The sequence below is a fragment of the Mesorhizobium sp. WSM4898 genome (genome assembly GCF_029625845.1).
GTDB lineage: Bacteria > Pseudomonadota > Alphaproteobacteria > Rhizobiales > Rhizobiaceae > Mesorhizobium.
Genome location: NZ_JARTVQ010000005.1, coordinates 1 through 115,343 on the forward strand (window position 1 = coordinate 1; position 115,343 = coordinate 115,343).

The following is a 115,343-nucleotide window of genomic DNA, read 5'->3' on the forward strand; positions in this document are numbered from 1 at the left end:
CGGATCATCGGGCCGGCTTCCATCGAGGTGTGGATCTCGTCGCCGGTGCGGTCGAGGAAGCCGGTGTTGATGAACACCACGCGTTCTTTGGAGGCGCGGATCGCTTCCTTGAGGTTGACGGTGGTGCGCCGCTCCTCATCCATGATGCCCATCTTGATGGTGTTTTTCGCCATGCCGAGCAGGGCCTCGACGCGGCCAAAAATCTCGACGGCGAAGGCGACCTCTTCCGGCCCGTGCATCTTCGGCTTCACCACATACATCGAGCCGGCGCGGGAATTGGCGCGGCGGCCGTTCTCGCCGACATCGTGCAGCGCGATCAGCGCGGTCAATGCCGCGTCCATGATGCCTTCCGGCACCTCATGCCCGTCGCGGTCGATAATCGCGGGGTTGGTCATCAGGTGGCCGACGTTTCTCACCAGCATCAGTGAGCGGCCGGGCAGCAGCAGCTGCCCGCCATTCGGCGCCGTGTAGCGGCGATCCGGGTTGAGCCTGCGGACAAAGGTCTTGCCGCCCTTGGTAATCTCTTCCGCCAGATCGCCCTTCATCAGACCGAGCCAGTTGCGGTAGACGACGACCTTGTCCTCGGCATCCACGGCGGCGACCGAATCCTCGCAGTCCTGGATGGTGGTCAGAGCGGCTTCGAGGATGACATCGGCGATGCCGGCCGGATCGGTCTTGCCGATCTGGTTGGCGCGGTCGATGACGATCTCGATGTGCAGGCCGTTCTTCACTAAAAGCACGGCCTCCGGCGTGGCGGCGTCGCCGCGATAGCCGACGAACTGTTTTGGATCGGCGAGCGTGGTGGCGCCGGCGCCCTCGCCCACCTTCAGCGCGCCGTTCGCCACCGAGAGCCCGTTGATGCCGGCCCATTTGCCGGTGGTCAGCGGCACCGACTGGTCGAGGAAATCCCTGGCCCAGGCGATCACCTTGGCGCCGCGCGTGGGGTTAAAACCTTTGCCCTTCTCGGCGCCGCCCGTCTCGGGAATGGCGTCGGTGCCGTAAAGCGCGTCATAGAGCGAGCCCCAGCGGGCATTGGCGGCGTTGAGCGCATAGCGCGCGTTCATCACCGGCACGACCAGCTGCGGCCCGGCGACGATGGCGATCTCGGGGTCGACATGGTCGGTCGAGACGCTGAAGGCCGGCCCTTCCGACACCAAATAGCCGATCTCCTTCAGGAAGCCCTTGTAGCCCTCCTTGTCGATCGGTGCGCCGTTGGCGCGGTACCAGCCGTCGAGCTTCTCCTGCATGGCGTCGCGCTTGGCGAGCAGCGCCCGGTTCTTCGGCGCCAGCTCATGCACGATGGCCGAAAAACCGGTCCAGAATTGTTCGGCGTCGATGCCGGTGCCAGGCGCGGCCTCCTCGGCCACAAAGTCATGGAGCTCCCGGGCCACTCTAAGGCCGTAAAGGGCCACGCTAGTTTCAAATCGGCTCATTGCGTCCATGACGGAGGCCCCTTGGATCAAGCCGCAGCGGCACCGGCGTTGAACTGAGCAGAGACGCTTTCGGCAACCATCTGGGCGGTCACGGCCGAAAGCGTCCAGCCCAGATGACCATGGCCGGTGTTGTAGAACACTCCCGGCTGACGTCCCTTCCCGATCCTCGGCATCATGTTTGGCATCATCGGCCTCAAGCCCGCCCAAGGCACGACCTTGTGAGTGTCAACCGCTGGAAAAAGCGTACGCATCCACTCCACCAGCGGGGCGACACGATCATTGCGGATATCGCGGTTTGCGCCGTTGAACTCGGCCGTTCCCGCTACGCGGAAGCGGTCTGGCCCGAGACGGCTGGTGACGATCTTGGCTCGATCGTCGAGAAGACTGACCCAAGGTGCGGCCCCCTGGCTGCCGTCGTCCTCAAGATCCACCGTGATCGAATAGCCCTTCACTGGATATACGTTGACGCGGTCGCCAAGGATCTTCGCGAAATGGCGACTGGCAAGTCCGGCGCAGACGACGATGCCATCAACGTCAATTTCCTCCGACGGGCCGTCCAGACCATTGCGAGTGTAACCGATACGGAACTTCCCATCGCGCACAATGCTTTCGACTGTGGCATCGAAGACGAAATTCGCTCCTCGCCGCTCGCAGGCCTTGGCGAGGCCGGAGGTGAACTTGTGGATGTCGCCCGTTGAATCCGAAGGGGTGTAGAAACCTGCATGGAAGCTGCCGTGCAGCGCCGGTTCGATCGACTTGATTTCCGATGCCGTTACGGGTCGGCGGTCAAGGCCCCCCTCGACGAGCATGGAATTCACCTTGAGCGCGTGCTGAAAACTCGATTTGTCCCAGTAGACGTGCAAAATGCCGCGACAGACGTGGTTGAAGTCGATCTTCTCGCGTTCGGCGATGGCAAACAGGTGCTTGCGTGCCTCGATCGCCAGCTGTGTGGTCTTGACGGTGTTCTGACGGTAGTTCGCTATGTTGGAAACGAATTCGGCCAGCCATGAATATTTGTGCCACGTGGGCGCCGGATTCATGAGCAGGGGCGCGTCACGGCGCATCATCCACTTGATGCCCTTGAGCATGGTCGACCAGTGGTTCCAGACCTCGGCATTGCTTGCGGAGAGCTGACCTCCATTGGCGAACGAGGTCTCCATGGCCGCATAGCGTTGCCGCTCGATGACGGTAACCGAGTAGCTACGTTCCAACAGGGCATAGGCAGTGGTGACGCCGGTGATACCGGCACCGATGACAGCTATATGGGGCATTGCGCTCTCCGCGATAGGATGGGTGCGGGTTCGATCCCGCGGCTCTTCCCCAATCTGTCGCTATACCTGAGAGCTTAACCGCGCAGGCGTGGCCCGTTCGGCGTTCCCCTTCGGTGGGCGCCTTCCGCGCCTCTCTCCAGATCGTTCAACGGCATGGTCACCTTTGCCTGAGAGTTTCCTGGGGGGTTGCTCCGTCGGCGTCGCCTATCGCTCAAGCGATAGGTCGATCTCTCCCATGCCGCCATTTTTGAACGCATGTTAGTCAGCTAATTGGTCGTCGGGTTCTCCAGCTCCTGCCTATGCGACATCGCCTAGTTGCTCGAGCGATAGTCGAACAGCCTGTAGGGTTCCAACCGCTTTGCCTCGACCGTGGCGCCAAGACCCGGTTCTGACAGGACTTCGAGATAACCGTCCTTGATGCGATCCTCTGGAGCATTAGCAAGAACCTGCACATACCCGTCCGACTGGGGAAGATACGGATAGATCTCGAGCGGCATCGAATTGGCGCACGCCGCCCAGACCTGGAGCGAAGCCGCAGTGCAAAGCGTAGACGCGCAGTTGTGAGGCGATACACGCGCGTTGTAGGCCTCGGCCATGGCTGCGATCTGAACGAGTTCGAAGACGCCGCCGCAGTTGCCGACATCCGGCATCACCACATCGATCGCACCGGTGTCCAAAAGGTTGCGGAATCCATTGCGTGTGTAGACGCGCTCGCCGGCGGCAATCGGAAAGCGGAAACGCCCGGCAAGGTTCTTGAGACCAGCCAGATTGAACGCATCAAGGGGCTCCTCGACCCACATGACCTTCAATTCTTCACAGAGATCGAGGATGCGCAGCAGCTGGTCATTGCTGAGGCCACCGGACAGGTCGATCATCAACTCCGCTTGATCACCCACGACTTCCTTCAGGTTGCGAATGCGATCGACGGCGCGTGTGAACTCCTCTGGCGACAGCATACGGCGCTGAACATGTGTCAGCGTCCGGCCAGGTTGCTGCGTAGCCAGAGGATAACTTTTCAAAATCCTGTAACCGTCCTTCAAAGGCCGCTCAGCAGCCTTGGCCCATTCGACGGCATCGTTGCAGTGGTAGTTCCACCCGTTGGCATAGACCTGAGCCTTCGGCTCGAAGGAACCACCGAAGAATTCGTAGACTGGCATCCCGGCAGCCTTGCCCTTGATATCCCACAGGGCCTGGTCGATCGCACTGATAGCTGCAAACGAGATCGCGCCGCCGCCCTTGGTCCAGAATGAATTGTCGTAGAGATGGTGATAGACGTGCCGTGGGTAACGCGGATCGGCGCCAATCACCCGGTGAGCGTAGTCCGATATCATGCCAACGGCTGCCCGAGCGCCTAGACCATAAGCGACCGCCGCCTCACCCCATCCGGTGATGCCCTCGTCGGTCTCTACCTCAACCAGAACCGGGCGCACGCCGCCCGTGGGGATATGATAGGCACGGATGTTGGTGACGCGCATTGGAGGTTCCTCTAGCAAGGGAGACCTGAACATGCGCGTTGCTGATCATAAGAGCAAAATCGAAATCTTGATACCCGCATAAGCAATTCTTATGGCGAGACCAAATTCCTCCCGCACCTCGACAACCTAAGCGTCAGAAGCCGTGGCTTCAAAGGTCTGGTGCTTGCTGAGCTCCACGCGCAGGGCCTCGTAGCTCTGATCCGCCATGTGGGACCATGGCCGGTACCGCGTCCGCATCAGGTAGTATGGCGAGGGCTCGATACCTTCGAGCGCCCGGCATTCCGCGGGCAGGGTGTTGCGAGTCAGAGCTAGAAGCGTGCTGCACGTGATAGCATCGGCAATCGCGACGCTGCCACCAAGGACCGCGTAGCAGGCCATCGGAAAAAAGCTTCCGAACTCTACCCTCGGCGAACCGAGCTTCGCCCTCACAGCCTGTGCCGCTAGGTTTTCCTCGTACAGAGAGCAGATCTCAAGTCCGGCCAAATCCTGCAGAGAAAGGCTTGAACCTCGATTCGCGACAAGCCCCTTAGGGTAAATTGCGCAGACCGGAACATGAAAGACCTCGGAATCGAAAAGAGGGGATCCCAACGGAATCTCTCTGATGCCCAGATCGGTTATCGCGATGTCATGTCTCTGGTTCTCCATCTCCAGCACAATGGAGTCAGACGAGCCGTTCATGACCCTGAATTCCTGTCCACTCGCCGCGAGTTTTGTGATCGCGTGAGGCACAAGGTGAGTCGCCAGGTTACTGGACGCTATGATGGAAATCCGCGGCACTGGAAACGCGTCCAGTCGGTTGAACCGACCGCGAATTTCGCGAAGCTGCTGCATCACGGGGTTTATTTGTTCGAACAAGACCTTCGCTTCAGCTCTCGGCGTTATTCGACCGGCATGCCGGTCGAATAGTTTGACGGCCAATAGGTCTTCGAGACCGCCTATCGTCATGCTGACAGCAGGCTGCGTACGGCCCAGGTTCTTCGCAGCCTGTGAAATGCTGCCGGTCAGCATGACCTGGTAGAATGCTTCGAGCTGATTGTACTTCATCGTTTTCTACCACTCGTAGCTAGGCCATCGCGCGAAACTTGGCAACGCACAGCAATTTAGCCACCTACCGTACTAACGAGGCAGCGGCGATACCAATCGAAGCGATTCCTATGCAACTGCTGGATCGCTCAGGTAGTGCATTTGCGCCCTTCCTACCTGCGCCCTTCATAACATCGCGACGATGCGTGTTGGTGATGAATGGTTGCGAATGGGGTTGGCTTCACTCGGTTGAACCCCTCGCGACCATTTGGGGGATAGCCAAGGTCGTGTCCCATCAGGTGGTGTAGGTGAGGGTTATGAAGCCGCTCGCGAGCGCGCCGTTAGTAGCGCTGTAGCGAGCGAGCGGCCTGTCGGTGGTCATCGGCGCTTTCCGGTAGGGTTTGGTTGTTGACGCCAACCCATTTCGGAAGGAACCACCGATGACCGACGACATGATGAACCTGCGCGCGCTCGTGGAGAAGACCCCCGATGCGGATCTGCTGCGCGAGATGATCGGCTTTGCCGCCGAGCGGCTGATGGAGCTGGAAGTAGGTGCCGCCACGGGCGCCGGCTATGGCGAGAAGACCCCGCTGCGGACCACCCAGCGCAATGGCTACCGCGACAGGGACTGGGAGACCCGAGACCGGAACGGTCGAGCTGCGCATCCCCAAGCTGAGGAAGGGCTCCTACTTCCCCAGCTTCCTGGAGCCTCGCCGCATGGCTGAGAAGGCGCTGACGGCCGTCATCCAGGAGGCCTACGTGCAAGGCATCTCGACCCGCTCGGTCGACGACCTGGTTAAGGCAATGGGCATGAGCGGCATCTCCAAGAGCCAGGTGTCGCGGCTGTGCGAAGAGATCGACGGCAAGGTGAAAGCCTTCCTCGAACGGCCGATCGAGGGTGATTGGCCGTATCTTTGGATCGATGCGACTTATCTCAAGGTGCGCCGCGGCGGCCGCATGGTCTCGGTCGCCGTCATCATCGCAGTGGGCGTGAACAGCGACGGCCGGCGTGAGGTGCTCGGCATGGAGATCGGCACCTCGGAGGCCGAGCCGATCTGGACGGAGTTCCTGCGCAAGCTCACCCGGCGCGGTCGCGCGGGGTCAAGCTCGTCGTCTCCGATGCCCATGAGGGTCTGAAGGCCGCGGTGACCAAGGTGCTCTCAGCCACATGGCAGCGCTGCCGCGTTCACTTCATGAGGAACGTGCTGTCGCACGCCGGCAAGAGCGGGCGACGCGTCGTCTCGGCCTTCATCGCCACCGCCTTCGCCCAGGAAACGCCCGAGGCCGCGAGCACCCAATGGCGCGCCGTGGCTGATCAGACCCGGCCCAAGGTCCCGAAGCTGGCGACAATCATGGATGACGCCGAGCCCGACGTGCTGGCCTATATGACCTTCCCGAAGGAACATCGCGCCAAGCTCCACTCGACGAATCCGATCGAGCGTCTCAACGGCGAGATCAAGCGACGCACCGAGGTCGTCGGAATCTTCCCGAACGACGATGCGATCGTGCGCCTCGTCGGGGCGCTGCTGCTCGAACAGAATGATGAGTGGGCCGTCCAGCGGGCCCGCTATATGACCCTTGAGACAATCAGCCAGATGAGTGATGATCCCCTCATCAGCTTGCCAGCCGTGGCGCGCTGATCAGCCCGGCCCACGCCGGACAGCTCGGCGAACCAATGCCGTCAGCTACACCACCCCAGTGGGCACGATCATAGCCAACCGGGCAACACACTACGCAAGACGCTACCGCGCCCGCTCAAGGCATCAATGCCGCCCGCAAAACAAGCCACACGAACTAGGCGCGCCACCCATTCCGGGAGTTGCGCGTTTCAACTTCGACCTTGAGCCAGGTCAACCTTTCAAGCAATGGCCCAGTTTGTGTTTCCTTCCTCAGGGCACAGACCGAGAGCGTCGTATTTGGCATAGCTATCGTGTTTTCCGAAGGGCTAGATGAGACCGATGAGTGACGTTGATACGTAATCGTAATAGCCTGAATTCAATCGATTCAGCTGCTGATATCTGGGCTTCGCCCGTACGTGAGGAATATGAGCGACCAGAGAAAATCGATGCGGAAAGTCGAGTCCCCAGGCACGGCCACTGATGCTAAAGTCGACCTGATCGCGGTCGTAGTGGCCATAAACAGTGGCAAGCCAAGCGTTCTCACAGTCGGCGGCACGGACACGCTGCCGTCAGGCCCATTCGAGCTCGGCCATCGCTCCCTCCAATCTGGCTTACGGGTCTGGGTGGAACATCAAACGGGTCATCAGCTTGGCTATATCGAGCAGTGTATACGTTCGCTGACCGTGATCGAGCCGATGAGCAGCGCGAGCCGCGGGTCATCTCGATCAGCTATCTTGCGCTCACACGCGCCGAAGACGCCATTGGCGCTTCCCCGCCTGTCTGGCGGAGCTGGTACGACTACTTCCCTTGCGAGGATCATCGCTCCGGGGCGCCTGCGGTGGTCGAGAACGTTCTTCAGCCACGTCTGTTGGCCTGGGCTGAGGAGGCCACCCACGTCCCAGTGAGGCGCGAGCGTCGGCAGCGTGCGGCAATCGCGTTTGGCTTTGGCGGCTGCGACTGGAACGAGGAACTCGTCCTGCAACGTTACGAACTTCTCTATGAGGCAGCCCTGGTCGAAGAGGCGACGCGGCGGTCCCAGCAGAGCGCATCCCTTCCAATACCCGGAACTTCAATGATAGCTGACCATGGGCGTATCCTGGCGACGGGGATCGCGCGATTGCGTTCGAAGATCAAGTATCATGCATATGACCGCCAGCTTCCGGGCGACGGCGACAGCGGCTCGCTTGAAACCGAGTTTCTCACGAAGTTTGAGCCCCCAGGTTCGCAACTCACTTTCCGCATGAGTGCGCGTCAAGATCACGGTCGCGGCCTCATACAGAAGAGCTGGAAGAACGGCTCTCAACAGACACCGCCCTCATGAGGCGCAGGTCGGCGGTCGATTGAGCAAAATGCTCAACTGTTTGGTCCGTTTGCGCCGTTCCGGCTGAGCGATCCGCATCTCACAATTGCGGTACCTAGACCTTCACTGGAGGACCGCCATGACAATCTACAATATTGCTCTAATCGGCTTCGGCGGCGTTAATCGCGCTCTGGCCGAGCTCATCGCCACCAAGAACCATCTGTGGGAGCGCGACTTGGGGTTTCGATTGAATATCGTAGCGGTCAGCGACCTCTATCTGGGTTCGGTCATTTCTCCCAACGGCCTTGATGCCAAGACACTGGTCGAAGCCAATTTCGCAAAAGGCGGTTTTGGGCAGCTTTCGGGCGGGAGTTCCGAGGCTGACAATGAGACGATCATCAAGACGGCGCCCGCAGACATAGTCGTCGAGGCGACCTTCACCAATCCGAAGGACGGTGAACCCGCCGTTTCCCATTGCCGTTGGGCACTGCAGACCGGCCGGCATGTCGTCACCACGAACAAAGGCCCGGTGGCTATTGCAGTGCGGGAACTAAAGGCCCTGGCAAAGGCAAACGGAGTTCGTTTCGAATACGAAGGTTCGGTCATGAGCGGAACCCCGGTCATCCGGATGGCGGAGAAGACCCTTGCAGGTGCTGAAGTAAAGGGCTTCGAGGGAATTCTGAACGGAACATCCAACTTCGTCCTCGGCCGCATGGAAAGCGGCCTAGACTTTGCTGCTGCGGTCAAGGAGGCACAGGAACTCGGCTATGCCGAAGCCGACCCCACTGCCGACGTCGAGGGCTTCGACGTGCGCCTCAAGGTGGTCATTCTGGCGAACGAGTTGCTAGGGGCGAACCTGAAGCCGGAGGACGTGACGTGCAAGGGCATTTCCGATCTCTCGCCTTCCGAGATTGAGGCTGCTGCAAAGGCACACAGCCGCTGGAAGTTGATCGGATCTGCTGTCCGGGCGGAGGACGGAAAGGTAACAGGCAGTGTCGCGCCGAAGCGGCTTGCACTGGAGCATCGGCTGGCATCGGTCAGTGGGGCGACCAACGCCGTTTCGCTGAACACCGAGCTGCTAGGCGCTGTAACGATCACAGGACCCGGCGCCGGCCGGATCGAGACCGCATACGCGCTTCTTTCCGACATCGTTGCCATTCATGCCGCCGCCACGTCTGGCATCACCAAGGAGGCCGCGTGATGTACAATCGTGCGCTTGGCAAGACGACGGGCGCCGGGGAAATTGTCGTCAGCAATCCGTTTGACGGTTCGGTTGTCGGAACAGTCTCTGAGACCTGCGCTGCAGGCATACACACGCTTTTGGAACGAGCAAGCCGCGGTGCGCAGATTGCGAGAGATCTTCCACGACACCAACGGGCCACAATCCTGGAAAAGGCCGCCGCTGCAATCGAAGCCGCAAAGGAGGAATTCGCGCTCCTCATCGTAAGGGAAGCCGGCAAGACGATCACTCAGGCGCGCAAAGAGACGACCCGGTGCGTCAACACTCTGAAACTCTCCACCGATGAGGCGAGGCGTAATGCTGGCGAGGTTATTCCGTTCGACTCCTACGCCGGCTCGGAGTGCCGGAAGGGCTGGTACACAAGAGAGCCACTTGGCATCATCGCCGCCATCACGCCTTACAACGACCCTCTCAACCTCGTTGCTCACAAACTCGGTCCGGCAATAGCCGCCGGGAACGCAGTGATTTTGAAACCTTCCGAGCTCACCCCCCTTTCGGCGATCAAACTTGTCGAGGTTCTTCTCGAGTGCGGCCTTCCCGAGGAAATCGTGACGGTTGCGGTTGGCGGACCCGAGCTCGGGGAAGCTCTCGTTTCAGCAAAGCACGTCCGCATGATCTCCTTCACCGGCGGCTTCGCCACCGGCGAGGCAATTGCAAAGGCCGCGGGCATCAAGAAACTTGCGATGGATCTGGGCGGCAATGCGCCCGTCATCGTGATGGAGAATTGCGACTTTGACGCTGCTGTCGAAAGTTGCGTATCAGGGGCCTACTGGGCAGCCGGCCAAAATTGCATTGGCACGCAAAGAATCCTGGTTCAGCGTCCTATCTACCATCGTTTCAGGACGGAGTTCGTAGCTGCAACAAAGAAACTCAAGACTGGCAATCCCCTGGACGCGGATACCGACGTCGGCCCGATGATATCGAGCAAGGCCGTCGGTCGAGCCGCCGCGATGGTCAACCGCGCTCTCGCCGCTGGCTCGACACTGCTTTGCGGCCACGAGCCCGCCGGCAACCTTTACCCGCCGACAGTCCTGGAGAGCGTCCCCGCGTCTTGCGATGCGTGGATTGAAGAGGTGTTCGCCCCGATCGTCATTCTTGAGCCCTTCGATGAGCTCAGCGACGCGATCGTCCTTGCAAATGGCCCCGAGTACAGCCTCCACGCCGGCATTTTCACCAATGACCTCGATGGAGCTCTCGAGGCTGCCGATAAGATCGAGGCCGGCGGCGTCATGATCAACGACTCCTCGGACTACCGCTTCGATGCGATGCCATTTGGGGGTTTCAAGTATGGCAGCATGGGTCGCGAGGGCGTGCGGTTTGCTTATGAAGACATGTCGCAGCCCAAGGTCGTGTGTATCAACCGTTTGAGGCGGTGACGACAGCCTTCAGCTAATTCCCCTTACCGCACCCAGAGGTATTTATATGTTCAAAGGTTCCATTACCGCGCTAGTTACGCCGTTCGCTGAGGGTCGTGTCGATGAGGTTGCCCTGCGCACCCACGTCGAGTGGCAGATCAAGGAGGGATCCTCCGGCTTGGTTCCCTGCGGAACCACAGGCGAGAGCCCTACCCTCAGCCACGCCGAGCATAAGAAGGTTGTCGAGATTACTATCGAGACAGCCAAGGGCCGGGTCCCGGTGATTGCGGGGGCCGGCTCAAACAGTACGGCCGAGGCGATCGACTTTGTGCGTCACGCGCAACAGGCTGGCGCCGACGGGCTGCTAATCGTGTCACCCTACTACAACAAACCCACGCAGGAAGGCATCTATCAGCACTTCAAGGCTATCGATGCCGAGGCGACGGTTCCAATCATCGTCTACAACATTCCCGGGCGAAGCGTCATCGATATCCAGGTCGAAACGCTGGCGCGCATTTTCAAGGAATGCCGAAATGTGTCGGGCGTCAAGGACGCGACCGGCAACATCTTGCGCCCGTCTCTGGAACGGATGGCCTGCGGAAGAGAATTTAATCTTCTCACTGGCGAGGACGGGGCCGCCCTGGGCTACATGGCTCATGGCGGACATGGCTGCATCTCGGTCACGGCAAATGTCGCTCCCCGCCTTTGTGCGGACTTTCAGAAAGCATGCCTGAATTTTGACTTTGCCGCTGCCTTGGAGCTGCAAGATCGCCTGATGCCCCTCCACCGGGCCCTTTTCCTGGAGACCAACCCTGCCGGGCCCAAATATGCCCTGCAGCGCCTTGGTCGGATGCGCGATGACTTGCGACTGCCACTTGTCACAGTTAGTCCCTCGGTCCAGGCGGCAATCGATGAGGCTATGCGTTACGCCGGAATCCTGTCCTAAGAGGGGAACAATGATCGTCGAACGCATCGAATCGGACCTGATCGGACCGATCGCTATCCCTGGCAACGTCCTCTACGGCGTACATACCCGTCGCGCGGAACAGAACTTTGATGTGTCGGGATTGCGCCTGAGGGATTTTCCCGAGCTCATCCAGTCCATGGCCATGGTGAAAAAGGCTGCTGCACTCGCAAACACGGAGCTCGGACTGCTCTCGTCCGAGAAGGCGCAAGCGATATCAGACGCTTGTGACGACCTTGTGGAGCTCAGGGAAATCGACGAGAATTTCCCAGTAGACATGATGCAGGGCGGAGCAGGCACGTCCACAAATATGAATGTGAACGAGGTCGTGGCGAACCTGGCGTTGATCAAACTTGGCGCCGCCGTTGGCGACTATGCAAAACTGCACCCCAATGATGACGTCAACCTGTCCCAGTCGACGAACGATGTCTATCCAACCGCGATCCGCCTCACGGTATTGCGAGCTTGCGACGGGCTGGTATCGGCACAGGCCAGCCTGCGCGACGCCTTTCGAACAAAAGCAGCTCGATACGGAAATTCTGTGAAGGTCGGTCGCACGCAGCTTCAGGACGCCGTGCCGATGACGGCCGGTCAGGAGTTCGAGGCCTTTGCCGAGCTCATCGACGAGGACATCATCCAGCTTCAGTCGGCATCGAGACTGTTGTTGGAAATCAATCTCGGAGGGTCGGCCATTGGCACGTCGATCAATGTGCCTCGCGGGTTCCCAAGAATTGCCTGCGGTCATCTTTCACAGATTTCCGGCATCGAGCTTGTTGCCGCGCGCAATTTCATTGAGGCAACGTCGGACACCGGCGGTTTCGTTTCCTTTTCAGGCATGCTGAAGCGCATTGCTGTCAAGCTCACAAAGATCTGCAACGACCTGCGCCTGCTGAGCAGCGGACCGCTTGGCGGCCTGGGGGAAGTCCGCTTGCCGCCCGTCCAGGCAGGCTCTTCGATCATGCCCGGCAAGATCAATCCTGTTATCCCTGAGATGGTGAACCAGCTCAGCTTCCAGGTAATTGGCAATGATCTTACCGTGACGCTCGCCGCCAGCGCGGGTCAGCTGCAGTTAAACGCGATGGAGCCAGTGATCGTCTTGAACATTCTCCAATCCATGCGGATGTTGACGAGAGGGATGGAGATTTTCAAGCAGCGTTGCGTGGACGGGATCGAAGTCGACGTGGATCGTTGCAGAGACCTGCTTGACCGGTCCCTTGCTCTTGCTACGCCCTTGGCGAAGCTTATCGGCTACAGCAAAGCGGCGGAGCTGTCCAAACGGGCCTTGGCAGGGATGAGGAACCTGCGCCAGATCGTGGAAGAAGAGGGGGTTCTGCTTCCCGATCAGGTTGAGCAAATTTTCGGCAACTGTGCCGAGTTTGCGGGTTTCTCGCAAGCCTCTTCAGCTTAACGGGAGGCGAACGTGGCTGTATTTACCGCGCTGACAGACAAGGACCGCGACTTTATCGCATCGGCCTACGGTATGACCTCGTTGTCCTCTGTCGTTGGGATAGCGGATGGCGATCGGGAAACCACTTACCTGTTCCGAACCAAACAGGACGAGTTCATCGTAACTCTTTTCGAGAACGGCGCCGAACCGCTGGACTTGGAACGAGCCTTCGCGACCATGGAGACGCTGCATGAAAACGGCGTTCCATGTCCCAAGCCGATGCGCACGACAGACGGCCTTGCCACTCTTCATGCTGCTGGCCGACTGGTCGCAATCGTAAGTTTCGTATCGGGTTCGTCGACAAATGTGCCTACACTTGCCAGATGCGGAAGCCTTGGTCAGGTGATGGCACTCGTTCATACAATCCTGCAACGCAGTCCTAAAACGCAGGAAGCGCAGTTGCCGACCGGCGCTGTGCATGGGGCGCTGGTTCACCAGAATGTCTTCTTCCTCGGTGACGTGGTCAGCGGCGTGATAAACTTCAGGCTACGCCACGATGACGTCCTTGTTTCCGAGATTGCGGACGTGCTTGTCGGTTGGGCGAGCCAGCCGAATGGAGAGTTGGATAGAAACAAGACCAGTGCCATCCTTGCCGGGTATCAGAGCGTCAGGACACTTATGGACACCGAGAAAGCGGCCCTCCCCGGCTTTGTACTGGCGTCAGCAGCCAGGCGATATGCAAGCGATCACAACAAAAGCCGCCTCCCCGGAGCCGCCATATTGGCTTATGGGTCAATGCAGCTAGAAGTCATGGCCTGATCGGCTGGCTCAAACACACCATGAAGTATCTCCTCGACCGTACGGATGAACAGATCCTCAGTGAGTTGAGGACCAACGCGCGCATTTCCCACGCCGAGCTATCGGCCAAAGTAAATTTGTCCCGCAATGCGGTTCGAGTTCGAATCGAGCGGCTCGAACGAGAGGGTTTCATAAAGGGCTACACGATTGTCACCGGTGAAGGCGGGAATGAGCAGCACATCACCACCGCGCTGATGTTCGTTTATCGCCATGACCGCATGAGAGGCGGCGACGTCATCCATGCGCTGAAAAAGATTCCAGAGATTGTTTCTTGCGACGTGATGACAGGTGATTTCGACCTGCTGGTGAGAGTCGAGTCGCCAGAAGCCGATCGCATTCGCCAAATCTGGCAACAGCTATCAGAGTTGCCGGGCGTGCGGGATACCCTGACGGCATTTGTGTTGTCGTCAGTTATTCGAAAGTAGGTTGCTCGCCCAGAGAGGCTGAACCCCTGAGGGCAAAGCCCTGCTCTTCCAGTACCAAAGGCCGGACATGGCGATTCGCAAGTGCCGGGCCCCACTCGAGAAGATTCACCTTGGTTCCCGTGGCGTGGTGCGGGATGTGACAGCTGGCCCCTTGTCTCTCCAGCCGGTCTCGAATGAGATAGATACCGTTGGAAATGCGACGAACTGGGCCAGCCCGATTGCGCTTTGTCTCTTGTTCCGCGCCGGTCGGAAGCCAATCGTGTGCGTTATTAGTACAGCGGTAAGTTGCTATATTTTGTACAACCTAACGGCGTTGTCGTGAAACAATCTCTTCTTGTCGCCGGCTGAGAAGTCGTTCACGATATCTTTGAAGCAACTGAAGATCTCGTCGTACGTCTTGAACAGCTTGTCGACGGGGAAGTTGCTTGCAAACATGCATCGTTCGATACCAAAGCAATCGATCAGGTGCAATACCAGCGGCCGGATGCTCTCAAGTGTCCAATTCGGGTCGGACACACCGAATCCGGAGATTTTGGTCGCGATGTTCGGTGCACCGGCCAGCCGCTTCATCGCCGCGCGCCAGTTGATTAGGCCTTCCGCACTCTTGTCCAACGGAAAGCCGGCATGGTTGACGATGAACTGGGTGTTTGCGAAGCGTTTCGCGAGTTGGAACGAGTCCTCAGCCTGATGATAATAGGCTGCCAGATCAAATGACAGCGCCCGGTTTTCCAACTGCTGGAATCCGGCTCTGAATTCCACGCTATTGATGATATCTGGATGCTTTGAGAAGCTCTTTCTCGGATCCGGGTCATAGCAAAGCGTGTGCCTGATACCGCGGAAGTTCCCGTATTGCATGTGCTGGTCTAGAACATCGCCGGCATCGGCAGCAGCCAGGTCGGCATTGCCGACGATGCCATGCGGAAAGCCATGTTTGTCCGCATGGGCCTGTAGCCAGCGCGTCTCTTCGACTGGCTCCGTCTCATCGAACTCTGCTTCGATGTGAACGGATTTCACCACATTTTGGTTTTTCGTGTCCTCAAGATAGTCGCCGAGCAGATAATTCCGTTGGATCGCCGAGTAGTCGCCGAACACCCTGTCGCGGACCGGTCCGATTAACCAGTGGTGGCGTGCGAGGGACAAGTGCCAAAAATGCTGATGAGGGTCGACGATCGGCGAGGTCATTGTTGTTCTCCCGGCTAGACAGTTTTCAGGTATGATCGCATCGCAGCCAGACCGACCTCGAGGAGAAGTGCGAAGGCGATTAGGAGACCCTTGAACAGGTCCAGACTCGAGGGGTCCACCCCGGTGGTACGCAGTAGATGCGTTACCAGGCCAATGATGAGGGCTCCGCAGGCGATTCCAAAAACGGTGCCCTTGCCACCAAAAATGCTTGTTCCTCCAATGACGGCGGCAGCGATACCGTCCAGAAGAAGAGGCATGCCCCCGACGTTTGGAGTTACCACCAGGGTCCGAGAGATCATCACCACCGAAGCAACAAAGCAGATGACTGAGCTCGCTATAAAAACCATGAACTGATGGCGCTCGACCGCCAATCCTGCCAGCACGGCGTTTTCCCGGCTGGAACCAACCGCATAGGTCTTCAGTCCGAAACGTGACTGATGCAGCAGCAAATACGCTGTCAGTGCCGCGATCGCTGCGACGATATAGAGAAACGGAAAGCCGAGAACCGCGCCTCTTCCAAGGGCCTTGAGGACCGGGTCCTTGATGATGATGATGCCGGGCGAGAGGAAGATGTTTATTCCCTGCAGTGCAATGGCGGTTGCCAGCGTTGCCACGAATGCCGGCAGGCGCACAAAACCTGCAATCAGGCCGTTCCAAAAGCCGACAGCCGTCGCTGCAGCCAGTCCCAGCAACAGAGCGGGAACAGACGGCCAGCCCAGGTTCAAGCCGAAGCCGACAACGACGCTGACCAAGGCCACAGTAAGTCCGGCCGACAGGTCGATGCTCCCCGATATCAGGACCAAGCCTGCGGCCAGCGCGATCAGGAAGATTGGTATTGACTGGCTTGCCACTGCCGCCAGGTTGGCCCCCGATATTAGGGCCGGGTTGATGATGATACCGACGATGACGACTATCGCCAGCAAGACGGCTGGCGACCAGCCAAGCAAGCGGGACAAGATCTGGCGATAGGTTGCTGAAGCTGCAATCATGTCGACGCACCACCCAGTTGGAAGGCAATCGACATGACCTCGTTCTCGCTGCACCCGCGCGGGAGCTCGGCCGCAATGCGGCCATTCGACATGACGAGAATCCTGTCTGAAACCCCAAGCACTTCCGGAAGCTCGCTGGACACGAGCAGGATCGCCGCGCCTTGGGACTTATATCTGGAAATCAGCCGGTGAATTTCCGACTTTGCGCCGACATCGACGCCGTTGGTCGGTTCGTCGAGCAAGAGGACCTTTGGCTGGCCAGCCAACCATTTGCCTAACACGACCTTTTGTTGGTTTCCGCCGGAAAGTTCCCGGGCCTTCGCCTCGGGACGCGGGGGCTTGATCAGTAGCTCCGCGATCTTTTTTGTCGCCAGTTGCCTGATGCGCGGCGGCGAAACAAGCCCACCGCCATGGGTCATCCAAACCAGGCCGAGGTTATCTGCAACAGTCATCTGCGGGACAAAGCCCTCGGCATGCCGGTCTTCAGGCAAGTAGACGATTCCGTTTTGATAGGCTTGGCGGAGATCCCCGAACGCAATGGGCTTTCTACTCACCGTAATTTGGCCTTTCGCCTCTGGCGTAAGGCCAGCCAGGGCTCGTAGCAACTCGGTTCGGCCGCTGCCCATCAAGCCGCAGACGCCGACGATCTCACCAGCATACAAATCGACAGTCACATCTTGCAGAAGCCCGGCTTCGGCTATTTGCGCGCTCAGGATGAGATCCCCGCGCTGCACCTCGTCGTGAGGAAACACGTTCTCAAGTTTGCGGCCGACCATACCTTCGACAAGACTGGCAGGCGTGAAATTCGATATTTCGCCGCTTGCTACCACTTCGCCGTCGCGAAGAATGACGACATCGTCGCAGAGGCTAAAGACCTCTTCCAGCTTGTGCGAGATGTAAACGATCGCGCACCCCTTGGCCTTCAGATCGGAGACTAAGCTGAAGAGCCTGTCTCGCTCCCGAACGGAAAGTGCCGACGTGGGTTCATCCATGATGATGACCCAGGCGTGGGCCTCCAACGCTTTTGCAATCTCGACCAACTGGCGTTGCCCGACATTCAGTTGATCGAGGCGTGTCTCGGGATCGAAATCTAGGCCGAGAGCCTTAAGAGCGCTACGAGCGCGGGTGTTCATGTCACGCCTGGCAAGGAAGCCGTACCTGGTGCGTGGCTGGCCTAGAAACAGGTTCTCGGCAATCGTGAGATCGGGCAACAAGCTAAAATGCTGGTGGATTGCGGTTATCCCCGCCAGCCGAGCATCCCTGCTGCCGTTCACGGTTATCTCTGCACCATTGAGCGCGATGGACCCGGAGTCCGCCCGTTGAATCCCGGTCAGACACTTTACGAGGGTCGACTTGCCTGCTCCATTTTCGCCCACCAGTGCCAGCACGCGTCCGCCATGGATCTCAAGGGTGGCGTTGTCCAGCGCTCGGAAACTGCCGTAGGATTTGGAAAGACCATTAACAGACAGCGTCCGCTTTAAGCCGGGAGCCTGGCCTGACGCTTTGGTTGATTGACCCCAACCCAAGATTTTCGGGAAGGAAAGGGTCTCTGTCGTCAGCAACGCTGAAGCCAACAGGAGCGCGGCCTTGACAATGTATGTTGCTTCAAGTGGCACCTGAAGAAACGACAAGCCTGCAGAGATCACGCCCAGGAGAGTGGCGCCGAGGAGAGTGGGGAACATGGCTCCCTGCCCACCAGCCAAGGAAGCGCCCCCAATCATGGCTGCGGTGATAGCATCGAATTCGAGGCCCATTCCAGCCAACGGCTGCCCGGAGCCAAGCCGGCCGATGGTAACGACCGCGCATATGCCCGCGGACAGGCCGGCCAGCAAGTACACTACCAAATGGACGCGCCTAACCGGTACGAGAGAGGCGGCCGCCGCATTCTGATTGCCGCCGACGGCAAAAATCCAGCGGCCCAACAAGGTCCGGCTCATGAACAGGCTCCAGGCGACCGCCGCCAGTAGTGCCATCGCAAGAGGCGTTGGCACCCCAAAGATGATTGAGGAACCTGGCCAGATGAGAGCTTGATTGGCGACAGGGATGCTGTCTGCTCCAGACAGCACAAGGGTTGCACCTCGCATCATGGCCATTGTGGCGAGCGTGGCCATGAACGGTGCGACGCGCGCAAATCCGACGAAAAACCCGTTTGCAGCGCCCAGTGCACTGCCGCAGAGCAAGGCAGCCAGGATCGACGCAGCCCCGGACTGTGTAGCGTGTAAGGTGAGAGCCGCGACGATGCCGCTTAGTGCCAAGTTCGCACCGATCGAGAGATCAATGCCTCTGGCAATGATCAGCGCCGTCATGGGAAAGGCACATATCGCGATGACGGCGGTCTGTTGACCGATCGTCAAAAGGTTGCCGACGGATAGAAAGCCGGGAATGACGATCGCTAGAGCTGCAATAACAGCCAGGATTGCCAATGCCAGCAGCGAGGATGCGCTGTCGGAGGAAAATTGAGACACGCCAAAGCGATTGACGTGTCCCATATCCTTCATCTTTGACGAGGTCGCCACTGTTAGTCCGGTCAGTGCGAGCTCATCGCAGAAGCTGGAGCGTTTGGCCCAAGCTGCTGTGAATACTGACCGAGTTCCTCTGCGGCTTTGTCCGGCGTGATATAGTCGAACTTGAGCCCCTTGGCGGCTAGGGTATCGGCAGTTTGCTTCGAGGTAATGTACTTCACCGGCAGGTAGAGGGTGCGATCAAACTTTTCACCTCGCGCGATGCGTGCCGCGAGCGCAATGTTCCAATACCCCACGCGCGGCGCCCCGGTCAGGCCGTCAATGACCGTGGCGCCGGAGTTAAGTGAATCGGCCATCCCCGAGTCACCATCCCAGCCGGCATATTTGAGCTTGGCGCCAGCCGCATCAGCTATCGACTGCGCCGGATAGCAGAGATAGTCGGACAGGCACACTATTGCCTTGAGGTCTGGATTGGCGGCCAACCAGCTTTGCACTGCGTCGGCGGATTTTGCCGCATCCCAGTTGGTTGGCTGAATGCCGACGATCTGAATCTTCGGGAACTCGTTTTTGATCGTTTCGGTAAACGCTTTCTCGCGGTTATCCGATGTCCAGCTTCCACGCGCCCCGATAAGCAGGGCAATCTTGCCCTCTCCATCGATCGACTGTGCGAGCGCCCGGGCGACCGTCGGCCAGGTCTGCGCATCCGGGTAGATTGTGCTGTAGTTCGCTTTTCCCTCGACTTTGTTGCCCATGGTAATGACGGGGATGCCTGCATCGGTGGCCTTGTTGATCACCGGCATGAGCGCATTCTTGTCGAGAGGATCGACCAGGATCACGTCCACTTTTTGTGCTATGAAATTCTCTACGAGTGAAACTTCCTTCTCAAGACTCCCCTCTGCGCTCTGCCAGATAGCTTTGACTTTGTAGTCTTTCTCCGCCACATCGCCTGCCTTCTTCATATCCACGAAGAAGGAATTTTGCAGGTCTATAGCAACAACCCCAAGAATGGGGGGCTTGTAGTCAGCTAAAACTTCGGAACTGCCCAGAACGAAGCTGCATGAAAGCGTAGCGCTAAGCGCTATGGCGTTCAACATTGTGCGTCTTTTTATCACGTTCCACCTCCCATTTTCCTGTTCGGTGGAGTCAACCAGCGGCGTCGTCGGACGACAAGTCAGAATTCAGGCATCTGACCGTTGCCAAAAAGAGATGGTTGGGTGGGAGTGCTCGGCCCTTCCCTCGACTTTCGACTTCGGAGGATTTGATAGGCGCTGTTACGACGGCCGTGAAAATGTGGTAGGAGCCGACTAACGCACCGAGCCCGGCCGCTGCAAGTGATCAGATCGACCACACGTCAAAGCCTCGATTATTTCTTCCGCGTCGCTCAATTAGGCTCCATTCGCGCGGCGTCGGAGCATTTGCGCATTGCTCCATCCGCAGTCAGCCGCAAGGTTGCCCAGTTAGAATACGAGTTCGGTGTTGAGCTGATCATCCGGCAGGCGCGCGGTATCAAGCTCACCGAAGCTGGACAATACGTCTATCGGTACCTGCAGGAATCGAGAGTTCGTGACGCCTTGTTGTACGAGACAATCAGCGAGCTACAAGGATTGAAACGGGGGTCTGTTACGATCGCGGCAGGCAGCGGGTTTGTCGAAGGCTTGATCGCCCCGACGCTCACAAATTTCCTGCAGAAGTACCCTGACATACAGATCGAGATTCTGGCCGGCAATGCTGATGAGATCATAAACACCGTGATCGAGGACGAGGCCGACATCGGTATCGTATTTGGGACGATCTCGGAGGTCGGGATCGAGGTGGTATACGCAATCGAACAACCGCTGCGCCTGATCGTTTCCACGAACCACCCGTTGGCAACACGCGAGACAGTCGATCTGCGGTCGATCTGCGATTTGCCTTTGGCACTGCCGCCACTCACCGCTGGGATCAGGCAGGCGGTCACGCGAGCTTTCCGTGAGGCTGAACTCGAGCTATCTCCTAGTCTCACCGTCGGCCCAGTCCAGGGACTCGTCCAATACGCCGCCTCGGGTGTGGGGGCGACGTTTCTGCCGGAATTCAGCTGCAAAGCCGAAGTTCTGCGTGGGATGGTTCGCGCAATCCCGATAGAAGACGATATCGTCATGCGCACACGTACGAGCATGTTTATCCGGCACGAGCGGCATTTGCCTCCAGCGGCCAAGGCGCTCCTGGCCGCACTTGAGCTGGCATTCCCGTTTACAGCCTGATGTTGAGCTTCCCAGCTGGGATGGAGTGTACTGACTTCAGCAACGGTCGCATGCCGCTTTTGAGCTTGTCGGCGACGCGCCAACTCGTAGTTTTCCTAATCACCTCAATAGGAAATCGCGAGCATGACGTCACAAGTGGGAGTTGTTGGTCTAGGGCGGATGGGAATGGCGATGGCGGAGCGCTTCGCCGAGACCGGCCTAACGGTCATCGGAACGGACGTTAGCCAAGCCACTTTGGATCGGGCCGCAGAAGCGGGCATTCAAACGGCGCAGGACTCACTTGCCGTTATCAAGCAGGTTGACGTCGTGGTGCTGTCGCTGCCGACCGCCAACGACGTCAAGTTGACCTTGGACGGTCTGCCAGACGAAAATCTCGGTCGCGAGCTGTTCGTCATTGACACCACTACTTCCGATCCGCTGGTCACAAAGGAGCTGGCTGCAAAGCTCGAGCCGGCGGGTATCCATCTGCTCGATGCTCCCGTGAGCGGTGGCTTCTTTGGCGCCCGAGCCGGTACGCTTGGAATGATGGTTGGAGGCCAAGCAAGCCATCTCGATCGAGTTCGCGACTTGCTATCGAGAATTGCTGGCAAGATCGTCCACATGGGGCCGATTGGCAGTGGCCATGCGACTAAGCTGCTCAATAACCTGCTAGGCGCAGCCAACATGGTCGTGGCCTCCGAGATCGTGGAGCTTGGCGAATATCTTGGCTTGGCGCCGGCGGATCTGATTTCGGCCCTGAATGCGGGAACTGCACGCAATAGCGCGACCGAACTGAACTATCCGAAATGGATCCTGAGTGACAAGTTTGACTCCGGTTTCACCATGCGTCTGATGCGCAAAGATGTTGCACTCGCGGACCAACTCCTGCGTGCAAAGGGAAACCTGCCCGTGCTGACCGATGTGGCTTCAATCTGGGAGCAGAGCAAACCATCTGTGGCCGATGACGCAGATTTCAACAAGATCACACAATTCCACCCATCCAAGTGAGCTCGTGTCATGACAATCCTTGAAGACTTTAAAGCCGATCCACTCAACGAGGATCTGTTCGCCAGACTGACCACAGAATTCTTTGGCTCCGGACTCGAGATCGGAAGCTATGTCGACGGGCACATCATGCCAGGAAAAGGCAACTACATTGAGCTTGTCGAGCCGGCTTCGGGAACTGCGTACGCGAAATATCGGGACGCGGGGCCTGCAGTTGCCGCTGCCGCATGCGAAGCCGCGGCGCGTGCTCAGAGGGCCTGGTGGGCGATGACGGCCAGCGATCGCGGTCGAAAAATGCATGCAGCCGGGCGGCATCTTCGCACTAAGGCCGCAGCCGTGGCGCAGTTCGAAGCTTTGACCTCCGGCCGACCGCTTACAAGCACGGTCAATGAGATCGAAGCCGTCGCGCAGATGTTTGAGTACTTCGCAGGATGGTGCGACAAGCTGGAAGGCACAGTCATTCCGGTACCAACGACTCAACTCAACTATGTAATCAGGGCCCCATATGGCGTCGTGGTTCAAATGACGCCTTGGAACGCACCGCTTTCGACCGGAGGCTGGCAGATTGCCCCCGCACTAGCGTCTGGAAATTCGGTTGTTCTCAAGCCGTCCGAGCTGACGCCAGCCACCTCCATTATCCTGGCAAGGCTTTTGGAAGAGGGTGGTCTCCCACGCGGCCTGGTCAACGTTCTGGCCGGTCTTGGTGAAAGCACGGCGGCACCAGCGATTCTTGATCAGAACACCCGCATGGTTGTTTTCGTCGGATCCACCAGAACCGGCAGCATCATCGCCTCATTGGCGGCTAAACGTATCATACCATGCATTTTGGAGCTGGGCGGAAAGTCCGCGAACATTGTCTTCGACGATGCGGATTCCAGGATTGCGGTGTTAGGCGCGCAACGTGCCATATTCCAGAATGCAGGCCAGGCATGCACGGCTGGCTCGCGTTTGCTGGTTCAAAGGCGCGTCTACGACAAGATTGTGGGCCACCTAGCCGAAGTCACCCCGCAGATTCCCGTGGGACACCCGCTCGACCAGCGAACTCTTGTCGGGCCGATTAACAACAAGACGCAGCTAAATCAGATCAAGCGCATGGTCGACGAGGCCAAGACGGCAGGTGCAGAAGTGCTCGCCGGAGGCTCTGAGCTGGCATTGGTGAACCAGCCAGGCGGTATGTACTACGCTCCGACCCTGATTAGCGGCCTCAACGATCAGATCGAAGTCGGCCACGAGGAGGTTTTCGGGCCTGTTCTCGGCATTACGCCGTTCGAAGAGGAAGAAGAAGCGATCGCGATCGCCAACGCTTCACACTACGGTTTGGCGGGAGGAGTCTGGACGCAGAACGTTGGTCGCGCCCATCGCGTCGCCAGCAAGATCCAGGCCGGCACTTTCTGGATCAACGGTTATCGTTCGATCAGTGTCATGACACCCTTCGGCGGGTTCAAGAACAGCGGATATGGCCGTTCTAGTGGCTACGAAGGGCTCATGCAATATACTCAAACCAAGAGCGTCTGGGTGGAAACAGCGGAGACCTCGCCGGAAACCGGCACCCGGTATCCATTCTAGATCGCAAAAGGCAGACTTCATCAGAGGATCGCGGAACGAGGTAACCGACCTTCAAATTCGCAAATCCGAGCGCTGCGGAGTGGGTTGAGACGACGGCGTTGCACCTGTTTGGGTCCGGTGAGCCAACGCCGGCGATCAGATAGTTGGCGCAGCGGTAGACGCCTTGCGCGGAACTGACGCGCTTACATGCCAATCAGGGATATCCTCCCTTGACTGGCTCACCGCAGGACCGTCTCAGCCGAAAAAATCGCCTAAAGCAGGTCGCGTTTAATTGGCCTCATATCCGGCAGCTTTGAAGAAGTCTCTGCACTATATTGGGTCGAACAGGTCGCATATGTCCTTGAGCGCGTTGCATAAAGCGTCGAAGGATCGTGCGGCCTTCTTTCTGAGCAGCGCCTTGAGCTTCGAGAAGGCCATTTCGATTGGATTGAGATCTGGCGATTAGGCCGGCAGCGGCAGCAGCCAGGCACCGCGCTGGCGCACCAGTTCGGCCGCCCCGCTCGCTCTTGTGGAAGGCGACATTGTCGAGGATGACGACGTCGCCCGGCTTGAGTTCGGGTGCGAGCTGGGTCTCGACATAGAGTTCGAAACGCGCCCTGTTCATCGGCGCATCGACGATCCAAGGCGCGATCATGGCATGGCATCTCAAGCCGGCGATGAAGGTCTGCGTCTTCCGGCCGCCGAATGGTGCTGATGTTCGGTAGCGTTCGCTCTTGGGCGCCCAGCCGGTTCGCTTGGTCAGCCGTGTGTTGGTCGAGGTCTCGTCAATGAAGACGAGGCGCGTCAAGGCCTTGTCGAAGAACGGTTTGCGCCGCCACCTCCAATGCTCGCGCGCCTGCCGGATGTCGGGACGCTCCTGCTCGCTCGCCCGGAGTGTCTTTTTTTGTGACTGAGGCACAGCCGGTGAAGCAAACGCGCGACATTCGACCGGTGCACCGTAACGCCGCGCCCATCCAGTTCCACGCACAGCTCGTCGAGCGTCAGATCGCCATTCTCGGCCATCCGCTGGCGCACGAAGTCGGCGTGAGCGGCCAGCTTGCCGCCCCCCGTGCCATGGCCTTGCCGGCGCGGCTCAAGCGAACCCCTCTCGGCGCGCAGCTTCATCAGATCTTTCACGAACTTCGGCGAAACCCGGAAATGACGCGACGCCTCACGGTTGCTGTTGCCCTCATCCACAAACGCCGCAACACGCTTACGCAACGCCATCGCTAACGGCTTGCCCATCACGGTTCTCCCTTCCACCGCAATGAATCATCAAACCGTCAATCAGGGAATCCCCGAATCCTTTAAAAGGCGACGTGCTTTAGTCGCCCGCAATTATCACGGGACTTAGGCGGACCGCTGATCCTCTGCACACAAGGCGTGGCGAACAAGGGGCGCAGCGTAACCGCCATCGGCCCGCAATGGTGGAATTTGGCGGCGACCATCCGTGTCGTAGGCCCCGAGCTTGTCTTCGTCGATCTCGAGGTCGAGAACGGCAACTTGGCGCTTTATCTCGAGCGACGACCTGCGGCGAAAAGCCTAGGCCGGGGGAACAGCGCACACAGGGCGGCGGGTTGCTCGGTCAAGCCTCGCTAAACGACAGCATAACGCCGCCCAAGCGGTCGGCTTGCGGCAAGAGAATCATACCGTTGACCTCTCGTGGCACGAGCTCACTTTTGGCAAGCTGATCAAACAGTTTTGCTCGAGATCGAACTTTCAGGTCCACCGCGAATTCATATGGTTCGGCCGGAGCCGCAATCGAGGCCGGCAAGTCTCCATAGCGCTTGGCTGCACCGTTGCGATCCAGGACCAGGAATTTGCCATTGCCGGTGGGCACTTCAAATCCGCCGTCGATTGGCAGGATGCGATCTGTTCCGTGGAGCGTGCCTAGCCAGCGCTTCACTCCATCCTGATGATGCCGCTCAGCAAGGATGCAGACCGAGAGGAAGCCGTACGCAGAATTCGCATGGTCCATCCATTGTGGAAACTCGATAAGGTTGCGCTTGTGCTGCCGGCAGCCGAAATTGGACAGTCGCGGGTAATCGCGTGAGGCAAATATCTTCAGGGTTGTCTTTGTGCGGTCGTTGGTGCCGTCCGCCAGGACGACATCGCGTCCGAATTCGATCGTCCCTTGGCAGACCCCGCCGCGGCTGAGAACGGTTTGCTCGTCGCGCTCGGCGTCGTCGCTGTACAACGCTGTCAACGCAATTCCGTCCCGCTCCTTGATTGAGTTGGCGATGAAGCGGCCGAACCGGAAGTCCCCGGCAGGGTAGCTGTCGAGCAGAGCCGTGTCATAGATGCTCATCAACTCCAGAAGAGAGTTTTTGAACAACATTGCGCAGGTCGAAGTACCCCAGGGATGCTTGCCGATTGGCGTGACGTTGAAGCCAAGGGCGCCGTATGTATCACGCAGCGATGACAGGTCTTGAACGCAGACGATCGGATGGTCGATCCCCAGGACGTTGGTCATGGATGGTCTCCTGGGCCGAGGCTGAAGCCTGAAAATGAATGTGGCGAGCGCGACTTCAATTGGGCCGGGACGCCTGCCGCGGTTTGACCGGCCGGGACATCCTTGGTGACCACGGCCCCTGCCGCCACCACAGCGCCCTCCCCTATGGTGATGTCGCCCAAAATGCTGGCGCCGGCACCAATGACAGCGCCTCGCTTCACGGTCGGATGACGCTTGCCCTCTCGGCCCCTGAAGTTGCTGCCCAGAGTTACGCCGTGCCAGATGGAAACGTCATCCTCGATGACAGCAGTTTGGCCGATGACGATGCCCAGACCGTGATCGAACCACAACCCTCGACCGAATTCCGCCTCGGGCCTGATGTCACAGCCAAAAGCACGGCCCGTATGGCCCTTCACGGCAAGCGCCAACGATATCCGCTTGGCGCGATGCAGTGAGCGGCACACCCTGTAGGACAGCAAGACATGCAAACCGTTGGCAAAATGGAGCGTTGCGATCTCTCCACCCGGATCAAGGTCCTTGTTGGCGGTGGCATAGATGTCAGAAACCGCGTCCTCGAAGGCGCGCTCATCGTGAGAGAAAACGTCACGCGCGGCGGCGAAGACCACCTGCCGGCCACCTCCCGGTGGGATGCACCCCGCAAGCACATGCGCAAGGAGGGCGGCGTCATCCTCGAGGCCCCTCGGATCATATGAGAAGGCTTCCAGAAGATTTGGCTCGTGCCGAAAGAGCTGCACGGCAGCCCGCAACAAGCGATCGCGATGGGTCGTCTGGGAGGGATAAAGACGTTCAATTTGAATGGACATTGCTGGCACTGACTAGTGTTTCAGGACACGAGAAAGGAACGCCCTGGCCCGGTCATGCTGAGGATTCTGGAAGAAAGTCTCGGGATACCCGATCTCCGCAATTCTGCCGCCATCGATGTAGACGACCCTGTCGGCGACTTCACGGGCGAAGCCCATTTCATGCGTGACGATCATCATGGTCATTCCGTCGACCGCCAACTCGCGCATAACGTCCAGAACCTCTCCGACCATCTCAGGATCAAGCGCGGACGTCGGCTCGTCAAAAAGCATCACATGGGGATCCATTGCCAATGAGCGGGCGATGGCGACGCGCTGTTGCTGGCCACCTGAAAGTGCGGCAGGATACTTATGGGCTTGGTCTGATAGACCGACACGATCGAGCAAACGCCGTGCGTTTGCGTACGCGGCGTCCTTGGAGAGCTTTCGCACTCGGATTGGCGCCAGCGCTACGTTTTCCAGCACGGTCATATGGGGAAACAGGTTGAATTGCTGGAAGACCATGCCAACGCCCTTCCGAATCTGTTGGAGGTTCTTGTCGTCTCCAACCGCCCTTTCTTCCTCAACGGGCATTCGGTAACCGTCTACGATCAGGCTACCGTCCTGATATTGTTCCAGGCCATTCACACAACGGATCAGAGTCGACTTGCCCGAACCGCTTGGGCCGATGACGACCATGACTTCCCCCCTGGCAACAGATAAGCTCACCTCCTTCAGCACATGGAAATGTCCATAGTACTTGTTCAGCTGATCGAATTTGACGATCTCGGTGCCCTTCGCCGCTGTGCTATCGGCCTTCATTTGAGATTCCCTTAGAAAGGTGCGCTTCCAAGTGTCTGGCGAAATAGGTAACTGCGCTGCCAACGAGAAAGCAGACAATGAACAAGAATGTATACACCTCGTAGACTTTGTCGCTGTTCTGAGGGTCAGCCAATATCATTTGTCCGACACGTAGAAAATCTGCAAGGCCAATGATGAAAACAAGGGGGGCGTAGTTGAAGATGTCAAGGACGTTGCCAACCATGCCAGGGAGGGCCACACGCATGGCCTGCGGACCGACGATCCGGATTTTGATGTCCCAGGAACTCAGTCCAAGGGCCTCGGAGGCCTCGACCTGCCCGCGGGGGACCGCCTGCAAGCCGCTGCGGATATATTCGGCCGCGAACGCGGAATAGAAAATCACGAAGCCGATCAGTCCCCGCAGGACATCTGGGACCGGCACGGAGGGGAGAAGGAGAGGAAATGCGATCCAGATGAAATAGACCACCAGAATGAGCGGAACGGCCCGCATGAACTCGATGTATGCAGTGCAGAGGATCCTAATACTTCCGATCTTGCTTTGACGACCAAACGCCAGGGCAGCTCCGATCGGTATGGTCAGCGCCGCGGAAATGGCGGTAAGCAGCACCGACAGCAGAAAGCCGCCCCATGTCGCCGGCCCCGCCGGCACAAGAAGGTAGAGCGCGAGCCCCAGTGCGCCCAACGAGAGGCCGCCGGCCAGCTTGCGCACACGCGGGAGGGTTTGTCCTAAAAGCCATGCACATTCAAGTGAGCTGCCAACGAGGAAGGTGTTGATGCCCGCGGACCAAGACACCTGCAACGCCAGCGCAGTCACGGCCAGGATCCCAATGACGGTGCTAGCGGCACGCAATCCCCTCATGGGTATGATGGACGACACCAAAAGGCCCATCGCGACGGCGAACAGGAAGGCGGCAACCCATACGCGCCACAGCTCCGCGGCCGGGAATACTCCGACCATCAGAACCTTTGCGCTCTGCCCAATGACGTGCCACTGGGCGACCGCGAGAAGCCACGCGCAAAATGTCCAGATGCCCCAAAAAAGCGTGGGCACCACCAGTGCCGTGAGAAGCGTATCGAAGGGGGTGGCGAAGAGATTGACCTTCAGACGCTTGACCGCGTTTTCGATACCCATCAGCGAGCCCCCGGGATCTGTATCCTGGCATTGAGCCGATTGATGGTCGCGCTTATCCCAAGGCTGATCAGAAGATAGATGAGCGTAACGACGATTATGCCTTCGAGGCTTCGGCCAGTTTGATTGGCCACCGTGCCGTAGACGTTGAACAAGTCCGGAAATCCGATCGCGATCCCAAGAGAGGTGTTCTTGGCAAGACCGATATATTGGTTTCCAAACGATGGGAGGATCACGCGAAACACCTGGGGAAGGACGATGTCCTTTATGATGTCGTTCCTGGCGAGCCCGAGCGAGCGCGCCGCCTCCCATTGCCCGCGCGGCAGGCTTTCAATAGCGCCGCGCACAATCTCGCCAAGATATGCTGAGCTGTTGACGACAATACCGATCAGAATCGCCGTGAACTCAGGTGAAAGCATCGTGCCGCCGCTCGCCCGGAAGCGGCCGGCTTCGGGGATGTCGATGGTGAATGGGAAACCCCCAACAATCACGGCACCCAGCAGCAGGATGGCCGACAAGCCGACAATCACCCAGCGTCGTTTGCCCCCGGAAATGAAAGCGGACAGGACGCCGAGCACCAGAGCCAGAAGAAAGATGATGATCCCGGGTCCCGTGGCCGTATCTGTCGCTGCGATCGAGGGCAGCCAGATACCTTGCTGGCTTAATATCACTCCCGGAAACCCGGCCGCAGCGGAAATTGGAGGAAACTGCAGGACGACAGCGATGTACCAGAATGTCAGTTGTATGAGCAGCGGGGTGTTCCTGACGAACTCGACGAAATAGAAACAGAGCTGCCTTACCAGCCAATTCGTCGACAAACGTCCCACACCGAGCAGCGTTCCGAGCGCGGTAGCTACCACGATCGCCAAAATGGCGACTTTCAAGGTATTGAAAAGGCCAACTGTGAGCGCCTGCGCGTTGGTCATGCCAGAGGAGAACGGCACGAGGCCGAGAGGCGTGCTTATGGCAACGGCGTAACCTTCACTGATCTCGAATCCGGCGCCCGAGGCGAGATAGCCGAAACTGAAGGCAATTCCTCTTGCGGCCAGGCTGGACCGGATTGCGTAACCCAAGCCGATCATCAAGGCCGCAACCGCAGCAATGATCGCGGCCTGCACAAGATTTCTACGAAACGCACGTGCCTTAAGTGCGCGTCGTTCCGGTCTTTCGGAAACCGCACGATGCACCATCGTATCCATCGGAAGCCTTCGAGCGGAAAAGGTCAAGGGAATGGAGCGGCCCAGCCCTGCCGGGCCGCTCATCGACTTCACCACCACGGCGGCGAGATCATCGCCCCGCCGTCACGCGAGAGCGCATTTGGCGTGCCCTTGCGGTCGAGATAGTTGGGCGTTTTCGGGCCCAGGTTGCGATCATAGATCTCGCCGTAGTTTCCGACCTGCTTGAGGACTTGGGCAACGAAATCCGCCGGCAGACCGAAGTCGGCGCCGATCGTTCCGTTCACACCGAGGAACTTCTGGATGCCTGGGTCGGCCGACTTGGCCTCTGTGTCGACCTTGTCGGATGTGATGCCAACATCTTCGGCTTCAATCGTCGCGAAGACTATCCAGCGCAGGGCATTCCTCCAGCGCGAATCGTTAGCGACCACAAAGCCGGCAAAGGGCGATTTCGCCAGGATATCTGGGAGGATGACAAAGTCGTCGGGTTTGTTCGAGTTGCCGCGCCACGAGGCCAGCGCCGACTTGTCGGTCACCATGGCGTCACACCGCCCGCTGCTGAGGGCGCCGAACAGCTTCTCGAGATTCTCGTAGGTCAGCACCTGACTCTTCCAGCCCTTCTTCTTCAGAAGGTCGGCGATGATCGCCTCGGTGGCGGACCCTTGCGTCGTGCAGAAGCTGGCACCTGCGAGATCGTCGATTTTCGCCACCTTCGATGAGGCTTTCACCATGATGCCGCCGCCGTCCCAGAAATTCATTGGCAGGAAATCGATGGCAATCGCCGATTCCCGGACGGGGTAGACCGTTGTGTGGGCAAACACAACGTCGACTTGTCCCGTCTGCAGCGCCGTGAACCGGCTTTTGTCCGTGACAGTCACAAAATTGACCTTGTTGGCGTCGCCGAGGACGCCGGCAGCCACAGCGCGACAGAAGTCTACGTCCAAACCTTCCATCTTGCCGGTCTTGGTATTGAGATAGCCGAAACCAGGCGCCGTGTTGTCGGTGCCACAATTGAGCGTTCCCCGTTGCTTTACCGTATCCAGCACCCCCGCCTGCGAAGGTAGGGAGGCTACGGTCGCGAACGCTGCGAGTGCAGCGGAAATGAGAAGTTTCATCGAGTTCCCCTTTGCGATCGATCGGAGCTGCGCTGACGAAATTTTTATGTGCGCTCGGCAGCCGACGAACCGATCCTAGTTTGACACCGACACTTCAGTCTAGTTAAATGATTTTAGGCATTTGATTAGAAAAAGTGACGATTCTACGGAGAACGGCTTGAGCAACTTCATGGACATTCAGAGATTGAAGACGCTGCGCGAGCTGGCTGTCCGAGGGACGATGGCGGCTGTTTCCGAGATCCTTCGGATATCACCGTCGGCGGTCTCGCAGCAGATTTCGTTACTAGAGGAAGAGGTCGGCGCAGCGCTGGTCGAGAGGCGGGGCCGAGGGGTGTCAATCACGCCCGCGGGAAACGTGCTGGTCCAGCATGCCGAACGCATACTGGCTGTCATGGAAGAGGCGAAAACCGATCTCGCCGCCATCAGGGCGCAGGTGGCTGGTCAATTGTCGATTGCGTCCTTCCCTTCGATCGGCGCCAGTTTGCTGCCACCGGCGATCAGGCAAATGCAACTCGAGTACCCCGCGTTAGTCGTCTCCGCCATTGAATTGGAGCCATTGGCCGCATTAGCCGCGTTGCGCAGTTGGCAATGTGACATAGCGGTCGTCGACGACATAACCCTGAAACAGTCCAAGGACGCACCGAACCTGGAGACTTTTCCAATCTATCAAGATCAGTTGGTCGCCATCGTCAGGCGCGACCATGCGTTAGCTCAGAAAAGGGCCATTAGCATTTATGATCTGAAGGACGAGTGTTGGGCTATCGACACGCGTCCAAACACCTTCTCCGATGCCTTGCTCGCAATGTGTAACGAGAAAGGATTCCAGCCACGCATTGTTGCTAGATTTGATGAAACTGACGTCACTTGGGCAATGGTCGCTCACGGGTGCGCTATTGCGGTCGTTCCCCAGATTCGCACGCTCGTTAATCATAGCGGGCTCGCCGCTGTCCCGCTGTCGCCACCCCTGGGACGCGGAATCCTGCTCGCAATCCGAAATGGAGAGAACCGGCGGCCGTCGGTCAAAACAATGATCGAATCCCTCAAGCATCACGCAAGGCACCTACCCAGAGCCGATCAGTGAAACAGCTGCATAGCGCCGGCACAGGTGGCCGCACAGCCGCTTTGGTGGCCAATGCGCTCAAATCCTCCTTTTTGGACTCGCTCGGCCGAGGGTTGGCCGGGACGCCGGGGCTGGCAATGGTCCATCCATAAGTGATGACCCTTAAGGGACAAGCGAGCTTTCATAGAACATCGACGGCCACCGCCTTGCAGCGTTTCGATCTCATGGCCCGACTTTGAATTTGCTTCCCTAGCGTCATGCCCGCTGGCGTCGCATTTGGCACAATTTTGTATAGATCGAAAGGCTAAGCTGATGACGGAGCGTGCCGTGTTGACACCCAAAATGTGCTACTCCACGCTGCTTAAATCGATTGAGATGCTTCGCACTGGAAGCTCTGCCCAACCTATTCAGGCATCATGGACGTCCGGGCAAAAGGAACACGCAACGCTAGCGCCCCCGCTAAGGCTAAAGAAGTCGAGGCGGAGCTGATTGCCGTGGTTGTAGCCGTCAATGACGGCGAACCGGCCGCGCTCACTATCGGGCAAGCGCGTTCCCTGCCGTCGGGGCCGTTCGCGCTTGAGCATCGATCGCTGCAGTCCGGGTTGAGGGCATGGGTCGAGGAGCAGACCGGCCATCCGCTTGGCTACATCGAGCAACTCTATACATTCGCGGATCGCGACCGCATTGATGACGGGCATCAGCAGCGCGTTATTTCGATCAGCTATCTGGCTTTGACCCAAAAAGAACGGGCCGCCGGCTCGTCCGGCCGCGGGTGGCGCAGCTGGTACGAATATTTTCCGTGGGAGGATCATCGCGCCGGCACGCCGAAGGTGCTGGCAGATATCGTGAAGCCTCGTCTGCTTGCCTGGGCGGCCGACGCCGAGGAGGCCTCCACGCGCCGCGAGCGACAAAGGCGGGCGGCCATTGCCTTCGGCTTCGAAAACTACTCCTGGAACGAAGAGCTGGCGCTTCAGCGCTACGAATTGCTTTACGAAGCTGGCCTGGTGGCAGAGGCGACCCGCGATGGACGTTCGAGCGCTTTTGCCGCAATCCTCGGGATTGCCATGATTGCCGACCACCGCCGCATCCTGGCGACAGGCATTGCCCGCTTGCGCTCGAAGATCAAATATCGGCCGGTCGTCTTCGAGCTGATGCCACCTGTCTTCACGCTGCTACAGTTACAACGAGCCGTGGAAGCCTTGGCCGGTCGGCTCATCAACAAGCCCAATTTCCGCCGGCTGATTGAACAGCAGGAGCTGGTCGAGGAGACGGGCGAGACGTCTGTGGACACGGGTGGACGGCCCGCCAAGCTCTATCGATTCCGCCATGCCGTCCTGGACGAGACAGCCGCGGCGGGCACAAAATTGCCGCTCGCCCGGGGTTGACATGCTTATAGTCAACCGGGATATATGCCCCTTATAGTCAAATAGATTATAATTGGAGGGGCCATGAGCGGGGCGTTGCCTTCAGCCGCGTCTTTGTATCGGCGCGTCTGGCGCGTCATTCCGCCAGCGGAATGGGCAGCCTTCAGCCATGACGTAGAGGCTATCCTGGCGCTTAAGCGCGAGCGCAACGCAGTCATTCTGGCTCATAACTACCAGACGCCTGAGATCTTCCACTGCGTGGCCGACATTGTCGGCGACAGCCTGGCTCTTGCGCGCAAAGCCATGACGGTCGATGCGGATGTCATCGTGCTCGCCGGCGTGCATTTCATGGCCGAGACGGCCAAGCTCCTCAATCCGGACAAGACAGTCCTTATTCCCGATCTCGGCGCCGGGTGCTCGCTGGCCGACTCGATCACAGCTGACGACGTTCGGCTCATGCGGCAGCGCTATCCTGGCGTGCCGGTCGTCACCTACGTGAACACATCCGCTGCCGTGAAGGCCGAATCTGACATTTGCTGCACCTCCGGCAATGCGCTGGCAGTTGTGGAATCGCTGGGTGCGCCGCGCGTCATCATGCTGCCCGACGAATATCTGGCCGGGAATATCGCGGCGCAGACGGAGGTCGAGATAATCGCCTGGCAGGGACACTGCGAGGTGCATGAGCGTTTTGGCCCAGCCGACATTCGCGAACTGCGCGATGCCTATCCTGGCGTCACCGTGCTTGCCCATCCGGAGTGTCCGCCCGAGGTTGTGGCGGTCGCGGATTTCGCCGGCTCGACCGCGGCGATGTCCGACTATGTCGGACGGCACAAGCCCGCGCGGGTCGTACTGATGACCGAATGTTCGATGAGCGACAACGTCGCCGTCGAGCACCCCGAAGTCGAGTTCGTGCGGCCGTGCAATCTCTGCCCGCACATGAAGCGCATCACGCTCGCCAACATCCGCGCTGCACTCGAACAAGACCGCTATGTCGTCACCATCGATCCTGACGTCACTGACCGGGCGCGCCGCGTGGTGGAGCGGATGCTCGTCGTATGACCCAGCATATCCGCGACATCGGCGGTGCGCCGGTCATCGTCGGCGCCGGCATTGCCGGCCTGATGTGCGCGCTTCATCTGGCGCCGCAACCGGTGGTCCTTCTTTCCCGGACGCCACTGGGAAGCGAAGCTTCCAGCGCACTTGCCCAAGGCGGGCTGGCCGCGAGTGTAGGCGGCGATGATAGTCCGGAGCTGCATCTTGCCGACACACTTGCTGCCGGCGACGGGCTTTGCGACGAAGCCATGGCCAGGAGGGTGGTCGAGGGGACATACCGAGCCATCGGCAATCTGGTCCATCTGGGCGTCGCCTTCGATCGCACATCGGACGGGGCGCTGCGGCTTGGGCTCGAGGCGGCGCATTCCCGCCGCCGGATTGTCCACGCGGCCGGGGACGCCACTGGCCGCGAGCTTGTCCGGGCGCTCGCCACTGTCGCGCGGCGTACCCCTTCGATCACAATCCTTGAGGGCATGGACGCGCGCCGGCTTCTCGTCGAAAATGGTGCAATCGCCGGTGTGCTCGCGGTCGCTAACGCGGGTGCGGTAATATTTCCGACGCGTCGCGTGGTGCTTGCGACCGGCGGCATCGGCGCCCTGTTCAGGGACACGACAAATCCGACCGGCTCCTTCGGCCATGGCTTGGCGCTCGCTGCCTGTGCCGGTGCAGAACTGGCGGACCTCGAATTTGTCCAGTTCCATCCGACCGCGCTCGACATCTCACGGCGGCCGATGCCTCTGATAAGTGAAGCCGTCCGCGGCGAGGGGGCGGTACTGGTCAATGAACACGGTCAGCGCTTCCTTGCCGATACGCCTGGCGGCGAACTCGCATCGCGCGATGTCGTGACGCGGGCCATATGGCAACAGCTTGCGAAGGGAAGTCGGGTGTTTCTTGATGCCCGGCATTGTCTCGGTCCGACCCTTCCCAAGCGCTTTCCCAGTATCACCCGTCTATGCCAAGAGGTGGGAATCGATCCTGCTGTCGAACCAATCCCGGTACGTCCGGCAGTCCACTATCACATGGGCGGCGTGGCCGTTGATGCCGAAGGCCGCAGCTCGGTGAGCGGCCTATGGGCATGCGGCGAGGTTGCATGTACGGGTTTCCACGGCGCCAATCGGCTGGCCAGCAACTCGCTGACTGAAGCGGTGGCAACCGCCCTCTGGGTCGCCGAAACAGTGGCGGCTGCTCCTGCCGGCTGGCAGTGGCCAATGCTTGTTACGACCGTGCCACCGCCGCCCGACCCCTCCTCCATTAGACAGGTGGTCTCGGAGAGCCTCGGTGTCATCCGGCACGGCGAGTTGTTAGCCGAAACGGTGTCAGCGCTGCTGCCAATAGCGGCTGGCAACTCGGCCGCCTCAGATCCTGCTTTGGTCGCGCTGATGATCGCGGTTGCCGCACTTCGGCGTGAAGAAAGCCGAGGAGCTCATTACCGCTCGGATTTCCCCACACGCAACGCGGACACCCGATCTTCCCGCTTGACGCTTGCGACAGCAACGAAATTTGCGGCCACGCTTAGCCCGCGGCTCGCCGAACGGAGTGCCTCATGACATCACTTCCACCACTGACCGGGATCGCGATCGAACCGATCGTGCGCAGCGCTCTTCTGGAGGACTTGGGCAAAGCCGGCGATCTTACGAGCGATGCGATTGTACCCCTCGACCACAAGTCCACTTTCGCCTTCAGGACACGACAGTCCGGCGTTCTGGCCGGCCTTGATCTCGTGGCTTACGCTTTCCTGCTTGTAGATCAATCGATCGACATGCGTTTCGCGCGCTGCGACGGGAGCAAGGTCATGGCGGGCGAAACCATCGCAACGGTGAGTGGACCGGCGCGCGGGATGCTCGCGGCCGAGCGCACAGCGCTCAATTTCCTGTGCCATCTCAGCGGCATTGCAACGGCAACAGCCGAAATCGTCGAAGCGGTGCGCGGGCAGAAAGCAAAGATCGTGTGCACGCGAAAGACAACGCCCGGCCTGCGCGCGCTGGAAAAGTACGCGGTGCGCGCCGGCGGTGGCGCCAACCACCGCTTCGGGCTCGATGACGCCATGCTCATTAAGGACAACCACATTGCCACCGTCGGCGATGTCCGCACGGCGATAGAGCGAGCGCGGGCGACCGCAGGTCACATGGTAAAGATCGAGGTCGAGGTCGACACGCTTGAACAGCTCGATATCGCGCTGGCGACAGGGGTTGACGCGGTGCTGCTGGACAATATGTCTGTCGAGCAGCTGACCCAGGCAGTAGCGATGGTCGGCGGCCGCGCAATCACCGAGGCGTCCGGTGGGGTAACCGTGCAGACCGCACCAGCGATTGCCGCGACCGGAGTCGACTTGATTTCGGTCGGTTGGATCACGCATAGCGCGCCGGTCCTCGACATAGGCTTGGATGTCGCCGTCAATGTCAACAAGAACAACCTTTTGAACTAAGGGCCAAATACAGTCGAGTTCAGATCGGGCTTGGCTGATCGAAGGCAACCATCGCCGCCTGCACCCCAGAAGGTATGCGACGTGGAAGAGACTGTTTGGAGGAGAGGCATGCGTAAAATCGTCGCCGGCAAGCTGCACGGCATCTACGTCACCGAGGCCAATCTCGACTACCATGGCTCGATCACGCTCGATCCGGACCATTGCGAGGAGGCAGGCATCCTGCCGATGGAATTCGTGGAGATCTGGAACAAGAATTCGGGCGCACGGATCTCGACCTATGTCATCCTCGGCGAACGTGGATCGCGTTGCTGCATCCTCAACGGCGCCGCGGCGCGTACGTGCCAGCCAGGCGATCAGGTCATCATCTGCAACTCCGCCTATCTCGACGAGGCAAAGCTGACCGCGCTCAAGCCGCGTGTGCTAACGTTCGACAAGGACAATCGCATTGTTGACCGATTGACCTATTCGGTCGAGAGCAATGCCGAGGGGGGCTACAGCTTTTCCATACTCGATGAGGCCCGCAACGCTCTCCCCGTGCCGGCACTGGTGGGCAGATCATGACAGGCTTCCATGCTTGTTCTCTCGCGGCTGACGCCTAAACTTTGAAAATGGATGTGGCATGAACGCGGAACTCTGCCTGAACGCAGCCGTTGGGCCGTTCAACATGACATCGCCTCAATGGACCCGAGAGGTGGCCCAGGCCATCCACGACTTGCCCTTCAACGACCTCCTCTTCCAGGCGCAGACCATTCACCGCCAGAACTTCGATCCAAACAAGGTCCAGCTCAGCCGGCTTCTCAGCATCAAGACGGGCGGCTGTCCGGAGGATTGCGGCTATTGCAGCCAGTCGGCGCACCACGAAAGCGGGTTGAAGGCGTCGAAGCTGATGGAGGTCAGGCGCGTCATCGCCGAGGCGACCAAGGCACGCGACGCCGGCGCCACCCGCTATTGCATGGGCGCCGCCTGGCGAAATCCCAAGGGGCGCGACATGGATGCGGTCGTGGCGATGGTCGAGGGCGTCAAGGCGCTGGGCATGGAGACCTGCATGACGCTCGGCATGCTCGACCTCGGCCAGGCGCAGCGGCTGAAGGAGGCCGGCCTCGACTACTACAACCACAACTCGACACCTCCGAGCGCTACTACTCAGAGATCATCTCGACCCGGACGTTTGCCGACCGGCTGGACACACTGGCCAATGTCCGCGACAGCGGCATCAAGGTCTGCTGCGGCGGCATTGTCGGGATGGGTGAAGAGCCGGTGGACCGGATCGACATGCTGGTGACATTGGCCAACCTGCCGAAACATCCAGAAAGCGTGCCGATCAACATCCTCATCCCGATCGCCGGCACCCCGCTTGCCGATGCCAGGCCGATCGAGCCGATCGTGTTCGTGCGCGTGATCGCGCTGGCGCGCATCATGATGCCGAAATCGCATGTTCGGCTTTCGGCCGGGCGCACCGCCATGACCGACGAGATGCAAGCGCTGTGCTTCTTTGCCGGCGCCAACTCGATCTTCGTCGGCGACACGCTGCTGACTGCGGACAATCCCGGCGAGGACAAGGATAGCCTGCTGTTCCGCCGCCTCGGCATCGAGCCTATGGAACTCGAGGCGCTATGAACGGGGCACCGCTTGCCCGCTATGACGCGACCTTGCAGGGACTGGCGCGCAAGGACCGGTTGCGGACACTGTCGCCGCGCTCCGGTCTCGATTTCTCGTCGAACGACTACCTCGGCCTCGCCGCCTCGAGAAGGCTTGGCGACGCGGTTACGGCGGCGATCGCGCGGGGCACCCCGGTCGGCGCGACCGGATCTCGGCTGCTGCGCGGCAACGCGCCGGAACACGAGGCACTGGAGGCGGACGCGGCGGCGTTCTTCAGAGCCGACCGCGCGCTGTTCTTCGGCACCGGCTACATCGCCAATTTCGCCCTGCTGACCGCCCTGCCGCAGAAGGGTGACCTTTTGGTCCTCGACGAATTGGCTCATGCCAGCATGCATGAGGGGGCCCGCGCTGGCCGCGCCGAGTTCAAGCTCGCCGTGCACAACGACGTCGATGCCTTCGAGGATGCAATCACGCGCTGGCGCGCCGAAGGCGGCACCGGGCGCGTCTGGATCGTGGTCGAAAGCCTCTACAGCATGGACGGCGACCGCGCGCCGATGGAGGACCTGGTCGCGCTTGCCGACCGGCACGAGGCCTTCATCGTCCTCGACGAGGCGCATGCCACCGGCGTCTGGGGGCCCGACGGCCGCGGCCTTGCCGCCGCTTTCGAGGGTCGCGACAACATCGTCGCGCTCCACACTGCGGCAAGGCGCTCGGCGCGGCCGGTGCGCTCGTCACCCGGCCGGGACTGCTGTGCGACTATCTCGTCAACCGCTGCCGGCCCTTCATCTATTCCACCGCCCCTTCGCCGCTGATGGCCGTGGCAGCGCGCGAGGCGATTGCATTGCTGTCCGACGAGCCCCAACGCCGTGCCCAGCTGCAGGACCGCGTTGCCTTCGCGGGCCGCCGATTGGCCGAGCGCTGCGGCGTGGCCCCTAGCGGCTCGCAGATCCAGCCCTTCGTCATCGGCGACAACAGGCGCACCATGGCGGTGTCGGCGGCGCTGCAGGCCCGCGGTTTCGACATACGCGGCATTCGCCCGCCGACGGTTCCCGAGGGCACGTCGCGCCTGCGCATCTCGCTGACGCTCAACGTCGAGGAAGCCGACATTTCGGCCATGGTCGAGGCGCTCGTCGAGGTGTTGGCCTCGGCATGACCAAGCGCATCGTCATCACCGGAACCGATACCGGCATCGGCAAGACGGTGTTTTCGGCGGGATTGGCCGGCCTGCTCGACGGCTTCTACTGGAAGCCGGTGCAATCGGGCCTCGACGGCGAAACCGACAGCCAGGTCGTGGAACGGCTCGCCGGCCTGCCGCCGGGGCGCGTGCTGCCCGAAGTCTATCGGCTGAAGGAGCCGCTGTCGCCACATCGTTCAGCCGAACTCGACGGCGTCGCGATAGACGTCGCAGAGCTGTCGCTTCCGGACCTGCCGGGCCCGATCGTCATCGAAGGTGCCGGCGGACTGATGGTGCCGCTCAACCGGCGCACCAAGTTCATCGACATATTCGCTCAGTGGCGGGTACCGGTCATCCTGTGCGCCCGTACCAAGCTCGGCACGATCAACCACACCCTCTTGTCGATCGAGGCGCTCAGGGCCCGTTCCATCCCGCTCATCGGCATTGCGTTCATCGGCGACGAGGTGGCCGATACGCAAAGAACAATCGTGGAATTCAGCGGCGTTCGCCAGCTTGGCAGGCTGCCGCTGCTCGATCCGCTGACGAGTGGGACGCTGCGGGAAGCGATGATTGCCGGCTTCGACCTCACAGCGATCGCGGGAGGCGAATGATGTCGCAGTCCAGTGTGTGGCATCCCTTCACGCAGCACGCGCTCGAGTTCGCCATCCCCGAGATCGTCCGGACCGAAGGCGCCTACCTCCCCAAGGCCGACGGCACGCGCATCCTGGATGCCATTTCTTCCTGGTGGGTCGTCACCCACGGCCACCGCCATCCCCGCATCGTCAAGGCGATCGAGACGGCCGCTGCGAGCCTCGACCAGATCATCTTCGCCGGCTTCACCCACGAGCCGGCCGAACGGCTGGCCAAGGCGCTTGTCGGCCTCGCGCCGCCCGGCCTCGACTGGGTGTTCTACTCCGACAGCGGCTCAACCTCCGTCGAGGTCGCGCTGAAGATGGCGCTCGGCTATTTCCGCAACATCGACGCGCCGCGCTCGCGCATCGTCGTCATGGAGCACAGCTATCATGGCGACACGATCGGCACGATGAGCGTCGGCGCCCGCGGCGTGTTCAACGCTGCCTACGAGCCGCTGCTGTTCGAGGTCGACACCATCCCGTTCCCGGCCACCGGGCGAGAGCAGGAGACGCTCGATCGGTTCGAGGCCGCTGTCGCGACCGGCGCGCGGCCGCGCTGATCGTCGAGCCGCTGGTGCTCGGCGCCGGCGGCATGCTGATGTATCCGGCCTGGGTTCTGGCCGAGTTGAAAAAGATCGCACAGGCCTCCGGCACGCTGTTGATAGCCGACGAAGTGATGACCGGCTGGGGTCGCACCGGGACCATGTTCGGCTGTGAGCAGGCAGCGATCTCTCCGGACATACTGTGCACCTCGAAGGGGCTGACGGGCGGCGTTGTCCCGCTGGCCGCAACGCTTGCGACCGATGCCATTTTCCAGGCCCACTATTCGACGGACCGCAAGAAGACCTTCTTCCACTCGAGTTCCTACACCGCCAATCCGATCGCCTGCGCGGCGGCACTCGCCAATGTCGAGATCTGGCATGACGAGCCGGTGGCTGAGCGGGTCGCGGCCCTGGGAGCAAAACAGGCTGCTGGGCTTCGGCGTTTTCGCGACAACCCTCGCTTCACTGACAGCCGGGTTACCGGCACGATTGCGGCCCTCGATCTGCGCACCGGCTCCGCCGGCTATCTGGCCGAGATCGGGCCGAAGCTGCGCGCTTTTTTCCTCGAGCGCGGACTGCTCGTGCGTCCGCTCGGCAATGTGCTGTATCTCCTGCCGCCCTACTGCATCACCGGCGAGGAGCTGGATGGTCTCTATCACGCCATTGAGGAGGCCGGCGAACGCTTCGGCGCGAAGCATTGAGCCGATCGTCGCGCATCCTCGGGTTCGGCCATCATGCGCCGGCGCGCAAGGTCGAGAACCCGGAGATCGAAAACCGTCTCGGGCTCGAGCCCGGCTGGATCGAGCGGCGCACCGGGATACGGTCGCGCTTCTGGGCCACGGAAGGAGACACGCTGTCGGGCCTTGCCACGCAAGCCGGCGACATGGCGCTGGCCGATGCCGGCACCGACCGGAGCGATATCGGCCTGTTGTTGCTTGCCACCTCGACGCCCGATCACCTCTTGCCGCCGAGCGCGCCGCTGGTCGCGCATCGGCTCGGGCTCGGCCGCGCCGGCGCGATCGATCTCACCGGCGCCTGCGCCGGCTTCATCTATGCGCTGATGTTCGCGGACGGCTTCACCCGCCTGCACGGCAAGGCGAGCCTGGTCATTGCCGCCAACATCCTCAGCCGCCGTATCAACCCGGCCGAGCGCGCCAGCGCGGTGCTGTTCGCCGACGCCGCCGGCGCCGTGGTGATCGGTCCCTGCGAGGATCCCGACCGGGGCATCCTCGGCGCATCGGTGGATTCCGACGGCTCTCGCTACGGACTGATCCAGATTCCGGCGGGCGGAAGCAACAAGCCCTTCCACGCCGACCTCGACCTCGCTGAGACCCGGATGACCATCACCGACGGCCGCGAGGTGTTCGCCAAGGCGGTCGAGATGATGACAGCCTGCTCGCGGGACGCGCTCACTGCAGCCCGAATAGAGCCGCAAGACATCGACCGGTTCGTGCCGCATCAGGCTAACGCCCGGATTTTCGACGCGGTCGGCAGGAACCTCGGCATTGCCGACCATGCAGTCGTCAAGACGATCACCGACTACGGCAACTCGTCCGCCGCGACGATCCCGCTGTCGCTGTCGCTCGCCAATCAGGCTGAGCCGTTTCGGCCGGGCGAGAAACTACTGCTGGCGGCGGCGGGCGCCGGGCTCAGCGGAGGCGCTGTCGTGGTCGGAATATAGGCGGTTAACCGTCTGCGCCGCGAGGGGACGGTTGCCCGAATCGAGGATGAAGTGACCAGCGGGCTAACAGGCCGTGGATCGGCTTCGGATATGACCAGGGGCACCGTAGGCAACCTCCGCGGCATACCGGGCGATCCGGCAATGAGAGCCGCCGCCATCATCGCCGAAAAAGCGCCTGGTCGGCGTCAAAATTACCGCCCCAGTGAGCGCCAATAGTCCAATAGCAATAGAGGACCATACCGGTCCTCGCTACGACACGACGCATTGTCAGGCTTCAATAACAACGTCCGCTGTTGGCGTGGCCTGGCAAGAAAAGCATGACACGTTGCCGGCGTGACTGAAGTCTATCCGGTGCATGCACTCCCCGCCAAGAATGCGTAACTCGCAGGATTCACATTTTCCTGCTCGGCACCCGTTAGTCATCTCGATCCTGCGGAGTCGGTAGACTCGGGAAGCGATCCTGTCGCGAGTCAAGGTCAGCGTCCTTCATGGCCGCTCGGATCGGGTCATTAAGTTGGTCCGCCCTCGACCTACTTGAGGCTAGCAGCTTCTCGCGCCTGCAGTTCAAGCCTTTTCAAATGCTCAAACAGAATGGTGCCCTCCCGCTCATTGTGAGCCGCGGCGGCTTCAACAGCGCTCTTCTCATCGCCACGGAGCAGCGTGTCGATGATCGGAGCGTGCTGCGAAAGGATGTCGGCCGGGTCTTGGACTAGCTCGTCACTGGACCGAATGTATATGCGGGCCTGATGTTCGATCAGGGAATACTGGTCCCGCAGTCGCCCATGTTGGGCCAAGGCCACGATCGACTTATGAAGGTTCATGTCTTCCTGCGCGATGGCTCTATGATTGTTGCGCTTTGCACAGGCGGCCTTCAATCGTTCGTAAGCCGATCTCAGCGCTGCCGCCACTCGCCCATCAGGATCGTTGTTCCTCACACGTAGAGCGACCAGCCGGCTAGCCAGTGCCTCCAGGCTGGCTCTCAAGGTATAGAGCTCCCAAGCATCGTGTGAACTCAGTGTCATGACGGTCCATCCGGTGTAGGGCACCTGCACGAGAAGGCCTTCCTGCACTAGCTGGTGGAAGGCGGTGCGAATCGTGCCGCGCGACACTCCGACCTGCTCGGACATCAATATCTCGGTGAGCCTCGACCCAAGAGGTATGTCGCCCTCCAGTATTGCCTCGCGCAGCCTATCGGCTGCCTGGGCTTCAGTGCTGCGCTTCTGCACTTTCTTCACGGAGAATGCCGAGCCTGAATCCATAAGCGCCCCCAATTGCGAGCCCGCACGCTGGTTTTTGGAAACGACCGGTGAGCGACGCTCCGAGGGACCTCACGAGTTCCACCCATCAGGGCTAGCCCTGCGCCGAGATGGCCGCGACGCTGCCGACAGCGCAGCAGTCGATTCCAACATAACATTCCATGCCCCGGTTAGACAGGCGCAGATTCTCGACTATCCAAAAATCAATCGTCGGTCAATTGATTGTTTGACAATCGACAATAAGTGAGGCATTAGTCCTCTCGGCTACGGCAGCTCGCAACGTGCAAGCGGCCGCCCGTTAACCGAACCAAAGCCGAGTTCTCAATGTCGAAAATTCGCAACCTCGAAGAGATCCTGTCACGGGGTGAGATTGCGTCGCGAAGGATAGTCGCGGAGATTGCCAACCGCACTCTCGAGCGGCTCGACAGCTACCAGCGCATCCGCACGCTAATGCGTCTGGAGGGCGACACGCTTCATATCGGCGTGCGGTCTTGGGACCTGTCGCTTAAGCGCAACGTGTACCTGTTTGGCGCCGGGAAAGCCTGCAACCACATGGCCATGGCGGTTGATCACGTGCTGGGCGACCATCTGACGCACGGAATCGCGATCGTGAAAGTTGCGGAGGAGACCGACCGCTTCAACAAAACCGAAGTGTTCGTAGGAGGGCATCCTCTTCCAAACGAGGAAGGCCTTCGCGCGTCGAGAAAGATGATCGAAATCATCGATCACTCAGGCCCGGACGATCTGTTCATCGTGGTCATCAGTGGCGGCAGCTCGGCCTTGATGTCCTGTCCCCGGGACGGAATTTCGCTGCAGGACGAAATAGACGCAACCAATGTCCTGCTGAAGTCGGGTGCCGGCATCTTCGAGATCAACGCCGTGCGTCGCCACATCTCGGCTCTGAACGGCGGCATGCTGGCAAAGCGCATCCAAGACGTCGGAGCTGAACTGATTGGGTTTGGCATCAGCGACGGCGTCGGGTCGCCTGCGACGGGCGACGTTGCCGTTCCCTATACCGCTTACAAAAGCACGCCGATGGGCCCCGATCCGACGACGTTGGACGATGCCCGCGCGACGATCGTCAACCGCAATCTATCCGATCGCATGCCGAAAAGCGTTTTCGACTACTTGATGAACGCCGGACCGGAAGCGGAGACGCCCAAGGCCTTTCCGGACAATACGTACTTCCTTCTCAACACGCTGCCCGACTCCTGCATCTACGCCAAGGAGATCTGCGAGGAGATGGGGATTCCGGCCATCATCGTAACGTCTTTCCTTGAGGGTGAAAGCCGCGACGCCGGCACATTTTTCGCCTCCCTGGCCCGGGAGATTCAAACGTATGGAAACCCCGTGAGGGCTCCCTGCGTGCTGCTGAGCTCCGGGGAAGTCACGACGCAGATCCTGGACGATAGCGTGATCAACGGGCACGGCGGGCCAGGCCAGGAAATGGCTGTGGGCTTCGCCATCGCAGCCGACAAGAGCCCAGGCGCCTGCCTGTTGTCGATCGACAGCGAAGGCACGGACGGCACCACTAAAGTCGCCGGCGGCATCACCGACTCCAGTTGCCTGAAGGCCGCGAAGGGCAAAGGCATCAACCTCTATCAGGCATTGCGCGAGCATAGCTGCTTCGAGGCGCTCGACGCCATTCAGTCCACGGTCTTCACGGGCAACACGGGCACCAACCTATGCGACCTAAACATCCTTTACGTTCCGGATTTGAAGCATGGCCAGCGATAGACAAGACGGGATTGCGTCCGTAAGGGCGCAGCAGATCATCGACTGCAAGTGCCGCCCCGCCGTCGAAGTCGAGGTCTGCACCGAAAGTGGCGCGATCGGCCGTGGCGCGGCGCCAACCGGTACCTCGGTGGGAATGCACGAGTCCTTCGTCCTGCGCGACGGCGACCCTTCCACCTACGAGGGGCTCAGCGTCCACAAGGCGGTGCACAAAGCCACCGACGTGATCGGTCCGGCCTTATTGGGGATGAATGTCTTCGACCAGCGCGCGATCGACCACAGAATGATCCAACTCGATGGCACGCCGAACAAGCGGAACCTCGGGGGCAATACCATCTATTCGGTGTCGATCGCGACGTTCCGCGCTGCGGCAGCCGCGCTAAACGTGCCTCTTTACGACTACATCGCCGGCGGCAACATCCAGACCGTGCCAGTGCCTTGCTTCAACATCGTCAACGGCGGCCGCTACGAGCAACTGACGCAAGCGTTCAACGAATTTCTGATCGTTCCGTATGGCACCGACAGCGTCGACTTCGCAATCGAGATGGCCGTGGCCGTTTTCCGCAAACTTGGCGAAGTGCTGACCAGCTACCTCGGTCACAAGCCACACGTCGCAAGCTCATATGGCTACGCGGCCCCGTCAGACGATCCGGCGGTAGTCCTGGGACTCATGCAACAGGCGATCGATGCCTGCGGGTACACTGGCCGGATCGCGTTTGCTCTCGATTGCGCCTCGAGCGAAATATACGATGCGCAGACGCGGACTTATTTGCTGAAGGGCAAGCGGATCAGCTCCGACGAGTTGATCGCATATGCCAGGTCGCTGACCGAAACATTCGATCTCGTCTTCATCGAAGACCTGCTCGATGAGAATGATTGGTCTGGCTTTCCAAAGGCGGTCCAGGAGATTCCGCGGACCATCATCCTTGGTGACGATCTGACGGTCACCAACGCCGGCCTGCTGCAGAAGGCCTTTGAAACTCGCGCCATCGGCGGTTTCGTCCTGAAGCCCAACCAGGTAGGCACGGTCACCGAGGCACTGGACGCCTACTACTTGGCCCAGAAGCACGGAATAATCGCAGTTCCGTCAGGACGGTCCGGCGGGGTCGTCGACGATGTCGTCATGGACTTCTCCGTGGGCCTGCAGGTTCCGTTCCAGAAGAATGGCGCGCCGCGTTCGGGGGAGCGTATCGAGAAGTTGAATTTCCTGATGCGCGCAAACGCGCGCAGCCCGGGCTGCCACCTCTACGACATATCGAACTTGCTGCGTTTTGGCCGCGACGCATCGGCCGCATGAACAGTCTTCACTCACCTAAACAAGGGTCGCCCAGATGTATCCGAAAATCGACTTCCTCTACCTCTCTGAACCCGACATGATCGAAGCCGGCGTCCTGGATGCAAAACGCTGCGTCGAGGTTTGCGAAGAGACCTTCGCCCTCCTCGGCAAAGGCGACTATTTGATGGGCGGAGCAAATCACAACAATCACGGGATGAACATCGTCTTCCCGAAGACGTCGGAGTTTCCCAACATGCCCGTCGCCGGACCGGACCGTCGCTTCGCGGCGATGCCTGGTTACCTCGGCGGGCGCTTCGATGTCTGTGGCAACAAGTGGTACGGATCGAACCACGCCAACGCCGAAAAGGGATTGCCGCGGTCGATCCTTACCATGATGCTCAACGACAAAGACACAGGCGCCCCGCTCGCGCTGATGTCGGCCAATCTCCTCAGCGCCGCAAGAACCGGGGCCGTGCCAGGCGTCGCGGCGAAGCATCTCGCGAACAAGGACGCAGAGACCGTCTCCGTGATCGGTTGCGGCCCGATTAACAAGGCCTGCTTCACAGGCGTCATGACGCAGCTCTCCAACGTCAAAAAGGTCGTTTGCTTCGACCTGTTCCTTGACAAGGCGAACGAGTTCGCCAGTTGGGCAGCCGAGAAGTACGGAGTTGAGGCGGTGGGCGTTGACGACGCCGAAGCAGGCTTCCGCGGCGCCGACGTCATCACCATCGCGGCTTCGCGGCTCAAGCCACTCCATTTCAAGGACGAATGGATCAAGGAGGGGGCCACCCTGCTGGTCTCAGGCCCGGTCAATGCGGACGAGTCGTTCCTGACTAAATGTGGAATCGTCTACGACCATACCCCGCTGCAGGAAGCCTATGTCGAGGACGCTATCGGCTCCGGCAACAAGGACGCCTATTACAGCAACGTGATCGGTGGGCCGTTCTATCGGCTGATCGACGCCGGCAAGCTCCCGGCGCTCAAAGACTCGACTGGCCTGGGCGACGTGGTCAACGGCAAGAAGCCCGGCCGCCGGGGCAAGAAGGATCGCGTGATCTTCATCGCGTGCGGGATGGCTGTCTTCGACATAAGCTGGGGTTTCGAGCTGTATAAGACCGCTCAAAAGAAGGGACTTGGGACATCGCTGAACCTCTGGGACCGACCCAGCGGACTTTGATCGTCAGGCATTCGACCGCGATTTCGCCGTCCGGCGGGGCCAGCGTTGCGCATTATTACCGACTAATTTTTCAACGCGAGGGGACGGGCTGGCCAGCGGGCGCGCACGCGCGGTCGCTGGCTTTGTGCCGCACGTTGACGCGTGAAAGCTACGGTGGACAGCGTGGAAGGCGCTGTTCTGAGCGATCTTCAAGCAAGCATCACAAAGCTCTTGACTTTGTCGACATAATGAAGACATTAAGTCGGTAACCCTCTGAGTACCTGCTTGGCACTTGCCAGGCGCATAAGAAAGGCCGCTGTTCAAAGCGGCCGGGGAAATGGTCGGGAGCGATCAAAGTTGCTTCCGAAAACATCCCGCGTGTCGGGACTAGGCTGGGAGTTGCAAGTGAGCGATCAACCATTCGTATCGGTTCGTGGCCTGCAGAAGAACTACGGGGCGCTCAAGGTGCTCGACGGTCTCGACCTGAACATGAATCGCCGCGACCGGATCCTGGTGATCGGGCCAAGCGGCGGCGGCAAGAGCACGCTTCTACGCTGCCTCATGGGCCTGGAACAGATCCAGGGCGGGAACATTTCGATCGATGGCGCCAAGTACATCGTCGGCGGACCCCGCAAGACGCAGATCAGCGCTGACATCCAAAAGCAGATCGGCATGGTGTTTCAGAGCTACACGCTATTCCCTCACCTGACGGTGCTCGGGAACCTCACGCTCGCCCCAATCAGGTCTCGAGGCGTCAATCGGGAAAAGGCCGAGGCGCGCGCTATCGAACTGCTGCGGCGCTTCGGGCTCGAGTCCAAAGCGAAGGCGTTTCCGGCTGCCCTTTCTGGTGGCCAGAAGCAGCGCGTGGCGATCGCGCGCGCACTGATGTTGGATCCCAAGCTTATGCTCTTCGACGAGGTTACCTCGGCTCTTGACCCCGAACTGGTCAACGAGGTCATCGCCATGATCACCGAACTCGCCGACGGCGGCATGCCGATGATGATCGTCACGCACGACATGTGGTTCGCGAAGAAGATCGCGACACGCGTGATATTCTGCGCCGGCGGGGTCATCGCGGAAGACGCGCCGCCAGAAGAATTCTTTGCCTCTCCGAAGACGTCGAGGGTGCGGGATTTCATTCACAATGTCTTGCACGCCGACTGAAGGAGACGGCGACCATGCAAAACATCGATTTCTTCTATGTGATCAACAGCTGGCCGATGCTGGTCCAAGGATTGGTAGTTACGCTCCAGCTGACGCTATGGGCGAACGTGATCGGGCTTGTCGCCGGGTTCCTGCTTGCGTTCCTTGCGAACGCGCCGATCGCGCCTGTCCGCTGGATAGCCCGGCTGTACATAGACTTTTTCCGGTGCACTCCGGTGCTCGTCCAGGTCGTTTGGTTCTTCTTTTGCATTCCGATGCTGTTCAATGTTTTCTGGTCGCCGGTATTTATGGGCATCCTGATCCTGGGCATGAACCAGACGGCATTCAACGGCGAGGCATTTCGCGCAGCAATCCAGTCGATACCTAGCGCGCAGAAGGATGCCTGCGTCGCGCTTGGCCTAAATCCGTGGACACGGATCTTCCACGTAATCTTGCCTCAAGCGTTTCGGACAGCGACACCTGTGCTCATCACCAACGCGATCGGCATTTTCCAGCAGAGCTCGCTCGTCGCGCTCGTGGGCGTCGCAGACCTCATGTACCAGGGCAAACTCCTCTCGACGCAAACCTACCGTCCGATTGAGACCTTCACGTTTCTCGCGGCGTTCTACCTGGTCATCGCCGTGCCGTTCGGCCGGCTAGCCGCATATTTCGAACACCGCAGCGAACGTCAGAGCAGGGTTTGACGGCAATGGCTGATCTGGATTTTTCCGTCCTTGTCACTTACCGCGACGCACTTCTCCGAGGCCTGCTCTACTCGATCGAGCTGACGGCCCTGTGCGGGCTGGCGAGCCTCTTGTTTGGTTTCGTGATCAGCCTTGGAAGGCAATCCAGCCTCGTTCCAATCCGTTGGTTGTCGTCCCTGTACGTCGAGATTTTGCGCGGAACGCCCGTCCTCATCACGCTGTTCTGGGTATTCTTCTGTTTTCCGTTACTTTTCGGCGTGGAGTTTGGACCTTTCCTGTCGTCGTTCATCGCCCTGACGCTTTTCACATCGGCAATCACCAGCGAATCCTTTCGGTCGGCGTTGAAGTCGATCGGCCGCGACCAGTACGACGCCTGTAAGGCGCTGGGGCTTTCGGCATTTACGCAGGCGACGTTTGTCGTGGCGCCGCAAGCCGTCATCCGGGCGATTCCGAACTTGATGTCGAACCTCGTGAGCCTGTTCAAGGAGAGCGCACTCGTCTCGGCCGTCGGGGTGGTGGAGCTGATGTATACGGCTCAAAACATATCGAACATCACCGCGAGACCCGTGGAGGTTCTGACCACGGCTGCTCTCATCTATTTCGTCATCGGCTGGACTCTCACCCGCCTGGTGAACGTCCTTGAGAGGCGTCTGCTTTTCCGGATGAGCGTCTAGCCACCTGATTTTCGCTGAACAGGCTCCCGCGAGAACCGACAACACCGAGATTGTCCCCGGCCAAAAAAAGGATTCGTCATGCCCATCACCCGCCATCAAATCGGCACCCGCATGAGCCAAGCGGTGATTTGCAACGGAATTGCCTTCCTGGCCGGACAGGTTGCCCACGGAGCCCGCGGCGCTTCGGTTCACGAGCAGACGCTCGATATCCTTGCGCGCATTGATGCTTTGCTCGCGGAGATCGGAACCTCGAAGGACCGCCTCCTTTCGGCCACCGTCTGGCTGGCCGACATTGCGACGTTCAACGAAATGAACGCTGTTTGGGACGCTTGGGTCTCCAAGGGAAACACGCCGGCGCGAGCATGCGTGGAAGCTCGATTGGGTTCGCCTGATTTCACGGTTGAAATCATGGCAACGGCGGCCTGCGGAGCCAACGCCTAGGCGGATCAATCGGCTGGCGGCTGCATCGGCGGCCGCCAGGAGAAGAAACGCTGCAGCTAGTCGCCTTCTCTGGCGAGACGCATTTCCGATGCGACGCTGCGATTCAGGTATTGAACGAAGCGGCCTCTGAACTGTTCGGCGTGGAGATGTGCAGCCTGTTCGGCTGCATCGGCATCGCGCCTGACAATGGCCTCAACGATGTCCGTGTGTCCTTGGGCCAGTTTCTCGACCGTGGTGCCTCGTCGCTCGAACTCGAAATGGAAGTGGAGGATCCGGCGCCCCTCATCCAAAAGACGCTGGTAGGCAGCCGTGAAATATCTGTTTCGTCCGGCCCGCGAGACCGCCATGTGGAACGCATAGTTGGCCTCAATCATCGGCAGCGAGTCCCCGGTCTCCAGGCTGACCCCCGCGGCCTCTTCGTAACCCCGCTGGGTGGCGACCAACGTTTCGATGTCTTTCTCGGTTCGGAAATGAGCCGCTGAACGATGGGTGACACGCTGCAATAGGTCGAGCGCGTCGAGAAAATCGGGTATCGCCTGTATATCGAGCGGCGCGACGATCGTGCTTCGGTTGGGCAAGATTTGAACAAGGCCCTCGCTGGAAAGACGCACAAGCGCCTCACGAATTGGCGAACGAGAAAGGTTGAACCGCTCGCTAAGCCGGACCTCATCCAAGGCTGCCCCAGGATTTATCTTAACCCGCAGAATGTCTTGGCGGAGCTGCAGGTAGACGCGGCTGCTGCCGGTTTCCTTCTTCGGCCCGTCATCAGTAGTGCCGTTCGCAGTCGTCTCCTTGGCATGCGCTCCTTTGGTGCTGCGCTTGCCGCGAACGCTCTGATCCATATTCTAAGCCTTTGATTTTGCTCGGGCCAGGCGTCGCCAAACTACCACGTTGTCCGAAGCGCGTAAGTCAAACATCACCTCCTCATTCTACATATTGCATGCGGAATGTCGACGCGCTTTCGAAATTCAGCAAGGACTAAATGCACGGGGAACCAAGGCATTTGGCCAAAGGCTGCCCTTCCTACGATTGCGCGCTGCCGAATATGCCATTGACATCGGCGACCTAATGTCTATAGTTTGTCGACAATAGATATGCATAAGGCGAACAGCGCCTTGCGCTGCGGCCCCTCGGGGAGAGAAAGCGATGCCCAACGTGCGCATTGAAATGCTTGCTGGCCGCAGCCGGGAACAGAAACGAGAGCTGGCAGAAGTGTTTACGCGCGAGATGGCTCGCATAGCGAACTGCAAGCCTGAAGCAGTGCACGTAGTGTTTGCAGATGTCGATCGGAGCGACTGGGCGATCGGCGGAGCGCTGACGGATGAGCCTTCCGCTCGCAAATAAGGCTCGGCACGGTCATAGCGAACGCTTGGAAAACCGCCGCTTCTTCGGCCGTCGTTAAGGCCAATTGGAGCGGCCCGGGCAGGCCCGATGCACCGGCGCCCGGAAGGAATGTCCACTCTTGCAAAGAGCAGAAAGGAGGCGCGTCAACCTGGCAACCGATGTTGCAAGCCGACCAATTACCCTAACAGCAGACCAACCTAACAGCCGAAAGAATGGGAGTAGCGAAATGAAAATTGGGAACCTCGTTAAGTCGATCATGGCCGCGGCGTTCATCGCGGGAACTGCGATGTCTGTCGCCAAGGCAGATTCCGAATCCGGCTACTGGCAGGATATCCAGAAGAGCGGCACGCTTCGCTGCGGTGCCGCGGTGGCGCCGCCTCACGTTATCCGCGATCCGCAAACCGGGGAGTTCAGCGGCACGTTCGTCGACCTTTGCAAGCAGTTCGCCGATGTCCTCGGCGTGAAGGCGCAGATGGTGGAGACATCCTGGGACAACATCGTAGCCGGCCTGCAGGCGAACCGCTGGGACATGTCGATGGCCCTGAACCAGAACCCCAAGCGCGGCATGGCCATCGCCTTTAGCGAGCCTGTCGTCCAGTTTCAGGTCAGCGGCATCTATGACAAAGCCAACCCGAAGTTCGCGACGCCTCCGAAGTCGCTAGCCGATCTCGACAAGGCAGGGACGACGATCATCATCATGTCGGGCACTTCGATCGACGGCACGCTGACGCCGCAGATCAAGAACGCCACGATCCTCCGGCTGCCCGACATTGACGCGACCCGCCTCGCCCTCTCCTCGCATCGCGGCGACATCCTAATGGACGACGGCGACAGCAACGCGCTCTTCGCGGCCACTGCAAAGGACCGTTGGGCCACGCTCTTGCCGAACCCCGCGATCTCGAAGCAGGGCATCGCTTTCGGTCTGCGCCGCTCCGCGTCTTACGCCGACATCCAGGCCCTAAACTACTTCATCACCGAGAAGAACGCGATCGGCGAGATCGACAAGATCGCGCAGGGCTACGTCGACAAGCTGGCCTCCCAAGGCAAATAATGGCTGGCAATGCGGCAGCGCCCGGCGGTGCTGCCGCATTGCGGAATTCTCAGACGTTACTTAGCCGGTAGGAAAAGAGGGCCAATCCTCCGGCCGCGCATTACGGATCAGGCCCTGCGGGATGGAGAGTGTCATGGCTAGCGAGAAGCCCCCCCTGCGTAGCGAAGCTTGGTTCAAGCGCATCGACAATACTGGCTACGAGCATCGGACGCACCTCAAGGCGCGAGGTGCGCTGCCTGACATGTTCGAGGGCAAGCCAGTGATCGGCATCGCCAACTCGGCTTCCGACCTGGTCCCTTGCAATGCCCATCTGACTGGCCTCGCGGAATGGGTCGCGAAAGGCGTTCTTGAGGCGGGCGGCTTCCCATTGATCTTCTCGACGATGTCTATCGGCGACTCGATCATGCGTCCGAGCGGTATGCTGTTTCGAAACATGATGAGCATGGAGCTCGAAGCGACCCTGCGCGCCAATCCCCTCGATGGCGTCGTGCTCCTCACAGGTTGCGACAATACCGCCCCCGCTTACATGATGGGCGCCGCAAGCGTCGATCTTCCCACCATCGTGGTTCACGGTGGCGGCATGATCAACGGCAAGGTCGGCGTACGACAGGTCGGGTCTGGCTCCGACATCTTCCGGATGCATGGCGAGTACAAGGCGGGCCGGATGACCAAGCAGGCTTTCCTGGACTCCGAATACGGAATGTCGCGCAGCAACGGCCATTGCAACACGATGGGTACTGCTACGACGATGGGATGCCTGGCGGAAGCGCTTGGCCTGAGCCTGTCAGGATCGGCAGCTATCCCTGCGGTAGACGGACGCCGCAAAGGCTCGGCACAGCTGTCGGGGCGCCGGATCGTGGAGATGGTGAGGGAAGATCTGACCTTCTCAAAGGTCGTGGACCGCCGCGCCCTGGAGAATGCAATCCGAGTCAATGCTGCGCTCGGCGGCAGCACCAACGCGATCATCCATCTGACTGCCTTGGCGGGCCGACTTGAAATCCCGCTGACCTTGGAGGACTTCGAAGAGAACTGCCGCTCGATCCCGCTCCTCGCCAACATCGTGCCCAATGGCAAGTTCCTGGTGGAGGAATTTTACTCGGCGGGCGGACTGCCTGCCCTCATAGCTTCGCTCGGCGAGCGTCTGAATCTGGATGCGATTACCGTCAGCGGAAGGTCGCTGCGCGAGGACATTGGCGATGCGACGACGCTCGACGAGGAGATCATCGCGCCCTTTGACAGGCCTGTCAAACCGCAAAACGCGCTTCGCGTCCTCAAGGGAAACCTTGCCCCCAGTGGCGCGGTGATCAAGCCGTCGGCCGCCAGCCCGAACTTGCTGAAGCACACCGGACGCGCAGTCGTGTTCGAGTCGGTAGAAGACCTCGACAAGCGAATTGACGATCCGGCCTTGAACATAGACGAGACCTGCGTGCTGGTGCTCAAGGGTATCGGTCCGAGGGGATATCCCGGGATGCCGGAACTCGGCAACATCCGCCTGCCTGCCCATTTGCTGGCCAAGGGCGTGACAGACATGGTCCGGGTGTCGGACGGACGCATGAGTGGCACCGCATATGGAACGGTCGTTCTTCACGTGGCTCCGGAGTCATCGATCGGCGGGCCGCTCTCGCTGGTGCGCGATGGCGACATGATCTCGCTTGACGTGACAGCCGGGTCGCTGACCCTCGAGGTACCGGAAGATGAATTGGAGCGCCGCCGTTCGGACAAACCCACGGGGATAGCTAACCCGAAACGCGGTTATGAGCGCCTGTTCGTCGATCACGTGCTGCAGGCAGACAAAGGTCTGGATTTCGACTTCCTGGTGGGCCGCAGCGGCAGTGCCGCGCCAACGCGGCGACCATTCTAGAGTCCCCGGCGCGATTCCCTCCAGGGCGACGGCGGCTTTTACGCCAAGTGACCCGGCAGTGCTCCGCCCGACTGCCACCAACGTCGACACGAGTTGAACAAGACTCACGTTGACAGAGTAAGGTTTTTTCTGCATATCTTTTGTCGACATGAGATCGACTTATTGTGGAGGAATGGTTCTATGAGGCATGGCCGGATTGGAGTGGACATCGGCGGCACCTTTACAGACCTGGTCCTTTTGGACAGTGAGGGACAAACCTTTTTCACGAAGGTGTCTTCGACCCCTGCGGCGCCAGAAGACGCGGTGCTGACGGGCACGCAGCTCATCCTCGAGCAGGCAGGCCTGGGCGTAAGTGCGGTCACGGAAGTTCTCCACGGTACCACCGTGGGCTCCAACACCCTACTCCAGAAGGCCGGGGCCAAGACCGGACTGATCACGACCAAGGGTTTTCGAGACGTTCTGGAGATCGGCCGCGTGCGAACGCCTTCGATGTTCGACCTCACTTGGACCAAGGCCGAACCGCTGGTCACCCGTCGCTACCGTCGTGAAGTCGACGAACGCGTCAGTGCCTCGGGCGAAATCCTGAAGCCCGTGGACGTGGAAGACGTGATCGCGATCGGCCGCGACTTCGAGGCCGAGGGCATCGAGTCGGTAGCGATCTGCTTTCTCAACTCGTACCGGAATCCGGAAAACGAGAGGAACGCGCTGGAGGCGTTCAGCAAAGCCTTCCCATCCATCTGGGTCACCGCATCCGTCACAGTGCTGCCTGAGATCCGTGAATACGAGCGGACGTCGACCACGGCGGTCAATGCCTACGTTTTACCGGCGCTCCGGCGGTATCTTACCAGTCTCGAGAACGGCCTCCGCGGGCTAGGCGTGAAGGCGCCGCTGCTGGTGTCCAACTCGAACGGGGGGCTCTCGACGGCCGCGCTAGCGCAGGAGAAGCCAGTCTTCTTCATCTCGTCGGGCCGCTCGGCGGGCGTCGTCGGCGGCGGACGCCTAGCAAGCTCGATCGGCGAGCAGGATCTGGTGGTGTTCGACATGGGCGGCACCACTGCCTCTGCGTCCTTGATCCACGAAGGCCAGCTTACCCGCACGAACGAATACGAGTTTCGGGCGGGGATCTCGACCCCCAGCCGGTTCATCAAAGCCGGCGGCTATCTGATGCGCGTGCCCACTGTCGACGTGGCGGAAGTGGGTAGCGGGGCAGGATCCATCGCCTGGCTGGACTCCGGCAACCTCCTGCATGTCGGGCCTGTCTCCGCCGGTGCGTTTCCGGGGCCCGCCTGCTACGGCAAGGGAGGCGAACGGCCGACTGTTACCGACGCTAACGTCGCGCTGGGGTTCTTGCCCGACACGCTCGCCGGCGGCAGCCTCAAGCTCGATGTAGAGGACGCGCGTGGGGCGATCCGCCGTGATATCGGCGATCAGCTTGGCCTTACCGTCGAAGAGGCGGCGATCGGTATCCGTGAGATCGTCAACGTCAACATGGCTCGCGCCATTCGCGCTGTTACGGTCGAGCGCGGCGTCGATCCTCGCGATTTTACGCTGCTTGCTTTCGGCGGGTCGGGCCCCGTTCACGCATGCGACCTCGCTCGCACTCTCGGCATTCGTCGCGTGCTGTTCCCGCGGGCCCCTGGTGTGTTCACCGCCATGGGTATGCTTGCAGGCTCCGTCGAACGCTATTTGATCGAGAGCATGCCCGGCGCACTGCATGAGGCCAAGCCGGGGAACGTCGCCGAGGCAGTGGAGCGGCTGAAGGCGGAGGCGACCGAGGCGCTGGCGGAGGAAGGCTATAGCGCCGATCAGATCGGGTGGGAGTTCGAACTCGACCTCCGCTACAGAGGCCAGGACTCCGAGCTGCAGATCGGGCTGGACGATACAACGGCCTTCGACCCCGTGGCGACCCGAGAGGCGTTCCTGAGGGCTTATCGATCCATGTACGGGTACGCGTCATCGGATGATGTCGACATCGTAAACCTGCGGCTTAGGGCCCGCGGGATAAGCGCAGAGAGCCTCGACTTCACCGCGCTCAAGTCGGAGCAGCTCGTCACGGCAAATGCCGCGGCCAATTGCCGCCGCGTCTACTTCAGCCGCGAGAGCGGATGGATCGACACTCCGGTGATCGATCGATCGGCATTGCGCGACTCGATTTCTGGACCCGTGATCCTGCAGAGCGTGGACACCACGATCGTCGTCCCGCCCGAAGCTAGTGCCGCGCTGGATGACGCTGGCAATGTCGTCGTCACACTCTGAACGGATGGGAGCCCGCGTCATGACTTTTCCGAAGAACGAAAGAAAAATCGACCCCATCACCTTCGCGGTGATCAAGAGCGCACTCGACACCATCGTCGACGACATGGCCTACGCTGTGATGCGCACAGCCCGCTCACCGATCGTGCGCGACGTGCTCGATTACTCGGTGACAATGTGCGACCGACAGGGGCGCATCATGTCCCAGGCCAAGACCGTCGCCCTTCACCTCGGGGCGGTGCCGGATGCCATGGAAGTGGTCCTCGCGAAGTTCAAGGGTGACCTGCATCCCGGAGACGTGGTGGTCCTCAACGACCCCTACCAAGGGGGAATGCACCTTCCAGACATCTTCATGTTCAAGCCGATCTTCCATCGAGACGAACTGCAGGGCTTCTCGATCGTCGTCGCTCATCACTGCGACGTGGGAGGACGCGTTCCTGGGTCCAATGCGAGCGACTCCACCGAGATCTTCCAGGAAGGCATCCGCATCGCGCCGATGAAGCTCTACGACCGCGGCGTTCCGAACCGCACGCTTCTGACTATCATCGAAAAGAATGTCCGCCTACCCGATCTGGTGATCGGCGACCTCGAGGCTCAATACGCCACGTGCAACATCGGCGAGCGCGAGCTGTTGAAGCTGTTCAACCGATACGGCGCCGACGACTTCAACATCTATCTCGACGAGCTCATCGACTATGGCGAGAAGCTCACGAGGAACGCGATCAGCAGTTGGCCAGACGGAGACTACGAGTTCACCGACTACATAGACGGTGACGGCTTCGATCTGGCGCCGATCCCGATCAAATGCCGGATCACCGTCAAGGGCGACCATCTCGCGGTCGATTTCGACGGTTCATCGCCCCAGGTGCGCGGCGCGATCAACTCGACCTTGTCATTCGTCAAGTCGGCGACTTACCTCAGCGTTCGCTGCGCCCTTGAGGCCGAAGTCCCCAACAACGCCGGCGTCTACCGCTGCATCGACGTGACTGCGCCAGAGGGTTCCATCCTCAACCCGCTTATGCCTGCGCCCGTCGCAGCGCGAGCTCTCACTGGCTACCGCGTTGTCGACACGGTCATGGGCGCACTCGCGCAGATCGCGCCGAAGCGAATGATGGCGGCTGGCGAAGGCGGCAACACCGTGATCGCGATCGGCGGGTACGACGCCGACCGACAGCCGTTCGTGCTGGTCGACATGATCAACGGAGCCTGGGGCGGCCGATTCAACCAGGACGGCATCGAAGGGGTGACCAATCCCTCCCAAAACATGTCGAACCTCCCTATCGAGACCCTGGAAGCGCGTTACCCCATCCGCATGGAAGAATACTCGCTGCGGGCCGATTCCTGTGGAGCCGGAAAGTACCGGGGCGGTCTGGGACTTACACGTCAGTACAGATTGCTTGCGGATGAAGCTATCCTGCAGGTCCGTGCCGACCGTACAGACCACGCTCCGTATGGCCTGTTTGGCGGCAAGCCGGGCTCCAACTCGCGCAACATCCTGAACCCGGACAGCAGTGGGCGAGAGGAACTACCGGGAAAGGTAACGCGCACCGTCCACGCTGGTACGGTGATCCGCCATGAGCAGGCCGGAGCCGGAGGCTACGGCCCACCTGAAGAGCGGAGCATGGCAGCGGTGGAAGCCGACCTGCACGATGGAAAGATCACGCCGGAATACGCCGCAAAGCACTATGGCGTCGTCCCAGTTGAAGGAGCCGCAAATGGCTGACCTTTCGCGTTTCGCCATCAATCAGATAACGACCTACAAATGGTCGATGGCCGAAGCCATCGACGGCTACGCGAAGCAGGGCGTCGGGGGAATAGCCTGCTGGCGCCAGTATCTCGACGAATATGGCGTTCAACAGACTGCCCGTCACCTGCGCGATGCGGGCTTATGGGTAGCGTCGCTCTGTACCAGTGCCTGGCTCAACGCCGACACCGAGGCCGATTTCGAGGCTGCGATCGACGAGAATCGACGCATCCTCGACAACGCCGCGGCGATCGGCGCGCCTTGCGTCGTCATGGTAGTGGGAGGGCTGCCCAAGAACTCCAAGGATATCGCAGGCCAGAGATCGAGGGTACGCGACGCGCTGCACACCTTGGCGCCCCACGCACGTTCAGTTGGGGTGAAACTCGGCCTGGAGCCGCTTCACCCGATGTATGCCGGCGATCGATCGGTGCTGAATTCCATCAGGGAAGCTAATGACCTTTGCGACGAACTCGGCGACGAGGCGGCAGGGCTTGTCCCCGACGTCTATCATTGTTGGTGGGATAGCGCTTTCGAGCGGGAGCTGCGTCGGGCTGGTCCGAAGCGCATCCTTACCTTCCACTACTGCGATTGGCTGGTGCCCACCCGCAACATGCGCGATCGCGGCATGGTCGGCGATGGCGTGGTCGACATTCCGCGGATACGAGGCTGGTTGGACGACATCGGCTATGCAGGCGTTTTCGAACTCGAGATCTTTTCAGAACTCGATTGGTGGACGAGGCCGGGCGAAGAGACCGTCCGCATCGGGATCGAACGCTGCGCTCCTTATGTCGGCCAGGTCCCGTCATCTCTCAAAAAAAGAAAAAGGGTTTTGCCATGAGCGCGTCTTCTCAGCCTTGCAACATCAAGCCTGTGGTGGTCGTGACGGGCGGTGCAAGCGGAATCGGGGAGGCGACCGTGCGCCGCTTCGTTGCCGGGGGTTGGAGGGCCGTAGTGGCCGATATCAACGATACCCAAGGCAAGTCGGTTGCCGCCGAACTGGTCAAATCAGGGGCTGACGTTGTCTATCGCCACCTCGATGTTTCAGACGAGGCCGCGGTAACGAAATTCGCCGACGAAATATGGTCTAGCCACGGACCCGTCGCGTCCTTGGTCAATTCCGGCGGAATTCTCCAAAATGCCGTTCGCGTGACAAAAATGGAGATCGCGGAATTCGACCGGATCATCGACATCAACGTCCGCGGCTCCTTGCTGGTCGGCCGCGCTTTTGGCGAACGGATGGCCGAGATCGGTAGCGGTTCGATCATCAACCTCTGCTCGCTGACGTCATTCCGCCCGTCGCCGCAACCCGCATACGGCGTCAGCAAGGCGAGCATGGTGACGTTGACCGAGATCATGGCCGCCGAACTCGGTCCCCAAGGCGTCCGCGTAAATGCCGTCGCCCCCGGCTACACCATGACGCCCGCTATGCGGGAGCGGATCAACCGTGGCGAACGCAATCCGGACATGGTGATTTCGAAGTCAGCCATTCCGCGCTTCGTCGAGCCGTCTGACGTAGGCGAGGCAATCTTCTTCCTGTGCTCGCCGGCTGCGTCCGCCATTACGGGTGTCGTGCTTCCGATCGACTGCGGGTGGCTGGTCTATTCGGCCTATACGGCCTTCGCGACACAACCCGCCTAAGCGGTTTTCCCGTTGGAGATGGCTCCGTCCTAGAGAGCGAAGCCAATTGCAGGCTACACATCAAGCCGACTTCGAACCCGACTCAGGGCTTCGGGTTGGCAAGCAAGCCAAAAGCTCAGCTTGCATTTCACGAGAGATGCTGAGGCCTTCCTGAGCAGTCTTGCCGCGTGCGCGATAGCGACGTGAAGACGGCAAACGGACACCTGGATTGTCGCGGGCGAGACCCTCAAGCCAGTTGTCCGCGTCTTTGACGTTGGTTTTGTCAGCTGAGAACCAGTCAGCGTCTATCGCAATCATCAGATATCCGCCAAGAAGCGGACCACCATCCCTTTTGTCGATCTCCAAAGAGGCTTTGCTGGTGAGGTCTCCGATCATCGGCCCGCGAGGAGTTCGATCATCATTCCGATCGACGCGCGCTTGTGTCCGCCGAACGGAAGAATCGCTCCTGCCAGAGCTCGCCATCGACTCCCTTACGCGGGTATCGATTCGATCTCGTAGGCCGGAGCTGGAGCCCTTCGCGAAGACGGCCGCGGGAGTCGCCTGCGCCAGCCCAGTCGACAATAGCAGACCGAAAATGTTGACGTAGCAGCCGCGACGCGGTTCCACCGGATGGTAGAAGGAGGCAGCAAGCGCGCAGCTCACTCCATCGTTTATCCCCCGCCTGCGTCGATTGATCGGACAAACAGAACCGGCGTGATCGCAACCGAGCCTGGAGCCCGAGTGCCCAGCAAGAGACAAGTATCCCCAACTTGGGCGACGAGTTGAAAAGCTGATCCCGTATCACCAACAAATGTTCAATCAGTCCGCAACAGTTTGGTGGTTTCGATGTATCCCCTGATGTCTTGCTCCGTCATTGGAAGTGTCAGGCCGATTTTACCACGATGAAACAGGAAAATAACCACGAGAGGCCATCTCTAAGACATAAATCATCATCTTTTCATCATCAATTTTGCGCAAATAGTCACTGTGGGTGCGATTCGTCTTTCCTGCGTGCTTGGTAAATGCATAGCCGAGAACCGAGAAATCCCCGAACATGATGAACGGGTGGCCCTTCGCCGCAGCCCAACCGTTCAGTTCCCCCTTCACCTTTTGTGCCATGAGGTTGAACAACTCATAGCCACCACGATCCACGACATCCATCGTCGCCAGACCAGCGGCACAAGCGAGTGGATGGCCGTGGTGCGTTCCCGACATCATGACCTGGTTGTCCTTCGAGAACTTGGAAAACGCGCCGCTGACCGCCGACGACTCCGATCGGCACCGCCCCCGATTATCTTACCGAATATGGTCAGGTCGGGGTCGATGCCGTAATTGCTTTGCAGGCCCCGAAGGTCGCGCGCAAGGTGATGATCTCATCAAAGATCAGCAACATCCCGAGTTCGCTTGTGAGATCGAGCAATTGACGGACGAATTCGTGCTCGAGGTAAACGATCCCCCCGCACACGATTGGAGCTCGAGGATGATGCAGGCGATATCTCCCGCCTGACGTCTCAGAATGCTTTCGCACGATTGGAAGTCGTTCTGTACTAGCGTCACGATGGCGGCAACGGCTGCGCCTCTCTCGTGCGGCGGCCATGCTCGCGGACGGCCTCTCCGTTCAAACGGTCTCACACAAACTGGGCTACAGCACGACCTCCGCACCTCCGCGTTCATCGCAATATTTGCAAGGTGCGGTAGGTACGACGGTACGACACCGAACGTTTTCCGAGGTCGTTTGCGGAGCAGGACGAAGGCTTGCGGTGATCCGAACGGACCGCTGCCCAGGCAATGGGCAGATGGTTGGGCCAGTAACCAACAACAGGCGTCGAGCAGGCGGAGGCGCCGCCCCCCACCTGTCAGAACTTGCCGTTCTGGTTTTTCCATTCAGCCTTCGCGGGGATCGGTTCGATCGTGTCGGCGATCTTGCCGTTCTGAACCCGGAACAGGTCATAAAACGATGTCGGCTTACCAGCGAATTTGCCTTCGCTCACAGTGAGGACAAAATCGCCCTTGCCCAGCACCTTGTGGACCGTGTCGTACTTCATGGTTATGCCCGCTTCGGCCATCGCCTTTAGGGCAGCACCCAGCCCCGAGAGGCCGTCGCCGATCTGTGGGTTATACTGCGTGTAGTTGTCTCCGTGGAAATAGCCAGAAAGCTTCTCCATGCGGCCGTTAACGAGAATGTCGTCAACGAAAGCCGCAACCAAAGTCCTGTTCGTTTCCGTCCTGTCGAGGTCCTTCGCCTCGGTCGGTCCATCGACCATCGTGTGGCCACTTGGATTGGGACCTGCGGTATCCTGAAGATTATCCCAGTGTTCGACAATCTTGCCGTGTTCGAAGCGAAAGATGTCAAAACCGACCTTCGGCCCAAAGAAATCGTAGTCGGTGTGGGCGAAAACGAACTCGCCGTCCTGGAATACTCGCACGGTATTCACCTTGGCCGACCCCTTGGGAAGAGCGGCAAGGAGTTCTGCAAAACCCTTCAAGCCGTCTGCCGCAGCCAGATTATGCTGGATGTACTTCTCGGGATTGATCACGCCGACCGGTTCGGTCGCGCCGGTTTCGATAGCCTTGAGGAGGTCGACGACCTGTATTTCTTGTGTGGTCATTTTTGTCTCCGTTGCATGACGTGCGATAGGGTTCAGCCCACCTGTGAGGGGAAGGATTGCCACCGTCGCAAGCACGAGGTGGCGTGCGAATCGAGCTGCCATAATATTTAACCATTTCTGTCGCAGACAAATGTGTATCTATATCTATTACATATCTACGCAAAGGGGTGCCGCGCGAAAAATCAGATTTTCCCTCAAGCGGCTGAGTTGATGGTGGAAATATCGCTCGCAAGGTCAGCTAAGGTCGTGCGCGCCAGCTCGCGCTCCATCGCCTGTTCCATATCGGCGATATGACCTTGCAGAACCTTGTTGATGTGCCGGCCGACCGGACATTGAGGGTTCGGTTCCTGATGAAGCGGGAAAATAACGACGTCTTCGTCGATTGCCTTGTGCACGTCGAGCAGCGTGATCGAGGAACCGGCTCGGGCCAGCAATGCGCCGCCGCCACTTCCCATCTGAGAGGTCGTCAATCCAGCCTTGGCCAGTTGCGAAAGGAGGCGGCGGATCAGCGTCGGATTGGTGTTGACACTCAACGCGATCAGCTCCGACGAAGCGGGCGAACCTTCTTGTGACTGGAGAAAGGTCAGGATGTGCGTGGCAACTGCAAAGCGGGTATTCAATGGCGACCTCAATATGTGCTTTATACAGGCACACATTGGACATACGCAAGTCAGCACGCAGCCGTGCGGATAAACGCCTGCCTATCAAATATCCGCAACGCTGACCTCAGCGTCGCCACTTAGGAGATCCGGGCGTTGGGCCCGCAATATCTCGATCGAGGGAAAGGTGCTGTCGAGCTGAAGCTGGAAAACGCGCGCGACGCCGTCCTCGTCGTGCCGCTTTATCATCTCGTACATTTCACAGTGCTCTTCGGAGACCATCGAAAAATGTCCTTATAACGGGAACGCTTGACGTCTCACGCGATCGGGTTGGCCAGCCGCACTGTGAATCGCCAGCCAAGCATCTGGAAACCCGGTTCTTTCGGAAAGTATCGCGAAAATACCTGTTCACAGCGCACCCATCCTCGATATCGGTATGGACGTACCGGTGGGCGCCTGCAGCAACAAACATCAGAACTGATAACGACACACTTCAGCTGACCGAGTGGTCAAACGGGTGGGGAACGGGTTCGTCAAAATGCCAACTAAAAAACTGACCTTAGACCGTGGCGAGGCACTGGCCTATATTAGCGCCAGCCTAAATGAACTTTACCAGATAGCTGCCTCTCATCGATTGCATCTGGTCGGATACCTCCTAGGCATGGCCTACATCGAATCCTACGATATGGTCAGGAAGGAACGCGCCCATTGTCGAAACAAAGTTGCGGATCCCGGAACGACTTCCGCGCCGAATTGAGCGCTGCGATAGCTGTCATTGTGAGCACCGCGCTTATAAGAGGACACCAATAATCTACACTGCGGCAGTATCTAGGTACAGATCTTTGAACTTGTCGCGAAGAACATTTTTTTGGACTTTCCCCATTGCGTTTCTCGGCAGTTCGTCAATGAAGACGATACGTTTGGGAATTTTGAACTTAGCAAGTCGATTTTGAACCGCCGCCAGGACATCGTCCTCCGCGATATTCGCCCCTAGGCCGCGAACAACGACCGCCGTTACGCCTTCCCCAAAATCTGGATGAGGCACCGCAATAACGGCGCTTTCAACCACGCCGGGGAGTGTATCAATCTCCTTTTCAACTTCTTTGGGATAGACGTTAAAGCCCCCTGTTATGACGAGATCCTTATCGCGCCCCAAGATGTGAAGGTACCCACGTTGGTCAATCTTACCAAGATCGCCAGTGATGAAGTATCCGTCCGGTCGCATTTCCGCTGCCGTCTTCTCGGGCAAACGCCAATATCCCGCGAAGACATTCGGACCTTTAACCTCGATCATGCCGATTTCATCGTTGCCAACCGAGGCGCCGTTGCCAGGATTGGTGATCCTGATCGACACTCCTGGAAGAGGAGGTCCGACTGTTCCGGCCACACGTAGGCCATCGTAGGGGTTGGACGTATTCATGTTGGTTTCTGTCATCCCATAGCGCTCGAGAATGGCGTGGCCAGTGCGGCGCTGCCACTCGACGTGGGTTTCCGCAAGTAGAGGCGCCGAACCCGAAACAAAGAGCCGCATGCCAGACACGACACTATCGAGGCGGGGGCTCTGCAGGAGCCGCACGTAGAATGTCGGCACCCCCATTAGAACCGTTGCCTCCTTCATCAAGTCGATGATGAGATCCGGGTCGAATTTCCTGAGAAACCGAATTGCCGCGCCGGAGAGAAGCGAGACGTTAATCGCCACGAATAGGCCGTGCGTATGGTAGATCGGGAGCGCGTGAATGAGGACGTCCTGCTCCGTAAAGGCCCATGCATCGACAAGCGTTAGCGCGTTGGATAGCAAATTCCCATGCGTGAGCATCGCACCTTTCGATCGTCCGGTCGTGCCCGAGGTATAAAGTATGGCCGCCAGGTCGTCCGCCTCCCGAATAACCGTCGGGAACGCGTAGGACGCCACACTCGAGGCTTCAAACAAGCTCCCCCGTCCATCTGCAGCAAGCGTCTCTATTTGTGCGCCTACCCGCCCAACAATCTGCGCTAGCGATCGTTCGTGCGAAGGGTCGCAGATGAAGAGAGCCGGTTCAGCGTCCAGAACGAAGTACTTTACCTCATAATATGTGTAGGCAGTGTTCAAGGGCAGGAAAACAGCACCGGCACGGAGCGTCGCCAGATAAAGACAAACCGCCATGACAGACTTTTCGACCTGCACCATTACCCGGTCGCCTGGGCGGACCCCTCGCTCAACGAGAACGTTTGCTATCTGCCCCGAAAGTCTTACCAGGTCCTCATAGGTGTAGACGCGTCCTTTGGTATCATCGATCGCAACACTCTCGGCATTGCAAATATGACCCTGGAAATAAGAGAAGAGATTTCCGTTCATTTCAACTCCAACAGGCGTCGTATGCGGCTCATTCAGCCGGTAGTGATGAGATGGTTATTTCAAAGGTTCGAGAAGCTTGCGAATGTGCGGTGCAGCGACGATCTCGCCTCTCTCCGCGAAGGCCTCGTGGTTCGCCTCGATATCGGCGAGATGGTAGACGTAGTTGACCATCACGCCGTGGGATTGCACGAGACCCTTTTCGGAGCGGTCGCCGAGAATATTTATGCTTTCGAGCCGTGCTCCATTGCTCAAATGAAACTGAGCCACAGGGTCGATCGTTCGCCCATTCGAATCTCGTGAATCCAAGTAATAGCGAGCGGCCATCCGCATTATGTGAGGCCCGATGTTCTCCACCACCTGCTTGTCGTCGGACCAGGTGGGGTTCTCTAGTGCATCCAGCGGGCCGCACTGATTACTACCGCTGGCCGCCTGAGTTGCCAGCCATTTGGAGAAACGGGGAGCGGGCGACAATGTCGCGAAATGCTTGAGGTTAGGCAATTCCGCTTTGAGGTCTTGCACGACCTGCTTGATCAGGAAATTTCCGAACGAGACGCCCCTCAATCCCGTCTGGGTGTTCGAAATCGAATAGAATACGGCGGTTGTCGCATCTCTTTCCAGCACGAACTCCCGCTCAATCTGCAGTAGGGGCTGAATGTGCCGCGGCATCTCCATTGTCAACGCCACTTCTACGAAGATGAGCGGTTCGTCGACTAACTGTGGATGAAAAAATGCATAACAACGTCGGTCTGGCGGTTGCACTCGGTTCCTCAGGTCATTCCAATCTGCGATTTCGTGGACCGCCTCGTACTGAATAATCTTTTCGAGTATGTTGGCCGGTGTTTCCCAGTCGATCCGCTTCAGGACCAAAAAACCCCGGTTGAACCACGATGCGAAGAGATGCGAAAAATCCGCGTCTACCCATTTGAGTTCAGGATGTTTCTGCAAATTCTTAAGAAGATCCTCTCTCATCGCAATGAGTGACTTGGTGCCCCCTCCCGCGAGATTGATCCGCCTAAACAACTGCTGCCGTCGAGGTTCCGAAGCCGCATGGAGTGCGTATAGATGATCCGGCGACGGATCGCTCTCGATCAGGTCGAGCGCCGTTCTCAGATTCTCGATGTGGGGGCCAAAATCGTTCGCCAATCCAAGGAGAAACTCCAGGCGCTTCTGGGGCGAAGACCACTTATAGGCCGCCAGCAATTCCTCCGCGAGAGCGATGCCGGATGCCTCGCCACGACGCGAAAGCAATTCCTCCGCGATCCTTATCAGTTCCACCGAGGGGATAGGAGCTTTGGCGTGACTAGCCCGCCTCAACAACCGCCGGCTTCCGTTCGTAACGTTTTCGATAAGAGCTGCAAGGAATGACGGTGACGTACTCGGCATGTCTGCCAACATAGCGATCTCTCAAATGATAAAATGCAATATCATGTCAATCGTACACAATGTCAAACGCTTTGCATTATATCTGTGAAAGCTGAGAAGCCGCGCGTTTAAAGGCTTGATGTGCTCGATGTGCGGTGGCCGCTGCTAGGCCGTGCCGTGCAGCCATTCGATTCGCGGAAAGCCGCGAGCAGGAGTCCTTTCGCAGGAACGCCCCCGAAAATCCTAAACGGCCGCTGATGGTGATTTCAGAACAACCCGCTAATTTAGCGAGGCCGCTTCCGCCATGAAAGCAACGAGATCCTGGAACCTTTCACCTTGTATGACGACATGCGCTCTGAGCGCCGTTTCGGCTTTCGAGCTTTCGCCAGCAAAAATCGCTTCGACGATTACCTGGTGCTCAGCGAGAGAGCTGCGCATTCTATTGACCGCGCGTAGTTGAAGGCGCCGATAAGGCCTTAGCCTTCTCTGCAACATTTGGCATTGCTCGATCAGAAATCCATTGTGGCTAGCCGCATAAATCGCTTGATGAAATTCCTCGTTTTCGTAGTAGTAGGCGTCAGTATCGCCGCTAGACGCAGCGCGAACGCATTGATCCATTGCTCGTTGAAGGGTCTCCCGGTCCTCCATTCGGAGACGCATAGCGGCGAGTCGGCCCGCCATCCCTTCCAACTCGCCCATAACCTCAAACATTTGGATCAAACGATCGATCCGGACGGCTGAAACAAATGCTCCCTTATTGGGTCGCAGCTCCACCTGGCTGTCTGAAGCCAACTGAGCGAGCGCCTCGCGAACTGGAGTACGAGAAACGCCAAATCGCTTAGAAAGAGACTGCTCATCAATACGCTGACCGGGCGCAAGCACGCCAGTCAGGATATCGTTCTCGATAGCATCGCGTAGCCTCCCCGCAGTGCTCTTGGCGACTTTTTCCTCTGTCATCTGACCTCGCACGACCCATCTGATTCTCGACGCGCATATCCAGGATGCGGCCTTTCTCAGACACTTCAAATTCCTGACCACGCCAACGCACGGGGGCATCCGCCCATTTTTACCCCCCGACGGCGATCCAATACAATTATTCAGAAGCGATATGCAATCGGATTGACCTTGTGCACAATTTGTGACAGTCATACATTATGACAATCAGCAAAACAGACGCACCGGCATTGTCTCCGAAATTTTGGGATAATGACGCGGCAAAAAAACGGGCGCGTCCGAACGCAAAAAATGCTCTGGAGGAACGAAAGCCATGAGAGAGAAATGGGTTGGTTTGATGCTGGCTGCTGGTACGCTGAGTACCGCTGCTTACGTTCCGGCATACGCGGGGAAGGATGACGGCGTCGCGCACATTGTGTTAAATGGCGAAGTCGGAACATTGAACTATTATTTCGACAGCTCTCGCGAGGGGCTGATCACTGGTCTTCAAATATATGACGGCCTTGTGTATCGAGACCCAGCAAGTGGCGAGTTCAAGGGCGATCTCGCGGAATCGTGGTCTTGGCCAGACGACAAGACGATTGAATTCAAGCTGCGCAGAGGCATCAAATTCTCCAACGGGGAAGCTTTCGATGCCGACGATGTCGTGTTCACCATCAATTACATCGTCGATCCCGCGAACAAGATTGTCCTGTATGACTGGGTCAAATGGATGAAATCGGCGGAAAAGATCGATGCCTACACCGTACGGATACATCTTGCTCAACCCTATGCAATGGCGATGGCAGCCCTTAGCGGCTTCGTCCCGATGTATCCAAAGGATTACTACGAAAAAGCCGGCGTTTCCGGCATGGCCGCCATGCCAGTTGGCACCGGCCCATACAAGGTAACGTCGGTCACGCCGGGATCAGGGTACACGTTGGAGCGGAATCCGAATTATTTCGACGGCCCAAAGGCAAAGCCTGCCATCGAAAAGATCGAGATCCGGACCATTCGCGACGTAAACACCCAGCTTGCCGAGCTTATGTCCGGTAATCTCGACTTCATGTGGCAATTTCCGTCGGACGTCGCCAAGAATTTGGCCGGCGCCGGAGAATTCAATGTCACAAGCAGGCCAGGCCTTCGCGTTGGCTTTCTGGCTCTTGATGCCGCAGGTAGGACATCGGAACAAAGCCCGCTCAAGGATGTCCGCGTACGCAAGGCAATCAATTACGCAATTGACCGCAAGGGGATCGTGGAAGGTCTTCTTCAGGGCGGCTCTGAAATCATCAACAGCCTTTGCAATCCTGCACAGTTTGGCTGCGATACCCAGGTCCAGAGTTATGAATACAACCCGACCAAGGCGAAAGAGCTCCTAAAGGAGGCAGGCTACCCAGACGGCTTCAAAACCGAGATGGGCGTCTACCGCGATCGTCCGTTAGCCGAGGCAATGGTAAGCAATCTTGCTTCCGTTGGCATCAATGTGGAAACCAGCGTACTTCAGTATTCCGCGCTAACCGCTAAAAGAACCGAAGGAAAAGTTCCGATCTCTTTCCTCACTGACGGCTCAAGCTCTATTGCAGACGTCGCAGCAATTACACCGATCTACTTTGGTCTCAGCAATCAGGACTATGCACAAGATAAGGACGTCGCCGGCGATCTGCAAACCGCCGGAGCCACCGTCGATGAAGCGAAGCGCAAGGCCGCTTACTCCAAGGCATTCAATCGGATCGCAGATCAGGCGTATGTCGTTCCGCTCTGGTCCTACTCAGTGAATTATGCGCTGTCGAAAGATCTGAAGTTCGATCCAACGCCCGACGAACTTGTTCGCTTCTTTGACATGGCATGGAACTAGCCGTTCCAGAAAGTGAGCCGCCTCGCCGGCTCACCCATCTCATGACAAGGAAGGTCGCCACATGACAAGGTTTATAGTCGGCAGACTGACCATGGCGTTCTTTGTCGCGATAACGGTGTCTGCCATCACCTTCCTCATGCTCAATTTCTCAGGGGATCCCGCGATTGCGATCGCCGGCGAGGGTGCGAGTGCAGACAACATCGCGCAAATCAGAGTTCAGTACGGTTTCGACCGCCCGGTGGTCGTTCAATATTTCGATTGGCTCGGCCGCGCGATGACAGGCGATCTCGGCTACAGCTATTATTTCAAGCTGCCTGTCAGCCAGCTCTTGGCCCAACATCTTGGGGTCACGATGCTACTGGGGTTGCTGAGCATCACATTCGCGCTCATCCTATCGCTTCCGCTCGGAATCGTTGCCGCGGTCAAGCCGAATTCCTTCTTCGATCGGCTGTCTCTTTTCCTCGCTGTGGTAGGGCAGGCAATCCCCAGTTTCTGGTTCGGTCTTATTCTGATCGTAGTTTTCGCCATCAAACTGCGTTGGCTTCCCGCATCCGGCGCCTCATCGTGGAAAAGCTTCGTGATGCCGACCGTCGTGCTGGGCTACTATGCAACACCAGCGTTGATGCGGCTGACGCGCGCCGGCATGCTGGAGGTGCTGACCTCGGACTACATACGCACGGCGAGGGCCAAGGGTTTGTCGTCGCGAAAAATTCTCTTCAAGCACGCCTTGCGCAACGCCGTGATACCGGTGGTGAGCCTCGCTGCCGTTCAGATGGGTTTTATGCTTGGCGGCTCCATCATCGTCGAGTCGGTGTTCGCACTGCAAGGGGCGGGTCTCCTAGCCTGGCAATCAATCGCTCGTAACGACATACCGACCATGCAGGCGCTCATTCTCGTGTTCTCCATGTTTTACATCGTGTTCACGCTGGTTGCCGACCTACTCAATGCATGGCTGGATCCGAGGCTTCGAAAGGCATGACCATACCAGCCGAGACAGTTGCCGTTCCGTCGCCGCGACGACTGATGGTGGTTCGCGCCTTACACCATCCCGGGTTTCTCTTGTCGGGGGCTATCCTCCTGACGCTGGTCATTCTTGCGATCAGCGCACCCCTGATTGCCCCGCACGATGCATACTTACAGAACCTTGTTATGCGATTACGGCCTCCGGTTTTCCTCGGTGGTTCGTGGGACCATCCGCTTGGCACTGACGCACTCGGTCGAGATTATTTTTCGCGCCTGTTGTACGGTGCCGGCGTCTCGCTGATGATCGGTTTTACGGCTGCCTCGGTATCAACGCTGATCGGCACGACGCTCGGAATTCTTGCCGGCTATTTTGGCGGGCGCGTCGATGCTGTTGTGCGCTTTATCATCAATGTGAGACTCGCACTCCCGGTGGTGCTTGTCTCACTCGCAATCGTATCGCTTTTCGGCGGCTCCCTGTTCGTCATTACAACCGTGCTCGGTCTGCTTTTGTGGGATCGTGCCGCAGTAGTTATCCGCAGCGCGACGATGCAGGTCAGAAATCACGAATATATCGCTGCTGCCGAGGTCCTCGGCGCCCCCCTGCCCCGCATCTTGATCAAGGACATCCTTCCCAATATCGCCAACGCCCTGATCGTCATCTGCACCATCGAAATGGCTCATGCGATAATCCTGGAGTCAGCATTGTCGTTCTTGGGGCTGGGGGTGCAGCCGCCAACGCCGTCTTGGGGCCTCATGATCTCGGAGGGCAAGGAAATGCTGCTTTTCAACAGTTGGCTCATCGCTATTCCGGGTGCAGCGCTCTTCGTCCTTGTGCTTGCCATCAACATGTTCGGCGATGGTATTCGCGACCTCACGACGCCTGAGGGCAGAAACTAATGGACGAGCAGACTTCACCTGTTCTGTCGATCCGCAATTTGAGTATCGCATTGCCGCGAGGAGGGGATCGTTTCTACGCGGTCGAGTCATTCAGCCTCGACGTTCGTCCCCGGGAAATTGTCTGCATTGTGGGTGAGAGTGGTTCTGGAAAGTCCATGACGAGCTTCGCGACGATGGGCCTTCTACCAAAGGCGCTCGCGCCGACGTCTGGCAAAATTCTTCTCGGCGAGGTCGACCTTCTGACCTTAAAAGAGCGCGAGCTAGCCAAGCTACGTGGTAACCGGATTGCCATGATCTTCCAGGAGCCGATGACCGCCCTCAATCCCTGCTTTAGTGTGGGCGATCAGGTTTCTGAGGTGTTCCAGCAGCACACCCAACTCGCAAGCGCCGAAAGAAGGGCACGCACGCTCGCCTTGTTTGCGGAGGTGAAACTTCCCGACCCGGAGCGGATATATGGTAGGTACCCCCATCAGCTTTCCGGGGGGCAGCGGCAGCGCATTGTCATAGCGATGGCACTGGCCCTTGATCCGACAGTCCTGATCGCCGACGAACCTACCACGGCTTTGGACGTTACGACCCAGGCGCAAATCCTCCACCTCTTCAAGGACCTTAAGAGCCGTCATGGCGCTGGTATCGTATTTGTGACGCACGACTTTGATGTGGTCGCGGAAATCGCCGACAGGGTTGTGGTCATGCAACACGGCAAGATTGTCGAGCAAGGTGCGGCCGATGAAGTCCTGAACCGACCGACACATGCCTATACACGGCAGCTCATTTCCGCCGTCCCGCGTCGAACAAAAGAAGGCGCTTCGTTTGAGAACAACCTTCCCGTCGCGATGAGGGTGACCGGGATCGTGAAAAGCTTCCACACCGCAGCCACCCTTTTCGGGAAGTCGTCTTCCATAGCGGCCGTCCGCGATGTCGGTTTCGAGGTCAAGAAAGGCGAAACGCTTGGCATCGTCGGAGAAAGCGGCTCCGGCAAATCGACACTTGTACGTTGCCTGATGCGGCTAACCGATCCTGATACCGGCGAGGTGATCGTTGACGGCGCAAACCTTATGGCGCTTTCGAAGAAAGGACTGCGCAGCCGCCGCAAAGATATTCAGATCGTTTTCCAGGACCCGTATGGCTCGCTTAATCCACGCCGTACGATATGCGACCAGCTCATTGAAGGACCGACCAATTTCGGGGTCTCGAAAAAGACTGCGATCGAACGTGCGCGGGAATTGCTTCGGATTGTGCGTCTCAGTCAGGACGCGCTCACCCGCTATCCTCCACAATTCTCCGGTGGACAGCGACAGCGCATCTCTATCGCAAGAGCGTTGATGGTGGAGCCGAAGATCCTGATCGCGGACGAAGCCGTTTCCGCTCTCGACGTTTCGGTTCAGCGCGACGTGCTCAATCTCCTTCAGGAGATCAAACAGAAAATGGGACTCACGATGATTTTCATCACTCATGATCTGCGGGTAGCTGCGCAGGTCTCTGACCAGCTTATCGTCATGAACAAGGGAGAGGTTGTCGAGCGGGGAAAGGTGGAAACGGTGCTCGGAAAACCTCAACATCCTTACACGAAGGAGCTTTTGGCAGCCATGCCGGGGCAAGGTTGGGAGGTTCCGAAGTTCGACGAACAAACAACGCTCGAGATTGGCTTCGCTGCACCTTGACGGCCATGATTGCCCCATGACGACCAGATAGAATTTCGCAGGATCCCAATATGACCTATTCGTTCGATCAAGGAGGCCGCGATCAGGCGATCGCTAAAAGTGACTATTATTTCCTCAATAGATTCAATGACGATCTTGCCAGTCTTGTTGCCGTTAGAAGCGAAAGCCAAGATCCTGCCTTCGCGGGAGAGTTGCGTCGCTACCTTGTTGAAATGATCGTCCCACTGGTTGATCAATGCGGTTTCACCACGTCGATGGAAGCGACGGCGGACGGCTCTCCCATTTTGCTAGCGAGCCGGATCGAAAACCCCGAGTTCGGTACGATCCTGATCTACGGTCACGGCGATGTCTGCGCACCCGACACGCGGTCCTGGCGAGAGGGTCTCGATCCCTATCTCCTAACGGTCGAGGGGGACCGCATCTACGGTAGAGGCTCCGCCGACAACAAGGCACAGCATCTGATCAATCTGAAGGCCCTATTTGCTGTCTTACAGCAAAAAGGAAGTCTCGGCTTCAACGTCAAGTTGGTGATGGAGACCTCGGAGGAGATAGGGTCTCCTGGACTGCGAGAATTCTTCACGGCTAATGCAGACCGACTTTCGGCGGACGTCCTGATCGCTTCTGATGGTCCTCGCCTCCGCAGCAATGTTCCGACCATGTTCTTGGGATCACGCGCAGCCTTCAATTTCGATTTGCGGGTTAACCTGCGCGAGCGCGCCTACCATTCGGGAAACTTTGGAGGATTGCTCGCCGACCCTGCAATTATCCTGGCCCATGCAATTTCCAGCATCGCGGATGCGCGCGGGCAGATTAGAATTTCGGAATGGCGGCCGAAGAGCTTGACCGACGACTTCCGCGCATCGATCGCCTCGCTGCCACTCCCAGAAGGCGGCCCTGATGTTGACCATAGCTGGGGCGAGCAAGGCCTTACACCGATTGAAAGGGCGTTTGGATGGAACAGCTTTGCTGTGCTGAGCATGCTTTCGGGCAGCCCCGCTTCGCCACAGAATGCCATTGCCGGAAGCGCGGTCGCCACCTGCCAACTTCGATACGTGGTAGGAACCGACCCCGCCGAAATCCTGCCGGCACTACGGCGCCACCTGGACGACAATGGCTACGAGGCGGTCCAAGTCGTTGGGCGGCGCGAAGACGCGGTTCCCGCCACTCGTTTCCCATTAAACCATCCTTGGGTGGAATTTGTCGCCGATTCAATTGCCGCATCCAGTGGAATGAGGCCAGACATTCTACCAAATCTTGCGGGGTCGCTCCCCAATGATGCCTTTACCGAGATACTCAACCTGCCGACGATTTGGATTCCGCATAGTTATGCCGGCTGCTGCCAGCATGCCCCGAACGAACATGTCCTTGGAACACTCGTGCGCGATGCGTTGCGAAACATGACCGGTCTTTTTTGGGATATTGGCGAGCGTCGAGGGAAAGTACGGTGAATTCAGTCCGCACCTGGCGGCCCCTTATCATGGGGAACGCCGCCGTGGCCACAAACCATCCTGCCGCAACCCAAGTCGGACTGGATGTTCTGAAGTCCGGAGGAAACGCGGTTGATGCGGCCTTCGCGGTAGCTCTGAGCCTTGGCGTTGCCGAACCCTTCATGTCAGGCATCGGTGGCGATGGCTTCTATCATGTCCACGACGGGCAGGGATATGTCTACGAAGGGGTGGGATGTGCTCCGCTAGCAGCTCGAGCCGATGCTTATCCGCGGGGTTTGCCGGAAAATGGCCCCATGTCGATTTCCGCGCCGGGAAGCGTTGCAGCGCTTTTCGCCATGCACACAAATCACGGCCGTAAGTCTGTCAAGGAGCTTGCCGCGCCAGCCGTCCAACTCGCGCGGCGCGGTGTGCCCGTTGGCCACACCTACCGAAGATCAGCAAGCACAGACGCATGGCGTTTCGAAACGGCAGGCTCTGCCTCGTCGCGGTATCTGCTGAACGGGGGAGTGCCGGACATTGGCATGCGGATTATGAACCCGCGCCTGGCGGAAACCTTGGAAGCGCTTGCGGAAGAAGGCCTTGAGAGTTTCTATCGCGGACGCTTGGCGAGGGCTATTGCCCAGGACCTGCATGCCTTGGGTTCGCTAGTGACACGGGACGATCTGGCCGCCGTAGAATCCTGCACACGTGAGTCGATCAAAGGTCGCTACCGTGGGTATGAAATCCTACAGACGCCATCCGTTTCGACAGGCTTTGCCCTGTTGCAACAATTGGCGATGCTCGACCTTTGTGATGTGTCGGTAGCGCGCGATGATCCAGCCACGCTTATCCATCTGATGGTGGAGATTAAAAAGTTGGCATTCCTGGACCGGGAAAGGTACGCTGGCGACCCCCGCTACATAGATTTCGATCCCGGTCATTTGCTGGACCAGAACCGGCTTGGTGACCTTGTATCTCAGATCGACCTGCATGTGGCGACCGATCGGCCGATCGCGGAGCCAGAGAAACCAGCCGAAACGACTTACTTCTGCATTGCCGATCGAGAGGGGCAGGTGGTGTCGGCTATTCAAAGCCTCAACGCGACATTTGGATCGGGCGTCATGCTTCCTCAGACGGGTATCTTGATGAACAATCGGATGTGCTGCTGGCACTTGGCTAGCGGGCACCCCAATGCACTCGTCCCAGGCAAAAAGGTTCGCCACACAATGAATGCTCCTATCCTTCTGAAGGATGGCCAGGTGAGAGGAGTGCTCGGCACACCGGGTGCCGACAACCAAGTTCAGGTGAATTTCCAAGCCATAGTTGGGCTTATTGATCTCGGCTTGGATCCTCAGACAGTGGCCGAGGCGCCGCGGTGGTCAAGTGATCAGTGTGGGCAAGGCGCAAACTGGCCCCATGCTGGCCAGAACACCCTGACAGTTGAAAATCAGATGCCTGAAGGGGTCAAGGACGATCTAAAAAGCCGCGGCCATACCTTAAAAACAGTCGGCACACTTGAAGGTCCTTGTAGTCTGGAGATCATCAAGATCCAGGACAACGGATTGAAAATCGCTGGAAGTGATCCGCGACGCGATGGCTGGGCTGCGGCTTTTGATTGATTTGCGCGGATCGCGTTACGGCTGTTTCGTTTTTGCCCCTTGAAGTCCCAGCACAAAGTGTCGATGTCACTCGACGGCACCGGGACCTCTGTGGGAATGCACGAGTCCTTCGTCCTGCGCGACGGCACCCCTTCCACCCGGGTGGCTCTTCAGACCTGCCCTGACTGGGGACAGAAGCAGCCCACGGGATCCGATCAGTGGTTCAGGATTTGTCCGAGGAAAGCCTTGGCCCGGGGATGCTGCGGATTGGAGAAGAACTCGTTAGGGGGAGCGCTCTCGATTATCTGGCCGCCATCCATGAAGATCACCCTGTGAGCCACCGCGCGGGCGAACCCCATCTCATGGGTGACGCAGATCATCGTGATGCCGTCTTCGGCCAGCGATATCATGGTGTCGAGAACCTCCTTCACCATCTCCGGATCGAGGGCCGAAGTCGGCTCGTCGAACAGCATGACCTTCGGACCCATGCACAGTGCCCGGGCGATCGCGACGCGTTGCTGTTGCCCGCCCGAGAGCTGGGCGGGGTACTTGTTGGCCTGCTCGGCGATGTGGACGCGATCCAAGAGCCGCATGGCGACTTCACGGGCTTCCTTGTCACCCATGTGTTTGACGCGTTTCGGCGCCAGCATGCAATTCTCGACGACGGTCATGTGCGGGAAGAGGTTAAACTGCTGGAAGACCATGCCGACGTCCTTGCGGATGTGATCGGCATTGCTCCCCTTGGAACCGAGTGCCGTTCCGTTGACGGTTATGCGCCCGCCCTGCGTCACCTCGAGGTAGTTGATGCAGCGGATCAGCGTCGACTTGCCGGACCCGGAAGGGCCGCACAGAACGATATGCTCGCCCGGCGACACCTCCAGGTTGACTTTCTTGAGGACGTGCAGAGGCCCGTACCATTTGTCGACGTCGACCATTTCGATTGTCTTGTCAGTCATTGTCGTGGTTCCCTTTTTTGGTACGGGCCTCGCCTAGGCCAGCTTACTTCGCGGTAAAGGTGATGCCATCCATCGTGGCCGGCATGTCGGGGAACTTGGTCCCGAAGTGGTCCTGGTAGAGCTTGTCCAGGGTCCCGTCCTTCTTGATCTTATCCCAGAACTGGCCGGCCCACTCGCCGAGCTCCTTGGACTGCGGGCTCACCGCGATGCCCTCATACTCGGTCGACAGGACGATCTTCTGGGCATATTTGCCGGGCGCGGCCTTCTCGACGCCGCCGAACTGATGGCTGTAGCTGCCGAGATATTCGACCTGCCCTGACAATAGCGCCTGCACCGCAGAGGAGGCGTCATCGAACTTCTGCACATTGGCGTCCTTGGGGGCCGCGTCGGAGACGGCCTTGTCCATGGAACTGCCCTTCTCGACAGCGATCGAATGGCCCGACAGTTCCTCGACTTTCGAAAGCGGACTGTCCTTCGGCCCGTAGATCGCGGCGTTGATCGATGCGTAGGGGGCCACATACTGGACGACCTTTGCCCGATCCGGGTAGACGCCCATCACGCAGATGAGCATGTCCACTTTGCCGGTCAGAAGCTGCGGAATGCGGTTGGCGCTGGTGATCGGCACGTAAGCGACTTTGACACCCAGTTCTTTCGCCATCAGCTTGGTGATGTCGATGTCATAGCCCTCGTTCTCGCCGTTTGCGTTGATGAAGCTGAACGGCGGCTGATCGGTGACGATGCCGAAGGTGATGGTGCCCTTCTGCTTGATCTCGTCGACGGTCGCGGCATTCGCGTGGCGAACGCCGGCGGACCACGCAATCGACGCGCTCAGCGCCAGCGTTGCGGCAAGGAAGCTGCGACGCCCCAGTTTCTGCAAATTTCTCATGATGTTCTCCTCTGATTGCACTATCGGCTTGGTTGAGTGGTCAGCGTGCCGATGCCGCTGATGGGATTACGCCCCCATGGACATTCTCTTCTCGAGACGGTCGCTAAGGACGGAAAGGGGCCAGCACAGCGCGAAGTACATCGCGCCGACCAGTCCAAAGACGATCAATGGCTGGAAGGTGTTGTTGGAGATGATCTGCCCGGCGCGGGTCAGTTCCGTGAAGCCGACGATCGCGACAAGCGAGGTTCCCTTGATCAGGCCGACGAGGAAGCCCACGGTCGCCGGCAGCGATATCCTGAAAGCCTGCGGTAGGACGATATCGAGCATGCGGTGGCGGTAGGACAATCCGAGCGCGCGCGCGGCCTCGGTCTGACCGCGCGGAACCGCTTCGATGCCGCCGCGCCAGATCTCGCCCAAAAACGCGCTGGCATGCGCCGTCAGGCCTATTGCCGCCGCAACCCAGGCATTGACGTCGAGCCCCACCAGGGCGACGCCGTAGTAGATCACGAACAGCTGCATCAGCAGCGGCGTGCCCTGGAACAGCTCGATATAGAGATAACTGATGGTGCGCAGGACCTTGGACGGGCTGGTGCGCAGCAAGGCGACGATCAGTCCCACCACTCCGCCGCCGGCGAAGGCGATCGCCGACAGGAGTATGGTCCACTTGAGACCTTCCAGCAGGATCCAGATGTCGTTGGGTGTGATTTCTCTGACCATCGCGCGCCCCCATCACTTCGTCGGGTAGGAGAAATAGACGCGGCCGAAGATGCGCAGCAGCGACGACATCCAGAGCGACAGGACGAGGTAGATCCCGGTCACGACGAAATAGACCTCGAAACTGCGGAACGACTGGGCCTCGATCATCTGCGCCGAGTAGGTGAGCTCGGGAGCGGAGATCGAAGCGACGACGCTGGACGTCAGCATCATCAGGACGAACTGGCTACACAGCCCCGGATAGACCGAGCGGACCGACGGCTTCAGGATGATGTCGAAGAATATCTGCCGGCGATTGAGGCCGAGCGCCTTGCCAGCCTCGATCTGGCCCTTCGGCAGGCTGTCGACGCCACCGCGAAGGATCTCGGCGATGTAGGCGGCGGTGTTGATCGTCAGCGCCAAGATGGCGGCCGTGGTCACCGACAACCTCAGGCCGATCGAGGGCAGGCCGAAGAAGATGAAGAAGAGCTGCACCAGGAACGGCGTGTTCCTGATGATCTCGATGAAGGTCTTGGCGGTGAGCCTGACAGGCTTGATCTCGCTGCGCCTTGCTACCATCACGGCAATGCCGAGGACCAGCGCGAGCAGCCCGGAGATCGCCGTGTAATAGAGCGCCCTCAGCGTGCCATTCAACAGCAGCGGCCACTGTTCCCAGACGACTGAGAAATCAAACTGGTATCCCATTGTGGCCATCCCCTATGTGTTCAGTTTTGTTGGCCGTTGACATCGAAATTGGCGGCTAGTCGAGGATCGCAAAGTCGGCGTCGACCTCCACGGCCACGCCCTGCGGCAGCGAGCCCACGCCGATGGCCGTCCTTGTGTGGCGACCCTTGTCTCCGAAGATTTCCACCAGCAGATCGGAGGCGCCGTTCATGACTGCGGCATGCGCCTTGAAGTCGGGAACGGCGTTGACGAAGCCGCGAACGCGAAGGCAGCCGGCGACGCGATCGAGATCGCCACCCAGCGCCGCCTTGAGCTGAGCCACCATGTTCAGCGCGCAGAGGCGCGCCGCGTCCTTGGCATCTTCGAGCGAGATGGTGTCGCCGACTTTGCCGACATACTGCGCTTGCCCGTCAAGCTTCGGAATCTGCCCGGACACATAAAGGGTCGATGCCATCTGCCTTGTCGGCACATAGTTGGCGGTTGGGGCGGTGACCTCCGGGACTTCCAGTCCCAGATCCTTGAGCCGTTCGTCGATCGTCTGTGTCATCTGTGCAATCCCATAGGAACCTTGGCCCCGGCCTTTCAGCCGAAGAAGGTCCGCATCGCCGCGGTCACGCGGCCTGTTTCGTCCAGTCCATAAATCAAGTCGTGCTTGTCGATGGTCGTGCACGGATGCCGCACCCCGACTTCGACGACGTCGCCGATCTGGAACGCGCCTTCCCCGGCGCGGATGAAGGCATGCTGGTCGTTCAGCTTGACCAAGGTCGCGCTTGCCGCGATGTCGGCTATCCTTGCGCCGTCGCGCCAAAGTGCGAGCGGAACCGGCAAGCCCTGATCGTGCGCCACATCGCGCAGGCCAAAACCGCAGATGGCGGTCCCACCGTTGCAAACCGAAAGCACCTCCGCCCAAAGCCGCAACGCGGGCTTGAACGAGGCCGCGATCTTCTCGCTGAGGTCCAGCCCGAGCATCCCGCGTGCAGCCATGGCGCGAAGGCGGTCGCGGATCGGTCCATGATCGCTGAAGAAGCACGCGCCGCTCCTCAAGAGCAAGAAGGCGTTGCCGTCCTCCTGGACGATAGGCGCGCAGTCGACGATCACATGGTCGAAGAGGCTGGAGCCACCCATCGAAAGAACGAGCCTGGTGGCTGGCCCGACATGCTTGCGCACGGACGCCAGCGCCGACCTTACGCGGGCGAAGAGATCGTCGAGGTTCGCCCGAAGCTGCTCCTCGTCGGCTGTGTTCGCGGTGCCTTCATAAGCGGCAATACCCGCGAGTTGCAGCCGGGGCTCCGCCGCAGCGGCGATCGCGTCGATGATCTCACTGACCTGGCGATCGGACGTCACCCCGCCGCGGCCGCATCCGACTTCGATCAGCAGATTCAGGGCCGGCAGATCCGGCGCGGCCTTCCATTCCAGTCCAAGCTTGTCGACCAGCTCTGGCGCATCGACGAACAGATAGACCTCGGCACCGTTGTAGCCACTCAGCAAGGCCGCCAGCCGCTTGGCTGCATGCGCGCCGCCGATCTCGTTGGCAATGAGAACCCTGCCGATGCCATTACCTAGCATGACCTCGGCCTGGCGGAGATCGGCGACGGATGTCCCCCACGCGCCGCTCGCTATCAGATCGCGCGCCAGGACCGGCGACATCGGCGTTTTGGCATGCGGCGCGATCTCGCACGACACGGTCCGGCAAATATCGAGCATGGTCGCCTTGTTATCGGCATAGGTCTTGAGATCGAGCGACAGGAGCGGAAGGCTCATCCGGCCATCGGCGGGATGCCAGTCCCGCGCCGCGATCGACGAGGCGGGCAGCCAGCGGGTGCCCGGCGGCACGCCGCGAAAGGTGGCGGCCAATTCAAAGCCACCCATTTCCGTGGCGATCTCATCTATGCCAGCCATTGCCTGATCTCAATCTTTGACGACGTACTCGTCGAGCAGGTCGCTCTCGACAGTTGCCCCGGGTCGCAGTTCGGGCGCGCCATAGCCACCGCCTCCTGGAAGTTCGATGACCAGCCTTCGTCCGGCGGGCACGAACTGGCGGCCTTTGGCGCGCAGCTTGGTGCCATCGTTGAGATAGGCGCGGCCTGCCAGACCGTCCTGTCCTCCTTCGCGACCGCGCGGAGCGTTGTCGACGCGATCGAACATGGCATTGAAATGGAACTCGTGCCCTTCAGTCGCCGCGATCTCGACGACCTGACCCAGGCCTCCGCGCTGGCGGCCGGCGCCGCCGGACCCGTTGCGAAGCTCCTTGCGCCAGACGATGATCGGACCGACGTGCTCCGTTGCTTCCACCGACATGCTGTGGACGCCACTGGGGAATGCCGTGGCATTGAGGCCATCAAGGGTCGGCCTTGCGCCGCTGCCGCCGGAATTGAACATCAGGATTTCGCTGCGATGCAGCGAGATGCCGTCGGCAGCCCTTCCCTCGGTCGGCCTGGCGCTGAGATGGATATTCCAAAGCGCGCCAGCGCCTTCAGCCGGCACGGTATCGGGAAGCATCTTGTGCACCGCGCCAAGCACGGTGTCCGGCACGAAGTGACCGAGCACATGGCGAACCGCCACGGGAGCCGGGCGCTGCGCATTGAGAATGCAATCGGGCGGCGCCACCACCTTGAAGGGACGCAGCGACGCCGCGTTGTTCGGGATCTCCGGGGCGAGCGCAACCTTCAGGCCATAGGCGGCATAAGCTGTGGCGTAGATGAGCGGCACATTGATGCCGAGCGGGCTTGGTGGCGACGTGCCCTCGAAATCGGCCAGGATCTCGTCCGACTTCACGTCGAGCCTGACAACGAGATCGATCGGCGAGCCATAGCCGTCGACGCGCATCGCGTTGGTGTAGACCCCTGCCGGAAGCGCGGCGATCCGCTCGACCGTGGCGTTGTAGGAATTGTGGAAGATGAAGCTGGCAAGGTCCTCGATGTCGGGCAGATCGAACTCCGACAGCATCTCGATCAGCCGCCTATGGCCGATCTCGTTGCATGCGGCCAGCGAATAGAGGTCGCCAACGACCTGATCGGCCTCGCGCACATTGTTGCGCACGATGTTGATGAGGTCCTTGTTGACCACGCCGCGCTCGGCGAATTTCATGATGGGGATGAAGATCCCCTCCTCGTAGACCTCGTTGGCGTCCGGACCAAAGCCGCGCCCGCCGACATCGACGACATGCGCAGTGCAGGCAAAGAAGCCAATCAGCTCACCCTTGTGGAAGGAAGGGCTGACGACCGTGAAGTCGTGAAGGTGACCCGTCCCCTTCCAGGGATCGTTGGTGATGTAGACGTCGCCTTCAAAGAGGTTGTCGCGGCCGATCGCGGCGATGAAATGGCCGACCGCCTCGCCCATGGCATTCACATGCCCAGGCGTTCCAGTCACCGCCTGCGCGACCATCTCCCCGGCCTTATTGAAGACGCCGGCCGAGAGGTCGCTGGCTTCGCGCACGCTAGTGCTGAAGGCCGTGCGAACGAGCGTGATGGCCTGTTCCTCGACGACGGAGATGAGGCGGTTCCACATGATCTGGAGCCGCATTTCGGCGATGGCGTCACGTTTTTCCAGCATGATCTTGATCCCGTTACGCGCTTTTGGAGACGACAAGCAGGCAGCCGTCCGGCTGCACGATGGCTTCATAGGACGAGGAGATGATGGTGGTCGTCTCCCGCTCCGTGATCGCGGCGGGGCCGGAGACGAACTCACCGGCGCTCAACACGTGGCGCTCGACGATAGCGCCGGCGACGTATTTGCCTTCCCTGGCGTCGAAGATGTCGCGCTTCGTCGCGACCGGGGCGGCCTTGGCCTTTTTTGAGCGCGCGACCGGCACGGAAGAATGAAGCGGTGAGCTGGCACGCAAAGACCAGCTGATGATCTCGGCGTCGAGGCCCTCGATGGCGCGGCCGAAGTGGACGGCATACACCTCCTCGAAACGCTGGCGAAGCGCGGCGGCGTCCGCATCGGTGTATTTCCTGATTTCGATATCGACGGGGATTTCCCAGCCCTGACCGACGTAGCGGATGTAGGCCGTGCACTCCATGTCGATCTTGGCCGACGGATCTGCCGAATGAACGAAGCGCGTCGCCTCTTCCTTGAGCTCCTTCAGCACCGCATTGATTTTGCGCGCGTCAAAGCGTGCGAAGCGGATGTAGGCGCTGCGCACCGCCTCGAAGGCGATGGGGGCCCTGAGGAACCCGATCGCCGAGCCCACGCCCGCGCCCGGCGGAATGATGAGTTCCCTCATGCCGAGCTTCTCGCACAGCCGCGAGGCGTGAAGTGGAGCCGCGCCGCCGAAGGCGATCATGCTGTACTCGGCCAGTTCCTTGCCGTTCTCGACCGCATGCATTCGCGCGGCGTTGGCCATGCTCTCATCGACGATCTCGGAGACGCCGAAGGCAGCCGCCTTCTCGTCGATGCCAAGCTTCTCGCCGACGTCCTCAAGCAGCGCGTTGCGGGAATTGCCGGTGTTGAGCTTGATAGTGCCGCCGGCGAAGCTGTCGGGATCGAGCCGGCCAAGGATGAGATCGGCATCCGTCACGGTCGGACGAACGCCACCGCGGCCGTAACAGGCAGGCCCCGGTTCCGATGCGGCGCTATGGGGACCGACCCTGATCTGCTTCATGGCGTCGACGGCCGCGATCGAGCCACCGCCGGCGCCGATCTCGATCATCTCGATGACGGGTATCGAAATCGGCATGCCGCTGCCCTTCTTGAAGCGGTAGGTGCGGGCAACCTCGAACGTCTTGGCTGTTTTCGGCGTCGTGTCGTCGATCAAGCAGATCTTGGCGGTGGTCCCGCCCATGTCATAGGAAAGAACGCGATTGAGGCCATAGCGCTTAGCCACCTCGGCCGCGAAGATCGCGCCGCCGGCGGGGCCGGATTCCAGGAGACGGACTGGAAATTCGGCCGCGCTCTCGACCGTGATGATGCCACCGCCGGAGTGGATCATGAAGATCGGGCATTGCGCCCCGACCTGCCGGAGCTTGTCGACCAGGCGATTGAGATATGAAGCCATCAGAGGCTTTACATAGGCGTTGGAGCAGACGGTGTTGAAGCGCTGGAACTCGCGCATCTGCGGAGACACTTCGCACGAGAGCGACACCGAGATCGCCGGCAGCTTCTCGACCAGAATGTCGCGTATCTTACGCTCGTGCTCACCGTTGACATAGGAATGCATGAGGCCGACGGCGATGCTTTCATAGCCGCCCTTGCGGATGTCTTCGGCGAGGCTCTCGACCTGGGCGATATCCAGGGGCGTCAGGACCGCGCCGTGCGCGTCGACGCGCTCGTCGACGACGAAGCGGTCGCGCCGCGGAATAAGCGCCGGCGGCAGCACGATGTTGAGATCGTAGAGTTCGAAGCGATTTTCCGTCCGCATCTCGATGACGTCGCGAAAACCCGCCGTGGTGATAAATGCGGTTCTGGCCCCTCGCCTTTCGATCAGCGCATTGGTCGCAAGGGTCGTTCCGTGAATGATGGCTCCGATCTCGTCGAAGCCGATTCCGGCGTCGGCGAGCACCAGCTTGACGCCGTCGATGATCGCGGCCTCCGGGGCGGCATAGTTCGTCAACACCTTCGTCGAGAACATCTGCCCGCGATGTTCCATAGCCACATCGGTGAACGTGCCGCCGATATCGACACCCACCCTGGCCTTATCGCTCTTCATGTCCATACGCCCTGTTTTTGACCGGAACCGATTCCGTGTTTTTGCGATCTGAGCGCTCACTTCCCAGTTTTTTGGCCGGGACCTCTTTCGTCACCCGGTGGAGCGGCTAAGATCGGACAAAAGCTGACAGAGATATGATCTCTTGTCAACATCCTATGATCTTATTGACCGAAGTGGGGTTGAAGCTACATTATGCGCACAGATGCAACGCAGAAAGATCACAACAGATCGTATCACTGCTCGACGCTTTGCGCGTAGCGACTGCACCCGGTATGCGGGGATAGGCAACGATCATGCCACTGGAGGGCATCCTTTGAGAGCCAAACCAAAGAACTCACTTACCTTGCAGACCGAAAGAGCTCTTCGCGAGCGCATTTCGGACGATTCGATCAAGGTCGGCGACAAGCTGCCGACGGAAAAAGCTCTGGCCCTCGAATTCGGCGTGAGCCGAACGGTGATAAGGGAGGCGGTCGCAGCATTGCGGGCTGACGGTCTTCTGGAGGCCAAGCACGGCGTCGGCGTGTTTGTGTCGCAGAAGACCGGAGAAGACGCCACGCCGGCCGGAAACCTGCATTTCTCGGCCTCCATGCTGGATATTCTCGAGCTCCGCCTCGCCGTGGAGGTGCATGGGGCCGGCTTGGCTGCTGCGCGCAGATCCTGGGCCCAGGAGGCAAATATCTGGGATGCCGCCGAGCGTTTTCGCAACGCCCTGTCGAACGGCGAGCCGACCGAGGACTCTGATTGGGCCTTTCACAGAGCGATCGCCGAAGCCACCAACAATCAGGCTTTCATCGAATTTTTCGACCGGCTGGGCCTCTCCATCCTGCCCAGACGAGCGCTGGAGGGCAGCAAGCGCGGAACCCTGATCACGCCCAATTACCTGGAGAAGTCCGTAGGCGAGCACCACGCCATCTGCGAAGCCATCGGCCGCCAGGACGTCGATGGCGCCCGCGAGGCCATGAAGAGCCACATCGGCGGCAGCCAGATGCGATATCGCGCGCTGGCCCAGGCGGGAAAACCACAGGCGAGGAGCGACAAGGAGCTTGACGCGCCGTCGCAATGAGATATTATCTCCTCAATGTGGTATGATCACTGTTGAGGTGGACGATGGCTGGTAATCTGGAAAGTTTGAAGGCGACGATAGGCTCCGGCCTGCTGTCATTCCCCGTCACGCCTTTTACGGCCGATGGCGCGCAAGTCGATCTGGACAAGTTCTCCGGCCATATCGAATGGCTCTCCTCCTATCCGGCGGCGGCGCTGTTCGTGGCCGGCGGCACCGGCGAGTTTTTCTCTTTGAGTCCGGATGAAGTCGTCGAGACCGTCAGGGCGGCAAAGCAGGTTGCGGGCAAGACCCCGATCATCGCCGGTTGCGGCTACGGGACGCCGATCGCGAAGGACCTCGCGCAGCGCTGCGAGAAGGCGGGCGCCGACGCGCTCCTGCTGTTGCCCCAGTACCTAATCAACGCCGAGCAGGATGGGCTCTTCCAGCACATCAAGGCTGTCTGCGACGCGGTCTCCATCGGCGTTGTCGTCTATGCGCGCGACAACTGCATTCTCCAGCCGAAGACGCTTGCCCGGCTCGCAGATGCCTGCCCCAACCTCATCGGCTTCAAGGATGGTCACGGCGACATCGAGCTCTTGACCCGCATCTGTGTCACGCTCGGCGACCGGTTCACCTATATTGGCGGCATGCCGACGGCCGAGGTCTACGCGAAGGCCTATCTGGCGGCCGGGGTGACGACCTACTCTTCGGCGGTCTACAATTTCGTGCCAGAGCGAGCCCTTGAGTTCTACAAGGCCCTTCGCGCAGGCGACACGGCCCGCGTCGATGATCTCCTGACCCGGTTCTACTATCCGCTGATCGACCTGCGGAACCGCAAGCGTGGCTACCCGGTTTCGATCGTCAAGGCTGGCCTGCGCGTCCTCGGGCGCGACCCGGGACCGGTCAGGGCGCCGCTCACGGATCTGACCGCAACGGAGCACGATGAATTGAGGGCAATCATCAACAACGCCTTCGGCGCGCTGAAAGCAGCGTAGCCGGGCCGCGTGCGCACACCTCGAGCACGCCCCTCTCCCCCGCAGGGACACGATTGATATGGCCGCCGCTTTATCTTCGAATGACTTCGACGTCGCCGTCATAGGTCTTGGCGCGATGGGTGCGTCAACGCTCTATCAGCTCGCCAAACGCGGCGAGCGCGTCATTGGCATTGACCGGTTCGTGCCTCCGCACGCCAAGGGCTCGAGCCATGGCGGAACGCGCGTGACCAGGGAAGCGGTCGGCGAAGGTCCGGCCTACGTCCCGCTGGCGATGCGCTCGCATCAGATCATTGCCGATTTCGAAAAGGAATGGGGAAAGACTTTCCTGGTGAAGTCAGGGACGCTGATTATCGGCTCGCCCATGAGCGGCTCCACGCCGCTGCACGGCGCTGAAGACTTCCTGGCCAGCAGCATCGAGATGGCCCAGCGCTTCGGCATCGAGCACGAGGTCATGAATGCCGATCAGTTGCGCGCGCGCTATCCACAGTTCCGAGCCATAAAGGACACCGACCGCGGCTATCTCGAGCCGAATGCCGGGTACATGCTCCCGGAGGCCTTGATCGAGGCGCAGATCGCGCATGCGAAATCGGCGGGCGCCGAGGTGCTTACCGACACGATTGTGGAGAGCATCGAGCAGACCGGCGCCGGCGTCGTCGTGCGCACCAGCGCGGGCCAGGTCAGGGCAAAGCGGGCGGTTGTCGCGGCAGGAGCCTGGACCCGCGGCCTGCTCGGCACGCCATTCGACAGGATCCTGACTGTCACCCGCCAGACCATTCATTGGTATGGCGCCGACGATTTCGCGCCGTTCGGGCCCGACAAGATGCCGGTCTTCATCTGGTTCGTCACCGACAAGCTGGAAGACTATTTCACCGGCTTCCCCGTCACCGACCCCACCGAGGGCGTGAAGATGGTCGCGAGCCGTGACACGCCCGACATCGATCACGAGACGATCGGCCCGAAGGCCGAGCAATGGGAGTCGCAGGAGTTCTACGCCAACCATGTCGGGCCGAACATGATCGGTACCAGACCCGACATCGTGAACAACGCCACCTGCTTCTATACCAACACGCCCGACAACGGATTCATCATCGACAGCCATCCCGGGATGGACCGGGTCACCGTGATTTCGGCGTGCTCAGGACATGGCTTCAAGCACTCGCTTGGTATCGGCGAGGCCGTCGCGCAGCTCATTCACGACGGCAGGAGCGAAATCGACCTGTCCGCCTTCAAACTCGCTCGCTTTCTCTGAAGCGAGATCGGTCATGGCCACGGATCTTGGAGGTTGGTTCGAGCACATCCTGGCGGCGCACAGGCGCATCGCTTCCCACATTGCTCGCACCCCGCTTCTTGAAAGCGAAAGCCTCAACGCCTCGCTCGGCCTGCGCCTCGTCGTAAAGCCCGAAAGCCTGCAGAAGACCGGCTCCTTCAAGGCGCGCGGCGCCCTGAACTTCGTTCTCCAGAGCCAATCCACCGTGAACCGCGCCTTTGTCGGCTACTCATCGGGAAATCATGCGCAGGGGCTAGCCTATGCTGCTGGTGTCGTCGGCAGAAGGGCGCATGTCCTGATGCCTGCGTCAGCCCCGTCGCGCAAGGTTGAAGGCACGCTTGCCCTTGGCGCCGAGGTCGAGATCCTGCCCGATTTCTTTGCACAGCGCGACCAACGTGTCGCGCAGATGGTCGCCGACGGCGCGATCTTCGTGCCGCCCTTTGATCATCGCCATATCGTCGAAGGACAAGGTACGGTCGGCCTTGAAATCGCGCAGGATGCGACGGCGCGGGACATACCCATCGATACCCTGGTCATCGCCATAAGCGGCGGCGGCCTGCTCGCGGGAACCGCGGTCGCGGTGCGGCAGCGCTTCCCGGGCTGCCGCATCGTCGGTGTGGAGCCTGACGGATTCGACGATTTTGCCAAGTCCATGGCCGCCGGCTCACGGATATCAAATGAACCAGGTCGAAGCACCCTTTGCGACGGACTGATGTCGCCGCGGCCCGGCGAGGTGCCCTTTGCGCTGGCAAACGCAATCAAGCCGGATTTTGCAACCGTCAGCGATAGCGACGTCAGACAGGCGATCAAAGTTCTGTTCGGCCACTTCAATCTTGTCGCCGAGGCGAGCGGAGCGGCGGCTCTCGCGGCCGTGCTCAAGACCAACAATGCCTTGCGAGGCAAGACGGTGGCCGTCGTCGTCTCCGGCGGCAACGTCGATGTCGCAAACTTCGAACGGCTGCTGAGCGGCGAAAGCTCCTGCGCCGATCACGCTTTTACACAATAGGAAGGTAGACCGATGAATTACGATCGGATTTTGCTGACGGGCGCCGCGGGCCTGCTTGGAAGTGTCCTGCGCAAGCGGTTGGCACCCCAGGTGAAGCTCCTGCGATCGACCGACATAGTCGACCTGGCCCACGCCGCTCCCAACGAGGAGCTCGTCAAAGCCGATCTTGGCGACAGCTCCGCGGCCGCGGACCTCGTCAGGGACATCGATGCGATCGTGCATTTTGGCGGGCTCTCCAAGGACGCCGACTTCGCTTCCATCTGCCGCGTGAACATCGTCGGCTTCCAAAGCCTTTACGAGGCAGCGCGCCTGGCCGGCGTGAAGCGCGTTGTGTTTGCGAGCTCGGTTCATGCCATTGGCTTCTACGATCAGAACGATGTCATCGGCACGACGGTGCCGCAAAGGCCAGACTCGAACTACGGTTTGGCAAAGGCCTTCGGCGAAAACCTCGCCCAGCTTTACTGGGACAAGTACGGGCTCGAGACCGTTTCCATTCGCATCGGGTCGTGCGAGCCGAAGCCGAGCACGCGCCGGCACCTTCTGACCTGGCTGTCGTTCGACGACATGTGCCAGTTGGTCGAGCGCTCGCTCAGCGCGCCGCGCGTTCGCCACACGGTCATCTACGGCGCCTCCAACAATGCGGCAAGCTTCTGGGACAACTCGCTCGCGCGTCACATCGGCTACCGGCCTAAGGACACTGCTGACGATTTCCGCGAGGAGATTCTCGCCTCGGATCCCAGACCGGATCGTGACGACGTCGTCAATCGCCTGCAGGGCGGCGTATTCGCGCTCTGACGGCAGCGAAAAGGAGAAACAGCATGAAGATAGGGTTCATTGGCCTCGGCGTCATGGGTGCTCCAATGGCCGGGCATTTGCTTGCCGCCGGCCACGAGGTGCACACTAGCGTCAACCGCACGGCGCCTTCGCCGGAGCTGGTTTCAAAAGGTCTCATCGTCAATCATTCGCCGGCCGAGGTTGCCGAGCACTGTGACGTCGTCATCCTCATGCTTCCGGTGACGAGTGACGTCGATCGCGTCTGTTTTGGCAAAAACGGTCTGTCCGAGAGGCTAAGAGCTGGGAGCCTGGTGATCGACATGAGCTCGATCGATCCCGCCGCAACCGAGGACTTCGCGCGCAAGGTCGAGGATCTCGGCTCAGCCTATCTGGATGCGCCGGTCTCGGGCGGGGAGGTCGGCGCGAAGGCGGCCACGCTTTCGATCATGGTCGGAGGACCGGCGCAAGCCTTCGGGCGGGCGTTGCCGCTGTTCGAGACGATGGGCAAGAACATCACCCATGTCGGCGACAAGAATGGCGCTGGCCAGACCTGCAAGATCGCCAATCAGATCATCGTCGCCTTGACCATCGAGGCCGTGGGCGAGGCTTTGACGCTGGCCACCCGCTCGGGCGTCGATCCCGCCAAAGTGAGGAAGGCCCTGCTGGGCGGCTTCGCGTCGTCGCGCATCCTGGAAGTCCATGGCGAAAGGATGATTTCGCGATCCTTCGCGCCGGGGTTCCGTATCGCGCTGCATTCGAAGGATCTGGACCTGGCTCTCAAGGCGGCGGCGGGCGTCGGCGTTTGCCTGCCGTCGACCGCGCTTTGCCAGCAGTTGTTCAATTCGAACAAGGCCGCGGATGAATGGAATGAGGATCATTCGGCTGTCGTCAAATCGATCGAGAGACTGGCGGGTGTGGGCTCCTCCTGAGGTTGTTGTCTACGCCGGGCGGCGCGTGCCTGGCCGGTCACGCCGCTTCAAAGGACACGCCTGTGAAACCGAGCCAATCGCGCGCGGGAATCAAGACAGCCATGCAGTGCGGAACCCACTGTCTGCAGCAAAGGCTGTCGAATAGGGGTTCGACCATGTGATGGTCAGCAACGAGTTCAGGCAACCTGGTCTGGTGGCTCCGCGCCAGGATATGAATCGTCGACGAGATGGCATCTCGGCTCGGGGAAAACTCCTTGGCATACAATGCGATGTTGCTGACGAAACAAGCGCCTCGAGCGCGATTTCCAAAGCGTGGTCCACACTGGATGGCTTAGACATAGTGATCCACGCCGCAGGCATAATCACGCCGGCGCGTATCGAGGACCTGAGCCCGCGGTTGTGGCGGCAGCACATAGACATAAACCTTTCCGGCGCGTTCTACGTCATGCGTGATTGCGGTTTGAGGATGCGGCAGCAAGGCAGCGGCAGTATCGTTGCCATCGGTTCCGACCTCTCGTTCAACGGACTGGAGTGCTATGCGCACTACTGTGCGTCCAAGGCAGGTTTGGCAAACCAAGGCGCTCGCACTTGAGTTCGCCCCAACAGTCCGAGTAAATTGCGTTTGCCCGGGGCCCGTCGACACGCCCATGATGGACTCCGAACTGGGCTGGTTCGGCGAGCAGGCTCGAGACAATTTCATCTCGGGCACACCGCTAAAGAGATTTGCGAGCCCTGCAGAGATCGCCAGGTTCATCATCTTCGTAGCGGCTGAAGCAACCTTCGCCACTGGCAGCATGCTGAGCACCGATGGCGGTACGACAGCTCGTTGAGCGGCGCGTTTTCCAAGTTGCCTTTGAGGAACTTGGCGCAGGCAATTGCGACTGTGTCGCAATGCTGCGACTCGATGGCAACATTCGCCTCATCGGAGGTGAAACAAGTCGCTGCAGAGTGGGTGACCGGGATTGACGGACGCGGGATTGGTTTCGATCGCGCGATCCTCTAGCGGATATCCGCTATACTGACGTCGGCATCCCCGCTCAGGAGGTCGGGGCGTTGGGCACGCAATATTTCGATCGAGGGGAAGGTGCTGTCGAGCTGAACCTGGAAAACCCGCGCGACGCCGTCCTCGTCATGCCGCTTGATCATTTCATACATCTCGCAGTGCTCTTCAAAGACCGTCGAAAAGTGCCTCTCTAGAGGGAAGGCTTGACGTCTGACACGGTCAAGCTGGCCTGTGGAGTTGTGGATCGCCAACCAGGCGTCCGGAAACCCGGCACATGTGCAGATAAGCGCATGAAACTCATTGTCGAGGGCAAAGAACTCGTCGACATCCTGACGCTTGGCTGCCGCCTTCTGCTTGAACAATGCAAGCTCAAAGTCCTTCTCGAATTCGGGCTTGAAGTTCCGGGCTGCAAGCCGTGTCAGCCGGAACTCGACCGTGTCGCGCACGAGTTGCCCCTGCAGAACCTCCTTGAGAACGATCTTGTTGACGAACGTGCCATCGCTCGGCGCGATTTTTACCAGGTTTTCCTTTGCGAGTTGGAGGATTGCCTCGCGTAGCGGCGTTCGCGAGATGCCCAACTGAGCGCAGATATCCTTCTCGACGACCGCGCTGCCTGGCGGCATTTTCAGCGAAATGATTGCACCGCGGATCAACTCGTAGACCTGCGCGGACTTGGAAGTCCGACCATCCAACTGATCGGGGGTGAACAGCGGGGCTATTTGATCCACGGCATCCTCTTCGATACTATTTCCTGACCGGAATCGGCGAACGTACCTCCCTCAACGATATACCAATACACCGGAACATTCCAGATTCAAATCTGGGTGACTTTTCGGCCTTTCCCTCTTGACCTCACTGCTATTCATATACCAATATACTGGCATACTGTCGATAAGGGAATTGATCGAATGCCCCGAGCGACCCACTCAACGGTCTCTCCCGCACCCGAGGCGCGCCCAGAACTCGTGAGCACCGAGGAGGCAGTGGAGATTGCCGAACGCTGCTACGGGCTGAGGGTGGAGGCGCAACGTCTGTCCGGCGAGAAGGACAGCAATTTCCACCTTATCGATCGACAGGGGCGCGAGTTTCTGTTGAAGGTCGTCAATCCGGAGGAAGACCCGGCGGCAACAAACATGCAGACCGCCGCCCTTCAGCATGTCGAAAAAACAGATCCCGGCATGCCTGTGCAGCGGGTTGTGCCAAACCTCGCAGGCAGCCCCGAATTCACACTCGACCGTGGGCCTGACGATGCTAGGACCGTACGGCTGGTCACGTTTACCAGGGGGTTGCTGCAGAGAAAGACACCGCAGACCCCAGCCCAGCGCCATAACATTGGAGCGATGCTGGCCAGACTCCAATCGGCCCTTGAGGACTTCCGCCATCCTGCGGAAAGCCACTCCTCGATATGGGACCTGAAGAACATCCTTTCCCTCGATGAGATGTTCGAGGACATCAAGGATGGGATGCGGCGGACCGAACTCCTGGGCTGGGTCGATCTTTTCAGAGCCGAAGTGCTGCCGAATGTCTCGCATCTGCGCGCTCAGGTCGTCCACAACGACTTGAACAGCGACAACGTCGTCGTCGATCCAGTGGATACCGACAAGATCATCGGCATCATCGATTTCGGCGATATGGTTCGTACTCCCGTCGTCTTCGACGTGGCGGTCGCAGCCGCCTATCAACTTACCGAAACCGAGAATCCCTTAGCTGACGCGTGCGACTTTCTAAGGGGCTTTCATAGCCGACGGCCGCTGCTGCCAACGGAGATCGACATCTTATTCCCGACAATCGTGGCGCGGATGGTGATGCGCATCGCCATCACCGAATGGCGTGCCGTGCGCTTTCCTGAAAACCGCAAATACATCCTGCGCAACACGCCGCTGGCGTGGCGCCAATTCCACCGTCTCGCACAAATCCCTCGCGCTCAGGCGACCAGCCAGATCGCCCACGCCCTGTCCCTATAGGAGCAAAGCCAAATGTCGTCGTCCGCCGCCGCCTATATGATCAACGGCTTCGACCCGAGCACCGCCGATCGTCTGTCCAAGGAAGAGCAGTCCCTTATTGCCCGCCGGCGATCCCTCCTCGGTCCCTCATACAAACTCTTCTATGAGCATCCCGTTCACGTCGTGCGCGGAGAGGGTGTCTGGCTCTACGACAGCCAGAACAACGCTTATCTCGATGTCTACAACAACGTCCCGTCGGTAGGCCACTGCCATCCGCGCGTGGTCGAGGCGATCTCCAAGCAATCGGCGATCCTCAATACCCACACCCGCTACCTTCATGAATCGATCCTCAAATACTCCGCCGATCTTCTGGAGACTTATCCCGAAGAAATAGGCAACGTGATGTACACCTGCACAGGAAGCGAGGCCGTCGATCTGGCATTACGCATCTCGCGATACTACACGGGCGGCACGGGGATCGTGGTGACCGCCAACGCCTATCATGGGCTCACGACCGCTGTTGCCGAGATCTCGCCTTCGATGGGGCCGAACGTTCCGATCGGCCAGCACGTCTATATCGTCGATGCGCCCGACGAGTATCGCGAAGGCGGCGACGTCGGCGAAATTTTCGCGGAGCGGGTGGCAGCCGCTATCAAGAGTATGCAGCGGTACGGGATCAAATTCGCCGCCTTCATTGCGGACGGCATCTTTTCCACCGATGGCATCCTGACCGATCCCCCAGGCTTCCTCAAAAGGACGGTGGAGGTCGTTCACTCGGCAGGCGGCCTCTATATAGCCGACGAGGTGCAGCCCGGCTTCGGCCGCACCGGGACGCACTGGTGGGGCTTCCAGCGCCACGGCATCGTTCCGGACCTGGTGGTCATGGGCAAGCCCATGGGCAACGGCATGCCGATCGCCGGCGTTGCCGCGAGGCCGGAAGTTCTTGAGCGCTTCGGCACCGACATCCGTTACTTCAACACCTTCGGCGCGAACACGGTCTCCATAGCGGCAGCCCAGGCGGTTCTCGACGTCATCAAGGACGAGAACCTTATGGCGAACGCCGTTAAAGTCGGCGGCCATATGGTCGACGGCATGAAGAGGCTTCAGCAGAAGTATGAGTCGATCGGCGAAGTCCGCGGCGCCGGCCTATTCCTCGGCATGGAGTTCGTGGCCGACCGAAAGACCAAGACGCCGAACGGAAAGCTTTCGTTGGCCGTCGTTAACGCTCTCCGCGAAAAGCGCATGTTGATAAGTGCGTCCAGTTCGTACGGCCACGTGCTGAAAATCCGGCCTCCACTGCCATTCACCGTCGAGAACGCAGACCTCTTCTTGTCCGGCCTGGACGAAGTCCTGGCTGATCTCTCGTAGGTCGCCGACCTGCGCAACAACAAAAGACGGAAAATCCCGCGCCACCACAACCTCCAAAAGGGCAATAAAAATGAAAATATCGCTTATGCTTACCGCCAGCGCAGTTGCCTTGACTCTCATTACCTCGGCAAATGCAGGTGACCTGACCAGCATCAAGATCGCGACCGAAGGCGTCTATCCTCCGTTCAACTATGTCGACGGCGGCAAGCTCACCGGGTTCGATGTCGACATCGCCAATGCGCTTTGCGAGAAGGCAAAGCTCAAGTGCGAGATCGTGACCCAGGAATGGGACGGCATGATCCCGGGCCTCGTTGCGCACAAATACGATGCGATCGTGGCTTCCATGAACATCACCGACGAGCGCAAAAAGAAGATCGACTTCACGGCGAAATATTACGACACGCCGGCGAAGTTCATGGCGCCGAAGGAGGCCAAGGTCACTGACATCGCGCCGGCCGCACTGAAGGGGAAAGCGATCGGCGTGCAAGGGTCCACCACCCAGCAGAACTTCCTGGAGGCCAAATACAAGGATTCCACGATCAAGACCTACTCGACCGTCGATGACGCAAGCGCCGACCTGGCGGCCGGCCGCATCGACCTCGTCCTCTCCGACAAGGTTCTCCTGGATGCCTGGCTGAAAAAGTCGTCCGACGGTTCATGTTGCGAACTGGTGGGCGACGACCTGCGTGACCCGCTGTTCGGCCACGGAAAGGGCGTCGGCGTCCGCAAGGACGATCCGGAACTGCGCGACAAGCTTGATGCCGCGTTGAAGGAGATCCTTGCCGACGGCACCTACAAGACCATCAACGCCAAGTATTTCCCGTTCTCGATTTACTGAGGCGGCCAACTCGAATGCCCGGCCAGCGATGGCCGGGCATATCCTATCCAGGAGATGACGGTGGAACTCGTTCGCCTGCTTTCTTTCGGCCCCGAGGGCTGGGGTCAGCAATTGTTGGATGGCCTGTCGCTGACGATCAGGCTGGCCATCGCCACACTCCCGTTCGGGTTGCTGCTCGGGCTGGGCCTGGCGCTGCTTATCAATGGCCAGAACAAATGGTTTCGCGGAGCCGCAACGCTGTTTGCCACGACGTTCCGCGCCCTGCCGGAACTGCTCACCCTGTTCATGATCTACTATGGCGGCGGCGCCCTCCTCCAGGTCCTCTCGGAACTGATGTTTGGCCAGCCATTCGGAGATTTCAGCGGCTTCGTCGCCGGCATGATCGCACTGGGGATCGTGTTCGCCTCGTTTGCTTCGGAGACCTTTGTCGGAGCTCTGCGGGCCGTCCCTCACGGGCAACATGAAGCGGCGGCGGCGCTTGGCCTTTCGAGATGGCAGACATTCCTGACCGTGATTGGTCCTCAGCTTTGGAGGTTGGCGCTGCCTGGCCTTGGCAACCTGTGGTTCGTGCTGCTCAAGGACACATCCCTAGTCTCCATCATAGCGCTTTCGGACCTGATGCGGCAGACCAATCTGGCTGTCGCAAACACAAAGCAGCCGCTCTTCTTCTATGCCGTTGCATGCCTCATCTACCTCGTTATCTCGATGATCTCCTCTTGGGTCGTTAGCATCCTCGAGGCCCGATCCAACCGCGGGATGGTCAGGAGGCGGGCATGAACTTCGATCTTCTCGCCAACTACGGGCCCAAGATCTTGTGGGGCCTCGCCGTCACGCTCGAACTCGTTTTCACGTCGGCCCTGATCGGAGCGGTCCTGGCGCTTCCCATGGCGCTTGCCCGAAACGGGACGTTCGTTCCGCTCAGGCTTTTCGCCCAAGCCTACATCACCTTCTTCAGAGGCACGCCGCTCTTGGGGCAGATATTCCTGATCTATTTCGGAGCCGGCCAGATTCGGGCCGAGCTCACCGGTTTGGGTCTCTGGTGGTTTTTCCGCGACGCCTATTTTTGCGCCCTGTTCGCATTCACGCTGAACACGGTCGCCTACCAGGCCGAGATCCTGCGCGGGGCGCTCAGCGCCCTTCCCGCAGGGCAAGCGGAGGCGGCCAACGCGCTCGGCCTAAGCCGATCGACGACATTCTTTCACATCCTGCTGCCCCAGGCGATGATAATCGCGCTGCGGCCGCTCGGGAACGAACTGATCCTGTCCCTCAAGGCATCGGCCCTCGCTAGCGTCATCACCGTGCCCGAGCTTATGCAGGCGACCAAGCTGGCATTCTCGCGGTCTTTCGATTTCCAGGTCTATATCTGGGCTGCAGTCCTCTACCTGATCATGGTCGAGGCGATCCGCAGGCTGTGGGGCGTGCTTGAGCGCTATCTGACGCGCCATCTCCGCCGCAGGCCCGCGCCGACGCGCCAGCCTGCAATCGCCGCCGCAACCTGACAAGGAGCTTCCGATGGTTGCCAGCAATGCCGACGGCATCGCCGTCGAGTTCGAAAACGTCTCCAAGTGGTACGGGAGCCATCAGGTCCTAACCGACATCAGCTTTCGCGTTCGCGAGGGAGAGAGGATCGTCGTCGCGGGGCCGTCAGGATCCGGCAAATCGACGATGATCCGTTGCATCAACCATCTTGAGAGACACCAGCAAGGCCGCATCCTGGTTGAAGGGGTCGAGCTCACGCACGAGCGCAAGCAGATCGAGGCCGTCCGCAGGGAAGTCGGAATGGTGTTCCAGCACTTCAACCTCTTTCCGCACAAGACCATCCTTGAGAACTGCGCGCTGGCTCTGAGGTCGGTTCGTCGGATGTCTCGGGCAGAGGCCAACGACGTCGCGATGGGATTTCTGGAAAAGGTGCGCATCCCAGAGCAGGCGCACAAATATCCAGGCGAACTCTCCGGCGGCCAGCAGCAGCGCGTGGCTATCGCGCGTTCGCTGGCCATGAGGCCGCGGATAATGCTGTTCGACGAACCAACCTCCGCTCTCGATCCGGAAATGATCCGCGAAGTTCTCGACGTAATGGTGACCTTGGCGGAAAGCGGCATGACGATGATCTGCGTGACGCATGAGATGGGCTTTGCCCGCCAGGTTGCCGACCGGGTGGTGTTCATGTCCGACGGAAAAATCGTCGAGACGGCGCCTCCGGAGGAGTTCTTCAGTAGACCGCGCGAGGCGCGCACCCGCGCGTTCCTGCAGCAATTGCTCCACTAAGATAACAGGTCGAAACGGAAGCAGAACAGGCAGCGCCGATGGCTCAAAAGAAAACGCTCGTGCTGACAGGAGCAGCCGGCAACATGGGGCGCGACCTCCGTCCCTTGTTGCGCGAAGGCTACATACTGCGCAGCACGGCTCGACAATCCCTTCAAGCCGCGGGAGACGAGACGTTCCTGCTGGGCGACCTCACGGATCCGAAGTTTTGCTCCAAGTTGGTGGCGGGGGCGGACGGCGTTCTTCATCTTGCCGGGGCCGTCGGTCCGGCGCTCTCCTTCGAGCAGACGCTGGACGCAAACTACCGGGTTGTGCTGAACCTGCTGGAAGCCTGCCATCGGGCCAACGTGGAGCGCTTCATCTTCGCATCCAGCCACCATGCGGTCGGGCTTCACAGCGCGGACGAAACATTGGATCACACCGCGCCTCCCGCACCAGACGGCTACTACGGGCTATCCAAGATCTTCGGCGAGGCTGCCTGCGCGATGTACGCCTCCCGCTACGGCCTCCGCGTGTTGAACGTCCGCATCGGGAATGCCGATCCAGAGATCGTCGACGGCCGACGCGAGCGCATCTGGCTCTCGGCCGAAGACATGGTCAAGCTCGTGGATCTCGGAATGACGCACCCAACGTTGGGCTGCGAGACGGTTTACGGGGTGTCGAACTGCCCGTCGCCCATCTTTGACAATTGCCGCGCGGAGGCCCTCGGCTATCGCCCCATAGGCCAAGCCGCGGTCAACCACGCCCGCGATTTCCGTTCGCTGGCGCAGCTCCCGCCCCAAGAGACGAGGTCCATCGGCGGCTATTTCGCCACCCTTACTCTCCCCCCGCCCGATGGGTTTGACGCATGAAGATAACATCCGCCGAAGTGGTCCTCGTCGAAATCCCGTTCGCCTTGCGCGGAACGGGAGTCGGGATCATGCCCACAGCCTGGAAGACACTGGAGTTTGCTCTGGTGCGCCTGGAGGACGAACTTGGCAATGTCGGCTGGGGCGAGGGATTCGGGTATTCGCTGATCGATGCGACCAAGTCCGTTATGGATCGGCTGATCTTGCCGATGCTCGTGGGTGCCGAGATCGATGATATTGCGGCGTGGAACGCCAGGACTCAACGCCAGCTTCACATGTTCGGACGCTACGGCGTCACGATCTTCGCGATCTCAGGGGTCGACATCGCGCTTTGGGATCTCGCCGCCAAACGGGCGGGCAAGCCGCTCTACCAGTTGCTTGCGGGCCGACGCGAGGTTCGAACGCGAATACCCTTCTATGCGAGCCTCGTCCGCTATGCTGAGCACGATCTGGTGGTCGACGCCTCGAAGGAGGTGCTGGCCGCAGGCTTTCACCGGATCAAGCTGCACGAGATAACCTTGCCCGCAATTACAGCCTGCAGAAAGACCGTGGGGCCCCACACCGACATCTGCGTCGACGTCAACTGCGCCTGGTCCACGGACTTCGTCACGAAGAACCTCGCGGAGCTGAGAGCGCTCTCCCTGACTTGGCTCGAGGAGCCCATCTATCCACCCGAGGACTTCGCTGCCTTGGCCTCGCTCCGCGGCAAGGGCCTTAATATCGCCGCCGGCGAAAACTGGTGCACGAGCTTTCAGATCGAGCAGGCTTTGAGGGCGGGCGCGGTGGACTACCTACAACCGAGCATGAGCAAGGTTGGCGGCATTTCGGAATACCTGCGAATCGTCGATCTTGCTGACAGGGCTGGCACCACATTGATGCCCCACTCGCCTTACTTTGGTCCGGGCTTCTACGCATCGCTCCAGGTGGCGGCCGCCAGGCCGAGCATCACGGCACTCGAGTACAACTTCGTCCAGCCCGACGCGTGGCTGGCGGATGTCGAGGGCATCCGCGACGGCGAAATGATCAAGGTATCGGATACCCCGGGTATCGGCTTTGAGCCCGATCCGGACGTGCTTCACAAATATGGTCGTGTCCTGGGAAAGCGAAACCTATGAAACCCAACAATCTTCACGCGGTGTGGAATGACGGCCGCTGCGTCCTGAACGGATGGCTGTCGATCGCCAACGCCTTCTCGGCAGAGATCATGGCCGAGCAGGGTTATGACAGCATCACCATCGACCTCCAGCACGGCATCGTCGACTACCAAGCCGCCGTTTCCATGCTTCAGGCAATGAGGGCAAGCGGCGTTATGCCGTTGGTTCGGGTGCCATGGCTCGATCCCGCTTCCATCATGAAGGCTCTCGACGCCGGCGCGTACGGTGTGATCTGTCCCATGGTCAACTCCCGGGCAGAGGCGGAAGCTCTCGTCTCCTACGTCCGCTATCCGCCGTATGGCGTTCGAAGCTTCGGTCCTTCTCGTGCGGTCATTTCGGCGGGTGCCAACTATGGCCAGGAGGCGAACGCACAGGTTCTGTGCTTCGCGATGATCGAGACGGCGGAGGCCGTTAAGAACCTTGCCGAAATCGTCTCAACCCCAGGCTTGGATGGCGTCTACATTGGTCCTGCGGACCTCACGCTGGGCCTGACCGGCATGAGATATCCGACGGGCTTCGATCGCGAGGAACCGGAGATGGTCGGGTCCATCAAGAAGATCCTCGATGCAGCCCACGGCGCCGGCATTCGCGCCGCGTTGCATTGCGGTTCGCCCGCCTACGCCACCCGTGCCGCGCGGTGGGGCTTCGACATGGTGACCGTTTCGAATGACGTGAGACTGCTGGCGGGCGCTGCAGCGGCAAGCGTGAAGGCATTCAGGGAGGCGAACGTCAAGGCGGACGTGGCCGCCGCGCCCGGCAATGAAAAACAGCCTGGCATCAACGCATCGTACTGAAAGGGAAGAGCCAATGGCAACCGAGATCGTACCCGCGAAGGTCGTCGGAAGCGGCCCGGAGCGCATTGTCGCCGTGGCCGGATGGATGGGGGACCACAACCTGTTCGATCCGTTCGTGCCGCTGGTCGATACAGCCCGCTATAGCTTTGCCCTCCTTGACGCCAGGGGGTACGGCAGCCGTAGGGACTCCGGGGGACCCTTCACGATCGAGCAGATCGCCGCCGATATCGTTTCATGTTCGGCCGGATTGGGCTGGTCAAAATACCACGTGATCGGCCACTCCATGGCGGGAATGTCGGTGCAGAGGCTGGTCGTCGATATTCCGGCGAAGATCGCGTCGGCTATCCTTGTGGCTCCCGTGCCGGCTTCAGGCGCGCGAATTGATGATCAGCGCCGTCAAATGCTCCTCGCTGCAATCAAGGACCCGGACGCAAGGAAGCGCCTGATCGATGCCAACACTGGAGGGACGCGTTCGGACGAGTGGCTGACGAAGCTGCGGGATACCAGCCTGGCCGGGACTAGGCCCGACGTGCTCGAAGCATACATGAGTTCCTGGACAGGCCCCGGTTTCGCGGATGAAATCGAACCTCTGCAAGTTCCTGTCCGCGTCATCGTCGGCGAGAAGGACCCTGGTGCGGTGCCGCAGAGGCTTCGCGACACGATCGGGACGTGGTTCCCAAAGTTCGACCTTCAGATCCTGCACGGATGTGGCCACTACCCAATGTGGGAAGAGCCGCGGACATTCGCCGAAGCCCTGTTTTCGAGGCTGGGTTGAAAAGAAACGGAGAAGCATTCCCATGCCTCTGGTGAAATTCCACGTGTACTCGGGATGGTCGCAGGAGGGCTTGATCGCGCTGTTGGACGTCGCACATCGTTCGATGGTCCAGTCTTTCCAAGTTCCCGAAAGAGACCGCTACCAGATCGTCGATCAACATCCCCCAGGCACCATGATAGCCCTCGACACTGGCCTAGATATCCCCCGCACGGACCGCTTCGTGATGGTGGAGGTCATTTCTCGCCCGCGAACGGTCGAGCAGAAGCGTACGTTTTACGCGGACCTTTCCCGGCATCTTCACCAGGAATGCGGAGTCTTACCGTCTGACCTAATGGTCTCCTTCGTGGAGAACACTGATGCCGATTGGTCATTTGGCCACGGCCGCGCGCAGTTTCTCACCAAAGAACTCTGAGCGCTCGAGAGCGTGTCAAGGTCCCTTGAAGATGCAACCCTGGTTGTTGGTTACCGGGACCTTTCGATTCAGCCCCCGCTAACGATCCAAACTTAGCGGCGATCATCGCCATTAGCAGAGTGGCAAGCCGCGCTTCCACTAGAGCCGTTTGCCGGGAGCATCACCGAGCGAACTCGGGCGTTCTTGGCGGAGAGTCTGGCTATGATCGGTGAAAGTGCCGAAGCGACCGTCGCCGCCCTCGTCGGCCCGAGGGGTCCGCGCTCTGAAATTGGCGATATATCGATATGTATCCCTGCTCGCTGAAGCGCCCGTAGACTCGGATTTTTCGCGAAAAGACCACACTTTTCCAATTTTTCTGCATCAAGCCATTGACACTCGACCAAACTCATATATCGATATATCGCTCGATAAAAAGAAGAAATGGGCAGAGGTCAGCTCGACGTCAGTCGGCACAATCCGGAGGTAACAATGAGAAAACTGCTGCAATTGGTGACGGTTCTCGGGATCGTCGCAACGCCCGCTATTGCCAATGCAAAGGACCTGACGATCGGCTTTTCCTGGAACAGCAAGCAAGAGCCAATCGTCTACGCCTGGGAGAAGTATCTCCAGAGCGAGGGCGCGGCGCAGGGCAAAGCGGCCGGCTTCAACGTCAAGTTCATTTTCAACGTCGCGGACAACGATCCCACCCGTCAGGCGGCGAACATCGAGGACCTGATCAACCAGGGCGTCGATATCATCATGGCGCGTGCGGCGGACAGCGGCGCCATCGGCGCATCCATCAAGGCGGCCCAGGATGCAAATATTCCGTTTCTGACGTTCGACCACCCTCCGGGCTCGGTGCAGCCTACCGCCCATCTGGGAGGCGACGGCAACAAGGACGCTACGGCTGCCGCCAACGCGCTCTCCGATCTCCTCGCTTCGAAAGGGGTCAAGGGTCAATGCATCGAGCTGCAGGGCGCGTTGACCGACGTTAACGGGCATACCAGGCACGAAGGATGGCTTGCTGCTACGAAGGGCAAGATCGAGACCCTGCAGACTATTCCGACGAACTGGGATCCGGAGATTTTCCGGTCGGGCACGGCAAATGCCTTCCGGGCTCATCCAGAGGCAAACTGCATCTTCATGGCAAGCGACTTCGCGCTTTCGGCGGTGCAGTCGGCGCTCGAGGCCGCGGGGCGCTGGGCTCCTGCCGGAGATCCCAAGCATGTCTACATCGCGGCGCTCGACGTCCAGCCCATCGCCATCGACGCGCTGCGTAAAAAGTACATCGATGTGGACGTGACGTACGACGCCAACGTCCTGTCCAAGAAGGCCATCGAGGTCGCCCTGCAACTGGCCAAGGGCGAGAAGCCTGCGTGCGCGCCAGACTGCTCGATCGTCGGGCGTATCGCGACGCCTGAAAACATCGACACGCTGCCGGACCTGTGGTCGCGCCAATAGCGCTTGTCTCGGGCAGCCGGAAACCTTCGGCTGCCCGCTGGCATCCAGCAACTCGAATTTGACCATTCTTGGAAGACTGCCATGGCGCGGGATCACACCGTCAGCGTCAATACGGAGACGTTTGACTATATCGTCATCGGAGCAGGCTCCTCCGGCAGCGTCGTTGCAGCCAGGCTTTCCGAAGATGCCCGCAAGCGGATCCTGTTGATCGAAGCCGGCCCGCGGGATTCCAGTCCATGGGTCCACATCCCAATGGGCTACGGCAAGCTCTACACCGATCGCCGCCACAACTGGTGCTACCGGAGCGAGCCGGAGCCCGAGTTGGGCGGACGAACGACATATCAGCCGAGAGGCAAGCTTCTCGGCGGAACTGGGTCGATCAACGGAATGATCTATACCCGCGGCCAAAGGGAGGATTTCGATTCCTGGCAAAGCGCCGGCTGCGCAGGCTGGGGCTATGCTGATGTTCTGCCCTACTTCAAAAAGGCCGAACATCAGGCGCGCGGTGCCGACGAATATCACGGCATCGGCGGCCCGATCTGGGTCTCCGACCTCAGCGCCCACCCGTTAGCGGATGCTTTCATCGATGCCGCCATTTCGACCGGGTCGCCGCTCAACCGCGACTTCAACGGCGCGTCCCAAGAGGGCGCAGGCTACGCGCAAGTCAACACGCGGCACGGACGCCGCAGCAGTTCAGCGTCAGGCCATCTGAAGTCGGCGGGCAAGCGTGCGAACCTCAAAGTGCTCACCAGTGCCGAAGTCACTCGCATTCGGTTCAGTGAGCGGGTCGCCGTCGGGGTCGAGTACCGCATGGACCGGACCCCCTTCTACGCTGCAAGCCTAGGGGAGACGATCCTCTGCGCCGGAACCTTCAATTCCCCCAAGATCCTTGAACTGTCCGGGGTCGGCAACGCCGAGATTCTCTCCAAGTTCGGCGTGCCCGTTGTCACGGACCTGCCCGCCGTCGGCGAAAATCTCAAGGACCATTTCGGGGTGCCGTTGGAGTTCCGCTGCACCCGGGCAATCACGGTCAACGATCTTGCGTCCAGCTTCTGGCGGAAAGCCCTCGCGTCGGCGAGGTATCTGATTACGCGCGGCGGCCAGATGGCAAGCAACGGCAACTTCGCGAATGTTTATGTGAGAAGCAGCCCTGAAATCGACCGTCCCGACCTGCTCATCACGTTGCAGGCCTGGTGCACGGACGAACACCTCAAACCGCAGCCCTTCTCGGGCTTCACCATCATGGTGGAGCATTTGCGGCCAAAGGGCTCCGGGTCCGTCCACATCCGTTCTGCGGATCCCTCAGCGGCGCCACAAATCCGGTTCAATTTCTTCAGCGAGCCGGAGGACAGGGATGCTGTCGTCAACGGACTTGCTATCGCACGCCGCATCGCGTCCGCTGCCCCCATGCGGGCGCTGATCGAGAGCTCTCTGGTCAACGATTTGGACGGCTTGGACGCGGTGGGTTTTTGCGATCTCGCCCGTTCGCACGGCCTGTCCCTGCTTCACCCGACCAGTAGTTGCCGCATGGGTGTCGACCTGGGCTCCGTCGTCGATACAGCGTTACGGGTGCGTGGCGTCGGGGGGCTTCGGATCGTGGACGCATCGGTGATGCCGTCGATCCCCTCGGGCAACACAAACGCCCCGTCCGTCATGATCGCGGAGAAAGCCGCCGACCTGATCAAAAGGGACAACTGAAGAGAGGACCAATGGAGAACCCCATCAACAGCCTGAACGGCGAAGTCTGCATCGTCACGGGCAGCACCCAGGGCCTTGGCGAAGGGATCGCGCGCTCCTTGGCGAAAGCGGGCGCGCGCGTCGTGGTGAGCGGCCGCAACGAGCAGCATGCGGAAGCGATCGCGGCCGACCTGAGAAGCTCCGGCCATGAGGCGACCGCGATCTCCGCCAACGTCGCCGAGCGGTCAGACATCAAGCGTCTGGTCGAGCACGCGCTCTCCACGTACGGAGAGATCAACGTCCTGTTCAACAACGCAGGCATCAACGATCCCCAGCCGTTTCTCGAGGTCGACGAGGCCAACTTCGAGATGATCATGCGAGTGAATGCTCTCGGCACCCTGATGTGCATGCAGGAGGTCGCCAAGCAGATGATCAAGCAAGGCAAGGGTGGCAAGATCATCAACACGACGTCCATCGCCGGACGGCAAGGCTACGCCGACATCGCTCCGTACTGCGCCAGCAAGGCCGCTGTGATCTCCCTCACGCAAGCCGCCGCCCGCGAACTGGCCTCGAACGGCATCACGGTGAACGGCATCGCGCCAGGCGTGGTGGTTACGCCGCTCTGGGACAAAATGGAACGCGAGATGCTCGAGCGCGGCGTGACGAAAAACATCGGAGAATGGATGGCTCGCTATACGCCCAACATCCTGCTTGGCCGTGCCAGCGTCCCTTCCGATTTCGCCGGCCTTGCAATCTTCCTGGCCTCCAGCGGATCCGACTACTTCACAGGCCAGACATTCATGATGGACGGCGGAATGATCCTCGTCTGACGGCGATAGCCCTCCGGTAGGGAAAGCTCGAAAAACTGAACAAGGAGAACGACGATGCAACGAATAAACCGCGAGGATGCCCTCGAATATGAAATGGCGCTCAAGGAGCCCAGACTCCGCGTCAAGCAGGGAGAAACCTTCGTCTTGCAAGTCGAAAATTCGATGAGCAACAGGATAAGATCCGAAGATGACCTGCCGACCCCGGAGGTCCTTGGCGAGTTGCATCGACTCAAGCAATTCAACCCTTGCGCCGGTCCCGTCTACGTGGAGGGCGCGGAACAGGGAGACACCCTCGCCGTGGACATCGTCGACATCGTCGTCGAAGACAAGGGATATGTGCTGATCGACCCTGCCACCGGCCCTCTGGCGGATTCGTTCAAGTACGCGGAGGCCCGCGGCCCGTCCACAAAGTTCATCAAGCATTTGCCCGGGCCGAGCGGCACGACCTCGGACGGGATCGGCGTCTACGACGACCATATCAAGTGGAACCTCCAGCCGCTGGTCGGCACGCTGGGCGTCGTTCCCGACCGCCCTTCGTCCGGCTCCGACACCGTGACCATGCAATGCGCGTGGGGGGGAAACCTGGATACGCGTGAGTTCCGGAAAGGCCACCGGGTCTTCTTCCCGGTGGCCCATGAAGGCGCCCTGCTCTATGGCGGCGACCTGCACGCTTCCCAGGCGACCGAGTTTGGCGGCACGGGTGACGAGAGCCGCGGCGAAATCACGCTGAAATGCGAAGTCATCAAGAAGAAAAAGACCCCGTTCGTCCGGGTGGAGACACCGACCGAGATCGTCCAGCTGAACTCGTATCGACCGATCGAAGAAGGCTTCAAGCAGGCACACATCTGGATGATCGACTGGCTCGTCGAGGACTACGGTTTCACAGTTCGGGATGCGATCTACAATCTCGCTGTAAACCCCGACGTGCGCGCCAACGTCTACGCGCTCTCGATATGGGGCAAGATGAATTACACGATCGGCGTCAGCTTTCCCAAGGCGAACCTCAAGCGAGGTTGATCGCGGCGGCGGTGGAGCTGGCGCGGAAGGTCGCGCCTGCTTCACCGCCGACATGATTGGCCACTTGCTTGAACACAAGGGCAACGAGCCGGAAAACGGCGACTCACGGAGGAGAGTTTAGGATGCAAGCCGTCGCTGTGCGCAAGGAGAACACGATTATCTTCGGGCTGGTCGCGCTGGCCGCTATCGTCCTCCTTGGCTACATGTACATGAACGCCCCGGCATTCTTCCGGGTCAACAACCTCGTCAATGTCCTGGTCCAGACCTCGGTATTGGGCCTGCTGGCAATGGGGATGTCTTTTGTGTTGATCGGTGGCGGGATCGACCTTTCGCTGCCTGCCATTCTTGCATTCAGCGCCATCATCGGCGTGATCGCGATGCAGACGACGCAAGTAGCGATGCTGGGTCCGATCATGATGCTGGCAATAGGAGCCGCGCTCGGCGCATTCAACGGAGCGGCGGTCGCCTACTTCGGCATGGCACCGTTCGTCGTCACCCTGGCGACGATGACCGTAGTCGGGGGAGCGAGCGTATGGATAACCGGCTCGCAAAGCGTTTCGGGCTACCCTCCCGTCTTCGACGACGTAATCCGCTTCCGCCTCCTAAACCTCCCCATGCTGGTATGGATCACGGCGGTGATCACCGCGGTCGCCACGGCAATCATCGCAAAAGGCGCATACGGACGGCAGATAAAGGCTGTAGGCCTGAATCCTCGAGCCGCCCTTATCGCCCGCATGGACGTGAAGCGCCTGGTTCTGTCGACCTACGTCTTGTCCGGCTGTTTTGCCGCCATAACCGGAGTGTTCCTGGTTGCCAGGCTAGGATCTGCATCGGCCAACCTTGGAAACGATAGCCTGCTTCTGGACATCATCAGCGCCTGCGTGATCGGCAGGGTCAGCATTTACGGCGGTATCGGCAATCCTCTCCATGCCGTTCTCGGGGCGCTGTTCGTTACCTTGATCAGCAATTCGATGAACCAGCTGGGCGCCTCCTACTTCGCGAGCCTTATCTTGAAGGGAGTGCTGATCATCATTTTCGTCTATCTCGATCAGGCACTGAGGAGGAAGGCATGAGCGAACTTGCACGCCTCTCCATGAAGGGCATTCGCAAATCTTTCGGCTCCGCCGTCGCCATTTCCGAAGGTGATCTGTCGGTAATGCCAGGCGAAGTCCACGCGCTCATGGGTGCCAACGGCGCAGGCAAGAGCACGATGATGAACGCGCTCGGCGGCATCATCCCGGTCGATGATGGGACGATCGAAATCGACGGCAAGGCCGTCGCGCTGAGACACGCCCGCGACGCGGCAAGCCATGGCATCGCTTTTGTCCACCAGGAACTGACGATGCTGCCCACGATGACCGCCGCCGAAAACGTGTTCATCGACCGCTTTCCGACCCGGTTCGGAAGGATCGACCGCCAGACCATGCGATCCCGGTGCAAGGAGCTTCTCCAGTTGGTCGGCTGCAGCGTCTCGCCGGACACGCCCGTCGAAACCCTAAGCACAGGCGACCGCCAAATGCTGGAGATTGCGCGGGCGCTGAAATCCAACCCCAGGATCGTCATCTTAGACGAACCCACCTCTTCGCTTTCGCGCCCCGAGCGCGAGCGCCTTTTCGACGTCGTGCGCAAGCTGAAGGCAATGGGGACGGCCGTCGTCTACATCACGCATTTCCTCGAAGAAGTCTTCACGATCTGTGACGCAGTCACGGTAATGAGGAACGGGCGTACGGTCTCGGCAACCAAGATCGAGAACACGACACCCTCGACCGTGCTTCGCGAAATGCTCGGAGAGATTGCCGCTACTGAGCGGTTGAGGGAGCCATACAGAACCAGCGCTCCTGCCAGGCTGACTGTGCGCAACCTGACCCGCGAGCGCGTTCTCGATGACATAAACCTGACGCTTCGGCCTGGCGAAATCGTCGGCCTCTGGGGCCTGCTCGGCTCCGGGCGAAGCGAACTGGTGCGCGCGCTCATGGGGCTCGATCCCATCGATCGTGGCGACTTGGAGCTAACCGCCAACGGAAGCTCCGGGCGCGTCGAACCTGAGTACCTTCGAAAGATCACCGGGCTCGTCACCGAAGACCGACGGGGCGAGGGCCTGATCCTTCCCTTCAGCGTGGCTGAAAACATTTCGCTGCCGCAGCTGAAGAAAATGAAGTCGAAATCGGGCCTCGTCGACACCGACGCCGAGAAGACCTTGGCGGAAACCCTCATCAAGCGTCTCGGGGTGAAGGTAAGTTCGCCGCAACAGCCTGTCGGAACGCTCTCGGGGGGCAATCAGCAGAAAGTCGTCTTCGCACGCTGGCTACCGCTAAAGCCGGAACTTTTCATACTGGACGAGCCAACCCGCGGACTCGACACCGGGGCGAAGGACGAGATCCTCAAGCTCAGCGTCGAGCTCGCGAAAGAAGGCGCGGCCATTCTCTTCATATCCTCGGAACTGGAAGAGATCATGCGCGTCGCGGACCGTTACGTCGTCATCATCCGCGGCCGCATAACGCAAGAATTGCCGGGCACCGCGACCAAGGACGAGCTGATGGAATCGATTTCCGCTCGGCCTGCAGTCGCCCATGCGCAGGAGACCGTCCAATGACCACAGTATCGACGAGCCAGTTCACGGGAAGGCGCCGGCTCCCCGTCCTCGGATTTGGGGCCATTCTCCTGGCGGTGATTGTCGGCTTCTCGATCGCCGCACCGAATTTCGCGACGGTCGGCAACGCCTTCGCCATGCTTCACGCCATGGTGCCCGTTACCGCAGCCGCAACAGGCATCGCTCTGGTCATCATGAGCGGCAAGATCGACATCTCGATCGGGTCCATAGCGTTCCTCGCAGGCTCGATCGGCGGCCTCTTGATGGACGGCGGCCAAGTTGGACCAATCCTTGGCTTTTTCCTCATCCTCGTAATTGCCTCCCTACTGGGAGCGCTGAACGGCTTCATCGTCTCGGTCCTGGGCATCAATTCGCTCATTACCACCTTGGGCACCATGATCACGTTCCGCGGCATTGGGCTGATGTTGACAGAAGCGCGCGTCATTCCGCTGCCCGCGAGCATTCAGAATCTGGGCAACTCAACATTGGGCCCGGTATTCGTCGACACGCTGTTGCTGGCGTTGCTGCTGGTGGTCGTTCATTATGCCCATCTCCACACGGCTTTTGGCAGGCACGTTACGGCCGTGGGAAACAGCGAGGAGACATCGCATAGAATCGGAATCAACACGCGTCTCACCAGCTTCGTGGTCTTTGTACTGTCCGGCCTGTTCGCAGGGATTTCGGCATCCGCCAGCTTTATTCAAGTCGGTTCCATAACGGGGTTTCTTGGTCGAGGGCTGGAGTTTAACGCTATCGCGGTTGCTGTCGTGGGAGGTATCAGCCTTTCTGGCGGGCGCGGCAAGATCCTACCGGGGATATTGCTCGGCGCGCTCGCGTTCCAGGTGATTTTCAACGGCCTCAACCAAGTCGGCGCCAACCCCTACATTTATCAGCTGGTGACCGGAGCGGTAATCTTCGTCGCTATGTATGTGGACGCCATAAAGACTCGGAGGCAGCCAACCTAACGGGCGGGCAGGCACATAGGGTCGGTCTGAAAATAAAGATAGGTTCGACAATGCGGTCGGACCTAGCGGACGCGCATTCTTCGGGCGGAACACCAAATCATGGACTCATTCAAGAAATTCGTTGCAAAGAGGGCTCTTAGCGACAGCCTGCCGAAAACCCATCAAGTCTATGAGCTCATTCGACAGGCGATCATATCGATGCATTTGCCTCCGGGGGCACCGCTCGTTGAAAAGGAGATTTGCGCCGAACTGGGCATTTCACGAACACCTCTCCGTGAGGCAATTCTGAACTTGGCCACGCAGAATCTTGTAGTGATCAGGCCGGGAGGCGGAACGTTCGTAAACCGCATTGTCCTGAGGCAGGTCCTGCAGGGTCAGATGGTCCGCGACACGCTCGAAGTGCGATTGACGAGGCTTGCAGCCCGCAATTTCACGACCGAAATAGCACCCGACTTTGAGCTTTCGCTTTTCCAGCAATCGGCCGCCGCGAAGCGCCGGGACGTCGATGCTTTTTTCGCGCTCGACAACGAGTTCCATAGCCTTGTCTGCAGGTGCGCCGGATTTCCCGATGCCTGGCAGACAATTCATATGGCGACCGGGCAACTGGATCGAATCCGGCGGCATGCGTTCCCGACCGAAAACACATTCGACCTCGTGCTTGACGAGCACCGTCAAATCTACGACCGGATCAAGAATCATGACGAGGACGGTGCCGAGAAAGCGTTCCAGGCTCAGATCGATAGCATCTTCCCTACTATCAAGGTCGTGAAGACCAGCTTCCCGCATATGTTCGACACGGATGCCGTTTCGGTCGAGGACATCCGGTAGCCGGGCACCCCGATAAGACGATGTCTCGGCCGTTAGAATATCGCCGGCTCATCAGTTACCCCACCGTAGCTCGTCTCCAAGAAGTCGAAGTCGCAACCCTTGTCCGCCTGCTGGATATGCTGGGAGAACATGGCGCCGTACCCGCGGGTAAACCGGGGAGCCAGAGGCTTCAGCGCCGCCCGGCGATCCGCGAGTTCCTCCGGGGATATCTCCAACCTGATCTCGCGGTTTGGAACGTCGATCGAGACGAGGTCGCCAGTCCTGACGAGGGCGAGCGTTCCGCCTACAAAGGCCTCCGGCGAGACGTGAAGGATGCAGGCCCCGTAGCTCGTCCCGCTCATCCTGGCGTCGGATATGCGAACCATGTCGCGCACGCCCTGCTTCACGAGCTTCTTCGGTATCGGCAGCATTCCCCACTCGGGCATGCCGGGCCCACCTTGCGGGCCGGCGTTCCGAAGGATCAGCACGTGATCGGCGGTGACGTCCAGGTCGTCGCTATCGATCACCGCTTTCATCGAAGGGAAGTCGTCAAAGACAAGCGCAGGCCCGGTATGGCGAAGATATCGTGGACTGCATGCGCTCGGTTTAATGACGGCGCCGTTCTCCGCAAGGTTGCCCTTGAGGACAGCCAGCGCCCCTTCGGGGTAAATCGGGTTGTCGAGCGGCCGGATAACGTCTTGATTGTAGACCTCGGCACCGGCGATGTTTTCCCCCACCGTTTGCCCGTTCACGGTCATCTCCGACATGGAAAGCCGGCTGGCGAGACGGTTCATGAGGGCTGGCAGTCCGCCAGCGTAGTAGAAGTCCTCCATCAGGTATGTGTCGCCGCTGGGGCGAACATTGGCGATCACCGGGACAACCCGGCTTGCCTTGTCGAAGTCGTCGAGCGTCACATTGTGCCCAGCGCGTCGAGCCATCGCAATGAGATGGATCACGGCATTGGTCGAACATCCCATTGCCATCGAGACGACGATCGCGTTGTCGAACGCCTGGCGAGAGAGCACCTTGGCGGGCACCAGGTCCTCCCAGACCATATCCACGCACCGCCTCCCCGCCTCCGAGCACATGCGAATGTGGTTGACGTCGGCGGCCGGGATAGACGAGGCCGCCGGAAGAGTCATTCCGATCGCTTCGGCGATCGCCGTCATGGTCGATGCCGTTCCCATGGTCATGCAGTGTCCGTGACTGCGGGCGATTCCGGCCTCGATATCCTGCCAATCCTTGTCGGAGATATTCCCGGCGCGGCGTTCGTCCCAGAATTTCCATGCATCCGAACCGGAGCCCAGCGTCTTTCCCTTCCAGTTGCCTCGCAACATCGGTCCGGCCGGCACGTAGATGGCCGGCAGCCCCGCACTGATCGCCCCCATGATCAATCCAGGCGTGGTCTTGTCGCAACCGCCCATCAGGACGACCCCGTCGACCGGATGGGATCGGATCAGCTCTTCGGTATCCATGGCGAGCATGTTCCGGTAGAGCATCGTCGTCGGCTTGACGAAATTTTCGGAGAGCGAGAGCGCCGGAAGTTCGATGGGGAAGCCGCCTGCCTGGAAAACGCCTCTCTTCACGTCTTCGACGCGAGTTTTGAAGTGCGCGTGGCACGGGTTGATGTCGGACCAGGTGTTTAGGATCGCGATGACGGGTTTTCCCACCCAGTCATCTGCCGAATATCCCATCTGCATGATGCGGGAGCGGTGGCCAAATCCCTTCAAGTCGTCCGGAGCGAACCACCGAGAGCTTCTCAGCGTGTTGGGAACCTTTTTCATTTCAAGCCATCCTCGTCAGCGAAGCCGAACAGCTTCGCTGGATTTCGGACCAGAATGCTTCTCAGGGCGTCGGAACTATCAACCCAAGCGGCGATGCGGTCGAGGGCCTTTGCGTCGTCGACTGGGCGGAAAGGAGTGACTCCATGCGGGCTGGACGCGCCCGTGCCCCCGCCCGGATGGGGCCAGTTCGAACCCCAGAGAAGACGGTCGGGGTTGGCTTTGACGAAGGCGCGGACCAAGTGCCCGACAGCGGTCGACTGGGGATCGGCCGAAACTAGGTAGGGCGCCGATAGCTTCACGTAGACCTTCTCGGACGAGACAAGCGAGATGAGCGTATCGAGGCCTGGTTGATCCAAACCCCTGTCGGCATCGGCACGGCCGAAATGGTCGATGACCACCGGGACGGGCGCTTGCTTCAATTCCGCTTCCAGAGCAGCGATGATGCCCAACTCCGTGAATATCTGCACATGCCAGCCGAGCTTTTCCGTCAGCGCGAATGCCCATCGGACATCATCGCGTATTCGATCCAACTCGGACACGGAGCCAGCCGCGAGGTTAAGACGGATGCCCACGATTCCCCCGCTGGCCAATTCCTCCATTCCCTTTGGGCTCGCATGACGATCCACGACGGCCACCCCGCGCGCGCCAGGACCCATCATCCGAATGGCATCGAGAGTGCACGTGTT

General features: G+C 59.8%; 101 protein-coding genes, 6 pseudogenes and 1 riboswitch (1 of these 108 running past the window's edge). Of the genes and pseudogenes, 69 read left to right on the plus strand and 38 right to left on the minus strand.

Annotated elements, in window-relative coordinates; genetic code table 11:
* From P9228_RS21700 to P9228_RS21715, 4 genes are all read right to left on the minus strand, one after another.
* Positions 1–1,442: malate synthase G (locus P9228_RS21700; RefSeq protein WP_278055487.1), on the minus strand; the 1,442-nt coding region annotated here is incomplete at its 3' end.
* A 17-nt stretch (positions 1,443–1,459) separates the two neighbouring features.
* Complete coding sequence (locus tag P9228_RS21705) at positions 1,460–2,704, minus strand: D-amino acid dehydrogenase (RefSeq protein ID WP_278055488.1); 1,245 nt, start codon at positions 2,702–2,704, stop codon at positions 1,460–1,462.
* A 44-nt stretch (positions 2,705–2,748) separates the two neighbouring features.
* Positions 2,749–2,854, minus strand: a riboswitch (glycine riboswitch).
* A 161-nt stretch (positions 2,855–3,015) separates the two neighbouring features.
* A complete protein-coding gene (locus tag P9228_RS21710; protein WP_278055491.1) occupies positions 3,016–4,179 on the minus strand; it encodes a mandelate racemase/muconate lactonizing enzyme family protein in 1,164 nt (387 codons plus the stop codon).
* 126 nt (positions 4,180–4,305) lie between these two features.
* Positions 4,306–5,223: a LysR family transcriptional regulator gene (locus P9228_RS21715; protein WP_278055493.1), complete on the minus strand. Its 918-nt coding sequence runs from the start codon at positions 5,221–5,223 to the stop codon at positions 4,306–4,308.
* 419 nt (positions 5,224–5,642) lie between these two features.
* On the opposite strand from P9228_RS21715, the pseudogene P9228_RS21720 reads away from it, so the two are divergent.
* Positions 5,643–6,842 (plus strand): annotated as a pseudogene (locus P9228_RS21720) (IS256 family transposase).
* Between the two features lie 425 nt (positions 6,843–7,267).
* Positions 7,268–7,959 (plus strand): annotated as a pseudogene (locus P9228_RS21725) (hypothetical protein); the annotation flags it as partial.
* Here the strand turns inward: P9228_RS21725 and P9228_RS21730 are convergent.
* Positions 7,891–8,103 (minus strand): annotated as a pseudogene (locus P9228_RS21730) (IS110 family transposase); the annotation flags it as partial. The pseudogenes P9228_RS21725 and P9228_RS21730 overlap by 69 nt on opposite strands.
* A gap of 157 nt (positions 8,104–8,260) precedes the next feature.
* On the opposite strand from P9228_RS21730, the gene P9228_RS21735 reads away from it, so the two are divergent.
* From P9228_RS21735 to P9228_RS21760, 6 genes are read left to right on the plus strand one after another with little or no spacing between them, the layout of a single operon-like run.
* Positions 8,261–9,322: a homoserine dehydrogenase gene (locus P9228_RS21735; protein ID WP_278055494.1), complete on the plus strand. Its 1,062-nt coding sequence runs from the start codon at positions 8,261–8,263 to the stop codon at positions 9,320–9,322.
* A complete protein-coding gene (locus tag P9228_RS21740; RefSeq protein ID WP_278055496.1) occupies positions 9,322–10,737 on the plus strand; it encodes an aldehyde dehydrogenase family protein in 1,416 nt (471 codons plus the stop codon). Before P9228_RS21735 ends, P9228_RS21740 begins: the two co-directional genes overlap by 1 nt.
* A gap of 46 nt (positions 10,738–10,783) precedes the next feature.
* Positions 10,784–11,662, plus strand: a complete 879-nt coding sequence (gene dapA, locus P9228_RS21745; RefSeq protein ID WP_278055498.1) for a 4-hydroxy-tetrahydrodipicolinate synthase — start codon at positions 10,784–10,786, stop codon at positions 11,660–11,662.
* 10 nt (positions 11,663–11,672) lie between these two features.
* On the plus strand, positions 11,673–13,088 hold the full coding sequence (locus P9228_RS21750) for an aspartate ammonia-lyase (protein WP_278055500.1): 1,416 nt from the start codon (positions 11,673–11,675) through the stop codon (positions 13,086–13,088).
* A 12-nt stretch (positions 13,089–13,100) separates the two neighbouring features.
* Positions 13,101–13,886: a phosphotransferase gene (locus tag P9228_RS21755; RefSeq protein WP_278055502.1), complete on the plus strand. Its 786-nt coding sequence runs from the start codon at positions 13,101–13,103 to the stop codon at positions 13,884–13,886.
* 20 nt (positions 13,887–13,906) lie between these two features.
* On the plus strand, positions 13,907–14,350 hold the full coding sequence (locus tag P9228_RS21760) for an Lrp/AsnC family transcriptional regulator (RefSeq protein WP_278055504.1): 444 nt from the start codon (positions 13,907–13,909) through the stop codon (positions 14,348–14,350).
* 288 nt (positions 14,351–14,638) lie between these two features.
* Here the strand turns inward: P9228_RS21760 and P9228_RS21765 are convergent, their stop codons facing one another.
* Genes P9228_RS21765 through P9228_RS21780 form a run of 4 tightly spaced genes read right to left on the minus strand, consistent with a single transcriptional unit; the run spans position 14,639 to position 20,077 of the window.
* The gene (locus P9228_RS21765) at positions 14,639–15,532 is read right to left on the minus strand and encodes an amidohydrolase family protein (RefSeq protein ID WP_278055506.1); all 894 of its coding nucleotides are present in this window, start codon (positions 15,530–15,532) and stop codon (positions 14,639–14,641) included.
* Between the two features lie 14 nt (positions 15,533–15,546).
* On the minus strand, positions 15,547–16,521 hold the full coding sequence (locus P9228_RS21770) for an ABC transporter permease (RefSeq protein WP_278055508.1): 975 nt from the start codon (positions 16,519–16,521) through the stop codon (positions 15,547–15,549).
* Entirely contained in the window at positions 16,518–19,019 is a 2,502-nt protein-coding gene (locus P9228_RS21775) for an ATP-binding cassette domain-containing protein (protein ID WP_278055509.1), read from the minus strand. Before P9228_RS21775 ends, P9228_RS21770 begins: the two co-directional genes overlap by 4 nt.
* A 29-nt stretch (positions 19,020–19,048) precedes the next feature.
* Complete coding sequence (locus P9228_RS21780; protein ID WP_278055511.1) at positions 19,049–20,077, minus strand: sugar ABC transporter substrate-binding protein; 1,029 nt, start codon at positions 20,075–20,077, stop codon at positions 19,049–19,051.
* 237 nt (positions 20,078–20,314) lie between these two features.
* On the opposite strand from P9228_RS21780, the gene P9228_RS21785 reads away from it, so the two are divergent.
* The 3 genes from P9228_RS21785 (at position 20,315) to P9228_RS21795 (ending at position 23,773) form a co-directional block, all read left to right on the plus strand.
* A complete protein-coding gene (locus P9228_RS21785) occupies positions 20,315–21,223 on the plus strand; it encodes a LysR family transcriptional regulator (protein WP_278055513.1) in 909 nt (302 codons plus the stop codon).
* Between the two features lie 123 nt (positions 21,224–21,346).
* Positions 21,347–22,210: an NAD(P)-dependent oxidoreductase gene (locus P9228_RS21790; RefSeq protein WP_278055515.1), complete on the plus strand. Its 864-nt coding sequence runs from the start codon at positions 21,347–21,349 to the stop codon at positions 22,208–22,210.
* Between the two features lie 9 nt (positions 22,211–22,219).
* Entirely contained in the window at positions 22,220–23,773 is a 1,554-nt protein-coding gene (locus P9228_RS21795; RefSeq protein ID WP_278055517.1) for an aldehyde dehydrogenase family protein, read from the plus strand.
* A gap of 277 nt (positions 23,774–24,050) precedes the next feature.
* Here P9228_RS21795 and P9228_RS21800 read toward each other — a convergent pair whose 3' ends face one another.
* From P9228_RS21800 to P9228_RS21835, 8 genes are all read right to left on the minus strand, one after another.
* Positions 24,051–24,671 carry a transposase gene (locus P9228_RS21800; RefSeq protein ID WP_278055519.1) on the minus strand — a complete coding sequence of 207 codons (621 nt, stop codon included), beginning with the start codon at positions 24,669–24,671 and terminating at the stop codon, positions 24,051–24,053.
* On the minus strand, positions 24,557–24,997 hold the full coding sequence (locus tag P9228_RS21805; protein ID WP_278055521.1) for a transposase: 441 nt from the start codon (positions 24,995–24,997) through the stop codon (positions 24,557–24,559). The genes P9228_RS21800 and P9228_RS21805 overlap by 115 nt, the downstream gene beginning before the upstream one ends.
* Before the next feature lie 340 nt (positions 24,998–25,337).
* Positions 25,338–26,225: a VOC family protein gene (locus P9228_RS21810; protein WP_278055522.1), complete on the minus strand. Its 888-nt coding sequence runs from the start codon at positions 26,223–26,225 to the stop codon at positions 25,338–25,340.
* Positions 26,222–27,028: a serine O-acetyltransferase EpsC gene (gene epsC, locus P9228_RS21815; RefSeq protein ID WP_278055523.1), complete on the minus strand. Its 807-nt coding sequence runs from the start codon at positions 27,026–27,028 to the stop codon at positions 26,222–26,224. Before epsC ends, P9228_RS21810 begins: the two co-directional genes overlap by 4 nt.
* A 12-nt stretch (positions 27,029–27,040) precedes the next feature.
* Entirely contained in the window at positions 27,041–27,826 is a 786-nt protein-coding gene (locus P9228_RS21820; protein WP_278055524.1) for an amino acid ABC transporter ATP-binding protein, read from the minus strand.
* On the minus strand, positions 27,813–28,958 hold the full coding sequence (locus tag P9228_RS21825; protein ID WP_278055526.1) for an amino acid ABC transporter permease: 1,146 nt from the start codon (positions 28,956–28,958) through the stop codon (positions 27,813–27,815). Before P9228_RS21825 ends, P9228_RS21820 begins: the two co-directional genes overlap by 14 nt.
* A complete protein-coding gene (locus tag P9228_RS21830; protein ID WP_278055527.1) occupies positions 28,958–30,217 on the minus strand; it encodes an ABC transporter permease subunit in 1,260 nt (419 codons plus the stop codon). The genes P9228_RS21825 and P9228_RS21830 overlap by 1 nt, the downstream gene beginning before the upstream one ends.
* A 5-nt stretch (positions 30,218–30,222) precedes the next feature.
* Positions 30,223–31,245 carry a transporter substrate-binding domain-containing protein gene (locus P9228_RS21835; protein ID WP_278055528.1) on the minus strand — a complete coding sequence of 341 codons (1,023 nt, stop codon included), beginning with the start codon at positions 31,243–31,245 and terminating at the stop codon, positions 30,223–30,225.
* A gap of 157 nt (positions 31,246–31,402) precedes the next feature.
* Between P9228_RS21835 and P9228_RS21840 the strand changes: the two genes are divergently transcribed.
* The 11 genes and pseudogenes from P9228_RS21840 (at position 31,403) to P9228_RS21890 (ending at position 42,775) form a co-directional block, all read left to right on the plus strand.
* Positions 31,403–32,326 carry a LysR substrate-binding domain-containing protein gene (locus tag P9228_RS21840; protein ID WP_278055529.1) on the plus strand — a complete coding sequence of 308 codons (924 nt, stop codon included), beginning with the start codon at positions 31,403–31,405 and terminating at the stop codon, positions 32,324–32,326.
* Between the two features lie 395 nt (positions 32,327–32,721).
* Positions 32,722–33,690 carry a hypothetical protein gene (locus tag P9228_RS21845; RefSeq protein ID WP_278055530.1) on the plus strand — a complete coding sequence of 323 codons (969 nt, stop codon included), beginning with the start codon at positions 32,722–32,724 and terminating at the stop codon, positions 33,688–33,690.
* Between the two features lie 63 nt (positions 33,691–33,753).
* Positions 33,754–34,728 carry a quinolinate synthase NadA gene (gene nadA / locus P9228_RS21850; protein WP_278055531.1) on the plus strand — a complete coding sequence of 325 codons (975 nt, stop codon included), beginning with the start codon at positions 33,754–33,756 and terminating at the stop codon, positions 34,726–34,728.
* On the plus strand, positions 34,725–36,269 hold the full coding sequence (locus P9228_RS21855) for an L-aspartate oxidase (RefSeq protein WP_278055532.1): 1,545 nt from the start codon (positions 34,725–34,727) through the stop codon (positions 36,267–36,269). The genes nadA and P9228_RS21855 overlap by 4 nt, the downstream gene beginning before the upstream one ends.
* Entirely contained in the window at positions 36,266–37,147 is an 882-nt protein-coding gene (gene nadC / locus P9228_RS21860; RefSeq protein WP_278055533.1) for a carboxylating nicotinate-nucleotide diphosphorylase, read from the plus strand. Before P9228_RS21855 ends, nadC begins: the two co-directional genes overlap by 4 nt.
* Before the next feature lie 108 nt (positions 37,148–37,255).
* Entirely contained in the window at positions 37,256–37,708 is a 453-nt protein-coding gene (gene panD, locus P9228_RS21865; RefSeq protein ID WP_199651266.1) for an aspartate 1-decarboxylase, read from the plus strand.
* 58 nt (positions 37,709–37,766) lie between these two features.
* Positions 37,767–38,764, plus strand: a pseudogene (gene bioB, locus P9228_RS21870) (biotin synthase BioB).
* Positions 38,761–39,899: pseudogene (locus P9228_RS21875) on the plus strand (8-amino-7-oxononanoate synthase). Before bioB ends, P9228_RS21875 begins: the two co-directional pseudogenes overlap by 4 nt.
* Positions 39,896–40,531 carry a dethiobiotin synthase gene (gene bioD, locus P9228_RS21880; RefSeq protein ID WP_278055535.1) on the plus strand — a complete coding sequence of 212 codons (636 nt, stop codon included), beginning with the start codon at positions 39,896–39,898 and terminating at the stop codon, positions 40,529–40,531. The pseudogene P9228_RS21875 and the gene bioD overlap by 4 nt, the downstream one beginning before the upstream one ends.
* A pseudogene (locus tag P9228_RS21885) lies at positions 40,531–41,795 on the plus strand (adenosylmethionine--8-amino-7-oxononanoate transaminase). The gene bioD and the pseudogene P9228_RS21885 overlap by 1 nt, the downstream one beginning before the upstream one ends.
* Positions 41,792–42,775 (plus strand): beta-ketoacyl-ACP synthase III, encoded by a 984-nt coding sequence (locus P9228_RS21890; protein WP_278055536.1) that lies wholly within the window; start codon positions 41,792–41,794, stop codon positions 42,773–42,775. Before P9228_RS21885 ends, P9228_RS21890 begins: the two are co-directional and overlap by 4 nt.
* A 530-nt stretch (positions 42,776–43,305) precedes the next feature.
* On the opposite strand, the gene P9228_RS21895 is transcribed toward P9228_RS21890, so the two are convergent.
* A complete protein-coding gene (locus P9228_RS21895) occupies positions 43,306–44,034 on the minus strand; it encodes a GntR family transcriptional regulator (RefSeq protein ID WP_278055537.1) in 729 nt (242 codons plus the stop codon).
* A gap of 321 nt (positions 44,035–44,355) precedes the next feature.
* Here P9228_RS21895 and P9228_RS21900 point away from each other — a divergent pair, with 321 nt between their 5' ends.
* From P9228_RS21900 to P9228_RS21930, 7 genes are all read left to right on the plus strand, one after another.
* On the plus strand, positions 44,356–45,768 hold the full coding sequence (locus P9228_RS21900; RefSeq protein WP_278055538.1) for a DUF4147 domain-containing protein: 1,413 nt from the start codon (positions 44,356–44,358) through the stop codon (positions 45,766–45,768).
* Positions 45,755–47,062: an enolase gene (locus P9228_RS21905; RefSeq protein ID WP_278055539.1), complete on the plus strand. Its 1,308-nt coding sequence runs from the start codon at positions 45,755–45,757 to the stop codon at positions 47,060–47,062. Before P9228_RS21900 ends, P9228_RS21905 begins: the two co-directional genes overlap by 14 nt.
* A 34-nt stretch (positions 47,063–47,096) precedes the next feature.
* The gene (locus P9228_RS21910) at positions 47,097–48,218 is read left to right on the plus strand and encodes a tyramine oxidase subunit B (protein WP_278055540.1); all 1,122 of its coding nucleotides are present in this window, start codon (positions 47,097–47,099) and stop codon (positions 48,216–48,218) included.
* A 384-nt stretch (positions 48,219–48,602) separates the two neighbouring features.
* Entirely contained in the window at positions 48,603–49,361 is a 759-nt protein-coding gene (locus tag P9228_RS21915) for an amino acid ABC transporter ATP-binding protein (protein ID WP_278055840.1), read from the plus strand.
* Positions 49,362–49,375: 14 nt separating this feature from the next.
* Positions 49,376–50,044, plus strand: a complete 669-nt coding sequence (locus P9228_RS21920; protein ID WP_278055541.1) for an amino acid ABC transporter permease — start codon at positions 49,376–49,378, stop codon at positions 50,042–50,044.
* Positions 50,045–50,049: 5 nt separating this feature from the next.
* Positions 50,050–50,718 carry an amino acid ABC transporter permease gene (locus P9228_RS21925; RefSeq protein WP_278055542.1) on the plus strand — a complete coding sequence of 223 codons (669 nt, stop codon included), beginning with the start codon at positions 50,050–50,052 and terminating at the stop codon, positions 50,716–50,718.
* A 78-nt stretch (positions 50,719–50,796) separates the two neighbouring features.
* Entirely contained in the window at positions 50,797–51,159 is a 363-nt protein-coding gene (locus P9228_RS21930; RefSeq protein WP_278055543.1) for a RidA family protein, read from the plus strand.
* Between the two features lie 56 nt (positions 51,160–51,215).
* On the opposite strand, the gene P9228_RS21935 is transcribed toward P9228_RS21930, so the two are convergent.
* A complete protein-coding gene (locus P9228_RS21935; protein WP_278055544.1) occupies positions 51,216–52,001 on the minus strand; it encodes a GntR family transcriptional regulator in 786 nt (261 codons plus the stop codon).
* 304 nt (positions 52,002–52,305) lie between these two features.
* On the opposite strand from P9228_RS21935, the gene P9228_RS21940 reads away from it, so the two are divergent.
* The 7 genes from P9228_RS21940 to P9228_RS21970 all read left to right on the plus strand — a co-directional run bounded on the left by P9228_RS21940 (position 52,306) and on the right by P9228_RS21970 (position 61,050).
* Positions 52,306–52,503: a tautomerase family protein gene (locus tag P9228_RS21940; RefSeq protein ID WP_278055546.1), complete on the plus strand. Its 198-nt coding sequence runs from the start codon at positions 52,306–52,308 to the stop codon at positions 52,501–52,503.
* 226 nt (positions 52,504–52,729) lie between these two features.
* Positions 52,730–53,554, plus strand: coding sequence for a transporter substrate-binding domain-containing protein (locus P9228_RS21945; RefSeq protein WP_278055547.1), 825 nt, complete (start codon positions 52,730–52,732; stop codon positions 53,552–53,554).
* Between the two features lie 133 nt (positions 53,555–53,687).
* Positions 53,688–55,415 (plus strand): dihydroxy-acid dehydratase, encoded by a 1,728-nt coding sequence (locus P9228_RS21950; RefSeq protein ID WP_278055549.1) that lies wholly within the window; start codon positions 53,688–53,690, stop codon positions 55,413–55,415.
* Between the two features lie 201 nt (positions 55,416–55,616).
* The gene (locus P9228_RS21955) at positions 55,617–57,671 is read left to right on the plus strand and encodes a hydantoinase/oxoprolinase family protein (protein ID WP_336618916.1); all 2,055 of its coding nucleotides are present in this window, start codon (positions 55,617–55,619) and stop codon (positions 57,669–57,671) included.
* Between the two features lie 19 nt (positions 57,672–57,690).
* Positions 57,691–59,391, plus strand: a complete 1,701-nt coding sequence (locus P9228_RS21960) for a hydantoinase B/oxoprolinase family protein (protein ID WP_278055553.1) — start codon at positions 57,691–57,693, stop codon at positions 59,389–59,391.
* A complete protein-coding gene (locus P9228_RS21965; RefSeq protein WP_278055555.1) occupies positions 59,384–60,250 on the plus strand; it encodes a sugar phosphate isomerase/epimerase family protein in 867 nt (288 codons plus the stop codon). Before P9228_RS21960 ends, P9228_RS21965 begins: the two co-directional genes overlap by 8 nt.
* Positions 60,247–61,050: an SDR family oxidoreductase gene (locus P9228_RS21970; RefSeq protein ID WP_278055556.1), complete on the plus strand. Its 804-nt coding sequence runs from the start codon at positions 60,247–60,249 to the stop codon at positions 61,048–61,050. Before P9228_RS21965 ends, P9228_RS21970 begins: the two co-directional genes overlap by 4 nt.
* Before the next feature lie 60 nt (positions 61,051–61,110).
* Here P9228_RS21970 and P9228_RS21975 read toward each other — a convergent pair whose 3' ends face one another.
* From P9228_RS21975 to P9228_RS22010, 8 genes are all read right to left on the minus strand, one after another.
* Complete coding sequence (locus P9228_RS21975) at positions 61,111–61,425, minus strand: hypothetical protein (protein ID WP_278055558.1); 315 nt, start codon at positions 61,423–61,425, stop codon at positions 61,111–61,113.
* 498 nt (positions 61,426–61,923) lie between these two features.
* Positions 61,924–62,247, minus strand: coding sequence for a hypothetical protein (locus tag P9228_RS21980; protein ID WP_278055560.1), 324 nt, complete (start codon positions 62,245–62,247; stop codon positions 61,924–61,926).
* 638 nt (positions 62,248–62,885) lie between these two features.
* Positions 62,886–63,638 carry a nuclear transport factor 2 family protein gene (locus P9228_RS21985; protein WP_278055562.1) on the minus strand — a complete coding sequence of 251 codons (753 nt, stop codon included), beginning with the start codon at positions 63,636–63,638 and terminating at the stop codon, positions 62,886–62,888.
* A 194-nt stretch (positions 63,639–63,832) separates the two neighbouring features.
* Positions 63,833–64,258 (minus strand): Rrf2 family transcriptional regulator, encoded by a 426-nt coding sequence (locus tag P9228_RS21990; RefSeq protein ID WP_278055564.1) that lies wholly within the window; start codon positions 64,256–64,258, stop codon positions 63,833–63,835.
* Positions 64,259–64,342: 84 nt separating this feature from the next.
* The gene (locus P9228_RS21995) at positions 64,343–64,519 is read right to left on the minus strand and encodes a hypothetical protein (RefSeq protein WP_278055566.1); all 177 of its coding nucleotides are present in this window, start codon (positions 64,517–64,519) and stop codon (positions 64,343–64,345) included.
* Between the two features lie 529 nt (positions 64,520–65,048).
* Complete coding sequence (locus P9228_RS22000; RefSeq protein ID WP_278055567.1) at positions 65,049–66,572, minus strand: malonyl-CoA synthase; 1,524 nt, start codon at positions 66,570–66,572, stop codon at positions 65,049–65,051.
* Between the two features lie 54 nt (positions 66,573–66,626).
* Complete coding sequence (locus P9228_RS22005; RefSeq protein WP_278055568.1) at positions 66,627–67,967, minus strand: malonyl-CoA decarboxylase; 1,341 nt, start codon at positions 67,965–67,967, stop codon at positions 66,627–66,629.
* Between the two features lie 246 nt (positions 67,968–68,213).
* On the minus strand, positions 68,214–68,891 hold the full coding sequence (locus P9228_RS22010; protein WP_278055570.1) for a GntR family transcriptional regulator: 678 nt from the start codon (positions 68,889–68,891) through the stop codon (positions 68,214–68,216).
* Between the two features lie 310 nt (positions 68,892–69,201).
* On the opposite strand from P9228_RS22010, the gene P9228_RS22015 reads away from it, so the two are divergent.
* From P9228_RS22015 to P9228_RS22040, 6 genes are all read left to right on the plus strand, one after another.
* A complete protein-coding gene (locus tag P9228_RS22015; RefSeq protein WP_278055572.1) occupies positions 69,202–70,722 on the plus strand; it encodes an ABC transporter substrate-binding protein in 1,521 nt (506 codons plus the stop codon).
* Between the two features lie 61 nt (positions 70,723–70,783).
* Positions 70,784–71,701 carry an ABC transporter permease gene (locus tag P9228_RS22020; protein WP_278055573.1) on the plus strand — a complete coding sequence of 306 codons (918 nt, stop codon included), beginning with the start codon at positions 70,784–70,786 and terminating at the stop codon, positions 71,699–71,701.
* The gene (locus tag P9228_RS22025) at positions 71,698–72,582 is read left to right on the plus strand and encodes an ABC transporter permease (RefSeq protein WP_278055574.1); all 885 of its coding nucleotides are present in this window, start codon (positions 71,698–71,700) and stop codon (positions 72,580–72,582) included. The genes P9228_RS22020 and P9228_RS22025 overlap by 4 nt, the downstream gene beginning before the upstream one ends.
* Positions 72,582–74,246: an ABC transporter ATP-binding protein gene (locus P9228_RS22030; RefSeq protein WP_278055575.1), complete on the plus strand. Its 1,665-nt coding sequence runs from the start codon at positions 72,582–72,584 to the stop codon at positions 74,244–74,246. The genes P9228_RS22025 and P9228_RS22030 overlap by 1 nt, the downstream gene beginning before the upstream one ends.
* A gap of 50 nt (positions 74,247–74,296) precedes the next feature.
* The gene (locus P9228_RS22035; RefSeq protein ID WP_278055576.1) at positions 74,297–75,694 is read left to right on the plus strand and encodes a M20 family metallopeptidase; all 1,398 of its coding nucleotides are present in this window, start codon (positions 74,297–74,299) and stop codon (positions 75,692–75,694) included.
* The gene (locus P9228_RS22040; RefSeq protein WP_278055577.1) at positions 75,691–77,292 is read left to right on the plus strand and encodes a gamma-glutamyltransferase family protein; all 1,602 of its coding nucleotides are present in this window, start codon (positions 75,691–75,693) and stop codon (positions 77,290–77,292) included. Before P9228_RS22035 ends, P9228_RS22040 begins: the two co-directional genes overlap by 4 nt.
* A gap of 194 nt (positions 77,293–77,486) precedes the next feature.
* Here P9228_RS22040 and P9228_RS22045 read toward each other — a convergent pair whose 3' ends face one another.
* The 8 genes from P9228_RS22045 to P9228_RS22080 form a co-directional block, all read right to left on the minus strand.
* Complete coding sequence (locus P9228_RS22045) at positions 77,487–78,227, minus strand: amino acid ABC transporter ATP-binding protein (RefSeq protein WP_278055579.1); 741 nt, start codon at positions 78,225–78,227, stop codon at positions 77,487–77,489.
* A 43-nt stretch (positions 78,228–78,270) separates the two neighbouring features.
* The gene (locus P9228_RS22050; protein ID WP_278055580.1) at positions 78,271–79,113 is read right to left on the minus strand and encodes a transporter substrate-binding domain-containing protein; all 843 of its coding nucleotides are present in this window, start codon (positions 79,111–79,113) and stop codon (positions 78,271–78,273) included.
* Between the two features lie 66 nt (positions 79,114–79,179).
* Complete coding sequence (locus tag P9228_RS22055) at positions 79,180–79,830, minus strand: amino acid ABC transporter permease (RefSeq protein WP_278055582.1); 651 nt, start codon at positions 79,828–79,830, stop codon at positions 79,180–79,182.
* 12 nt (positions 79,831–79,842) lie between these two features.
* The gene (locus P9228_RS22060) at positions 79,843–80,511 is read right to left on the minus strand and encodes an amino acid ABC transporter permease (RefSeq protein WP_278055584.1); all 669 of its coding nucleotides are present in this window, start codon (positions 80,509–80,511) and stop codon (positions 79,843–79,845) included.
* A 55-nt stretch (positions 80,512–80,566) separates the two neighbouring features.
* Complete coding sequence (locus P9228_RS22065; protein WP_278055586.1) at positions 80,567–81,037, minus strand: RidA family protein; 471 nt, start codon at positions 81,035–81,037, stop codon at positions 80,567–80,569.
* A 35-nt stretch (positions 81,038–81,072) separates the two neighbouring features.
* Positions 81,073–82,389 (minus strand): alanine racemase, encoded by a 1,317-nt coding sequence (locus P9228_RS22070; RefSeq protein WP_278055587.1) that lies wholly within the window; start codon positions 82,387–82,389, stop codon positions 81,073–81,075.
* A gap of 9 nt (positions 82,390–82,398) precedes the next feature.
* Entirely contained in the window at positions 82,399–84,042 is a 1,644-nt protein-coding gene (locus tag P9228_RS22075) for a hydantoinase B/oxoprolinase family protein (protein WP_278055588.1), read from the minus strand.
* A 13-nt stretch (positions 84,043–84,055) separates the two neighbouring features.
* A complete protein-coding gene (locus P9228_RS22080) occupies positions 84,056–86,137 on the minus strand; it encodes a hydantoinase/oxoprolinase family protein (RefSeq protein WP_278055590.1) in 2,082 nt (693 codons plus the stop codon).
* A 202-nt stretch (positions 86,138–86,339) separates the two neighbouring features.
* Between P9228_RS22080 and P9228_RS22085 the strand changes: the two genes are divergently transcribed.
* The 8 genes from P9228_RS22085 to P9228_RS22120 all read left to right on the plus strand — a co-directional run bounded on the left by P9228_RS22085 (position 86,340) and on the right by P9228_RS22120 (position 92,980).
* Entirely contained in the window at positions 86,340–87,200 is an 861-nt protein-coding gene (locus tag P9228_RS22085; protein ID WP_278055591.1) for a FadR/GntR family transcriptional regulator, read from the plus strand.
* Positions 87,201–87,244: 44 nt separating this feature from the next.
* On the plus strand, positions 87,245–88,174 hold the full coding sequence (gene kdgD / locus P9228_RS22090) for a 5-dehydro-4-deoxyglucarate dehydratase (protein ID WP_278055592.1): 930 nt from the start codon (positions 87,245–87,247) through the stop codon (positions 88,172–88,174).
* 58 nt (positions 88,175–88,232) lie between these two features.
* Positions 88,233–89,423 carry an N-methyl-L-tryptophan oxidase gene (gene solA, locus P9228_RS22095; protein ID WP_278055593.1) on the plus strand — a complete coding sequence of 397 codons (1,191 nt, stop codon included), beginning with the start codon at positions 88,233–88,235 and terminating at the stop codon, positions 89,421–89,423.
* A gap of 13 nt (positions 89,424–89,436) precedes the next feature.
* Positions 89,437–90,447 (plus strand): threonine/serine dehydratase, encoded by a 1,011-nt coding sequence (locus P9228_RS22100; protein ID WP_278055594.1) that lies wholly within the window; start codon positions 89,437–89,439, stop codon positions 90,445–90,447.
* Positions 90,448–90,459: 12 nt separating this feature from the next.
* Positions 90,460–91,242, plus strand: coding sequence for an NAD(P)-dependent oxidoreductase (locus tag P9228_RS22105; protein WP_278055596.1), 783 nt, complete (start codon positions 90,460–90,462; stop codon positions 91,240–91,242).
* A 23-nt stretch (positions 91,243–91,265) separates the two neighbouring features.
* Positions 91,266–92,150: a 2-hydroxy-3-oxopropionate reductase gene (locus tag P9228_RS22110; protein WP_278055597.1), complete on the plus strand. Its 885-nt coding sequence runs from the start codon at positions 91,266–91,268 to the stop codon at positions 92,148–92,150.
* A gap of 160 nt (positions 92,151–92,310) precedes the next feature.
* Positions 92,311–92,742 (plus strand): SDR family oxidoreductase, encoded by a 432-nt coding sequence (locus P9228_RS22115; protein WP_278055599.1) that lies wholly within the window; start codon positions 92,311–92,313, stop codon positions 92,740–92,742.
* Positions 92,687–92,980, plus strand: coding sequence for an SDR family oxidoreductase (locus tag P9228_RS22120; protein WP_278055601.1), 294 nt, complete (start codon positions 92,687–92,689; stop codon positions 92,978–92,980). Before P9228_RS22115 ends, P9228_RS22120 begins: the two co-directional genes overlap by 56 nt.
* 169 nt (positions 92,981–93,149) lie before the next feature.
* Here the strand turns inward: P9228_RS22120 and P9228_RS22125 are convergent, their stop codons facing one another.
* Complete coding sequence (locus tag P9228_RS22125) at positions 93,150–93,881, minus strand: GntR family transcriptional regulator (protein ID WP_278055602.1); 732 nt, start codon at positions 93,879–93,881, stop codon at positions 93,150–93,152.
* 237 nt (positions 93,882–94,118) lie between these two features.
* On the opposite strand from P9228_RS22125, the gene P9228_RS22130 reads away from it, so the two are divergent.
* The 19 genes from P9228_RS22130 to P9228_RS22220 all read left to right on the plus strand — a co-directional run bounded on the left by P9228_RS22130 (position 94,119) and on the right by P9228_RS22220 (position 112,894).
* The gene (locus P9228_RS22130; protein WP_278055603.1) at positions 94,119–95,117 is read left to right on the plus strand and encodes a phosphotransferase; all 999 of its coding nucleotides are present in this window, start codon (positions 94,119–94,121) and stop codon (positions 95,115–95,117) included.
* A gap of 36 nt (positions 95,118–95,153) precedes the next feature.
* Positions 95,154–96,464, plus strand: coding sequence for an aminotransferase class III-fold pyridoxal phosphate-dependent enzyme (locus P9228_RS22135; RefSeq protein WP_278055604.1), 1,311 nt, complete (start codon positions 95,154–95,156; stop codon positions 96,462–96,464).
* 70 nt (positions 96,465–96,534) lie between these two features.
* Positions 96,535–97,302, plus strand: coding sequence for a transporter substrate-binding domain-containing protein (locus P9228_RS22140; RefSeq protein WP_278055606.1), 768 nt, complete (start codon positions 96,535–96,537; stop codon positions 97,300–97,302).
* A gap of 54 nt (positions 97,303–97,356) precedes the next feature.
* Positions 97,357–98,079, plus strand: a complete 723-nt coding sequence (locus P9228_RS22145; protein ID WP_278055607.1) for an ABC transporter permease subunit — start codon at positions 97,357–97,359, stop codon at positions 98,077–98,079.
* Positions 98,076–98,801: an ABC transporter permease gene (locus tag P9228_RS22150; RefSeq protein ID WP_278055608.1), complete on the plus strand. Its 726-nt coding sequence runs from the start codon at positions 98,076–98,078 to the stop codon at positions 98,799–98,801. Before P9228_RS22145 ends, P9228_RS22150 begins: the two co-directional genes overlap by 4 nt.
* Positions 98,802–98,814: 13 nt before the next feature.
* Positions 98,815–99,567 carry an amino acid ABC transporter ATP-binding protein gene (locus P9228_RS22155; RefSeq protein ID WP_278055609.1) on the plus strand — a complete coding sequence of 251 codons (753 nt, stop codon included), beginning with the start codon at positions 98,815–98,817 and terminating at the stop codon, positions 99,565–99,567.
* Positions 99,568–99,605: 38 nt separating this feature from the next.
* Positions 99,606–100,415: an NAD-dependent epimerase/dehydratase family protein gene (locus P9228_RS22160; RefSeq protein ID WP_278055611.1), complete on the plus strand. Its 810-nt coding sequence runs from the start codon at positions 99,606–99,608 to the stop codon at positions 100,413–100,415.
* The gene (locus tag P9228_RS22165) at positions 100,412–101,527 is read left to right on the plus strand and encodes a mandelate racemase/muconate lactonizing enzyme family protein (protein WP_278055612.1); all 1,116 of its coding nucleotides are present in this window, start codon (positions 100,412–100,414) and stop codon (positions 101,525–101,527) included. The genes P9228_RS22160 and P9228_RS22165 overlap by 4 nt, the downstream gene beginning before the upstream one ends.
* Positions 101,524–102,360, plus strand: a complete 837-nt coding sequence (locus P9228_RS22170; protein WP_278055614.1) for an aldolase/citrate lyase family protein — start codon at positions 101,524–101,526, stop codon at positions 102,358–102,360. Before P9228_RS22165 ends, P9228_RS22170 begins: the two co-directional genes overlap by 4 nt.
* Before the next feature lie 13 nt (positions 102,361–102,373).
* Positions 102,374–103,135, plus strand: a complete 762-nt coding sequence (locus P9228_RS22175; protein WP_278055615.1) for an alpha/beta hydrolase — start codon at positions 102,374–102,376, stop codon at positions 103,133–103,135.
* Positions 103,136–103,157: 22 nt separating this feature from the next.
* A complete protein-coding gene (locus tag P9228_RS22180) occupies positions 103,158–103,547 on the plus strand; it encodes a tautomerase family protein (RefSeq protein ID WP_278055617.1) in 390 nt (129 codons plus the stop codon).
* A 468-nt stretch (positions 103,548–104,015) separates the two neighbouring features.
* A complete protein-coding gene (locus P9228_RS22185; protein ID WP_278055618.1) occupies positions 104,016–104,987 on the plus strand; it encodes a sugar ABC transporter substrate-binding protein in 972 nt (323 codons plus the stop codon).
* Between the two features lie 81 nt (positions 104,988–105,068).
* Positions 105,069–106,685: a GMC family oxidoreductase N-terminal domain-containing protein gene (locus P9228_RS22190; RefSeq protein ID WP_278055620.1), complete on the plus strand. Its 1,617-nt coding sequence runs from the start codon at positions 105,069–105,071 to the stop codon at positions 106,683–106,685.
* A gap of 11 nt (positions 106,686–106,696) precedes the next feature.
* Complete coding sequence (locus P9228_RS22195; RefSeq protein ID WP_278055622.1) at positions 106,697–107,494, plus strand: glucose 1-dehydrogenase; 798 nt, start codon at positions 106,697–106,699, stop codon at positions 107,492–107,494.
* A gap of 54 nt (positions 107,495–107,548) precedes the next feature.
* Entirely contained in the window at positions 107,549–108,511 is a 963-nt protein-coding gene (locus P9228_RS22200) for an acetamidase/formamidase family protein (protein ID WP_278055624.1), read from the plus strand.
* Between the two features lie 122 nt (positions 108,512–108,633).
* Complete coding sequence (locus tag P9228_RS22205) at positions 108,634–109,584, plus strand: ABC transporter permease (protein WP_278055625.1); 951 nt, start codon at positions 108,634–108,636, stop codon at positions 109,582–109,584.
* Positions 109,581–111,104 carry a sugar ABC transporter ATP-binding protein gene (locus P9228_RS22210; protein WP_278055627.1) on the plus strand — a complete coding sequence of 508 codons (1,524 nt, stop codon included), beginning with the start codon at positions 109,581–109,583 and terminating at the stop codon, positions 111,102–111,104. Before P9228_RS22205 ends, P9228_RS22210 begins: the two co-directional genes overlap by 4 nt.
* The gene (locus P9228_RS22215; protein WP_278055629.1) at positions 111,101–112,066 is read left to right on the plus strand and encodes an ABC transporter permease; all 966 of its coding nucleotides are present in this window, start codon (positions 111,101–111,103) and stop codon (positions 112,064–112,066) included. Before P9228_RS22210 ends, P9228_RS22215 begins: the two co-directional genes overlap by 4 nt.
* Before the next feature lie 99 nt (positions 112,067–112,165).
* A complete protein-coding gene (locus tag P9228_RS22220) occupies positions 112,166–112,894 on the plus strand; it encodes a GntR family transcriptional regulator (protein ID WP_278055631.1) in 729 nt (242 codons plus the stop codon).
* Positions 112,895–112,926: 32 nt separating this feature from the next.
* Here P9228_RS22220 and araD read toward each other — a convergent pair whose 3' ends face one another.
* Together araD and P9228_RS22230 are read right to left on the minus strand one after the other, a co-directional pair.
* Positions 112,927–114,657: an L-arabinonate dehydratase gene (gene araD / locus P9228_RS22225; protein ID WP_278055632.1), complete on the minus strand. Its 1,731-nt coding sequence runs from the start codon at positions 114,655–114,657 to the stop codon at positions 112,927–112,929.
* Positions 114,654–115,343, minus strand: the 3' portion of a protein-coding gene (locus P9228_RS22230; RefSeq protein ID WP_278055633.1) for an amidohydrolase family protein. 231 nt of this gene lie beyond the right edge of the window; the window shows 690 of its 921 coding nt (coding positions 232–921); its start codon lies beyond the right edge, outside the window; it ends in the stop codon at positions 114,654–114,656. Before P9228_RS22230 ends, araD begins: the two co-directional genes overlap by 4 nt.

Coding starts and splice junctions, on each gene's coding strand:
- P9228_RS21740 (WP_278055496.1), top strand. CDS start 9,322: ATGTACAATCGTGCGCTTGGCAAGACGACGGGCGCCGGGGAAATTGTC.
- P9228_RS21825 (WP_278055526.1), bottom strand. CDS start 28,958: ATGGGTATCGAAAACGCGGTCAAGCGTCTGAAGGTCAATCTCTTCGCC.
- P9228_RS22035 (WP_278055576.1), top strand. CDS start 74,297: ATGACCTATTCGTTCGATCAAGGAGGCCGCGATCAGGCGATCGCTAAA.
- P9228_RS21910 (WP_278055540.1), top strand. CDS start 47,097: ATGTATCCGAAAATCGACTTCCTCTACCTCTCTGAACCCGACATGATC.
- P9228_RS21705 (WP_278055488.1), bottom strand. CDS start 2,704: ATGCCCCATATAGCTGTCATCGGTGCCGGTATCACCGGCGTCACCACT.
- P9228_RS21985 (WP_278055562.1), bottom strand. CDS start 63,638: ATGACCACACAAGAAATACAGGTCGTCGACCTCCTCAAGGCTATCGAA.
- P9228_RS22160 (WP_278055611.1), top strand. CDS start 99,606: ATGGCTCAAAAGAAAACGCTCGTGCTGACAGGAGCAGCCGGCAACATG.
- P9228_RS21925 (WP_278055542.1), top strand. CDS start 50,050: ATGGCTGATCTGGATTTTTCCGTCCTTGTCACTTACCGCGACGCACTT.
- P9228_RS21905 (WP_278055539.1), top strand. CDS start 45,755: ATGGCCAGCGATAGACAAGACGGGATTGCGTCCGTAAGGGCGCAGCAG.
- bioD (WP_278055535.1), top strand. CDS start 39,896: ATGACCAAGCGCATCGTCATCACCGGAACCGATACCGGCATCGGCAAG.
- P9228_RS22135 (WP_278055604.1), top strand. CDS start 95,154: ATGATCAACGGCTTCGACCCGAGCACCGCCGATCGTCTGTCCAAGGAA.
- P9228_RS22115 (WP_278055599.1), top strand. CDS start 92,311: ATGGTCAGCAACGAGTTCAGGCAACCTGGTCTGGTGGCTCCGCGCCAG.
- P9228_RS21750 (WP_278055500.1), top strand. CDS start 11,673: ATGATCGTCGAACGCATCGAATCGGACCTGATCGGACCGATCGCTATC.
- P9228_RS21765 (WP_278055506.1), bottom strand. CDS start 15,532: ATGACCTCGCCGATCGTCGACCCTCATCAGCATTTTTGGCACTTGTCC.
- P9228_RS22060 (WP_278055584.1), bottom strand. CDS start 80,511: ATGGGATACCAGTTTGATTTCTCAGTCGTCTGGGAACAGTGGCCGCTG.
- P9228_RS21900 (WP_278055538.1), top strand. CDS start 44,356: ATGTCGAAAATTCGCAACCTCGAAGAGATCCTGTCACGGGGTGAGATT.
- P9228_RS22120 (WP_278055601.1), top strand. CDS start 92,687: ATGCGCACTACTGTGCGTCCAAGGCAGGTTTGGCAAACCAAGGCGCTC.
- P9228_RS22065 (WP_278055586.1), bottom strand. CDS start 81,037: ATGACACAGACGATCGACGAACGGCTCAAGGATCTGGGACTGGAAGTC.
- araD (WP_278055632.1), bottom strand. CDS start 114,657: ATGAAAAAGGTTCCCAACACGCTGAGAAGCTCTCGGTGGTTCGCTCCG.
- P9228_RS21935 (WP_278055544.1), bottom strand. CDS start 52,001: ATGGATCAGAGCGTTCGCGGCAAGCGCAGCACCAAAGGAGCGCATGCC.
- P9228_RS22100 (WP_278055594.1), top strand. CDS start 89,437: ATGGCCACGGATCTTGGAGGTTGGTTCGAGCACATCCTGGCGGCGCAC.
- P9228_RS22025 (WP_278055574.1), top strand. CDS start 71,698: ATGACCATACCAGCCGAGACAGTTGCCGTTCCGTCGCCGCGACGACTG.
- P9228_RS21950 (WP_278055549.1), top strand. CDS start 53,688: ATGGCTAGCGAGAAGCCCCCCCTGCGTAGCGAAGCTTGGTTCAAGCGC.
- P9228_RS22085 (WP_278055591.1), top strand. CDS start 86,340: ATGCAACGCAGAAAGATCACAACAGATCGTATCACTGCTCGACGCTTT.
- P9228_RS22055 (WP_278055582.1), bottom strand. CDS start 79,830: ATGGTCAGAGAAATCACACCCAACGACATCTGGATCCTGCTGGAAGGT.
- P9228_RS22140 (WP_278055606.1), top strand. CDS start 96,535: ATGAAAATATCGCTTATGCTTACCGCCAGCGCAGTTGCCTTGACTCTC.
- P9228_RS22175 (WP_278055615.1), top strand. CDS start 102,374: ATGGCAACCGAGATCGTACCCGCGAAGGTCGTCGGAAGCGGCCCGGAG.
- P9228_RS21770 (WP_278055508.1), bottom strand. CDS start 16,521: ATGATTGCAGCTTCAGCAACCTATCGCCAGATCTTGTCCCGCTTGCTT.
- P9228_RS21830 (WP_278055527.1), bottom strand. CDS start 30,217: ATGAGCGGCCCGGCAGGGCTGGGCCGCTCCATTCCCTTGACCTTTTCC.
- P9228_RS21760 (WP_278055504.1), top strand. CDS start 13,907: ATGAAGTATCTCCTCGACCGTACGGATGAACAGATCCTCAGTGAGTTG.
- P9228_RS21780 (WP_278055511.1), bottom strand. CDS start 20,077: ATGTTGAACGCCATAGCGCTTAGCGCTACGCTTTCATGCAGCTTCGTT.
- P9228_RS21930 (WP_278055543.1), top strand. CDS start 50,797: ATGCCCATCACCCGCCATCAAATCGGCACCCGCATGAGCCAAGCGGTG.
- P9228_RS22200 (WP_278055624.1), top strand. CDS start 107,549: ATGCAACGAATAAACCGCGAGGATGCCCTCGAATATGAAATGGCGCTC.
- P9228_RS21995 (WP_278055566.1), bottom strand. CDS start 64,519: ATGGTCTCCGAAGAGCACTGTGAAATGTACGAGATGATAAAGCGGCAC.
- P9228_RS22215 (WP_278055629.1), top strand. CDS start 111,101: ATGACCACAGTATCGACGAGCCAGTTCACGGGAAGGCGCCGGCTCCCC.
- P9228_RS22150 (WP_278055608.1), top strand. CDS start 98,076: ATGAACTTCGATCTTCTCGCCAACTACGGGCCCAAGATCTTGTGGGGC.
- P9228_RS21970 (WP_278055556.1), top strand. CDS start 60,247: ATGAGCGCGTCTTCTCAGCCTTGCAACATCAAGCCTGTGGTGGTCGTG.
- panD (WP_199651266.1), top strand. CDS start 37,256: ATGCGTAAAATCGTCGCCGGCAAGCTGCACGGCATCTACGTCACCGAG.
- nadA (WP_278055531.1), top strand. CDS start 33,754: ATGAGCGGGGCGTTGCCTTCAGCCGCGTCTTTGTATCGGCGCGTCTGG.
- P9228_RS21810 (WP_278055522.1), bottom strand. CDS start 26,225: ATGACCAACGTCCTGGGGATCGACCATCCGATCGTCTGCGTTCAAGAC.
- P9228_RS22015 (WP_278055572.1), top strand. CDS start 69,202: ATGAGAGAGAAATGGGTTGGTTTGATGCTGGCTGCTGGTACGCTGAGT.
- P9228_RS21980 (WP_278055560.1), bottom strand. CDS start 62,247: ATGATGTCGGGAACGCACCACGGCCATCCACTCGCTTGTGCCGCTGGT.
- P9228_RS21735 (WP_278055494.1), top strand. CDS start 8,261: ATGACAATCTACAATATTGCTCTAATCGGCTTCGGCGGCGTTAATCGC.
- P9228_RS22185 (WP_278055618.1), top strand. CDS start 104,016: ATGAGAAAACTGCTGCAATTGGTGACGGTTCTCGGGATCGTCGCAACG.
- epsC (WP_278055523.1), bottom strand. CDS start 27,028: ATGTCCATTCAAATTGAACGTCTTTATCCCTCCCAGACGACCCATCGC.
- P9228_RS22110 (WP_278055597.1), top strand. CDS start 91,266: ATGAAGATAGGGTTCATTGGCCTCGGCGTCATGGGTGCTCCAATGGCC.
- P9228_RS21845 (WP_278055530.1), top strand. CDS start 32,722: ATGGACGTCCGGGCAAAAGGAACACGCAACGCTAGCGCCCCCGCTAAG.
- P9228_RS21790 (WP_278055515.1), top strand. CDS start 21,347: ATGACGTCACAAGTGGGAGTTGTTGGTCTAGGGCGGATGGGAATGGCG.
- P9228_RS22020 (WP_278055573.1), top strand. CDS start 70,784: ATGACAAGGTTTATAGTCGGCAGACTGACCATGGCGTTCTTTGTCGCG.
- P9228_RS22145 (WP_278055607.1), top strand. CDS start 97,357: ATGACGGTGGAACTCGTTCGCCTGCTTTCTTTCGGCCCCGAGGGCTGG.
- dapA (WP_278055498.1), top strand. CDS start 10,784: ATGTTCAAAGGTTCCATTACCGCGCTAGTTACGCCGTTCGCTGAGGGT.
- P9228_RS21805 (WP_278055521.1), bottom strand. CDS start 24,997: ATGGGCAAGCCGTTAGCGATGGCGTTGCGTAAGCGTGTTGCGGCGTTT.
- solA (WP_278055593.1), top strand. CDS start 88,233: ATGGCCGCCGCTTTATCTTCGAATGACTTCGACGTCGCCGTCATAGGT.
- P9228_RS22205 (WP_278055625.1), top strand. CDS start 108,634: ATGCAAGCCGTCGCTGTGCGCAAGGAGAACACGATTATCTTCGGGCTG.
- P9228_RS21940 (WP_278055546.1), top strand. CDS start 52,306: ATGCCCAACGTGCGCATTGAAATGCTTGCTGGCCGCAGCCGGGAACAG.
- P9228_RS22030 (WP_278055575.1), top strand. CDS start 72,582: ATGGACGAGCAGACTTCACCTGTTCTGTCGATCCGCAATTTGAGTATC.
- P9228_RS22010 (WP_278055570.1), bottom strand. CDS start 68,891: ATGACAGAGGAAAAAGTCGCCAAGAGCACTGCGGGGAGGCTACGCGAT.
- P9228_RS21960 (WP_278055553.1), top strand. CDS start 57,691: ATGACTTTTCCGAAGAACGAAAGAAAAATCGACCCCATCACCTTCGCG.
- P9228_RS22180 (WP_278055617.1), top strand. CDS start 103,158: ATGCCTCTGGTGAAATTCCACGTGTACTCGGGATGGTCGCAGGAGGGC.
- P9228_RS22045 (WP_278055579.1), bottom strand. CDS start 78,227: ATGACTGACAAGACAATCGAAATGGTCGACGTCGACAAATGGTACGGG.
- P9228_RS21820 (WP_278055524.1), bottom strand. CDS start 27,826: ATGAAGGCCGATAGCACAGCGGCGAAGGGCACCGAGATCGTCAAATTC.
- P9228_RS22195 (WP_278055622.1), top strand. CDS start 106,697: ATGGAGAACCCCATCAACAGCCTGAACGGCGAAGTCTGCATCGTCACG.
- P9228_RS22070 (WP_278055587.1), bottom strand. CDS start 82,389: ATGGCTGGCATAGATGAGATCGCCACGGAAATGGGTGGCTTTGAATTG.
- P9228_RS22005 (WP_278055568.1), bottom strand. CDS start 67,967: ATGTTGGCAGACATGCCGAGTACGTCACCGTCATTCCTTGCAGCTCTT.
- P9228_RS21775 (WP_278055509.1), bottom strand. CDS start 19,019: ATGAAGGATATGGGACACGTCAATCGCTTTGGCGTGTCTCAATTTTCC.
- P9228_RS22155 (WP_278055609.1), top strand. CDS start 98,815: ATGGTTGCCAGCAATGCCGACGGCATCGCCGTCGAGTTCGAAAACGTC.
- kdgD (WP_278055592.1), top strand. CDS start 87,245: ATGGCTGGTAATCTGGAAAGTTTGAAGGCGACGATAGGCTCCGGCCTG.
- P9228_RS22105 (WP_278055596.1), top strand. CDS start 90,460: ATGAATTACGATCGGATTTTGCTGACGGGCGCCGCGGGCCTGCTTGGA.
- P9228_RS22190 (WP_278055620.1), top strand. CDS start 105,069: ATGGCGCGGGATCACACCGTCAGCGTCAATACGGAGACGTTTGACTAT.
- P9228_RS21975 (WP_278055558.1), bottom strand. CDS start 61,425: ATGATCGGAGACCTCACCAGCAAAGCCTCTTTGGAGATCGACAAAAGG.
- P9228_RS21710 (WP_278055491.1), bottom strand. CDS start 4,179: ATGCGCGTCACCAACATCCGTGCCTATCATATCCCCACGGGCGGCGTG.
- P9228_RS21920 (WP_278055541.1), top strand. CDS start 49,376: ATGCAAAACATCGATTTCTTCTATGTGATCAACAGCTGGCCGATGCTG.
- P9228_RS21965 (WP_278055555.1), top strand. CDS start 59,384: ATGGCTGACCTTTCGCGTTTCGCCATCAATCAGATAACGACCTACAAA.
- P9228_RS21895 (WP_278055537.1), bottom strand. CDS start 44,034: ATGGATTCAGGCTCGGCATTCTCCGTGAAGAAAGTGCAGAAGCGCAGC.
- P9228_RS22080 (WP_278055590.1), bottom strand. CDS start 86,137: ATGAAGAGCGATAAGGCCAGGGTGGGTGTCGATATCGGCGGCACGTTC.
- P9228_RS22170 (WP_278055614.1), top strand. CDS start 101,524: ATGAAACCCAACAATCTTCACGCGGTGTGGAATGACGGCCGCTGCGTC.
- P9228_RS21945 (WP_278055547.1), top strand. CDS start 52,730: ATGAAAATTGGGAACCTCGTTAAGTCGATCATGGCCGCGGCGTTCATC.
- P9228_RS22000 (WP_278055567.1), bottom strand. CDS start 66,572: ATGAACGGAAATCTCTTCTCTTATTTCCAGGGTCATATTTGCAATGCC.
- nadC (WP_278055533.1), top strand. CDS start 36,266: ATGACATCACTTCCACCACTGACCGGGATCGCGATCGAACCGATCGTG.
- P9228_RS21795 (WP_278055517.1), top strand. CDS start 22,220: ATGACAATCCTTGAAGACTTTAAAGCCGATCCACTCAACGAGGATCTG.
- P9228_RS21855 (WP_278055532.1), top strand. CDS start 34,725: ATGACCCAGCATATCCGCGACATCGGCGGTGCGCCGGTCATCGTCGGC.
- P9228_RS22220 (WP_278055631.1), top strand. CDS start 112,166: ATGGACTCATTCAAGAAATTCGTTGCAAAGAGGGCTCTTAGCGACAGC.
- P9228_RS21715 (WP_278055493.1), bottom strand. CDS start 5,223: ATGAAGTACAATCAGCTCGAAGCATTCTACCAGGTCATGCTGACCGGC.
- P9228_RS22165 (WP_278055612.1), top strand. CDS start 100,412: ATGAAGATAACATCCGCCGAAGTGGTCCTCGTCGAAATCCCGTTCGCC.
- P9228_RS21835 (WP_278055528.1), bottom strand. CDS start 31,245: ATGAAACTTCTCATTTCCGCTGCACTCGCAGCGTTCGCGACCGTAGCC.
- P9228_RS22075 (WP_278055588.1), bottom strand. CDS start 84,042: ATGCTGGAAAAACGTGACGCCATCGCCGAAATGCGGCTCCAGATCATG.
- P9228_RS22050 (WP_278055580.1), bottom strand. CDS start 79,113: ATGAGAAATTTGCAGAAACTGGGGCGTCGCAGCTTCCTTGCCGCAACG.
- P9228_RS22210 (WP_278055627.1), top strand. CDS start 109,581: ATGAGCGAACTTGCACGCCTCTCCATGAAGGGCATTCGCAAATCTTTC.